112 protein-coding genes and 2 pseudogenes (2 of these 114 cut by a window edge) are annotated in these 111737 nt (G+C 69.5%); 45 read left to right on the plus strand and 69 right to left on the minus strand.

Annotated elements, in window-relative coordinates; genetic code table 11:
* From C8K38_RS16475 to C8K38_RS16490, 4 genes are all read left to right on the plus strand, one after another.
* Positions 1-355: the 3' portion of a DUF1003 domain-containing protein gene (locus C8K38_RS16475; protein ID WP_097212508.1), read on the plus strand. The gene continues 176 nt to the left of window position 1, outside the view; only the last 355 of its 531 coding nucleotides appear in the window; its start codon lies off the left edge, out of view; the stop codon is at positions 353-355.
* Positions 356-441: 86 nt separating this feature from the next.
* Entirely contained in the window at positions 442-1494 is a 1053-nt protein-coding gene (locus tag C8K38_RS16480) for a lytic transglycosylase domain-containing protein (RefSeq protein ID WP_097212509.1), read from the plus strand.
* A 240-nt stretch (positions 1495-1734) separates the two neighbouring features.
* Complete coding sequence (locus C8K38_RS16485) at positions 1735-2574, plus strand: lytic transglycosylase domain-containing protein (RefSeq protein ID WP_097212510.1); 840 nt, start codon at positions 1735-1737, stop codon at positions 2572-2574.
* Positions 2575-2598: 24 nt separating this feature from the next.
* Entirely contained in the window at positions 2599-3735 is a 1137-nt protein-coding gene (locus C8K38_RS16490) for an Mrp/NBP35 family ATP-binding protein (protein WP_097212511.1), read from the plus strand.
* A gap of 9 nt (positions 3736-3744) precedes the next feature.
* On the opposite strand, the gene C8K38_RS16495 is transcribed toward C8K38_RS16490, so the two are convergent.
* The 9 genes from C8K38_RS16495 to C8K38_RS16535 form a co-directional block, all read right to left on the minus strand.
* On the minus strand, positions 3745-4956 hold the full coding sequence (locus C8K38_RS16495; RefSeq protein ID WP_097212618.1) for a vWA domain-containing protein: 1212 nt from the start codon (positions 4954-4956) through the stop codon (positions 3745-3747).
* Positions 4957-4965: 9 nt separating this feature from the next.
* On the minus strand, positions 4966-5619 hold the full coding sequence (locus C8K38_RS16500) for an SRPBCC family protein (protein WP_097212512.1): 654 nt from the start codon (positions 5617-5619) through the stop codon (positions 4966-4968).
* Positions 5620-5632: 13 nt separating this feature from the next.
* Positions 5633-6547, minus strand: coding sequence for an AAA family ATPase (locus C8K38_RS16505; RefSeq protein ID WP_097212513.1), 915 nt, complete (start codon positions 6545-6547; stop codon positions 5633-5635).
* 3 nt (positions 6548-6550) lie between these two features.
* The gene (locus C8K38_RS16510) at positions 6551-7135 is read right to left on the minus strand and encodes a nucleotidyltransferase family protein (protein WP_097212514.1); all 585 of its coding nucleotides are present in this window, start codon (positions 7133-7135) and stop codon (positions 6551-6553) included.
* Positions 7132-8028 (minus strand): XdhC family protein, encoded by an 897-nt coding sequence (locus tag C8K38_RS16515; RefSeq protein WP_097212515.1) that lies wholly within the window; start codon positions 8026-8028, stop codon positions 7132-7134. Before C8K38_RS16515 ends, C8K38_RS16510 begins: the two co-directional genes overlap by 4 nt.
* 51 nt (positions 8029-8079) lie before the next feature.
* A complete protein-coding gene (locus C8K38_RS16520; protein WP_097212516.1) occupies positions 8080-10497 on the minus strand; it encodes an aerobic carbon-monoxide dehydrogenase large subunit in 2418 nt (805 codons plus the stop codon).
* Positions 10494-11060 carry a (2Fe-2S)-binding protein gene (locus C8K38_RS16525; RefSeq protein ID WP_097212517.1) on the minus strand — a complete coding sequence of 189 codons (567 nt, stop codon included), beginning with the start codon at positions 11058-11060 and terminating at the stop codon, positions 10494-10496. Before C8K38_RS16525 ends, C8K38_RS16520 begins: the two co-directional genes overlap by 4 nt.
* A gap of 37 nt (positions 11061-11097) precedes the next feature.
* On the minus strand, positions 11098-11964 hold the full coding sequence (locus tag C8K38_RS16530; RefSeq protein WP_097212619.1) for an FAD binding domain-containing protein: 867 nt from the start codon (positions 11962-11964) through the stop codon (positions 11098-11100).
* Between the two features lie 115 nt (positions 11965-12079).
* Positions 12080-13207 carry an XdhC family protein gene (locus C8K38_RS16535; RefSeq protein ID WP_097212518.1) on the minus strand — a complete coding sequence of 376 codons (1128 nt, stop codon included), beginning with the start codon at positions 13205-13207 and terminating at the stop codon, positions 12080-12082.
* Positions 13208-13330: 123 nt separating this feature from the next.
* On the opposite strand from C8K38_RS16535, the gene C8K38_RS16540 reads away from it, so the two are divergent.
* On the plus strand, positions 13331-14206 hold the full coding sequence (locus C8K38_RS16540; protein WP_143548481.1) for a hypothetical protein: 876 nt from the start codon (positions 13331-13333) through the stop codon (positions 14204-14206).
* On the opposite strand, the gene tatB is transcribed toward C8K38_RS16540, so the two are convergent.
* The 4 genes from tatB to sigE all read right to left on the minus strand — a co-directional run bounded on the left by tatB (position 14203) and on the right by sigE (position 17365).
* A complete protein-coding gene (tatB, locus tag C8K38_RS16545) occupies positions 14203-14613 on the minus strand; it encodes a Sec-independent protein translocase protein TatB (protein ID WP_097212520.1) in 411 nt (136 codons plus the stop codon). The two genes, C8K38_RS16540 and tatB, sit on opposite strands and share 4 nt — an antisense overlap.
* A gap of 85 nt (positions 14614-14698) precedes the next feature.
* Positions 14699-16195 carry a S1C family serine protease gene (locus C8K38_RS16550; RefSeq protein WP_097212521.1) on the minus strand — a complete coding sequence of 499 codons (1497 nt, stop codon included), beginning with the start codon at positions 16193-16195 and terminating at the stop codon, positions 14699-14701.
* Between the two features lie 109 nt (positions 16196-16304).
* A complete protein-coding gene (locus C8K38_RS16555) occupies positions 16305-16709 on the minus strand; it encodes a zf-HC2 domain-containing protein (RefSeq protein WP_108168841.1) in 405 nt (134 codons plus the stop codon).
* 17 nt (positions 16710-16726) lie between these two features.
* A complete protein-coding gene (gene sigE / locus C8K38_RS16560; RefSeq protein WP_245221021.1) occupies positions 16727-17365 on the minus strand; it encodes an RNA polymerase sigma factor SigE in 639 nt (212 codons plus the stop codon).
* A 284-nt stretch (positions 17366-17649) separates the two neighbouring features.
* Here sigE and C8K38_RS16565 point away from each other — a divergent pair, with 284 nt between their 5' ends.
* The 6 genes from C8K38_RS16565 to C8K38_RS16595 all read left to right on the plus strand — a co-directional run bounded on the left by C8K38_RS16565 (position 17650) and on the right by C8K38_RS16595 (position 23265).
* The gene (locus tag C8K38_RS16565) at positions 17650-18285 is read left to right on the plus strand and encodes an O-methyltransferase (RefSeq protein WP_174562886.1); all 636 of its coding nucleotides are present in this window, start codon (positions 17650-17652) and stop codon (positions 18283-18285) included.
* Between the two features lie 94 nt (positions 18286-18379).
* On the plus strand, positions 18380-19084 hold the full coding sequence (locus C8K38_RS16570) for a TetR/AcrR family transcriptional regulator (RefSeq protein ID WP_097212522.1): 705 nt from the start codon (positions 18380-18382) through the stop codon (positions 19082-19084).
* Positions 19081-20001 carry an ABC transporter ATP-binding protein gene (locus C8K38_RS16575; RefSeq protein ID WP_097212523.1) on the plus strand — a complete coding sequence of 307 codons (921 nt, stop codon included), beginning with the start codon at positions 19081-19083 and terminating at the stop codon, positions 19999-20001. The genes C8K38_RS16570 and C8K38_RS16575 overlap by 4 nt, the downstream gene beginning before the upstream one ends.
* Positions 19998-21644 (plus strand): ABC transporter permease, encoded by a 1647-nt coding sequence (locus C8K38_RS16580; RefSeq protein ID WP_097212524.1) that lies wholly within the window; start codon positions 19998-20000, stop codon positions 21642-21644. Before C8K38_RS16575 ends, C8K38_RS16580 begins: the two co-directional genes overlap by 4 nt.
* A gap of 205 nt (positions 21645-21849) precedes the next feature.
* Positions 21850-22128, plus strand: a complete 279-nt coding sequence (locus C8K38_RS27215; protein ID WP_245221623.1) for a WhiB family transcriptional regulator — start codon at positions 21850-21852, stop codon at positions 22126-22128.
* A gap of 147 nt (positions 22129-22275) precedes the next feature.
* Positions 22276-23265 (plus strand): rod shape-determining protein, encoded by a 990-nt coding sequence (locus C8K38_RS16595; protein ID WP_097212621.1) that lies wholly within the window; start codon positions 22276-22278, stop codon positions 23263-23265.
* A gap of 46 nt (positions 23266-23311) precedes the next feature.
* Here the strand turns inward: C8K38_RS16595 and C8K38_RS16600 are convergent, their stop codons facing one another.
* From C8K38_RS16600 to glgC, 3 genes are all read right to left on the minus strand, one after another.
* Positions 23312-26137 (minus strand): FtsW/RodA/SpoVE family cell cycle protein, encoded by a 2826-nt coding sequence (locus C8K38_RS16600; RefSeq protein WP_097212526.1) that lies wholly within the window; start codon positions 26135-26137, stop codon positions 23312-23314.
* Between the two features lie 11 nt (positions 26138-26148).
* On the minus strand, positions 26149-27387 hold the full coding sequence (locus C8K38_RS16605; RefSeq protein ID WP_097212527.1) for a hypothetical protein: 1239 nt from the start codon (positions 27385-27387) through the stop codon (positions 26149-26151).
* A 242-nt stretch (positions 27388-27629) separates the two neighbouring features.
* Complete coding sequence (gene glgC, locus C8K38_RS16610; RefSeq protein ID WP_077042446.1) at positions 27630-28844, minus strand: glucose-1-phosphate adenylyltransferase; 1215 nt, start codon at positions 28842-28844, stop codon at positions 27630-27632.
* A gap of 74 nt (positions 28845-28918) precedes the next feature.
* On the opposite strand from glgC, the gene glgA reads away from it, so the two are divergent.
* The gene (gene glgA, locus C8K38_RS16615; RefSeq protein WP_097212528.1) at positions 28919-30124 is read left to right on the plus strand and encodes a glycogen synthase; all 1206 of its coding nucleotides are present in this window, start codon (positions 28919-28921) and stop codon (positions 30122-30124) included.
* On the opposite strand, the gene C8K38_RS16620 is transcribed toward glgA, so the two are convergent.
* The 8 genes from C8K38_RS16620 to C8K38_RS16655 all read right to left on the minus strand — a co-directional run bounded on the left by C8K38_RS16620 (position 30097) and on the right by C8K38_RS16655 (position 35547).
* Positions 30097-30942, minus strand: a complete 846-nt coding sequence (locus tag C8K38_RS16620; protein ID WP_097212529.1) for a putative RNA methyltransferase — start codon at positions 30940-30942, stop codon at positions 30097-30099. The two genes, glgA and C8K38_RS16620, sit on opposite strands and share 28 nt — an antisense overlap.
* 117 nt (positions 30943-31059) lie before the next feature.
* On the minus strand, positions 31060-31227 hold the full coding sequence (locus tag C8K38_RS16625) for a DUF3117 domain-containing protein (RefSeq protein WP_003931055.1): 168 nt from the start codon (positions 31225-31227) through the stop codon (positions 31060-31062).
* Positions 31228-31389: 162 nt separating this feature from the next.
* On the minus strand, positions 31390-31974 hold the full coding sequence (locus C8K38_RS16630; RefSeq protein ID WP_097212530.1) for a DNA-3-methyladenine glycosylase I: 585 nt from the start codon (positions 31972-31974) through the stop codon (positions 31390-31392).
* The gene (locus tag C8K38_RS16635; RefSeq protein WP_097212531.1) at positions 31971-32282 is read right to left on the minus strand and encodes a DivIVA domain-containing protein; all 312 of its coding nucleotides are present in this window, start codon (positions 32280-32282) and stop codon (positions 31971-31973) included. The genes C8K38_RS16630 and C8K38_RS16635 overlap by 4 nt, the downstream gene beginning before the upstream one ends.
* Before the next feature lie 56 nt (positions 32283-32338).
* Positions 32339-33265 (minus strand): glucosyl-3-phosphoglycerate synthase, encoded by a 927-nt coding sequence (locus C8K38_RS16640; RefSeq protein WP_077042451.1) that lies wholly within the window; start codon positions 33263-33265, stop codon positions 32339-32341.
* Positions 33262-34155 carry a dihydropteroate synthase gene (folP, locus tag C8K38_RS16645; RefSeq protein WP_097212532.1) on the minus strand — a complete coding sequence of 298 codons (894 nt, stop codon included), beginning with the start codon at positions 34153-34155 and terminating at the stop codon, positions 33262-33264. Before folP ends, C8K38_RS16640 begins: the two co-directional genes overlap by 4 nt.
* 22 nt (positions 34156-34177) lie before the next feature.
* Positions 34178-34726 carry a TIGR00730 family Rossman fold protein gene (locus tag C8K38_RS16650; RefSeq protein WP_257017539.1) on the minus strand — a complete coding sequence of 183 codons (549 nt, stop codon included), beginning with the start codon at positions 34724-34726 and terminating at the stop codon, positions 34178-34180.
* Positions 34723-35547: a TIGR00730 family Rossman fold protein gene (locus C8K38_RS16655; protein ID WP_097212534.1), complete on the minus strand. Its 825-nt coding sequence runs from the start codon at positions 35545-35547 to the stop codon at positions 34723-34725. Before C8K38_RS16655 ends, C8K38_RS16650 begins: the two co-directional genes overlap by 4 nt.
* A gap of 173 nt (positions 35548-35720) precedes the next feature.
* Between C8K38_RS16655 and C8K38_RS16660 the strand changes: the two genes are divergently transcribed.
* The 3 genes from C8K38_RS16660 (at position 35721) to C8K38_RS16670 (ending at position 38059) form a co-directional block, all read left to right on the plus strand.
* Positions 35721-36389, plus strand: coding sequence for an MspA family porin (locus C8K38_RS16660; RefSeq protein ID WP_257017540.1), 669 nt, complete (start codon positions 35721-35723; stop codon positions 36387-36389).
* Positions 36390-36400: 11 nt separating this feature from the next.
* Positions 36401-37078 (plus strand): MspA family porin, encoded by a 678-nt coding sequence (locus C8K38_RS16665; protein WP_097212535.1) that lies wholly within the window; start codon positions 36401-36403, stop codon positions 37076-37078.
* A gap of 90 nt (positions 37079-37168) precedes the next feature.
* Complete coding sequence (locus tag C8K38_RS16670) at positions 37169-38059, plus strand: LLM class F420-dependent oxidoreductase (RefSeq protein WP_097212536.1); 891 nt, start codon at positions 37169-37171, stop codon at positions 38057-38059.
* Between the two features lie 4 nt (positions 38060-38063).
* Here C8K38_RS16670 and dapE read toward each other — a convergent pair whose 3' ends face one another.
* Positions 38064-39158, minus strand: coding sequence for a succinyl-diaminopimelate desuccinylase (gene dapE, locus C8K38_RS16675; RefSeq protein ID WP_097212537.1), 1095 nt, complete (start codon positions 39156-39158; stop codon positions 38064-38066).
* A 73-nt stretch (positions 39159-39231) separates the two neighbouring features.
* Positions 39232-40158, minus strand: coding sequence for an SMP-30/gluconolactonase/LRE family protein (locus C8K38_RS16680; protein ID WP_097212538.1), 927 nt, complete (start codon positions 40156-40158; stop codon positions 39232-39234).
* A gap of 103 nt (positions 40159-40261) precedes the next feature.
* Here C8K38_RS16680 and dapD point away from each other — a divergent pair, with 103 nt between their 5' ends.
* Together dapD and C8K38_RS16690 are read left to right on the plus strand one after the other, a co-directional pair.
* Positions 40262-41215, plus strand: coding sequence for a 2,3,4,5-tetrahydropyridine-2,6-dicarboxylate N-succinyltransferase (gene dapD / locus C8K38_RS16685; RefSeq protein ID WP_097212539.1), 954 nt, complete (start codon positions 40262-40264; stop codon positions 41213-41215).
* Positions 41216-41316: 101 nt separating this feature from the next.
* On the plus strand, positions 41317-42621 hold the full coding sequence (locus C8K38_RS16690; protein ID WP_245221630.1) for an amino acid permease: 1305 nt from the start codon (positions 41317-41319) through the stop codon (positions 42619-42621).
* Between the two features lie 32 nt (positions 42622-42653).
* Here C8K38_RS16690 and C8K38_RS16695 read toward each other — a convergent pair whose 3' ends face one another.
* Positions 42654-43412 carry an SDR family NAD(P)-dependent oxidoreductase gene (locus C8K38_RS16695; RefSeq protein ID WP_097212541.1) on the minus strand — a complete coding sequence of 253 codons (759 nt, stop codon included), beginning with the start codon at positions 43410-43412 and terminating at the stop codon, positions 42654-42656.
* Positions 43413-43648: 236 nt separating this feature from the next.
* Here C8K38_RS16695 and C8K38_RS16700 point away from each other — a divergent pair, with 236 nt between their 5' ends.
* Positions 43649-44458, plus strand: coding sequence for an enoyl-CoA hydratase (locus C8K38_RS16700; RefSeq protein WP_097212542.1), 810 nt, complete (start codon positions 43649-43651; stop codon positions 44456-44458).
* A 1-nt stretch (position 44459) separates the two neighbouring features.
* On the opposite strand, the gene C8K38_RS16705 is transcribed toward C8K38_RS16700, so the two are convergent.
* The 3 genes from C8K38_RS16705 to C8K38_RS16715 all read right to left on the minus strand — a co-directional run bounded on the left by C8K38_RS16705 (position 44460) and on the right by C8K38_RS16715 (position 46484).
* Positions 44460-44855: a PPOX class F420-dependent oxidoreductase gene (locus tag C8K38_RS16705; RefSeq protein ID WP_097212543.1), complete on the minus strand. Its 396-nt coding sequence runs from the start codon at positions 44853-44855 to the stop codon at positions 44460-44462.
* A 229-nt stretch (positions 44856-45084) separates the two neighbouring features.
* On the minus strand, positions 45085-45453 hold the full coding sequence (locus C8K38_RS16710; RefSeq protein WP_097212544.1) for a DUF2568 domain-containing protein: 369 nt from the start codon (positions 45451-45453) through the stop codon (positions 45085-45087).
* The gene (locus C8K38_RS16715) at positions 45450-46484 is read right to left on the minus strand and encodes an NADP-dependent oxidoreductase (protein WP_097212545.1); all 1035 of its coding nucleotides are present in this window, start codon (positions 46482-46484) and stop codon (positions 45450-45452) included. The genes C8K38_RS16710 and C8K38_RS16715 overlap by 4 nt, the downstream gene beginning before the upstream one ends.
* Before the next feature lie 98 nt (positions 46485-46582).
* Between C8K38_RS16715 and C8K38_RS16720 the strand changes: the two genes are divergently transcribed.
* Positions 46583-47464 carry a polysaccharide deacetylase family protein gene (locus C8K38_RS16720; RefSeq protein ID WP_097212546.1) on the plus strand — a complete coding sequence of 294 codons (882 nt, stop codon included), beginning with the start codon at positions 46583-46585 and terminating at the stop codon, positions 47462-47464.
* A gap of 11 nt (positions 47465-47475) precedes the next feature.
* On the opposite strand, the gene C8K38_RS16725 is transcribed toward C8K38_RS16720, so the two are convergent.
* A complete protein-coding gene (locus C8K38_RS16725; protein ID WP_097212547.1) occupies positions 47476-48873 on the minus strand; it encodes an acyl-CoA synthetase in 1398 nt (465 codons plus the stop codon).
* A 103-nt stretch (positions 48874-48976) separates the two neighbouring features.
* On the opposite strand from C8K38_RS16725, the gene C8K38_RS16730 reads away from it, so the two are divergent.
* Complete coding sequence (locus tag C8K38_RS16730; protein ID WP_097212548.1) at positions 48977-49483, plus strand: DUF6790 family protein; 507 nt, start codon at positions 48977-48979, stop codon at positions 49481-49483.
* A 24-nt stretch (positions 49484-49507) separates the two neighbouring features.
* Here the strand turns inward: C8K38_RS16730 and C8K38_RS16735 are convergent, their stop codons facing one another.
* From C8K38_RS16735 to C8K38_RS16780, 10 genes are all read right to left on the minus strand, one after another.
* A complete protein-coding gene (locus C8K38_RS16735) occupies positions 49508-49960 on the minus strand; it encodes a hypothetical protein (RefSeq protein WP_097212549.1) in 453 nt (150 codons plus the stop codon).
* A gap of 104 nt (positions 49961-50064) precedes the next feature.
* Positions 50065-50292, minus strand: a complete 228-nt coding sequence (locus C8K38_RS16740) for a hypothetical protein (RefSeq protein WP_097212550.1) — start codon at positions 50290-50292, stop codon at positions 50065-50067.
* On the minus strand, positions 50292-51446 hold the full coding sequence (locus C8K38_RS16745) for a Rieske 2Fe-2S domain-containing protein (RefSeq protein WP_097212551.1): 1155 nt from the start codon (positions 51444-51446) through the stop codon (positions 50292-50294). The genes C8K38_RS16740 and C8K38_RS16745 overlap by 1 nt, the downstream gene beginning before the upstream one ends.
* A gap of 126 nt (positions 51447-51572) precedes the next feature.
* A complete protein-coding gene (locus C8K38_RS16750; RefSeq protein WP_097212552.1) occupies positions 51573-52544 on the minus strand; it encodes a proline dehydrogenase family protein in 972 nt (323 codons plus the stop codon).
* Positions 52545-52546: 2 nt separating this feature from the next.
* Entirely contained in the window at positions 52547-54190 is a 1644-nt protein-coding gene (gene pruA, locus C8K38_RS16755) for an L-glutamate gamma-semialdehyde dehydrogenase (protein ID WP_097212553.1), read from the minus strand.
* A 105-nt stretch (positions 54191-54295) separates the two neighbouring features.
* Entirely contained in the window at positions 54296-55384 is a 1089-nt protein-coding gene (dapC, locus tag C8K38_RS16760) for a succinyldiaminopimelate transaminase (protein ID WP_097212623.1), read from the minus strand.
* 40 nt (positions 55385-55424) lie between these two features.
* On the minus strand, positions 55425-55748 hold the full coding sequence (gene fdxA / locus C8K38_RS16765; protein ID WP_097212554.1) for a ferredoxin: 324 nt from the start codon (positions 55746-55748) through the stop codon (positions 55425-55427).
* Between the two features lie 188 nt (positions 55749-55936).
* Complete coding sequence (locus tag C8K38_RS16770; protein WP_097212555.1) at positions 55937-56749, minus strand: hypothetical protein; 813 nt, start codon at positions 56747-56749, stop codon at positions 55937-55939.
* Positions 56746-59331: a bifunctional FO biosynthesis protein CofGH gene (locus C8K38_RS16775; RefSeq protein ID WP_097212624.1), complete on the minus strand. Its 2586-nt coding sequence runs from the start codon at positions 59329-59331 to the stop codon at positions 56746-56748. The genes C8K38_RS16770 and C8K38_RS16775 overlap by 4 nt, the downstream gene beginning before the upstream one ends.
* A 107-nt stretch (positions 59332-59438) precedes the next feature.
* Positions 59439-59633: a hypothetical protein gene (locus C8K38_RS16780; protein ID WP_097212556.1), complete on the minus strand. Its 195-nt coding sequence runs from the start codon at positions 59631-59633 to the stop codon at positions 59439-59441.
* A gap of 153 nt (positions 59634-59786) precedes the next feature.
* Between C8K38_RS16780 and C8K38_RS16785 the strand changes: the two genes are divergently transcribed.
* The 5 genes from C8K38_RS16785 to C8K38_RS16805 all read left to right on the plus strand — a co-directional run bounded on the left by C8K38_RS16785 (position 59787) and on the right by C8K38_RS16805 (position 66757).
* A complete protein-coding gene (locus tag C8K38_RS16785) occupies positions 59787-60266 on the plus strand; it encodes a PH domain-containing protein (protein WP_097212625.1) in 480 nt (159 codons plus the stop codon).
* 134 nt (positions 60267-60400) lie between these two features.
* On the plus strand, positions 60401-61861 hold the full coding sequence (locus tag C8K38_RS16790; RefSeq protein WP_097212626.1) for a PH domain-containing protein: 1461 nt from the start codon (positions 60401-60403) through the stop codon (positions 61859-61861).
* Between the two features lie 33 nt (positions 61862-61894).
* Entirely contained in the window at positions 61895-64906 is a 3012-nt protein-coding gene (locus C8K38_RS16795) for an alpha-mannosidase (RefSeq protein WP_097212557.1), read from the plus strand.
* Between the two features lie 98 nt (positions 64907-65004).
* A complete protein-coding gene (locus tag C8K38_RS16800) occupies positions 65005-65997 on the plus strand; it encodes a lipase family alpha/beta hydrolase (protein WP_097212558.1) in 993 nt (330 codons plus the stop codon).
* 67 nt (positions 65998-66064) lie between these two features.
* A complete protein-coding gene (locus tag C8K38_RS16805) occupies positions 66065-66757 on the plus strand; it encodes a uracil-DNA glycosylase (RefSeq protein ID WP_097212627.1) in 693 nt (230 codons plus the stop codon).
* 28 nt (positions 66758-66785) lie between these two features.
* On the opposite strand, the gene C8K38_RS16810 is transcribed toward C8K38_RS16805, so the two are convergent.
* The 6 genes from C8K38_RS16810 to typA all read right to left on the minus strand — a co-directional run bounded on the left by C8K38_RS16810 (position 66786) and on the right by typA (position 73668).
* Positions 66786-67205 carry a hypothetical protein gene (locus tag C8K38_RS16810; RefSeq protein ID WP_097212559.1) on the minus strand — a complete coding sequence of 140 codons (420 nt, stop codon included), beginning with the start codon at positions 67203-67205 and terminating at the stop codon, positions 66786-66788.
* A 23-nt stretch (positions 67206-67228) separates the two neighbouring features.
* The gene (locus tag C8K38_RS27220; RefSeq protein WP_179800604.1) at positions 67229-67387 is read right to left on the minus strand and encodes a hypothetical protein; all 159 of its coding nucleotides are present in this window, start codon (positions 67385-67387) and stop codon (positions 67229-67231) included.
* A gap of 108 nt (positions 67388-67495) precedes the next feature.
* A complete protein-coding gene (locus C8K38_RS16815; RefSeq protein ID WP_097212560.1) occupies positions 67496-68872 on the minus strand; it encodes a glutamate decarboxylase in 1377 nt (458 codons plus the stop codon).
* A gap of 147 nt (positions 68873-69019) precedes the next feature.
* Positions 69020-69898: an N-acetyl-1-D-myo-inositol-2-amino-2-deoxy-alpha-D-glucopyranoside deacetylase gene (gene mshB, locus C8K38_RS16820; protein WP_097212561.1), complete on the minus strand. Its 879-nt coding sequence runs from the start codon at positions 69896-69898 to the stop codon at positions 69020-69022.
* Positions 69895-71601 carry an ABC transporter family substrate-binding protein gene (locus C8K38_RS16825; protein ID WP_097212628.1) on the minus strand — a complete coding sequence of 569 codons (1707 nt, stop codon included), beginning with the start codon at positions 71599-71601 and terminating at the stop codon, positions 69895-69897. Before C8K38_RS16825 ends, mshB begins: the two co-directional genes overlap by 4 nt.
* Positions 71602-71760: 159 nt before the next feature.
* Positions 71761-73668 carry a translational GTPase TypA gene (gene typA, locus C8K38_RS16830; RefSeq protein WP_097212562.1) on the minus strand — a complete coding sequence of 636 codons (1908 nt, stop codon included), beginning with the start codon at positions 73666-73668 and terminating at the stop codon, positions 71761-71763.
* A 329-nt stretch (positions 73669-73997) separates the two neighbouring features.
* Here typA and C8K38_RS27225 point away from each other — a divergent pair, with 329 nt between their 5' ends.
* The gene (locus tag C8K38_RS27225) at positions 73998-74174 is read left to right on the plus strand and encodes a hypothetical protein (RefSeq protein WP_097212563.1); all 177 of its coding nucleotides are present in this window, start codon (positions 73998-74000) and stop codon (positions 74172-74174) included.
* Positions 74175-74201: 27 nt separating this feature from the next.
* Here the strand turns inward: C8K38_RS27225 and C8K38_RS16835 are convergent, their stop codons facing one another.
* The gene (locus C8K38_RS16835) at positions 74202-75395 is read right to left on the minus strand and encodes a lipase family protein (protein WP_097212564.1); all 1194 of its coding nucleotides are present in this window, start codon (positions 75393-75395) and stop codon (positions 74202-74204) included.
* Positions 75396-75513: 118 nt separating this feature from the next.
* Positions 75514-75930 carry a (deoxy)nucleoside triphosphate pyrophosphohydrolase gene (locus C8K38_RS16840; protein WP_097212565.1) on the minus strand — a complete coding sequence of 139 codons (417 nt, stop codon included), beginning with the start codon at positions 75928-75930 and terminating at the stop codon, positions 75514-75516.
* A 15-nt stretch (positions 75931-75945) separates the two neighbouring features.
* On the opposite strand from C8K38_RS16840, the gene C8K38_RS16845 reads away from it, so the two are divergent.
* Entirely contained in the window at positions 75946-76236 is a 291-nt protein-coding gene (locus tag C8K38_RS16845) for a 4a-hydroxytetrahydrobiopterin dehydratase (protein ID WP_097212630.1), read from the plus strand.
* Here C8K38_RS16845 and C8K38_RS16850 read toward each other — a convergent pair.
* Positions 76178-77440: a mannosyltransferase gene (locus tag C8K38_RS16850; protein WP_097212629.1), complete on the minus strand. Its 1263-nt coding sequence runs from the start codon at positions 77438-77440 to the stop codon at positions 76178-76180. The genes C8K38_RS16845 and C8K38_RS16850 overlap by 59 nt on opposite strands.
* Positions 77441-77801: 361 nt before the next feature.
* Between C8K38_RS16850 and C8K38_RS16855 the strand changes: the two genes are divergently transcribed.
* The 3 genes from C8K38_RS16855 to C8K38_RS16865 all read left to right on the plus strand — a co-directional run bounded on the left by C8K38_RS16855 (position 77802) and on the right by C8K38_RS16865 (position 79553).
* Positions 77802-78560, plus strand: a complete 759-nt coding sequence (locus C8K38_RS16855; RefSeq protein WP_097212566.1) for an Rv1157c family protein — start codon at positions 77802-77804, stop codon at positions 78558-78560.
* Between the two features lie 81 nt (positions 78561-78641).
* Positions 78642-78977, plus strand: coding sequence for a hypothetical protein (locus C8K38_RS16860; RefSeq protein ID WP_097212567.1), 336 nt, complete (start codon positions 78642-78644; stop codon positions 78975-78977).
* Between the two features lie 48 nt (positions 78978-79025).
* A complete protein-coding gene (locus tag C8K38_RS16865; protein ID WP_097212568.1) occupies positions 79026-79553 on the plus strand; it encodes a nuclear transport factor 2 family protein in 528 nt (175 codons plus the stop codon).
* Between the two features lie 172 nt (positions 79554-79725).
* On the opposite strand, the gene C8K38_RS16870 is transcribed toward C8K38_RS16865, so the two are convergent.
* Positions 79726-80967, minus strand: a complete 1242-nt coding sequence (locus C8K38_RS16870; protein ID WP_097212569.1) for an MFS transporter — start codon at positions 80965-80967, stop codon at positions 79726-79728.
* Between the two features lie 82 nt (positions 80968-81049).
* On the opposite strand from C8K38_RS16870, the gene C8K38_RS16875 reads away from it, so the two are divergent.
* Positions 81050-81535: a hypothetical protein gene (locus C8K38_RS16875; RefSeq protein ID WP_143548482.1), complete on the plus strand. Its 486-nt coding sequence runs from the start codon at positions 81050-81052 to the stop codon at positions 81533-81535.
* A gap of 49 nt (positions 81536-81584) precedes the next feature.
* Here C8K38_RS16875 and C8K38_RS16880 read toward each other — a convergent pair whose 3' ends face one another.
* Positions 81585-82310 (minus strand): DUF1906 domain-containing protein, encoded by a 726-nt coding sequence (locus C8K38_RS16880; protein WP_097212571.1) that lies wholly within the window; start codon positions 82308-82310, stop codon positions 81585-81587.
* Between the two features lie 244 nt (positions 82311-82554).
* Here C8K38_RS16880 and C8K38_RS16885 point away from each other — a divergent pair, with 244 nt between their 5' ends.
* From C8K38_RS16885 to C8K38_RS16895, 3 genes are all read left to right on the plus strand, one after another.
* Positions 82555-82797, plus strand: coding sequence for a maltose regulon activator MalT (locus C8K38_RS16885; protein WP_245221025.1), 243 nt, complete (start codon positions 82555-82557; stop codon positions 82795-82797).
* Positions 82798-82946: 149 nt separating this feature from the next.
* The gene (locus C8K38_RS16890) at positions 82947-83318 is read left to right on the plus strand and encodes a PLD nuclease N-terminal domain-containing protein (RefSeq protein WP_097212572.1); all 372 of its coding nucleotides are present in this window, start codon (positions 82947-82949) and stop codon (positions 83316-83318) included.
* 55 nt (positions 83319-83373) lie between these two features.
* Positions 83374-84510: an NADH:flavin oxidoreductase gene (locus tag C8K38_RS16895; RefSeq protein WP_097212573.1), complete on the plus strand. Its 1137-nt coding sequence runs from the start codon at positions 83374-83376 to the stop codon at positions 84508-84510.
* Between the two features lie 77 nt (positions 84511-84587).
* Here the strand turns inward: C8K38_RS16895 and C8K38_RS16900 are convergent, their stop codons facing one another.
* The 4 genes and pseudogenes from C8K38_RS16900 to C8K38_RS16910 form a co-directional block, all read right to left on the minus strand.
* Positions 84588-85535, minus strand: a complete 948-nt coding sequence (locus tag C8K38_RS16900) for an antibiotic biosynthesis monooxygenase (protein ID WP_097212574.1) — start codon at positions 85533-85535, stop codon at positions 84588-84590.
* Complete coding sequence (locus C8K38_RS27745; RefSeq protein ID WP_306455737.1) at positions 85532-86185, minus strand: CBS domain-containing protein; 654 nt, start codon at positions 86183-86185, stop codon at positions 85532-85534. Before C8K38_RS27745 ends, C8K38_RS16900 begins: the two co-directional genes overlap by 4 nt.
* Before the next feature lie 15 nt (positions 86186-86200).
* Positions 86201-87604: pseudogene (locus tag C8K38_RS16905) on the minus strand (chloride channel protein); the annotation flags it as partial.
* 65 nt (positions 87605-87669) lie between these two features.
* Entirely contained in the window at positions 87670-88386 is a 717-nt protein-coding gene (locus C8K38_RS16910) for a CPBP family intramembrane glutamic endopeptidase (protein ID WP_097212576.1), read from the minus strand.
* A 119-nt stretch (positions 88387-88505) separates the two neighbouring features.
* Between C8K38_RS16910 and C8K38_RS16915 the strand changes: the two genes are divergently transcribed.
* Both C8K38_RS16915 and C8K38_RS16920 read left to right on the plus strand, forming a co-directional pair.
* Positions 88506-90203: a fumarate hydratase gene (locus C8K38_RS16915; RefSeq protein ID WP_097212632.1), complete on the plus strand. Its 1698-nt coding sequence runs from the start codon at positions 88506-88508 to the stop codon at positions 90201-90203.
* A gap of 166 nt (positions 90204-90369) precedes the next feature.
* On the plus strand, positions 90370-90990 hold the full coding sequence (locus tag C8K38_RS16920; RefSeq protein WP_179800605.1) for a hypothetical protein: 621 nt from the start codon (positions 90370-90372) through the stop codon (positions 90988-90990).
* A gap of 16 nt (positions 90991-91006) precedes the next feature.
* Here C8K38_RS16920 and C8K38_RS16925 read toward each other — a convergent pair whose 3' ends face one another.
* The 5 genes from C8K38_RS16925 to C8K38_RS16945 form a co-directional block, all read right to left on the minus strand.
* Positions 91007-92362, minus strand: a complete 1356-nt coding sequence (locus C8K38_RS16925) for an MFS transporter (protein ID WP_097212577.1) — start codon at positions 92360-92362, stop codon at positions 91007-91009.
* 34 nt (positions 92363-92396) lie between these two features.
* Entirely contained in the window at positions 92397-92747 is a 351-nt protein-coding gene (locus C8K38_RS16930; protein WP_097212578.1) for a hypothetical protein, read from the minus strand.
* Between the two features lie 86 nt (positions 92748-92833).
* Positions 92834-94762 (minus strand): molecular chaperone HtpG, encoded by a 1929-nt coding sequence (gene htpG, locus C8K38_RS16935; protein ID WP_097212634.1) that lies wholly within the window; start codon positions 94760-94762, stop codon positions 92834-92836.
* 308 nt (positions 94763-95070) lie between these two features.
* Entirely contained in the window at positions 95071-96471 is a 1401-nt protein-coding gene (locus C8K38_RS16940) for a WS/DGAT domain-containing protein (RefSeq protein ID WP_097212579.1), read from the minus strand.
* A 68-nt stretch (positions 96472-96539) separates the two neighbouring features.
* Entirely contained in the window at positions 96540-97016 is a 477-nt protein-coding gene (locus C8K38_RS16945; RefSeq protein ID WP_097212580.1) for an SRPBCC family protein, read from the minus strand.
* A 166-nt stretch (positions 97017-97182) separates the two neighbouring features.
* Here C8K38_RS16945 and C8K38_RS16950 point away from each other — a divergent pair, with 166 nt between their 5' ends.
* Positions 97183-97557 (plus strand): helix-turn-helix domain-containing protein, encoded by a 375-nt coding sequence (locus C8K38_RS16950; protein ID WP_097212635.1) that lies wholly within the window; start codon positions 97183-97185, stop codon positions 97555-97557.
* 16 nt (positions 97558-97573) lie between these two features.
* On the opposite strand, the gene C8K38_RS16955 is transcribed toward C8K38_RS16950, so the two are convergent.
* From C8K38_RS16955 to C8K38_RS16970, 4 genes are all read right to left on the minus strand, one after another.
* Positions 97574-98170 (minus strand): ATP-dependent Clp protease proteolytic subunit, encoded by a 597-nt coding sequence (locus C8K38_RS16955; RefSeq protein WP_097212581.1) that lies wholly within the window; start codon positions 98168-98170, stop codon positions 97574-97576.
* Between the two features lie 2 nt (positions 98171-98172).
* A complete protein-coding gene (locus C8K38_RS16960; RefSeq protein WP_097212582.1) occupies positions 98173-98775 on the minus strand; it encodes a ClpP family protease in 603 nt (200 codons plus the stop codon).
* A gap of 75 nt (positions 98776-98850) precedes the next feature.
* Positions 98851-99438, minus strand: a complete 588-nt coding sequence (locus tag C8K38_RS16965) for a methyltransferase family protein (RefSeq protein WP_257017543.1) — start codon at positions 99436-99438, stop codon at positions 98851-98853.
* 36 nt (positions 99439-99474) lie between these two features.
* Positions 99475-99687: a DUF4287 domain-containing protein gene (locus tag C8K38_RS16970; RefSeq protein ID WP_097212584.1), complete on the minus strand. Its 213-nt coding sequence runs from the start codon at positions 99685-99687 to the stop codon at positions 99475-99477.
* A 76-nt stretch (positions 99688-99763) separates the two neighbouring features.
* On the opposite strand from C8K38_RS16970, the gene C8K38_RS16975 reads away from it, so the two are divergent.
* Together C8K38_RS16975 and C8K38_RS16980 are read left to right on the plus strand one after the other, a co-directional pair.
* Entirely contained in the window at positions 99764-100090 is a 327-nt protein-coding gene (locus C8K38_RS16975; protein ID WP_097212585.1) for an ArsR/SmtB family transcription factor, read from the plus strand.
* A gap of 2 nt (positions 100091-100092) precedes the next feature.
* Positions 100093-100578 carry an SRPBCC domain-containing protein gene (locus tag C8K38_RS16980; RefSeq protein WP_097212586.1) on the plus strand — a complete coding sequence of 162 codons (486 nt, stop codon included), beginning with the start codon at positions 100093-100095 and terminating at the stop codon, positions 100576-100578.
* Between the two features lie 10 nt (positions 100579-100588).
* Here the strand turns inward: C8K38_RS16980 and C8K38_RS16985 are convergent, their stop codons facing one another.
* Positions 100589-100954 (minus strand): VOC family protein, encoded by a 366-nt coding sequence (locus C8K38_RS16985; RefSeq protein ID WP_097212587.1) that lies wholly within the window; start codon positions 100952-100954, stop codon positions 100589-100591.
* Between the two features lie 93 nt (positions 100955-101047).
* On the opposite strand from C8K38_RS16985, the gene C8K38_RS16990 reads away from it, so the two are divergent.
* Positions 101048-101920, plus strand: coding sequence for a PE-PPE domain-containing protein (locus tag C8K38_RS16990; protein WP_097212588.1), 873 nt, complete (start codon positions 101048-101050; stop codon positions 101918-101920).
* A 25-nt stretch (positions 101921-101945) separates the two neighbouring features.
* Here the strand turns inward: C8K38_RS16990 and C8K38_RS27230 are convergent, their stop codons facing one another.
* Positions 101946-102200 carry a hypothetical protein gene (locus C8K38_RS27230; protein ID WP_179800606.1) on the minus strand — a complete coding sequence of 85 codons (255 nt, stop codon included), beginning with the start codon at positions 102198-102200 and terminating at the stop codon, positions 101946-101948.
* Between the two features lie 177 nt (positions 102201-102377).
* Between C8K38_RS27230 and C8K38_RS16995 the strand changes: the two genes are divergently transcribed.
* On the plus strand, positions 102378-102776 hold the full coding sequence (locus C8K38_RS16995) for a hypothetical protein (RefSeq protein ID WP_179800612.1): 399 nt from the start codon (positions 102378-102380) through the stop codon (positions 102774-102776).
* 130 nt (positions 102777-102906) lie between these two features.
* Positions 102907-103041, plus strand: a complete 135-nt coding sequence (locus C8K38_RS27750; protein ID WP_257017544.1) for a hypothetical protein — start codon at positions 102907-102909, stop codon at positions 103039-103041.
* A 112-nt stretch (positions 103042-103153) separates the two neighbouring features.
* Here C8K38_RS27750 and C8K38_RS17000 read toward each other — a convergent pair whose 3' ends face one another.
* Complete coding sequence (locus tag C8K38_RS17000) at positions 103154-104851, minus strand: alkaline phosphatase D family protein (RefSeq protein WP_097212591.1); 1698 nt, start codon at positions 104849-104851, stop codon at positions 103154-103156.
* A 136-nt stretch (positions 104852-104987) separates the two neighbouring features.
* Here C8K38_RS17000 and C8K38_RS17005 point away from each other — a divergent pair, with 136 nt between their 5' ends.
* Both C8K38_RS17005 and C8K38_RS17010 read left to right on the plus strand, forming a co-directional pair.
* The gene (locus tag C8K38_RS17005) at positions 104988-105788 is read left to right on the plus strand and encodes an IclR family transcriptional regulator (protein ID WP_097212592.1); all 801 of its coding nucleotides are present in this window, start codon (positions 104988-104990) and stop codon (positions 105786-105788) included.
* A gap of 100 nt (positions 105789-105888) precedes the next feature.
* Positions 105889-109230: pseudogene (locus C8K38_RS17010) on the plus strand (NAD-glutamate dehydrogenase); the annotation flags it as partial.
* A gap of 51 nt (positions 109231-109281) precedes the next feature.
* On the opposite strand, the gene hutC reads toward C8K38_RS17010, so the two are convergent.
* Entirely contained in the window at positions 109282-110055 is a 774-nt protein-coding gene (gene hutC, locus C8K38_RS17015) for a histidine utilization repressor (protein WP_097212594.1), read from the minus strand.
* Positions 110056-110230: 175 nt separating this feature from the next.
* On the opposite strand from hutC, the gene hutU reads away from it, so the two are divergent.
* Positions 110231-111737, plus strand: partial view of a urocanate hydratase gene (hutU, locus tag C8K38_RS17020; protein ID WP_097212595.1) — the 5' portion only. The gene runs 164 nt beyond the window's last position; only the first 1507 of its 1671 coding nucleotides appear in the window; its start codon is at positions 110231-110233; its stop codon lies beyond the right edge, outside the window.

Here is a 111737-nt window from a genome sequence, read left to right on the forward strand (position 1 = left end):
GATCGTGGTGATCGTCTGGATCACCCTCAACGTGTTCGCGGTGCGGCTGCAGTGGGATCCGTACCCGTTCATCCTGCTCAACCTGGCGTTCTCCACCCAGGCCGCGTACGCCGCGCCGCTGATCCTGCTGGCGCAGAACCGGCAGGAGAACCGGGACCGCGTCTCGCTCGGGGAGGACCGGGCCAGGGCGGAACAGACCAAGGCCGACACCGAGTTCCTGGCCCGCGAGCTCGCCGCGCTGCGCCTGGCCGTCGGCGAGGTGGCCACAAGGGACTACCTGCGCCGCGAGCTCGAGGAGATCAAGTCCCTGCTGACCCCGCAGGATGAGGAAGAGCCGAGGCCCCCGCGCCGGTAGCACCACCCGAAAGGGCCACCACCTGCGTATCCACTCTGTAATCTGGGTCACATTTCGTGGGTTCGGGCATTGCGAAGGGTGGGCGCATGCGGATCAGGGGTCTCGCGGCCGGGTCGACGGCGACGTTGGTCGCGGTCGGGGCCGCTGCCACAGTCGTGGGCGCCGCGCTCGGCTTCGGACCGTTCGGTACCGCCGCACCCGCCCTGGCCGGGGTCGCGGTCACGACGCAGGACGCCCCCGATCCCGCGGGCACGGTCGGGGTGCTGCCACCCGCGCCCAGGCCGGCCCGCGCACCGCACGCATACACCCCGCCCCCACCGGTCCAGTTCGAGCTGCCGCCCGCGCTGGCGCCCCGCCTGTCGCCGATGCCCGCGGCGATCACGGTGAGCGAACTCGGCATCCCCGAACTGGTGCTCGGCGCGTACCGGATGGCCGAGTCGACGATGGCCACGGAGGCACCGGACTGCGGGGTGACATGGCATCTCCTGGCCGGGATCGGCCGGATCGAGTCCGGGCACGCGGGCGGCGGCCGTACCGACGCGGCGGGCACCACGCTGACCCCGATCCTGGGACCGGTCCTGAACGGGCACCTCGCGGGAAACCAGGTCATCACCGACACCGACGACGGCGCCCTGGACGGCGACAAAAAGCACGATCGCGCGGTCGGGCCCATGCAGTTCATCCCCAGCACCTGGACGCGGTACGCCGCCGACGGGAACGGCGACGGCACCGCCGACCCGAACAACGTCTTCGACGCCTCGCTCGCGGCCGCCCGGTACCTCTGCTCGGGTGGACTGAACCTGCGCGACAGCGCCCAAGAAGTCCGGGCGGTCCTGCGCTACAACAATTCGATGGCCTACGCCGCCAATGTGCTGGCGTGGTCCGCGGCATATGCGGGCGGCGGGACGCCCGCCCCCGGTTCGATCCCGGAGGTCCGGCCGGAGCCGGCCGAGCCGACGTCGGCACCCGAACCGGGACGCGCCGTCGATGCGGCCGCACCCGTCGCGCCCGCCGCACCGGCCCCAGCACCGGCGCCACTGATCCCCGGCCTGCCCGAGCTGCCGTGCCTGATCTTCTGTCCGCCGCCCGGCGGCACTCCCGCCGCGCTGGCGACGCCGCCTCCCCCGCCCGCACCCTGACAGTCCGGACGGAACGCTCGGCATCCCTTCGCCAGGTCTCGAACGGGTTCACTTTTCGGTCTCGACGCGCCCTCGGCGTGACCTAACTGAAACTATCCAATTTTCTTCGCTGACCAGTGATTACCTCCAGAATCCCGTTACGCAGATCACGGTAAAGTAACGGAAGTATCTCGAATTCGGGTAGCCTCGGCTCCGGTCGATAACAAATCAGTGCCCCGACCGGGACGCAGGAGGATCACCGTGGGTCGCCACAGCAAGAAGAACGATTCGAATCTTCGCCGCAACTCCGTCGTGGCACTCGCCGGGTTAGTCCCCGCCGGGCTGGTCGTCGGGACCACGGCAAGTGCCTCCCCCTCGCTCCCGTTCACGGTCGCCGCCGACTCCGCACCGATCGCCGACGTTCCCGCCGCCCCGCAGCCCGAGGCCGAGCCCGCCGCCGTGGCCACGCCCGCCGCCGAGGCCGCCCCGGTCCTCGCGCCCGCCCCCGAGCCCGCACCGGCGCCCGCGCCCGCCCCCCTGCCCGAGGGACCGCTCGGCATCCCCGGCGTCAACTTCGCCGCCTACCAGTCCGCCGAGAAGCTGCTCGCCAAGGACCTGCCCGGCTGTGGCATCAGCTGGATGCAGATCGCGGGCATCGGCATGGTCGAGTCGCACCACGCCAACGGCGGCAAGGCCCACGACAACGGCGACGTGTTCGAGCCGGTCATCGGCCTGCCGCTCAACGGCAGCCTGCCCGGACAGGCCGTCATCATGGACACCGACGGCGGCGCCCTCGACGGCGACACCGTCTACGACCGCGCGGTCGGCCCCACCCAGTTCATCCCCACCACCTGGGCGCAGTTCGGCGCCGACGGCAACGGCGACGGCAAGATCGACCCGCAGAACCTGTTCGACTCCGCCGCCGCGACCGGCAAGTACCTGTGCGACCGCGGGACCAACATGCGCGACATCGGCTCGGCCACCATGGCGATCCACCGCTACAACAACTCGATGGCGTACGTGGCCAACGTGACCGCATGGGCGCTGGCCTACTCGACCGGCATCACCCCCACCGCGGACGCCCTGCCGCGTATCCACTGAGTCCAGGCCACCTAGGATTAGGGCATGCCAGTAGTGACCGAGTCCGACGTTCGTAGCGCGCTGTCCCGGGTGCTCGATCCGGAGATCCGCAAACCCATCACCGAGCTGGGGATGGTCAAGAGCGTCGCGCTGTCCGACGACGCCAGCGTCGACATCGAGATCTACCTGACGACCGCGGGCTGCCCCATGCGGACCGAGATCACCGATCGGGTCACCAAGGCGGTCGCCGATGTGTCCGGCATCGGCGCCATCCGCGTCGAGCTCGACGTGATGAACGACGAGCAGCGCACCGAGCTGCGCAAGTCACTGCGCGGCGACTCGGCCGAGCCGGTCATCCCGTTCGCCCAGCCCGGCTCGCTGACCCGCGTGTATGCCGTGGCATCCGGCAAGGGCGGCGTCGGAAAGTCTTCCGTCACAGTCAATCTCGCGGCCGCCATGGCCGCCCGCGGCCTCTCGGTCGGTGTCCTCGACGCGGACATCTACGGCCACTCGGTCCCCCGGATGCTCGGCACCGACGCCAAGCCGACGCAGGTCGAGCGGATGATCATGCCGCCGCAGGCGCACGACGTGAAGCTCATCTCGATCGCGCAGTTCACCCAGGGCAACACCCCCGTCGTCTGGCGCGGGCCGATGCTGCACCGCGCGCTCCAGCAGTTCCTGGCCGACGTGTTCTGGGGCGACCTGGACGTGCTGCTGCTCGACCTGCCGCCCGGCACCGGTGACGTGGCGATCTCCGTCGCCCAGCTGATCCCCGGCGCGGAGATCCTGGTGGTCACCACCCCGCAGCAGGCCGCGGCCGAGGTGGCCGAGCGGGCGGGCGCGATCGCGCTGCAGACCCGCCAGCGCATCGTCGGCGTCGTGGAGAACATGTCCTGGATGGAGCTGCCGGACGGCACCAGGATGGAGGTGTTCGGCTCCGGGGGCGGTCAGGCCGTGTCCGACCGGCTCACCAAGGCCGTCGGAGCGAAGGTCCCGCTGCTCGGACAGATCCCGCTCGAGCAGGCGGTCCGCGAGGGCGGCGACGAGGGCGTCCCGATCGTGCTCAGCGATCCCGACTCCCCGGCAGGCACCGCGCTGCGGGATATCGCCGAGAAGCTCTCGGTCCGCTCGCGCGGCCTGGCGGGCATGTCGCTCGGCATCGACACCACGCGGCACCTGTAGGTCCGGCGCTCAACGGCCGCGCCACGCGGCGGCACCGATCACCTCGAGCGCCTCACGCACCGAGATCAGGGTGTCGGCGGCCAGCAGCCGGTCGCAGTACGGGAGCGCCGCGGCCATCGCCCCGACCAGCGGCTCGAACCCCGTCGCCCCCGCGCGTGGGTTGAGCCAGATCACGCGGTACGCCCTGCGGTGCAGGCGGGCCATCGCGGCGCCCAGCTGCTGCGGGCTGTCGCTGTCCCAGCCGTCCGAGGCGATGAGCACCACCGCCCCACGCAGCGCGTTGCCGTGGTGCGACGCGAGCAGGTCGCGCACGCTGCCGCCGATGTGGGTGCCGCCGAACCGGTCGACCACCCTGTCGTTGGCGTGCGCGACCGCGGCCTCGGCGGATCGGTGTGCGAGCACGGCGGTCAGCCTGGTCAGCCGCGTCGAGAAGGCGAAGACCTCCGCGTCGCCACGGGTCACGGCGGCACGCATCAGGTGCAGGTAGACGTCGGCATAGGGCTGCATGGACTGGCTCACGTCGCAGAGCATCACCATCCGCCGGGGCCGGATCACCGGCCTGGTGCGCACGATCGTCAGGGTCTCCCAGCCGGTGCGCCGAGACCGGGCGATCGTCTCCCGGAGCGCGATCCGCCTGCCCGCCGGGTGGCGTCGCCTTCGCCTCGTGCGTCGCCTCGGCCAGGCGACCGATGCCTCGTCCAACCAGCTGCGTAGTGCCCGCAACTCGTCCTCCCTGAACTCCCCGAACGGCCGGCCCTCCACCGCCTCCAGGCGGCCAGGCAATCGCAGGGGCAGGCTCGGCCCCTCCTCGCCGCGGTCGCGGGTGACCCGGACCGCCTCCATCGTCGCCCAGGGCAGTCCGACGCCCTGCGATTGCGTCGAGTCGCTCCCCGCGCGCGACACCAGCGCCGCAATGTGGGAATCGGGCAGCGAATGACGCAGCGCGCGGTGTGCATTCGGGTCCATCGCCAACAGCGACGCCCCGAAGACGCCCGTGAAGACCCGGTCGAAGCCGGCGAGATCGGCCTGCCTGCGCACCAGAGTCAGGCGCGCCGCCCAGTACAGGCGGGACATCGACGTCGGCCGCAACGACGACAGCGCCCTGGCGAACTCGGCCGCGGCGCCCTCGGTCACCGGGATCCGCGCTGCCCGCAGGCGCATCGTCAGCGCAATGGAGAAGGCCGCCAGGTCGATCCCCCTTGCCAGTGCCGGTTCGGCCATGACCACGGCTCAATGTCGCCACAGGAATCGAATGGCCAGCCCGACCACGAGACCGGCCAGCAGCGCCGCCGCGAGTGGGAGCAGCCGCTTCGCGAGGGCCGGTCCGGCCAACCCGAGCAGGTCGAGCGGCTCGGGCTCATGGGCCGGTTCCGGCGCCGCGACGAGCGCACCGGGTGCCTCCTCTGCCTGCGCCGCCGTCTCCGGCTCGCTTGCCTGCTCCCCCGCGGCCAGCTTGGCCTCGAGCGAGGCGGCGAACTGGTTCATCATCTTCTCCGACACCTGTGCGATGACGCCGCTGCCGAACTGCGCCAGCTTCCCGACCACCTTCATGTCGGTGTCGACGGTCACCCTCGTCGCGTCGCCCTCCTCGACCAGCCGCGCGGTGATGGTGGCGGAGGCGTTGCCCGCGCCCCGCGAATCCCGGCCGTTGGCCTCGATCACGGCTCGATGCGCCGCTCGGTCGGTTTCCCTGAACGCCGCCCGGCCGGAGAACTCGCTCGTCACGGGGCCGACCTTGACCTTCATCTTGCCCAGGTACGCGTCGCCGTCGCGCCCCGTCAGCTGCGCACCCGGGAGCAGAGGCGCGACCACATCGAGATCGGTCAGGGTGTCCCAGGCCGTCTCGATCGGCGCGTGCACCGTGAACTGATTTTCCAGCTTCATCGCCCTTGACCTCTCATGTGGTGACATCGGGTGCCGCGCACGGCGTGGCCCGATCGCGTTCGTTGTGGTCGAGCAGCGCGACGATCGAGTCCCGGTCGTCCGGGGTCTTGGCGATCGCACCGAGGCTCGTGACCGCCTCGGCGCGGCCGAGTTCGGTCGCGCCCAGTGCCGCGAGCGCCGACACCCAGTCGATCGACTCGGCCAGACCGGGCGGCTTGTCGAGGTCGAGCCCGCGGGCTTCGCCGACGAACTCGGTGACCTGTTTGATCAGCGCTGTGTTCGCCTCCGGTACGGTGCGCCGCAGGATCGCCACCGCGCGTTCGGGTTTCGGATACTCGATCCAGTGGTAGAGGCAGCGCCTGCGGAGCGCGTCGTGCAGATCGCGGCTGCGGTTGGAGGTGAGGACCACCACGGGCGGTCGCTCCGCGGCGAAGGTCCCGAGCTCCGGCACCGTGACGGACGACTCGCCGAGGAACTCGAGCAGCAATGCCTCGAATTCGTCATCGGCACGGTCGATCTCGTCGACCAGGAGCACGGGTGCCCCTGCGCCCCTGTGCCGCACGCACTGCAGAATCGGGCGCGGCAGCAGGAACTCCTCGGTGAACAGATCCGACTCGTCCAGCCGGCCGGCGCGCGACTCGGCCATCCGGATCGCGAGCAGCTGCCGTTGGTAGTTCCAGTCGTACAGGGCCTCACCGGCACCGAGCCCCTCGTAGCACTGGAGCCGGATCAGCGTGGTGTCGAGCGCGGCGGCGAGCGCCTTCGCCGCGGTCGTCTTACCCACTCCCGGCTCGCCTTCGAGCAACAGTGGCCGCCCGAGCGCCAGTGCCAGGTAGATCGCCGACGCCGTGCCCTCGTCCAGCAGGTAGTCCTGCGCGTCGAAGCGCCCGACGACGTCGGCGAGATCGGCGAACCCGGGCCGGCTCATGGCTCACCGAGAATCCTGCGCCTGCAGCGCCAGGTAGTCGTCCCAGGTGTCGACATCGAGCGGGATCTCGGCATCGACCGGCACCTCCAACACCGGGATCCGGCCCGATTCGAGCAGTTTCCACACCCCCTTGTCGCCGTGCAGCCCCCGCAGCTCGGGAAAGATACTGCGACCGAACCAGAGCGGGTGCCCGCGGCCGTCCCGGTATCGGCAGACCGCACTCGCGTCCGACGTCGCGACGTCGAGCAGTGCCGCGACCGTCGCCGACCGGACCCCGGGTTGGTCGCCGAGCATCAGGACGATGCCCCGCGCGTTCGGGTCGACCTCGTCCAGCGCGCGCGAGATCGTCGAGGCGCAGCCGGAACCGAAGTCGGGGTTGTGCACGACCTGTACCCCGGACAGGTCGACGGCGGCCTCCACCTCGGCCGCCGCCCCGCCGAGGGCCACCAGCACCTGGTCGAGGCGGCACTCGCGCGCGACCCGCAGCACCGCCGCCAGTAGCGGGGCGCCCCGGTACTCCAGCAGCTGCTTGGGCCTGCCGAGGCGGGCCGATCCCCCGGCCGCGAGGACGATGCCGGTGACCGTCACGGGGACCGCTCCCGCGCGTACTGGTCGCGGCACCCGGCGCTGCAGAACCAGTAGGTCTGCCCGTCGAGCTCGACCCGCGGGGTGTCCGCGCGGACCGTCACCGTCATGCCACAGTTCGGATCGGTGACCGTGTCCTGCGCCGCGGCGGCGAGTGCGGCGTCCAGAGCCGGGCTTCGGCGGGCCAGCTCGCCGAGCCGAATGCCATGCACGATCTGCGCGAGGATCGACAACGCGATCTCGGCAGGGGTGCGCGCGCCGATGGGCAACCCGGCCGGGGTGTGGATCCTGGCCCGCTCCGCCTCGTCGAGTTCGAGCTGATCCAGCACGCTCGCGCCGCGGATCCTGCTGGCGACCAGCCCGATGTATCCCACGCCGGCGTCGAGCGCGGACCTGATGGACTCCGCCTCGTTCCCCCCGAGTCCGACGATCACCGCCGCCACCGCGTCGCCGGGCCTGCCGCCCTCCTCGACCCGCTCGATCTGGAACCCCAGCATCCGGGCCAGCTCGGCGACCGCGTCCGCGGCGGGGTTGGTGCCCATCAGATACAGCCGCGCGGCGGGCAGTCGCGGCGCGAGGAAGATCTCCAGTGCGCCCCCGGACAGGCACGGGTTGACGACGACCGTCGCCCCCGGCGCCTCCGGGAACTGGGCCTGGCCGTCCGGCAGCACCCGCAGCAGCACGCTCTCCTCGGACTGCAGGGCATCGAGCGCGGCCCTGCGCACCGAACTCTCGGCGCACTGACCGCCGACGAAACCCTCGATGGTGCCGTCCGGCAGCACGATCGCCTCGTCGCCGGTGTGCGCGGAAGTCGGCGGCTCGGCCCGCACCACGGTCGCGTGCACGAACGGTTGCCTGCGGTCGATCAGCTCGGCGATCCGCGCGTTCGTCTCCATGCCCGCACCCTCCTGCGCTGTGCTGGGTCCTGCCCGGTCTCCGGCCGCGGGCTAGATCGGTGGTGCCGCTCTGCCCTGCATCGCCTCCCACACCCGCGAGGGTGTCAGCGGCATGTCGGCGTGCCGGACGCCGAACGGCTTCAGCGCGTCTACCACGGCGTTCACGACGGCGGGCGGCGAACCCACGGTCGCCGACTCGCCGACACCCTTGGCGCCGATCGGATGGTGCGGCGACGGCGTCACCGTGAAACCGGTCTCGAGGTGGGGCACCTCGAGCGCCGTCGGGATCAGGTAGTCCATCAGCGAGCCACCCAGGCAGTTCCCGTCCTCGTCGAACGCCATGATCTCCATCAGCGCCATCCCGATCCCGTCGGTGATGCCGCCGTGCACCTGTCCCTCGATGATCATCGGGTTGATCCGGGTGCCGCAGTCGTCCACCGCGAGGAACCTGCGCACTTTTACCTCGGCGGTGCCGGGATCGATGTCGACGACGCAGAAATACGATCCGTACGGGTAGGTGAGATTCTCGGGGTTGTAACAGATCTGGGCTTCGAGCCCGCCCTCGAGACCCTCCGGCAGGTCGCCGGCACCGTACGACCGCATCGCGATGTCCTGGATCGTCACCGCCGTCGTCGGATCGCCCTTCACGTGGAAGGAACCCTTCTCCCATTCGAGGTCGGCCACGGACACCTCGAGCATGCCCGACGCGATGATCTTCGCCTTGTCCCGCACCTTCCGCGCGACCAGCGCCGCGGCCGCCCCGGACACCGGCGTCGACCGGCTGCCATAGGTGCCGAGGCCGAACGGGGTGTTGTCGGTGTCGCCGTGCACCACGTCGATGTCGTCCGGCGGGATGCCGAGCTCCTCCGCGACGATCTGCGCGAAGGTCGTCTCGTGCCCCTGCCCCTGGCTCTGCACCGACAGCCGAACCACGGCCTTGCCTGTCGGGTGCACGCGGAGTTCGCAACCGTCCGCCATGCCGAGCCCGAGGATGTCCATGTGCTTGCGGGGCCCGGCACCGACCGCCTCCGTGAAGAAGGACATGCCGATGCCCATCAGCTCGCCCCGCTCACGCTTCTCGGCCTGCTCCCGGCGCAGGTCGGCGTAGCCGATCATGTCCATGGCCTTGCGCATGGTCACCTCGTAGTCGCCCGAGTCGTAGACCCAGCCGGTCTTCGAGGTGTAGGGGAACTGGTCCGGCTTGAGCAGGTTCTTCAGCCGCAGCTCGGCGGGATCCATGTCGAGGTCGTACGCGAGGCAATCGACTAGTCGCTCAACGAGATACACCGCCTCGGTGATCCGGAACGAGCAGGCATACGCCACCCCACCCGGAGCCTTGTCGGTGTAGACGGCGGTCATCTTGCAGTAGGCGGCCTCGAGGTCGTAGCTGCCCGTGAACACCCCGAAGAAACCGGCCGGGTACTTCACCGGAGCCGCGGTGCCGTTGAAGGCGCCGTGGTCGGCGAGCACGTTCGTCCGGATCGCGAGGATCTTGCCCTCCCTGGTGGCGGCGATCTCGCCCTGCATGATGTAGTCCCGCGCGAACCCGGTGCTCATCAGGTTCTCGCTGCGGTCCTCCATCCACTTGACCGGCTTCCCGGTCACCAGCGAGGCGACGATGGCGCACACGTATCCGGGGTAGATTGGCACCTTGTTGCCGAACCCACCGCCGATGTCCGGCGAGACGACCCGGATCTTGTGCTCGGGCAGCCCGGCCACCAGTGCATACAGGGTCCGGTGGGCGTGCGGCGCCTGGGAGGTGGACCAGAGCGTCAGTTTGCCGTTGACCGCGTCGAAATCCGCTACGGCGCCACAGGTTTCCATCGGCGCCGGGTGCACGCGGGGGTAGACGATCTCCTGGGTGGTGATCACCTCCGCCCTGGCGAACGCCTCCTCCGTCGCCTTCGGATCGCCCGCCTCCCAGTCGAAGACGTGGTTGTCGGTCTTGCCCTCGAGGTCGGTTCGGATCACCGGGGCGTCGGGCGCGAGCGCCTTGCGGGCGTCGATCACCGGATCGAGGATGTCGTATTCGACGTCGATCAGCTCGAGCGCATCACGCGCCGAGTACCGGTCCTCGGCGATGACGCACGCCACCTCCTGCCCCTGGAAACGCACCTTGTCGGTGGCGAGGACCGCCTGCACGTCGTTGGAGAGGGTCGGCATCCAGGCCAGTCCCTGCTCGGCCAGGTCGGCGCCGGTGATGACCGCCTTCACCTTCGGATGCGCCTGCGCCGCCGTCGTGTCCACGCGCACGATGCGTGCGTGTGCGACGGGCGACCGCAGGATGGCCAGGTGCAGCATGCCGGGAAGCACGATGTCGTCGACATAGTTCCCGCGGCCGCGGATGAAGCGGGGATCCTCCTTGCGGAGCATCCGCCCGTACCCGACCGGCTTCTTGTTGTTGTCGAAGTGTTCGTTGTCCGACTCGTCCGTCACTGGTCCGGTCGGTGGATGGTCGACGGTGGTCATGATGCACCTCCGGCGTGCTCGCTGACGCGCGGCGGTGAGGAGGTCTCGGGCTGCGCCGCGGTGGGACCGGTGCCGCGCTCCGGTTCCGGTTCGCGGGCCGCGCCCTCTTCGTGCGCCGCGGCCCACTGCACGGAACGGACGATCGTGGTGTACCCGGTGCACCGGCAGATCTGTCCGGAGATCGCCTCGCGAATGGCCTGCTCGTCCGGATGCGGGGTGCTGTCGAGCAGGGCCCTTGCGGTCATCATCATGCCGGGGGTGCAGAAGCCGCACTGCAGGCCGTGACATTCCATGAAGCCCTGCTGGACCGGGTCGAGTTCGCCGTCGCGTTCGAGGCCCTCGACGGTGCGCACCTCGTGCCCGGCGGCCATCGCGGCCAGCATCGTGCAGGACTTCACGGGCTCGCCGTCCACCAGCACCACGCAGGTGCCGCAGTTGCTGGTGTCGCAGCCCCAGTGGGTTCCGGTCAGCCGCAGCTGATCTCGCAGGAAGTGCACCAGGAGCATTCGGGGTTCGACGTCCTCCGTGACCTCACTGCCGTTGACGGTCATCGTCACCTGCATGTCTTTCGTCCTTCCCTGGTCCCCCGACCTGTCCTCGCTAGTGGACCCGTCCGGCAGCCGTGCGCAGCGCGCGGCGGGTCAGTTCCTTGGCCAGGTGCCGCTTGTACTCCGCGGTACCCCGCTGGTCGGTGACCGGTTCGCAGTGCCGGGACGCCAGATCGCCTGCATAGAGCGCGACCTCGTCGGTACACGGCTTGCCGATGAGGAACTCGTACACCTCGCCGAATCCGGACGGGTCGGCATTCACCGCGGTGAGACCGATCCTCGCCTCTACGACGACCGGGCCGTCCAGCCACACCGCGGCGCCCGCCGCCGCGATCGCCCAATCCCCTACGCGTCTTTCCACTTTCGCGTAGGCATTCGACCCGTGATCACGGAAGGGGATCCGGATCTCGGTGAGGATCTCGTTGTCCGCCGCGGCGGTCTCGTACGGCCCGAGGTGGAACTCGGACATGGCGATCGAGCGCTCACCGCGCGGCCCCTGCAGTACGCAGGTCGCGTCGAGCACCTCGCACACCGTGCTGAGGTCCTCGGCCGGGTCCGCCTGACAGAGCGATCCGCCGATGGTGCCGCGGTTGCGCACCACCGGGTCGGCGATCACCCGCTCGGCGTCCCGGAAGATCGGCCACAGCGCGGCCAGCTCCGCGGACTCGAGCAGTTCCCGGTGTCGCACCATCGCACCGATCCGCACGCCCGACGGCTCCACCGTGATGTGACCCAGCTCGTCGTGCAGCGGGTTGATGTCGATGAGGTACTCGGGGTTCGCCAGCCGCAGCTTCATCATCGGGAGCAGGCTGTGGCCGCCGGCCACCAGTCGGGCCTCGCTCCCCAGCCGTTCGAGCAGTCCGATCGCGTCGACCACGCTCGTCGCTCGCTCGTATTCAAAGGGTCCAGGGACCTGCATCTGATCCACCTCGCATCGCATGGGGACAAATCCAGACTCGACCGGTCCACCGGGGGTGTCAAGCGCCCCGAGCGATCAGCGCAAACGATCCGCACACGACTCGTGCAGGCACCGGTCAGGAGGTCTCGTCGTGGTGGATCCGGCCCTCGATCGCGGTCAGCCGTTCGCCGCCCCCACCCCAGCGCAGCTCGATGATCTCGGCGGCGATGGACACCGCGGTCTCCTCAGGCGTGCGGGCCCCGATGTCGAGTCCGATCGGGCTCGACAGCCGCGCCAGCTCCGCCTCGCCGAGCCCGGCCTCGCGCAGGCGGTGGAGCCGATCGCGGTGGGTACGCCGCGACCCCATCGCCCCGACATAGGCGACCTCGGGCAGCCGGAGCGCGAGCGCCAGCAGCGGGACGTCGAACTTGGGGTCGTGGGTGAGCACGCAGATCACGGTGCGCCCGTCGATCGCCTCGGCGTCGATCTGCGACTGCAGGTAGCGGTGCGGCCAGTCCACGACCACCTCGTCCGCGGTCGGGAAGCGGGCGTGGGTGGCGAACACCGCCCTGGCGTCGCACACCGTGACGCGATAGCCGAGGAAGGCTCCCTGATGCGCCACCGCCGCGGCGAAGTCGATGGCGCCGAAGACGAGCATGCGTGGACTCGGGGCATGACTCGCGACGAACACGCGCATTCCCTCGCCCCGCCGCTGGCCGTCGGGGCCGTAGGTGAGCACCCCGGTCCGTCCCGCCGCGAGCAGACCTCGGGCGTCATCGCCGATTGCGGCGTCGGCGCGCGCCGAACCGACCGTTCCACCGATCCCGTCCGGCCGCACGATCATCCGGCGACCGACCCACGCGGTCTGTGGGTGGTCGATCACGGTCGCCACGGCCACCGGGCGTTCGTGCTCGATGTCCTCGGCGACCTCGGCGAGCTCGGGGAAGGTGCGGCGGGAGACCGGCTCGACGTAGACGTCGAGAATGCCGCCGCAGGTCAGCCCCACCGCGAAGGCATCATCATCGGTGACGCCATATCGCTCGAGCTCCGGCCTGCCGGACTCGACCACGTCCCGGGCGAGCTCGTAGACGGCGCCCTCCACACAGCCACCCGAGACCGAGCCGGCCACGGTGCCGTCGGGGGCGACCACCATCGCCGCGCCAGGGGGCCTCGGTGCCGACCTGAAGGTCTGCACCACCGTGCCGACACCCGCGGTCCCACCCGCACGCCAGATCGCCATCAGTTCGGTGAGGACATCGCGCATCAGACGTCACCCCCCGCGTGGCACAGCTGGTTGCGGGCGCCCTGGGTGGTTCCCATGGCTGGACGCTACGCCGAATGCGCTCGATAGAGTGTGGCTTCCTGGACGGTGGACGAGGCGGGGGCATTGAGCACACTGGATCCGGCTCGGCGGCGGCACGACGAACTCGAGTCCAGGCGCGGCAGCCCCACCTTCTTACTGTGGCTCTGCTTCCGGTTCGCGGTGTTCGTGGCCTGCGCGGCGCTGCTGGGTTACGGCCTGGCCTGTGTCGCCGACATCTTCCGGCACGCCGTCATCGACACCGCGTTCGCCGACGAGGCCCGGTTCGACGAGGCTCCGACGTGGCTCTGGTGGCCGTTCGGGGCGGCCTTCGGCTACGTCCTGTTCGGTGTCGGGATGTCCGACGACCTCGCGACCTTCCTGGGGCGCCACCGCTGCCCCGGCCTCATGGCCGCGGCCGGCTGGGTGGGAATCACCCTCGGCTTCTCGGTGTCCACCCTGAACTGGTGGCCACCGGCGCAGGTCGGCGCGGCCATCGACCCGGTCACCATGACCGAGACGCCGTGGAGCCCGCTCGCCTGGGTGGGCTACTACACCGAGATCTGGATTCCCCTGCTCCTGCTGGTGACGACCGGAGCGGCGGTGTCGCGGACCGTGTCCGGGTTCCGCAGGCAGAACGTCCAACTCAGGGAGCGTGACCGGCTGTTGGAACGCGGGCTACGGGTGCCGGGCATCGTCGCCGACGTCAACGTGCTCGTCGACAGCCCTCAGGAGGACGGCTCGGTGTCGATCGCGGGTATCGACGCGACGGTGACGTTCACCGACGCCCAGGGCGTCACACGGTGGGTCACGCGAAGGGTTCCGAGCCTGCACCGGGCACCGGACCAGGGCACGACACAGGTCCTGTTCGACCCGGAACGCCCTGGCGACGAGGGCTCGATATTCGTCGCTTTCCACCGGGACCCGGCGACCAGCGACTGGATTCCGTTCGACGGGCCCTAGGTGGCGTCGGCGTCGTACGGGGGACGCTCGCCGGAGGCGAGGGGTGTCGATTCGCGTTGCACCGTAGGGGGCAGGCCGGTGCTGGCGGGCCCGCCGCTGCTCTGCGGCTTCGCGTCGAAGTTCCCGGTCAGGATCGAGTCGTCGCCGTCGAGCAGATGCTTGGTGATCATCGAGCGCGGCGTCATCCCCCGCAGCTGCTGCAGATCGGAGAGCGGCTTGCGCAGGTCCTCGAACTCGGGACCGAGCTCGTCCTTGAGCTGCTGCGTCGCGCCGCCCGCGTAGTCACGGACCTGGCGCAGCGACTTCGTCACCCACGAGACGGCACCGGGCAACCGCTCGGGTCCGAGGATCACGAGCGCCGCGACGAGTAGGACCATGAACTCGCCCCAGCCAATGTTGCCAAACACCGGGTCAGCCTACGTGCCCGCGGCGATCCGCGCCGCTATCGGTGCCGAATTCACATCGCATACCGCTGCCCTCCGAGGGAACCACTCAGTCCGAAGCGGGTGTGACCTGGACTTCGACCGTCCGGCCCGCCCGCACCAGTTGCACCGGGACCGGCTGGCCGACGGCCTGCTGGTGCACCGCGACCACCAGCTCGTCCGCGCTGGTCACGTCGCGGTCACCGACCTTGACGATGACGTCGCCCTCGATGATCCCGGCCTGCTGCGCGGGCCCGCCGTCCTTGACGTTGGCCACCTCGGCGCCACTGGTCTGCTCGTTGGTCACCGACCGCGCGTTCACGCCGATCTCGGGGTGATGCATGGCTCCGGTCCGGATCAGTTCCTGCGCGACCGCGGTGACGTCGTCGACGGGGATGGCGAACCCCAGGCCAACCGATCCCCCGCTCTCGCTTCGGATGGCGGAGTTGATCCCGATCACCCGGCCCTCGCGGTCCACCAACGGTCCACCGGAGTTGCCGGGGTTGATCGCGGCATCGGTCTGGACCGCATCGATGACCGCATCGGTGTCGGTGCCCTCGCCGGACAGCCGGACCGGGCGGTGCAGCGCGCTGACGATCCCGCTGGTGACCGTCTTGCTCAGCCCCAGCGGCGATCCGACCGCCACCACGTCGTCGCCGACCTTCAGGTCCGCGGACCGGCCGAGCTCGGCGACGGTCAGGTTTCCGACATCCACCTTGAGCACCGCGAGGTCGGTCTTCGTGTCGCGACCCACGACGCGCGCTGGCGCCTTGGTGCCGTCCGCGAAGACGACGCGGAGCGTCGCCGCGTCGGGGTTCGTCGCGGCCATCGAGATCACGTGGTTGTTGGTGACGATGTAGCCCTCGCCGTTGATCACGACACCCGAGCCGGTGCCGGACTGCTCACCGAGCGCGACCTGGATGGACACCACCGACGGGAGCACCGCCTCGGCGACCTTCGCGACCTGGCCGAGTTCGGCGTCGTCGCCGCTCGACTGCGTCAGCTCGACCCGCTGGCTGGTCAGTGCGCCGACGTTCTCGGCCGTGACCCGGCCGATGATGCCGCCGACCAGGCCGATCGCCAACGCGACGCCTGCCAGCGCGGCCAGTGCCCGCGGCGCGATGCGCTCGCCGAGCAGGACGTCGCGGATGCCGAGTGCGGGCGCGGGCGGCAGGTCCCCGGCCGCGGGGGCATCGAGGGCGGGCGAACCGAGCCGTGCCGGTGCGTCCGGGTCCCGCCACGGATCGGCAGGCGCCTCGTCCGCCGCCTCCTCGGAGTCGCTCGCGGACGGATCGCGCTGGATCGAATCGGTTTCGCCTGCCGGACGGCCGAAGGCCTCGGCGAGCACCGGGTCGGGACGCCGAACGGCGACCTTCGGATCCGCGGTGCGGTCCGTGCCGGGCGCGAAGGAGGAGTCGACGCCGTCGGGCCGTCCGAAGGCGTCGGCGGCCGCGGGGTCGACGGTGGGACGGTAGAGCGGTCGCGGCGCCAGCCGGGGCGGTGCCGAATCCTGTTCGGCTGCTGCATCCAGCGCGCCTGCGGCCGGGGATGTGGGATCCGAGTTCACGCGGCTGTGTACCCCTCGTTGGCGTCAGTCACGGATCCCAGTATCACCGACGCGGCGCGACCCATCGTCACCGACGCGGTGCGTCGCATCATCACCGACGCGGTGGCGACTAGCGGCGCCTGCGCCACGACGACGCGAACGAGTACGACGTGACCATCGCCGCGAGCACGGCGCCTGCCTTGCCGTCGGCACGCCGGAAGCCGGATCGCTCGGCGAAGCGACGACCGCGGCCCTGTGCTGTTGCGTCGGCGTCCGGGAGCGGGTTGCACATCGGGATCTGGCTCAGAATGCCGAGAAGCGAACTGGGCATGCTGATCTCCGAGGCCTCACGGAGCGCGCCGCGCGCGTGGTGCTGGGCGTCGACCTCGGCAGCGCACTCCGGACACATCGACAGGTGCTGCGCGGCCCGCAGGTAGGCGTTCATCTGCAGCTCGCCGTCGACGTACGCCGCGATCGCCTCACTGGCCAGATGCTCGGTAGAGCTGAAGCGGCGCGGTTTCCGGGCCTGCGTCATCCAACCCTCCTGCACGGTCATGCGAATGTCATCTTCCCTGTCCCCGACACCGCGGTCAGATATTCCTTCAGCGCCTGCCGTCCACGGTGGATTCGGCTGCGTACGGTACCGAGCTTGACTCCCAGTGTGGCACCGATCTCCTCGTATGACAGGCCTTCGACGTCACAGAGCACCACAGCGGCACGGAACTCGGGCGCGAGCGAGTCCAGCGCGGACTGCAACTCCGGATCGAGCCGGGCGTCGTGATAGATCTGCTCGGGGTTCGGACGGTCGGACGGGACCCGCTCGTAGTCCTCGGGCAGCGCCTCCATCTTGATCCGGTTGCGGCGCCGCACCATGTCGAGGAACAGATTCGTGGTGATCCGGTGCAACCACCCCTCGAAGGTGCCCGCCTGGTAGTTCGAGAGCGACCGGAACACCCGGATGAAGGTCTCCTGGGTGAGGTCCTCGGCGTCCTGGGCGTTGCCCGAGAGCCGGTAGGCCAGCCTGTACACCCGGTCGCCGTGCTCACGGACGAGCTCGTCCCATGACGGCATGCTGGTCTGATCGCCGGTGGCGTCAAAGGCGGCGGTGCCGCTCAGATCGGCGGCGTCGGGGCCGCCCGTCGGCACCGACTCGGTGAATTCCGCATCGAAGGCGGGTACGGCGTTGACCATCGAGATTGTGGAAACCTCCTGCTAAGGACAGCTGGTGAGCGAGCACAGGACGATACGAATAAAAGGCACAACCCCCACAATGTCGGGTTTGTTCCCTTCTCGCCGGGTTCGTCCGGTACCCCCTTCCTGGGCGGTCAGCGATCTCGTGTGCCCCTACCTTTTCCGATCCAAATGTGTGAGATGTGTGAGCAACCTGAGGTTCAGCTGAGAATCTGCGGGTCAGCGGCCAAAATCACGTGCGCGCCTCGACTCCACCGCAGCGTGTCGGCTATAACCTCGGATTCGTGCACAACAACGCCGAGCAGCTGCTGGCTCACACCGAGGAATCGGTCCTGGAGGACGCGGTCCTCACGCTCGCACGCGAACGGGCGGAGGATCTCGGCGCGACCCCGGTTCCTCCGTCCGTCGGCGCGCTGTTGAGCCTGTTCACCCAGATGCTCGACGCCAAGACCGTGGTCGAGATCGGGACCGGCGCGGGGGTGAGCGGGTTGTGGTTGCTCGACGGCATGCGTGCCGACGGGGTGCTCACCACCATCGACACCGAACCCGAGCACCAGCGGGCCGCCAAGGACGCGTTCCGGTCCGGCGAGATCGCGCCCGGCCGAACCCGGCTCATCAACGGCTGGGGCCTGGACGTGCTGCCCCGCCTCGCCGACGCCGCCTACGACCTGGTGTTCGTCGACACCTCGCCCGCCGACCACCCGCAGTTCGTCGCCGAGGGGGTTCGACTGCTCCGACCCGGAGGGGTGATCGTGCTGCACAACGCGCTGCTCGGTGGGCGCGTGGCCGACCCGAACCAGCGCGACGCGACCACCCTGGCCGTGCGCGCGGCCGCCAGGGCGATCGCGGAGGACGACCGCCTGACGAAGGTGCTCCTGCCGGTCGGCGACGGGCTGCTCTGCGCGTCGCGTTCGGAGTAGCGCCACCCGCTCGCGCCTGCGTCGGCGAATTTTTACGGCCTCTTGACGGGAGACCTCTTGCCGCACGACTGAACGAGTGTTTAATCTACTAAACATGCGTTCAGCAATGGCCGACTCTTCCACCCCCGACCGGGACATGACCGCCCGTGCACGGATCCGCGACACGGCGATCCGGGTCTTCGGCGAGCAGGGTTTCGTCACCGGGGTCCGCGCCATCGCGACCGCAGCCGGGGTCTCCCCCGGACTGGTGAACCACCATTTCGGCTCCAAGGACGGACTGCGCGCCGAGTGCGACGCGCACGTTCTCGAGATCATCCGGGAGCAGAAGGCTCAGGCCATGTCGACGCCCGGTCCTGCGGGCGCGATCGCGGCGCTGAGCGAACTCGAGCAGTACGCGCCCGTCGTCGCGTACATGGTGCGCAGCTTCCAGGCAGGCGGCCGGCTCGCGGAGTCCCTCTTCGAACACATGGTGGCCGACACCGAGGAGTACCTCGCGATCGGCGTGCGCTCCGGCAAGCTGCGGGCCAGCCGCGACCCGAAGGCGCGGGCGCGGTACCTCACCCTCAACAACGTCGGCGCGCTGCTGCTCTACCTGCAGATACGGGCGGACCGGGAGGGGACGCTCGACTACGCCACGGCCATCCGCGACCTGTCGGACGAGATCACCCTGCCCGCCCTCGAGATGTATGCCGAGGGGATCTTCACCGACTCCTCGCTGCTCGACGCGTTCCTGGCCACCGAGGCCGACGACCCCACCACCCATCCCGACACGGAATCCCCGACCGAGGAGACGCCATGACGACCCCACTGATCGACGTTCGCGACCTGGTCAAGACCTTCGGCCAGATCCGTGCCCTCGATGGCCTCGACCTGCAGGTCGCGCCTGGCGAGGTGCACGGCTTCCTCGGCCCCAACGGCGCGGGCAAATCGACCACCATCCGGGTGCTGCTCGGCAGCCTGCGGGCCACCGCGGGCAGCGCAACGGTTCTTGGCCGCGACCCGTGGCGCGACGCCGTCACCTTGCACCGCGACCTGGCCTACGTACCGGGCGATGTCACCCTGTGGCCGTCGCTGACCGGCGGCGAGACCATCGACATGCTGGCCCGGATGCGCGGCGGCATCGACGAAGCCAGGCGCTCCGAGCTCATCGAGCGCTTCGACCTCGATCCACGCAAGAAGTCGCGCACCTACTCGAAGGGCAACCGGCAGAAGGTGTCCCTGATCTCGGCGTTGTCGTCCAACGCCCGGCTGCTCCTGCTCGACGAGCCGACCTCCGGCCTGGACCCGCTGATGGAACAGGTATTCCGCGAGAGTGTCGCCGAGGCGGCCCGTCGCGGCGTCACCGTGCTGCTGTCCAGCCACATCCTGTCCGAGGTGGAGGCACTGTGCGATCGGGTGACCATCATCCGCGCGGGCAAGACGGTGGAGAGCGGCTCGCTGTCGTCGATGCGACACCTGAGCCGCACCTCGATCAGCGCCGAGCTGACGGGCGACCCGGGCGACCTCAGCCGGCTCGCGGGTGTCGAGGACGTCTCGATCGACGATCACACCCTCCATTGCCAGGTCGACAGCGAGCACCTGGGTGAGCTGATCCGCGTGCTCGGCGATGCCGGGGTGCGCAGCCTGGTCAGCAAGCCGCCGACGCTCGAGGAACTGTTCCTGCGCCACTATCAGGTCGAGGGACCCGAGCACACCGGGGAGAAGGTGTCGGCATGAGCACCGCGACGGTCGCGGGCCCCCGGCATCCGGCCGCGGCGGTCCCGCGCGGGACATCGAATTTCACCGGAACCCTCGGCTTCGTCCGGCTCTTCCTGCGGCGGGACCGGATCGTGCTGCCGCTGTGGGTACTGCTCCTCTCGTTGCCGTTGGCGCCCGTCTACATGGGCAGCATCGAGAGCATCTACCCCACCGAGGCGGACCGTGCGGCCTTCGCGGCCACCATCATGGGAAGCCCGGCGCAACGCGCCATGTACGGCGAGATCTACAACGACAGCCTGGGCGCCGTCGGCATCTGGAAAGCCGGGATGTTCTACACGCTGATCGCGATCGCGGTGATCCTCACCGTCATCCGGCACACCAGGGCGGAGGAGGAGAGCGGTCGGACGGAGCTGCTCGATTCGACCGTCGTCGGCCGGTACTCCGGCCTGACCGCCGCGTTGCTGGTGGCCTTCGGCGCGTCGATCGCGACCGGGCTGATCGGCGCGGTGGGACTTCTCACCACCGACGTGCCACACGCGGGCTCGATCGCGTTCGGGCTCGCGCTGGCGGCGTCGGGGATCGTGTTCACCGCCGTTGCCGCCGTGGCGGCCCAGCTGAGCACCAGCGCCCGCACCGCCCGTGGCATCGCCTTTGCCGTGCTGGGCACCGCCTTCGCGCTCCGTGCCGTCGGCGACGCCGGCCCGTCCGCACTGTCCTGGCTGTCACCGCTGGGCTGGTCGCTGCAGGTGCGCCCGTACGCGGACGACCGCTGGTGGGTGCTCCTGCTGCACCTGACAACGGCGATCGCGCTGACCGCGGCGGCCTATGCACTGCTGCGCAGGCGGGACGTCGGCGCCGGGTTGATCGCCGAGCGTCTGGGCTCGCCCACCGCGACGCGGTCGCTGAGCGGCCCGTTCGGCCTGTCCTGGCGGCTGCAGCGCGGCACGCTGATCGCCTGGACCATCGGGATCAGCCTGTACGCCCTGCTGATCGGCAGCGTCGTACACGGGATCGGCGACGAACTCGGTGGCAGCGACGCGGTCCTGGAGATCATCAGCCGGATCGGCGGAACGCAGGCACTCGAGGACGCGTTCATCACGATCTCGTTCACCATGCTCGCCGTCGGCGCCGCGGCGCTCGCGATCTCCTCGGCGCTGCGACTCCACGGCGAGGAGACCGCGCAGCGCGCCGAGTCCGTGACTTGCGGCGCAGTCGGCCGGACCCGATGGGCCGCAAGCCATATCGTCTTCGCAGTCGCGGGCCCGGCCGTCGCCCTGCTCGCCGCCGGGCTGGTGGCCGGGGTGACCTACGGAATCGCGGCGGGCGATATCGGAGGGAAGCTACCCCGGGTGCTTGCCACCGGGCTCGTGCAGTTGCCCGCGGTCTGGATGCTGGCGGCGATCACGGTGCTGCTCTTCGGACTGGTTCCGCGTTTCACCCCGGTGGTGTGGGGAGTGCTGGTGACTTTCGTCGCCCTCTTCCTGCTCGGCTCCATCTCCGGCGTCCCGCAGTGGGTGCAGGGCCTCCAACCCTTCAGCCACACACCCAAGTTGCCCGGCGCGGAATTCGAGGCCACCCCTCTGGTGTGGCTCCTGGTGATCGATGCGGCGCTGCTCGTCGCCGGCCTGATCGCGTTCCGACGGCGCGACCTCCGGCAGTAGGTTCGCCCGGCTCCCGGCTCCCGGCTCCCGGGGCCCGCCGGAGCCGCACCGTTACCCCGAGATGGACAGTTGACCAACTTCCGGTCAACTGTCCATCGCGCGGGCCGGATCCGGGGCAGCATGAGAGCTCGTGATCTGCTCAGACCGCCCCCGACCGGAGTCGGGGGGCTTCGCCCCCGCCGACTGCGACTACCCACGCCTCGCCCTGCCGCACGCCTGGGTGGAGCGTGCGCTGTGCCGCGCCGAGCACCCCGATCAGATGTTCGTTCGCGGCGCCGCCCAACGCGAGGCGGCCGCCGCGTGCCGCCGGTGCCCCGTCATCGTCCAGTGCGGCGCCGAGGCCCTCGACAACCGCGTGGAGTTCGGTGTCTGGGGCGGGATGACCGAGCGTCAGCGCCGGGCACTGCTCAAGCGCCACCCGAACGTCGAGTCCTGGGCCGAGTTGATGAGGTCCACCGAGCCGGTGCGCGCGACCGCCGGCTAGATCCGGGTGGCCCTCGCCGACGGCGACGACGCCACCGGGATGGACCAGTTTCGCGAGATCTTCGACGAGTCAGCGCGATATCGACCGAACGTCGGGGCCGCTGCGTACGATCAAATCATCTCGCTGGAACACCTCTCGGAGGCCGACGTGAGCGGACTTGGTATCGATCTCGGAACCACCAACACTGTCGTCGGCACCCCCGAAGACGGCATCGTCCTGAACGAGCCATCGTTCATGCTGGTTCGAGAAAAGGAACCGCACCACGCTCTCTCGATCGGCATCGACGCGCGGGACCTGGTCGGCCGCAATCCAGTGGGGGTCACGCCCGTTCGTCCGATGCGCGATGGGGTGATCGTCGACCTCGAGTCGGCCAGGGCATTCGTCACGGCCGTCATCAAGCGCGCGGCCCCGATTAGGCACTACGGTCTGCGGCCGAAGGGCGTCTTCGCTGTTCCTGCTGGCGCCACCTCGCTCGAGCGTCGGGCACTGCTCGAGGTCGGGCACGAGGCCGGTCTGCGCAAGGTCGGGCTTATCCCGGAACCGGTCGCGGGGGCACTCGGCTGCGGGATCAACCCGCTCGAACCCCGCGCCCACCTCGTCGTCGACATCGGCGGCGGCACTTCGGAAGTCACCGCATTCTGTTTCGGTGGCATGCTCTCGCATCGCAGTTGCCGACTCGCGGGGGATGAACTGACCAACGCACTGTCTCACTACCTGCGGACCGAGCACAACATCATCGTCGGCGAGCTCACCGCCGAGCGGGTGAAGGTCGGTGCGCCCGAGACTGCCGAGGGGCAGTCGCTCGTCGTCGAGGGCCGCGACGCCGTGACCGGCCGGGCACGTCTGGTCACACTCGAGACCGAGGAGATCGTGGATGCGCTGCGCCCGACCGCAATTGGGATCGTGCAGACACTGGCCGAGTGCCTGGAGGACATTCCCGCGCAGGCGATCGGTGACGTGATGTCGGAGGGACTCCTGGTGCTCGGCGGTGGGTCGCTTCTGCGCGGCCTGTCGCAGCTGCTCGAAGAGTCCTTCGGGCTCCCGGTGAAGACGGCCGAGCGCCCGCTGACCTGCGTCGCCGAAGGTGCAACTGCTTGTCTCGACCACCCCGAAGTCGTTGCCGCCTACAGCGACTGATCCGCCCTGATCCGCTCGGCGGCGATAGCCTCGTGCGGGCACGGGATCAGCGGTTCGGCACCGCCCGGGGTTGCGCGAGGTAACGCTCGAGGAGTTTCTTTGCGACGGGCCCGGATGTCGCCGATCCGAAACCACCGCCACGGACCAGCACCGAGACCACGATCTCGGGAGCGTCGAAGGGCACCACCGCGGAGAACCAAGCATTGAGGCCCTTCCCTGGCGCCGACGGATCCTCCGCCGTTCCGGTCTTGGCGCCCGCCGCGACCGGCAAGGTGGCCAGCTGCCCGGCGGTACCGGCTGCGGCAGATGCCCGCATCCCCGCTCGCACGGGGCCGAGTTGGTCCGCGAAGGACAGTCGACGGGGCTCCGCGGTGGGAATGGGCAAGGCGTCCGGCCCGTACGCCGCGGCGAGCTGCGGTGTCACCGTCGAGCCCGTGGCGATGCCCGACGTCCAGCGCGCCAACTGCACCGGAGTCGCGCTTACGGTGCCCTGACCGATACCCATCAGCAGGGTCGACCCCGGATACCAGGTTCCCCCGATGCTGGCGACGTTCTCCGGTGTGCCAAGGAAACCCGCGGACTCGCCCGGCAGGTCGATCCCCGATTCCTCACCCACCCCGAGCTCCGTAGCGGTCGCCGCGATTCGCTCGGGGCCGAGGAGCTCGGCGAGCTGGTAGAAGTAGACGTTATCCGACCACTGGATCGCCCCGATCAAACTGTTCGGTCCCATCGGCTGCCAGTTCGCGAATGTGTGCCCTCCATAGGTGTATGACGCACCGCCTGCGAGTACGGCGTCCGGCGACAGCACGTTGTACTTCGCATTCGCCGCCGCGACGACGATCTTGAAGGTCGAGCCCGGCGGGGCCGCGGACTGGGCGGCGTGGTTGAGCATCCGTCCCGGCCCGGGCCCCTCGGTTTGTGCCGCCAGCGCGACCGTGTCGACCGGAGGGCCGTAGAGGTTGTTGTCGAATCCGGGCACGCTGGCCAGCGTCAACACCGCCCCGGTGCGGGCGTCCATCACGATCGCCGCGCCCATGTCGCCCCCGCTGGTGCGCACCGCGTCGGTCAGCGCGTCGGTCGCGAGCCGCTGCAGCCCCATGTCGAGGTGCAACCGCAGGTCGTGTCCTCGCACCGGGTCCACCCGCTCGCCGGTGGCCACCAGACGCCCAGAGGGAGCGACGTACATGCACTGCCTGCCGTCGGTGCCGCGGAGCAGCGCGTCGTACCGCTTTTCGAGTCCCGCTTTGCCGACCCGTGATCCGAGGGCAAGTTGTGGCCAGCGTTCCATGTCCTGCGGGTCCGCGAGCCCGACGTGCCCGAGGATGGATGCCAGCGATGCTCCGTCCGTGTAGTGCCTGCGCCCGGTCGGGTACACGAGCACCCACGGGATCTGGGCGTCCACGATTCGCCGAGCCTGCTCGGGCGTCACCCGTCCAAGAACGACCTCCAACTCGTCGCCGCCGCTCTCCAGGGTCGCCGCCAGCTGTTCCGGCGCGACGCCGAGCAGCGCGGCCAGTTCGGCGCGCACGGGCCCGTCGTCGCGATCGAACATTCGGGCAACCACCGCAACGGCGTATTCGGGGACGTTGTACGCGAGCGGCTCGCCGTTGCGGTCGAGGATGTGACCCCGCTCGGCGGGTAGGCGGATGCAACGCTCCATCTGCCGGTCGCTCATCGCGCGAAACTCCACACCCCGGCCGCTCTGCAGCTGCCACGCGAACACCGACAGCACGAGGAGCATCGCCGTGACGGTGACGGCGCCTGCCGACACTCCTCGGGGTAGGCGGCGCCGTCTGGACTCGGTGGCCCACAGGGGACGCGTGACGCCGTCGCGGCGGATCGCGAGCACCAGCCCGATCGCAACGAATCCGAGGATTGCGGCCGTGCCCCCGTAGCTGAACAGCGGGATCGGCATGCCGGTGTGTGGCAGAAGCGACAGGCTCTGAGCGATCGAGACCACGGCCTGCACTCCGAACAGCCCACCGATCCCGGCTGCGACGAGGGCAGCTTCCCGGGTCCGCGCCGTTCGGGCGGCCAGCGCGGCTCGCCACACGATGACCATCGTGGCGATCACGACTGCCAGACCGGCGAACAGACCCCATCCGTACACGAGGCTCGCGAAGGCGAGGTCGTGCGCCGATTCGGGAAGGTACTCGGCCCTCAGGTCGTAGAACGGTTCACGCCCCAGACCGAACCAGCCGCCGCTGCCGATCGCGATGTCCGCCTGCAACGCAGCCCAACCCGACCCCTGCGGGTCGGCGTTGCTCGAGAGGAACACGTGAATGCGCTCGAGCTGGTAGGGCCGGAGAAACAGCACGGCAAGGGGCAACGAAGCGATCCCGAGCGCGAACAGCGGGAGCAGTGGCAGCAGCGGCACCCTGGCCAGGATCAGCATGAGTATCACGGTCGAGGCGAGCACCACGGCGGTCGACAGGTCGGGCTGCAGCGCGACCAGGCCGATCGGCACACTCGAGATCAACAGGGTCGCTGCGAACCGGCCGAGGGTGTACCCACCCGCCAAGATCGCCGCGGGGACAAGTACCAGTGCCAACTTGGCGAGCTCGGAGGGTTGAACGGTGAACAGGCCGAAGTTCAGCCAGCGCTGGGCACCCTTGGTCGCGACCCCGATGAGTGGCACCGCCGCGAGCAGGACAACCGAGGCGGCGAACAACGTCCAGCCGAATCGTCGGAGGTTGCTGGGCCGCAGGCGCGAGATCGCGTACATCGCACCGAGGCCGACGGCGGCGAAGAGTGCGTGGCGCACCGCGTCCGTCGACTTCCCTGTCGAGATCAGGTTGAGCAGGCCGAGAACGACGAGGGTGATCGCCGCCCCGACGAGCCAGGGATCGGATTCTCGCTGGTGCGCCTGCATGCGACCACGCCTCAGCAGGTTGCGTTCTCGGCGGGCACGAATGCCGGCTCCGACGCGGCTGCCGCCGGGGCGCTGGTCAGCCCGGCGACGGCGAGCGCGGGGGCGTGCGGCAGGACGACGCTGGCGATGCCGTACACCTGCTGCCCACCCGGCGGCACGGGCATCGTGACGTCATTGCCCGGATGGACGGCTCCGGAGCATCGGTCGTACACGCTCACGTGCCAGGTCACCGCTCCGACGTTCGCCGCGGGATCGACGTGGACGTCGACCCGCATGGTGCACGGTTGTCCCGTCGAGCATTCGCCGTTGGCGAAGGTGGCGGTGACCCGGGTGATCGGCCCCGCGCTGCCAGGAAGACCGGTACGAACCGGACCCGCCTCGGCGGTTCCTTGCGCGGTCGGCGAGGTCTCCTGGTCGGCTTCGGGCGCGGGTGGCGGCGGCGAGACCGGACTGATGTGATTCTGCTCCGACGGATTCACCGGATGGAGAACGGTATCCCAGCCCCGGCGCAGCTCCGACCACGCACCGGGCGCTACCCACACTGCCCCGACGAGCAACAGGATCGTCATCAGGACGAGCACACCCCGGCGACGCGACAGCCGTCTCCGTCGCCGATGCCACGGATTCCCGATGGGTGGATACCAGCCCTTCGGGGCGAGCGACGATCCGACCGCCGGGGCCGGCAGGCTCTGCGAGTTCGCGCGGTCCGTGACCACCCGATCGTCCGAGAGCGTCCGTCCCCTTGTCGCCGAGACGAGCTCCGCGAGCTGACACCGCGTCCTTCCCACCGTGGAGGGGTCGAGCGACGGTGCGACCGCGCCGCGAACCCCGCGGGCCAGGTCGGCCAGATCTGTTGTTCGGTCGATAGATTCGTCCAGCCGGTCGGCGAGCGCGCGATCACGACAGTTCGTCGCGATGCTTCGAAGCAGACTCGCCACCGCATCCTGCACGTCGTGCCAGGACGCCGCACTCCCGGTGCGATCGATCGCGAGCTGTCCCCGGTCGGATACCGTCACCGCCTGGTCGCGGAGGATCGGGTAGCCGTCCCGGCTCCGCACCAGCTCGAGCTGTTCGATCACATCGGTGACGAGCAGCGCGGCCTGCGCAGGTTTCAACGTCGCAATCGCGAGCAGCCCGCGGAGAACGATGCGACCGCCGCCTGCCTCGATGTCGATTCGCTGCACCGGCTCGAGGCGGGGTTGCGCCGGCTCGCTTCTGCTCACGGAGAGCCCCAGCACTGCTTCGCTCATCGCGCGTCCCGAAACTCTGGGCCCCCGCGCGCGTGTACGACTGACCGGTACGGGTGGCCGGCGGATCTTGGGTTAGGGCGTACTCGCTGTCGAAATCTATTCTGTCTCTGAGCATTCCATTAGACCAGGCAGACGGGGTTCATGGATTGCGGACGAAGATCTCGTTACTCACCCGAGACGCCGCGGCGAACCGGCGCATCGAACCGTTACCCGACCGGGACGACGCGATTGGGAGAGATGCCCTAGATCCAGACGCCCTTGCCGATCGCGACGACACCACCGGGGCTGATCGCGAACCGCTGCCGGTCGCGCTCGAGGTCGACGCCGATGATCTCGCCCTCGCCGACCACCACGTTCTTGTCCAGGATCGCGTGCCGCACCACCGCGCCCTTGCCGACGCGCACGCCCGGCATCAACACGCTGCCCTCGACGGTGGCGCCGTCGTCGACCATCACGTTGGAGCTGAGCACGGAGTTGCGCACGGTCGCGGCGGACAGGATGCAGCCGGCGCCCACCACCGATTCCTGGGCGAGCCCACCCTGCACGAACTTGGCGGGCGCCAGGTTCTCCGCCGCGCCGCGGATCGGCCAGCGCCGGTTGTAGAGGTTGAACACCGGGTGCACGGACACCAGGTCCATGTGTGCCTCGTAGAACGCGTCGAGGGTGCCGACGTCCCGCCAGTACCCCCGGTCCCGGTCGGTGGCGCCGGGCACCACGTTGTCCTTGAAGTCGTAGACATTGGCCATCCCCGCGGCGACCAGCGCCGGGATGATGTCGCCGCCCATGTCGTGGTCGGAGTCCGAGTTCTCCGAGTCGGCGCGGATGGCGTCCACCAGCACCTTCGTGGTGAACACGTAGTTGCCCATCGACGCGAACGTCGCGTTCGGGTCGTCCGGGGTGCCGGGCGGATGCGCCGGCTTCTCCAGGAACTGGGTGATCCGGCCCGACTCGTCGCTGTCGATGCAGCCGAACGCGAACGCCTCGCTGCGCGGCACCCGGATCCCGGCCACGGTGACCCCCGCGCCCGAGTCGATGTGGTGCTGGACCATCTGCTCGGGATCCATCCGGTACACATGGTCGGCGCCGAACACCACGATGTACTCGGGGTCCTCGTCGTAGACCAGGTTGAGCGACTGGAAGATCGCGTCCGCGCTGCCGGTGTACCAGCGCGGGCCGAGCCGCTGCTGTGCCGGGACAGGGGTGATGTACTCCCCCGCAAAACCCGACAGCCGCCACGTCTGCGAGATGTGGCGGTCGAGGGAATGCGACTTGTACTGGGTCAGCACACAGATCCGGAGATAGCCGGCGTTGACCAGGTTGCTGAGTACGAAGTCGATCAGGCGGTAGGCCCCGCCGAACGGCACCGCCGGCTTGGCCCGGTCAGCGGTCAAGGGGTACAGACGTTTCCCTTCGCCTCCGGCGAGCACGATTCCGAGCACATGCGGCTGGCTCCTCACCCTGTCAACCTATCGGCCGCGCCTGACCCCCGCCAGCGGTAGCCCCAAGTCGGCTCGGCGGCTACGTTTATCGCGTGCGGGTTGCGATGATGACCAGGGAGTACCCCCCGGAGATCTACGGTGGCGCGGGGGTCCACGTCACCGAGCTCGTGGCCCAGCTCACGCGACTCTGCGATGTCGAGGTGCACTGCATGGGCGAGCCCCGCGAGGGCGCCATCGTGCACCGGCCCGATCCCGCTCTGGCCGGCTCCAATCCCGCGCTGACCATGCTGTCGGCGCAGCTGCGGATGGCGCAGGCGGCGGGCGCGGCCGACGTGGTGCACTCACACACCTGGTACACCGGCCTGGCGGGTCACCTCGCAGGCGAGCTCTACGGGGTGCCGCACATCATGACCGCGCACTCGCTCGAGCCCCGGCGCCCGTGGAAGGCCGAGCAGCTCGGCGGCGGCTACCGCATCTCCTCCTGGTCCGAACGCAACGCGGTCGAGTACGCCGACGCCATCATCGCTGTCAGCGCCGGCATGCGCCTCGACCTGCTCGACGCCTATCCCTTCGTCAATCCGGATCGAGTGCACGTGGTGCGCAACGGGATTGACACCGATGTCTGGTACCCGGACTTCGGCGGCGAACGCCCGACCTCGGTCCTGCGCAATCTGGGCGTCGACCCGGACGCTCCCATCGCGGCGTTCGTCGGCCGGATCACCCGGCAGAAGGGGGTCGGCCACCTGATCGCGGCGGCCCACGACTTCGACCCGGACGTGCAGCTGGTGCTGTGCGCCGGCGCGCCCGACACCGCGGAGATCGCCGAGGAGACCGAGCGGGCGGTCGCGAAGCTGTCCGAGGCACGGCGCAACGTGTTCTGGGTCAGGGAGATGTTGCCCACCGCGCAGGTCCGGGAGATCCTGTCCGCGGCAACGGTGTTCGTGTGCCCCTCGGTGTACGAGCCGCTCGGCATCGTGAACCTGGAGGCGATGGCCACCGAGACCGCGGTGGTGGCCTCGGACGTCGGCGGCATTCCCGAGGTGGTCGAGGACGGCGTGACCGGGACGCTGGTGCACTACAACTCCTACGAGCCGGAGGCGTTCGAGCATGCGCTGGCCACGGCGGTCAACACCGTCGCCTCCGACCGCGACCGCGCGGCCGCGATGGGCCGGGCGGGCCGGGCACGGGCGATTGCCGAGTTCTCCTGGGAGGAGATCGCCAAGCAGACCCTCGCGGTCTACCAGGCCGCGAGCGAGGGCTACACCGGGCGTCAGCCCGCCGCAGGGACCGGGCGGTAGCTACTGATCGTGACAGAGGCCGTCACCGTCGAGGTCTCGGGCAGCCGGGCGATACGCTGCGCTCGCGCCTCGTCGCCGAGGTGACGCGCCGACGGGCCCATCGCGATCAGGCTGTCGACATCGGTGCGCGAGAGTGTCATCGGGTACTCGACGGCGACCCGGTCGGCCCGCTCGAAGTACCCGGACATGCTGGCGCCGAGGCGCACCGTCTTGTTCTCGTCCACCCGAACCAGGCCGAGCAGGTCCACGAGTTCACGCAGGTGCCGATCCGTCGGGGTCAGCATGATCAGCGTTCCGTCCGGCCGCAGCACCCGGCGCAATTCCGCGGCGTTGCGCGGGGCGAAGATCGACAGCACATGGCTGAGGGCGTGCGCGCGGACCGGCAGCTGGGTCCAGATGTCGGCGACCACCGAGCCCGCCCGGGGATGGCTGCGGGCGAGCCATCGCGCGGCGGCCTTGGAGACGTCGACACCGATACCCCGCGCGGCGGGCAGCGCGTCGAGGACGGCGGCGAGGTAATGCCCGGTGCCCGCGCCGACCTCGAGCACCGCCGGGTCCACCGGGACAGCGGTGGCGCACGCGCGCGCCACCGCGTCCATCAGCGGGTCGAAATGGTGGCTGTCGAGGAATCGAGCACGGGCCGCGATCATCTCGGCGCTGTCGCCGGTGAACTTCGCGGCCCCGGACAGCAGGCTGACGTAGCCCTGCCTGGCGATGTCGAAGCTGTGTCCCTGTTCGCACAGCAGGGTGCGGTCGGCGACGTCCAGTCCGCCGCCGCAGTGTGGGCAGGCGAGCAGCCCGACGACCTCGGCCAGCATCGGTCCGCCTCTCTGTCGATTGCACCGCAAAGACCCCGCGAGCCGAGGTGGCAAGCGGGGCCGTATGCCTGAAGGTTCGCGTCCGGCAACGTGCGCCGCACCGAACCTTGCGAGGAGTTAGCTGGTGACGCCCTTCAGCTCGTCTCCGAGCGCGGCGGCTTCTTCCGGGGTCAGCTCGACGACGAGCCGACCTCCACCCTCGAGCGGAACCCGCATGACGATTCCTCGCCCTTCCTTGGTGGCTTCGAGGGGACCGTCACCGGTCCGGGGCTTCATGGCCGCCATTACCTGCTCCCTCCAGATCTGCGCTGACAAGCTCTGCGCCTAGGCTTACCGTCGGTACCCCGACAGCTGTTGTCGGGGATCACATGTGCCATTCTTCCCTATTGCAAGGAATGCCGGGAACCTGAGTCTCGTTTCCGATCGAATGCGGACCGGAAACCGGGCTCAGCGGCTCACCCCGACCCAGCAATCGAGCAGGTGATCGTCGACCATCCCGGTCGCCTGCATCAGGGCATATGCCGTGGTGGGGCCCACAAACTTGAACCCCCGACGCTTGAGTTCCTTGGCCATGGCCGTCGATTCCGCGGTCACCGCGGGCACCTCGTCGACGGTCCGTAACCGGCTCGGGCGTGGCTCGGGTGCGAACGACCAGAGCAACGAGTCGAGATCGGTGTCCGGCATCTCGAGCACGGCCCCCGCGTTCGCGACGCAGGCCTCGATCTTCGCCCGATTGCGGACGATCCCAGGATCGCCGAGCAGCCGCTCGACGTCGTCGGCTCCGAACGCGGCCACCGCCTCGACGTCGAACCCCGCGAACGCGGAGCGGAAGGCCTCCCGCTTGCGGAGCACGGTGATCCAGGACAGCCCCGACTGGAAGGCCTCCAGGCACAACCGCTCGAAGAGCTCGTCTCGACCTCTCAGGGGCACGCCCCATTCCTCGTCGTGGTAGTCGCGGTAGATCCGCGATCCCGACCCGTCGACCGCCCACGGGCACCGGGTCCGGCCGTCGTAGGACGCGTCCTCGCTCATGGCTTCTCCGGCCCGGGAACCGGCGCCTCGCGCAGGCTCGCCAATTCGCCCCGCAGCGAATCGATCTCGCGACCCAGCCGATCCAGTGCCCAATCCACCTCGGCGGCCTTGTATCCGCGCACGGTCTGCTGGAACCGCAGCGCGCGGACGTCGGCCCCGGTGACGTCCTCGGCCGGGAGCATGGTGGCGGTGGTCCCCGGCGGCAGCGGGGCCATCTCCTCACCGCGCCCGAACACCGCGGAGGCGGCCAGGAACAACAGCCCACCGACCAGCGCCATGATCAGCAGATAGAGCAGCACCGTGAACATGATCCGATCCTGTCACGGCGGTCCGACATGCGCCGCAACCCGGTGACCCGCCTGCCTTATGGCCTGAGCGTGTTCATCGGCGGCCGGTCCGCCAGCGACACCTCGGTGGTCACCGGCACGAACGAGTCACCCTCGGCCAGGAACTGCGTCAGCCCCGCTCCGGAATCCTCGATGCCGCACCGGCGGAGCATGGTGCCGATGATCTGCCTGCTCATCACGCCGAGCTCGACCAGCGGCCGGTTGCGGTGCTTGCGCACCCCCAGGTTCACCTGGCCGATGGCGCTGAGCCCGAGCCGGTCGTAGGTGTCGAGCAGCAGCCCGATCTCCACCCCGTACCCGGGCGCGAACGGGACCGCGGACAACAGCTCCCTCGTCCCCGCGTACTCACCGCCGAGGGGTTGCAGCACCGAGGTCAGCTCGGGCCGCATCGCCGCCAGCAGCGGTCGCGCGACCAACTCGGTGACCCTGCCGCCGCCGTTCGCATCCTCGGTCCCGCTGACCCGCAGCGGCCGCCGGTAGTACCCCTTCACGAGGTGGATGCCGTCGACCGTCAGCAGCGGGCCGAGCAACTTCGGCACGAACTCCGGGTCGGGGTTGATCAGATCGGAATCGACGAAGGCGATCAGGTCGCCCGTACTCGCCGCGATCGAGCGCCAGAGCACCTCGCCCTTGCCGGGGACCGGCGCGAGGCCGGGCACCGCCTGCTCGCGACTGACCACGGTGGCCCCCGCGGCGGCGGCCCGTTCCGCGGTCTCGTCGGTCGACCCGGAGTCGAGCACGATCAGCTCGTCCACCAGGCTGCCGAGCAGCGGATGGATGGTGTCCACCACCGCGGAGACCGTCTTCTCCTCGTTCAGTGCGGGCAGCACGACGGACACCGTCCGGCCTGCCTTCGCCGCGATCAGGTCGGCGATGCTCCACGCCGGATGGTCCCAGCTGTTCGCCTCCGACCAGACACGCTCACCGCTCGTGCTCGTCCTCATGCCAGCCCCCTGACCGTGCGGGCCGGCGCCCTGGTGCCGATGATCGCGGCGACCATGTCGACCACTCGTCTGGTGGATGCGACCTCGTGGACCCTGAAGACTCGGGCACCTTCTGCGGCTGCCAATGCTGTCGCTGCCAACGTACCCTCCAACCGCTCGGCGAGTTCTACACCTAGAGTCTCCCCGATAAAATCCTTGTTGCTCAGTGCCATCAGGACAGGCCACCCGGTGTTTACAAGAACGTCCACGCGCCGCAACAACTCGAGCCCGTGGAAGGTGTTTTTGCCGAAATCGTGGGTCGGATCGATGAGGATCCCGTCGGCTGGAACGCCGAGATCGCGCGCCCGCTGCGCAGCCGTCACCACCTCGTCGACCACATCCGCGACCACGTCCGTGTAGCGGACCCGGTGCGGCCGGGTCCGGGGCACGGCGCCGCCGGTGTGCGAGCAGACGTATCCGGCGCCCAGTTCGGCCGCGACCTCCACCAGCGTCGGATCGGCACCGGACCAGGTGTCGTTGATCAGGTCGGCGCCCGCACCACAGGCCAGCCGGGCGACGGGGCCGCGCCAGGTGTCCACGGAGATCAGCAGGTCCGGGTACCGGCCGCGGATCGCCTCCACGAACGGCACCACCCGGCGGATCTCCTCGGCGGTGTCCACCTCGTCTCCCGGGCCCGCCTTGACGCCGCCGATGTCGACCAGGTCCGCACCCTCGTCGACCGCCCGGTGGACGGCCGCCATGGCCGCCTCATCGGTGAAGGTGGCGCCCTTGTCGTAGAACGAATCCGGGGTGCGGTTGACGATCGCCATCACCAGGGCCCGATCGGTCGCCACCGGCTTGCCGCACAGGGTCGGCGAGGCCGCGACGTGGGGTTCGGTCATGGGCTTCATAGTGACATGCAGGCACCGACGATCACGGGGTGGTGCAGGCGTCGAGCGCCTCGCCGACCCCGGACGTCACCAGCAGCCCGTCGAGGGCCCGCTGCTGCACGAAGCCGCCGTCACGCAGTCCGTCCAGCCAGCTCAGGAGCCCCGAGTAGTGGCCGACCGGGTCGAGCAGGACCACCGGCTTGGCATGCATGCCCAGGTAGCCCGCAGTCCAGGTCTCGAAGAGCTCCTCGAGCGTGCCGATCCCACCGGGCAGGGTGATGAAGGCGTCGGCCCGGTCCTCCATGATCTGCTTCCGCTGACGCATCGTGTCGGTGACGATCAGTTCGTCGGCATCGGTATCGGCGACCTCCCTGTGCACCAACGCCTTCGGGATGACGCCGATGGTCCAGCCGCCGGCCTCGCGGGTGGCCCTTGCCACCGCGCCCATCATCGAGACGTTGCCGCCGCCCGAGACCAACCGCAGCCCCCGCCGGCCGATCTCGGTGCCCAGTTCCGCCGCGAGCGCAAGGTACGAATCGTCGACCGGCCCGGAGGCGCAGTACACACAGATGGTGCGGATCGGGAAGATCACCACTCCTCCTCGGTTCCCATCAGCTCGGCGGCGTCGACGCCGTGCTGCGACTCGACGACGATGCGCACGGCCTCCTCGACGCTGTCGGTCACGTGCAGCAGTTCGACGTCGCTCTCGGAGATCTTGCCGCTCTCCACCAGCGTCGTCTTGATCCACTCGAGCAGGCCGGACCAGTACTGGGTGCCGAACAGCACGATGGGGAACCGGGTGACCTTGCGGGTCTGCACAAGGGTCAGCGCCTCGAACAGTTCGTCGAGGGTGCCGAAGCCGCCCGGCAGACAGATGAAGGCCTGCGAGTACTTGACGAACATGGTCTTGCGGGCGAAGAAGTAGCGGAAGTTGATGCCGAGGTCGACCCACTCGTTGAGGCCCTGCTCGAACGGCAGCTCGATGCCGAGACCGATCGAGTAACCGCCCGACTCGCTGGCACCACGGTTCGCGGCCTCCATCACGCCGGGGCCGCCCCCGGTGATAACCGCGTACCCGGCCTCGGCCAGTGCGGCACCGAGGTCACGGCCCGCGGTGTACTCGGGGTGATCGGACCCGGTTCGCGCGGAGCCGAAGACCGTCACCGCGCGCGGCACCTCCGCGAGCGCTCCGAAGCCCTCGACGAACTCGCTCTGGATCCGCAGCACCCGCCACGGATCGGTGTGCACCCAGTCGGTCGGCCCACGCTGGTCGAGCAGCCTCGAATCGGTGGTTGTCGTCTCCACCTTGCGATCGCGGCGGAGCAGGATCGGTCCGCGGTGCTTGACCGAGGCACTGCCCCGCTTCGAGGTGTTCTGCTTCGCGGCCCGGCCGGGCGTCTTGTCGGGTGCCATGCGAGCAAGGCTATCCCGACGCGGGTGACCCATTTCACTGGGTAAACGCCACAGCAAGCGATTGCAAAGTAGTTTAGCCTTCGCTAACTTCTTGTTCGCGGTGGCAACGATATGTCCCCGCCCGCCTCGGTCACCCGAGTTGCCCGGTCGAGATTCCTTGTGAGGGGATTGCTTTGAGCGTGAAGAACATGTCCGTGGTGCGCGGCGCCCGCATGGCGGGCGCAACCGCGGTCGCCGCGGTCGCGATCGGCCTGATGTCGACCGGTGCGGCGCATGCCGACACGTTTGTGCCGCTGCCGGACGGGCAGAAGGCCGGGCCGGGAGCTGTCGTCTCCCGCACCGGCGAGAGCGCCCTGATCTCGCCGTCGCTGGCCGCCAACGGTGCCGGCCGCACCGCGTGGGTCTCGGGCACGGTCACCGCCGATGTCACCGGCATCACCAAGGAAACAGAGGCCGGCCCCTCGAACGGTGCGACCAACGACAAGGGCACCAACAACTCGTCCACGCACGGGGTCTCGCGGATCAGCACGGGCTACATCGTGGGCTGCCAGGTCGACATCACCGGCCTCGGTGGGTCCATCGGCGCCTCGATGGACCTCACGGGCCCGTCAGTCTCGGGGTCGTTGACCGTCCCGGTCTCGGCCGGCCAGGTCAAGTTCGTCGGCGTCTCCGGCAAGGACATCAAGAAGAACGGCAAGTACTCCGTCCAGTACCAGGACACCCAGCTCGAGATCCAGAACTGCGGCGGCTTCGCCCAGGCCCGCTCCTACACCGTGGTCGAGATCGTCGGCGGCAACTACTCCAAGACCACCCTGTACGGCCAGCCCTTCAGCATCGGATGACAAGGGAAATCATGAACTCCAGCAACACCGGCCTGCGTCACGGGCTGCAGATCTCCGCTGTCGGCGCGGCCACGGCCGTCGCGGTCGGCTTCCTGTCGGCGGGTGCGGCCAATGCCGAAACCTTCGTCCCCTTGCCGGACGGCAGCATCACCGAGATCCTCGCCGACGGCACGGTCGTCACGATCACCCGTACCGGCGAAAGCGCCAACATCTCGCCGTCGATGGGCGCGACCCCGCTGCACCGCAATGTATGGGTGTCCGGCCGGATCGGCGCCGAGGTCACCGGGCCGAATGCCAAGGGCGGCAGCATCACCGCGGGCTACGTGGTGGCCTGCCAGCTGACACTCGGCGGCAAGGGCGGCGCCGACGCCGGGATGTCCTCGGGTTGGGAGGGTGAGAGCGCCAAGCAGACCGCCAAGACCGCGGGCACCGTCAGCATCGGCCCCGGCCAGGCCAAGAACGTCAAACTGCTCGACCTCGAGAAGGCCGACGGCTTCGGCGGCGAGATGCACAGCGGTGCCAACAGCTTCAAGGGCAAGAGCGGCAGCGTCACCTACGCCGACTCCACCATCGGCGTCGAGGGCTGCGCCGGCTACGCGCAGGCCCGGTCCTACGCCACCGTCTCGGTGAGCACCGACAACATCACCAGCAGCACCACGCTGTGGGGACAGCCGTTCAGCATCGGCTAGTCACCGCGGCCGGCCTCACCCGTCGACCGCCTGGGTGAGGCCGGCTGCGTTCCACCGGCGGCGCCGGTTCGCGTGTGCCACGATTGACCGATGCGTCTGGGGCTCCACGCGCTGGGAATCGGCACCGGCGCTCGCCGCGAGGTGATCGACGCCGTCGCGGTCGCCGCCGACGACTCCGGCTTCGCGACGCTCTTGGCGGGCGAACATGTCGTGATGGTGGACCGTCCGACCTCCCGCTACCCCTACGCCGACGACGGCAGGATCGCCGTGCCCGCCGTCGCGGACTGGCTCGACCCGATGATCGGGCTCAGCTTCGCCGCCGCGGCGACGCGCAGGATCCACATCGCGACGGGCATACTCCTTCTCCCCGAACACAACCCCGTGCTGTTGGCCAAGCAGGCGGCGACACTGGACCTGATGAGCGCTGGCCGGTTGACGCTCGGCGTCGGCATCGGCTGGTCCGAGGAGGAATTCGCCGCGCTCGGCGTTCCCTTCGCTCGGCGTGGCCCGCGCGCCGCCGAGTACGTCGCGGCCATGCGGACGCTCTGGCGGGACGACGTCGCCTCCTTCGATGGCGAGTTCGTCAGCTTCGACGCCGTTCGGGTCAATCCCAGACCGGTTCGCGACCGTCGCATCCCCATCGTCGTCGGCGGCAACAGCGACCCGGCGCTGCGACGGGCCGCGACCTGGGGCGACGGGTGGTACGGATTCAATCTCTCCGGCGTGGAGCAGGTCGCGGAACGGATCGACACCCTCCGCGGACTGTGCCGCGCGGTCGGGCGCGACCCCGGCGAGTTGCGGATGGCCGTGGCGCTGCGCGACGTCGATCCCGGCGACGTCCCCGCGCTCGCCGGGGCGGGCGTCGATGAACTGGTGCTCGTCGAGGCTCCGCCGGACGACCCCCGCGCGGCGGCCGACTGGGTTCGGTCGCTCGCCGACCGCTGGCTGCCTGCGATCGACGGGACGGACGCATCCGCGTGAGACGTCAGGTGCTGAGGTAGCCGCGCAGCACCCGGGTGACCTCGGTGATCTGCGAGGTCGGGACGTGCTCGTCCCGCTTGTGCGCGAGGTTCGGGTCGCCGGGGCCGTAGTTGACGGCCGGGATGCCGAGCGCCGAGAACCGGGCGACATCGGTCCAGCCGTACTTCGCGCGGAACTGTCCGCCCGCCGCTCCGATCAGCGCGGCGGCGGCCGGGGCACCCAGACCGGGAAGCGCCCCCGCCGAACTGTCCGTCACCTCGAAGCCGAGGCCGAGTCCGTCCACCACCTCCCTGACGTGCTCGATCGCCTGGTCCACGCTGCGGTCGGGTGCGAACCGGAAGTTCACGTCCACCTCGGCGGCGTCGGGCACCACGTTCCCGGCCACTCCCCCGGCGATGCGCACCGCGGACAGACCCTCGCGGTAGACACAGCCGTCGATGTCCACCGAGCGCGCCTGGTAGTCGGCGAGCCTGGCCAGCAGCGGCCCGAACTTGTGGATCGCGTTGTCCCCCAGCCAGGATCGCGCCGAGTGCGCACGGGTGCCGGAGGTCGTCAGCCGCACCCGCAGGGTGCCCTGGCAGCCGGCCTCGATGAACCCGCCCGACGGTTCGCCGAGCACCGCGACGTCGGCCTGCAGCCATTGCGGCAGCTCGCGCTCGATGCGGCCGAGGCCGTTGTGCACGGCCGCGATCTCCTCGCAGTCGTAGAACACCAGCGTCAGATCGTGCGCGAGTTCCTCGATCGTCGCGGCCAGGTGCAGGAACACCGCGTCACCGGACTTCATGTCGACGGTGCCGCAGCCGTGCAGCAGCTCCCCCTGCACGGGGTCGAAGGTGCGAGTGCTCGGCACGTTGTCGGCGATCGGCACCGTGTCGAGGTGGCCGGCCAGCATCACCCGGCTCGGCAGTCCCAGGTCGGTGCGGGCGAGCACCGCGTTGCCGTTGCGGATCACCTCGAAGCCGATGGTCTGCTCCCGCAGCGCCGCCTCCACCGCATCCGCGATCAGTGCCTCGTCATGGGAGACGCTCGGGATGTCGACCAGCGCGGCGGTGAGCTCGATCGGGTCGGCGTGCAGGTCAAGGCGCGGCGTCGGGGTCACCCGATCAGACTAGGCGGCTCCGCCGCCCGTGCGCGGTAAGCGAGTCCAGGGACTCGTCAACCGCGCACGGGCGCTACGCGCCTATCTCGTAGATGTCGCCGTCGAAACCGGCGCGGAACAGCCGGCCTTCGGAGAACCCGGAGCCGCCGCTGCCGAAGGTCAGCACGCTGGAACCCGGCAGGCCGCCGGCGAGGGCGCAGTACCGGTTCGGCCCGTCCACCCGCAGGATCTCGCCGCTGATGTCGGTGGGCACGATCGGACGGCCCGCCGCGTCCAGCACCAGCCCGTCGGGCGCGACGAAGGCGTCGCCGCTGCCGAAGTCCACCAGCGACTCGGGTGCGGCCGGGTTCGCCAGCGGGATCCGGCTCACGCCCGGATTCACGAAGGTCCGCGACACGTAGAGATAGCGGTCGTCGGCGCTGAGCGCGGCGCCGTTGGCGCTGGGCAGCACTGCCCAGTCGGGCTGCACGACACCGTTCGGCAGCACCCGCCCGACCAGCGATGCGAGGTCGTTGGTGGCGTACACGGTGCCGTCGCGGGTCACGGCCAGGCCGTTCGCCGCGGAGAGTCCCGACGCGAACGGGTGCACCGCGCCGGTCCCGACGTCGATCCTGACGATCCCCGCCGGCCGCGCGATGTCGCCGACGAACACGCGGGCATCGCCGTAGCCGACCAGCAGGGCGCCGTCCGGCGCGAAGACCAGGCCGCCGCCGATCGGGCCGGGCAGGGTCGCGAACGGCACGGCCGGAGCGCCTGGCCGGTCGATCCGGAGCACCCGGTTGCTGCGCAGGTCCGTGAGGTAGAGCCGGCCCGCGCCGTCGACGGCAGCTCCCTCGATTGCCGCGCCCGGCACCCGGCCGACCAACGCGGGCGCCTGCCTCGCGCCGGGGCAGAGCGGCGCGGCGCCCGCCTGCGGCGTCGACAGCAACGAGAGGGCCGCGGCCACCGCTGCGCCGGCCGCGGCGATCCTGACCGAACGGGCGAATCCGATTCCACGCATGCGTCCCCACATCCATTCGGCCGGTACGACGGTCTGCGCTCAGCCTTGCACGGGATGCGCGCGGGTGACGGTTCAATTGCTCCAGCCGGTACCCTGACTGCCCGTGAGCACTCAGGGAGCAACGGCAGTCGGTATCGCAAACGTGACCACGGGCGGGGTCGTCCTCGACACCTGGTACCCGGAGCCCACGCTGGGCGATGTGGCCGAGACGGGCACCGTCGTGCTCGAGGGCGCCGACATCCCGGCCGAGCTGGCCGCGCTGGTCGGCGACGACGAGGCCCGCGGCGTCAAGCAGGTCGCGGTGCGCACCTCGATCGCCGATCTGGCCGCCGCGCCGGTCGACGCGCACGACGCCTACCTGCGCCTGCACCTGATCTCGCACCGTCTCGTCCAGCCGCACGGCGCCAACCTCGACGGCGTCTTCGGCCTGCTCGCCAACGTGGTGTGGACCAACTTCGGCCCCTGCGCGGTCGACGGCTTCGAGCTGGTACGCGCCAAGCTGCGCGCCCGCGGCCAGGTCACCGTCTACGGCATCGACAAGTTCCCGCGCCTCGTCGACTACGTGGTCCCCTCCGGCGTCCGGATCGCCGACGCAGACCGGGTCCGCCTCGGCGCGCACCTGGCCAGCGGCACCACGGTCATGCACGAGGGCTTCGTGAACTTCAACGCAGGCACCCTCGGCAACTCGATGGTCGAGGGCCGCATCTCCGCGGGCGTCGTCGTCGACGACGGTTCCGATGTCGGTGGCGGCGCGTCGATCATGGGCACCCTCTCCGGCGGCGGCAAGGAGGTCATCTCGGTGGGCAAGCGCTGCCTGCTGGGCGCGAACTCCGGCCTCGGCATCTCCCTCGGCGACGACTGCGTGGTCGAGGCGGGTCTGTACATCACCTCCGGCACCAAGGTCTCCGGCCCGGACGGCACGGTGATCAAGGCCAAGGAGCTCAACGGCCAGTCCAACATCTTGTTCCGCCGTAACTCGGTGTCCGGCGCCGTCGAGGTGGTGCCGTGGAAGGGCACCGGCGTCGAGCTCAACGCCGCGTTGCACAAGAACGACTGACGATGACGACGAGCGACCCAGCACAGGACACCGCTACAGCCCTCGCCGAGGAGGGCGACACCTCGCACCTCGGGCACGGGCTCAAGGTCCGCCATCTGACGATGATGGGCCTCGGTTCCGCGATCGGCGCCGGGTTGTTCCTCGGCACCGGTGTCGGGATCGCGAAGGCCGGCCCGGCCGTGCTGATCTCGTACATCATCGCCGGCATCATCGTGGTCTTCGTGATGCGGATGCTCGGCGAGATGGGCGCCGCGATCCCGGCCAGCGGCTCGTTCAGCCACTACGCGCGCATCGGCATCGGCGAGTGGGCCGGCTTCACGATGGGCTGGCTGTACTGGTTCATGCTGATCATGGTGCTCGGCGCCGAGATCACCGGGGCCTCGGCGATCGTGCACGGATGGCTGCCCGGGGTGCCGCAGTGGGTGGTCGCGCTGGTCTTCGTCACCTTCTTCGCGGTGGTGAACCTGGCCAAGGTGAGCAACTTCGGTGAGTTCGAGTTCTGGTTCGCCGCCATCAAGGTCGCGGTCATCATCGCCTTCCTGGTGATCGGCGTGCTGCTGGTCTTCGGGCTGCTGCCGGACACCGACCCGGTCGGGTTCACGAACCTGTTCGGCCAGGGCGGCTTCATGCCGAACGGCTTCGCGGGCATCGCCGCGGGCCTGCTCGTGGTCGCGTTCGCATTCGGCGGCATCGAGATCGTGACGATCGCCGCGGCCGAGTCGAAGGACCCCGAGCACTCGATCGCCACGGCCGTGCGCAGCGTGGTGTGGCGCATCAGCGTGTTCTACATCGGCTCGATCGCGATCATGGTGCTGGTGCTGCCCTGGAACTCGCCGCAGCTGCAGAGCGGTCCCTTCGTGGCCGTCCTGAACCAGGCACACATCTCCTACGTGGCCGGTTTCATGGAACTGGTGGTCGTGGTTGCGCTGCTGTCGGCCTTCAACGCCAACGTCTACGGCACCTCCCGGATGGCCTATTCGCTCGCCCGTCGCGGCGACGGCCCGGCGCTGCTGGGCGGCCTGTCCAAGACGGGGGTGCCCACCAACGCGGTGCTGCTCTCGGTGTTCTTCGGCTTCGTCAGCGTGCTTTTGAACTGGCTGCTGCCGGACTCGCTGCTGTCGATCCTGCTCAACGCCGTCGGCGCCGCGCTGCTGGTGATCTGGATCTTCATCGTGGTCTCACAGCTGCGGCTGCGACCGCGGCTGGAGGCCGAGGGCAAGCTCAGCCTCCGGATGTGGGGCTTCCCCTACCTGAGCTGGTTCACCCTGGCCGCGCTCGGCGGCCTGATCCTGCTGATGCTGACCGACGCCGACGCCCGCAAGCAGCTGATCTCCACGGCCGTGCTGTTCGCCGTGATCGCCGGCCTTTCGGTGCTCAATGCGCGCAGGCGGCGTGCGGACGCCTAGGCCAAGGCGTCCGCACGCGCGTCCGGTTCCGCTCAGCGCGCCGTGAAGCCCCCGTCGATCGCGAGCGCGGCGCCGGTCACGAACGACGCCTCCTCGCTCAACAGGAACGCGACGAACGGCGCGATCTCCTCCGGCTGGGCGACGCGGTTCACCGGGTGCATGGCCGCGATCTGAGCCATCGCCTCGTCGGTGGGGGCCATCGATCCGCGGGAGAGCGGGGTGTCGACCCCACCGGTGGTGATGGCGTTGACCCGCACTCCGCGCTCGGCGACCTCCAGCGCGACGGCCCGGGTCAGTCCGACGACGGCGTGCTTGGCCGCGACATAGGGCGCGACCTCGGGCAGCCCGACGGCACCCAGGTTGGACGCGTTGTTGACGATGGCCCCGCGGGTCTCGAGGAGCGCGGGAATCTGGTGCTTGAGGCAGTGGAAGACGCTGGTGGCGTTCTGCGCGAGCTCCGCGTCCCAGTCCGCCCCGTCGATCCCGGACACCGGGCCGGACGCGTTGACGCCGCCCGCGTTGTTGAAGGCCCCGTCCAGCCGCCCGAACTCGGCGACCGCGGCGTCGACCAGTGCCGCGGCGTCCGCCTCCACCGACACGTCCGCGGGCACGAAGATCGCGGTGCCGCCCGCGGCGCGGATGCCCGCGGCGGCGTCCGCACCGACATCCCGGCGGCGAGCGCCGAGCACGACCGCGGCGCCCTCCGCCGTGAGCCGACGGGCGACCGCGAGGCCGATGCCGGAGGTACCGCCGGTGACGATGAAGACCTTGGAGTCCAGGCTCGAAGACATGATGAGTCCTTTCGGGAGATCTGCTGAAAGTGGTGCGGTGAGCACCTGATTCAGACTGCTGAATCCCGGGACTCGGTGCTGGCGGGAATCGGACGACGCGTTTCCGGAGGAGTCGGGCCGGGGTGGACACCTCCACGGGGCACATCCTGCACCTGGTGCCAGAAACCGCTCCGCGGCGGCCAGGCAGGACGTAGTGTCGGCGCGACCTACGTCCGTCGTCGAGCAGGAGAACGGCCATGAGTTTTGTCCTCGTCGAGCGGCCCCGCGAGAACGTGGCCCTGGTGACCCTCAACCGCCCCGAGCGGATGAACGCCATGGCGTTCGACGTGATGGTTCCGCTGAAGGAATCGCTCGAGGCGATCAGCAACGACAACTCGGTGCGCGCGGTCGTCCTCACCGGCGCGGGCCACGGCTTCTGCTCGGGCGCCGACCAGGCCTCCGCGGGCAGTCCCCCGCACATCGACGGCCTGACCCGTCCGTCGATCGCGTTGCGCGCCATGGAGATCCTCGACGACGTGGTGCTGGCGATCCGCCGGATGCATCAGCCGGTGATCGCCGCGGTCAACGGCGCCGCGATCGGCGGCGGCTTCTGCCTGTCGCTGGCCGCAGACATCCGGATGGCCGCCCCGGAGGCGTACTTCCGGGCGGCGGGCATCAACAACGGACTGACCGCCAGCGAGCTCGGGCTGAGCTACCTGCTGCCGCGCGCGATCGGCTCGTCCCGCGCGTTCGAGATCATGCTGTCCGGTCGGGACATCGATGCCGCGGAGGCGGAGCGGATCGGGCTCGTCTCCCGCGTCGTCGACGGCAAGGACCTGCTCGAGGAGTGCTTCGACCTGGCGACGCGGATCGCGGCCTTCTCCCGGCCCGGCGTCGAGCTCACCAAGCGCACCCTCTGGTCGAGCCTGGACGCCTCCTCGATGGCGCAACACATGAACCAGGAAGGCCTGGGTCAGTTGATGATCCGGCTGATGACCGACAACTTCGAAGAGGCCACCCTGGCCCGGCGCGAGAAGCGGGATCCGGTGTTCCGCGACAGCAAATAGTTCAGGCGCCCGCGCCGGAGTCAAGCCCGAATGCGATCACCCGGTCGGGGTGGATGCGGATCAGCTCCGGCGACATCCCCCTCCCCCACGGCTCCACGTCCGTCAATGCCTCCGCCCTGCCGCGGATCTCGATGCACCGCACCACCCACGGCTGGATCGACGCGAGGTCGTCGACGACGAAGGCCACCCGGTCGTTGCCCGCGAGGTTGCGGAACTTCCTGCTCGCGCCGAGGTTGTGGCCGCCGATGTCGATGGTGCCGAGCTCGGCGTTGTACCGATATCCCACCGGGTTGTTCTGCGGGGCGCCCCGACGATCGACCGTCGCGAGACGGCCGAGCCGCTGGCTGCCGAGGTACTCGATCTGAGCGGGTGTGAGGGCGGACGCTGTCGCGGTCATGGGGGCTCCCGTCGTCGGTGCGATGCACCCGCGACGCTATGACCTCAACCGCGGTTCAGGTCAAGAACTGCGGTCACGCGACCTTGATGATCAGCGTGCCGAAGTGTTGATGATCCGGCTGATGACCGACAACTTCGAGGAGGCCACCCTGGCCCGGCGAGAACCGGGAGCCGGTTTTCCGCGACAGCAAGTAGAGGCCCTGCCGAGAACAACCGGTTCGACGGTGGTCCTATGCGGTGCGCCGCTCCCGCCTGCACAATTCTGCGAACACGACCGCGGACACCACGAAGAAGGCCGCGCCGACCAGCCAGCCGAGGAACAACCCGACAGTTGTCCCGACCACCGCGAACAACGTGACCTGCGCGTAGAGCCGGGACGGATTGGCAAGCCTGCGGCGGGACGTCGGTGCCATCCAGACAGACCAGATCCCCGCCGCCGCGGCCGGCAACGCGACCGCCGCGAGCACCCGACCGAGCAGTGAATCCGTCGCGGCGACCCCGGTCATGGCAAGGAGAACGAGCATCGCCAGCTCACACAGGAACGCGATCAGATCGAGCGGCCCGACCTGCGCCTGCGGCCGCTCACCCAGCTCCGTCACGAGCCGGCCTCGGCCACCTTGATGATCAGCTTGCCGAAGTTACGCCCGGCCAGCATCCCGTTGAAGGCGGCGGGCGCATTCTCCAGCCCCTCGACGATGTCCTCGCGGTACGCGATGCGGCCGTTGTGCATCCAGCCGGACATGTCGGCGACGAACGCCTTGAAATCGCTCTTGACGAACTCGCTCTGGATGAAGCCTCGGATCGTCAGGCTCTTCTTCAGCACGTCGTTCATGAAGCCAGGCAGCCGGTCCGGACCCGCGGGTGTCTCGGTCTCGTTGTAGTGCGACACCAGCCCGCACACCGGAACCCGGGCGAAGTCGTTCAGCAGCGGGCACACCGCGGCCCACACCGCACCGCCGACATTCTCGAAGTACACGTCGATGCCATCGGGGCAGGCCGCCGTGAGCTGCTCGGCGAAATCCGGTGCGCGGTGGTCGATCGCGGCGTCGAAGCCGATCTCGCGCAGGTACGCGACCTTCTCGGGCCCGCCCGCGATGCCGACCGCCCTGGCGCCCTTGATCTTCGCGATCTGCCCGACGGCCGATCCGACCGGCCCCGTCGCGGCGGCGACGACCACCGTCTCCCCCGGCTTGGGGTCGCCGATGCGCAGCAACCCGGCGTAGCCGGTGAAGCCGGGCATCCCCAGCACGCCCAACCAGCTCTGCACCGGCGCGGCCTGCGGGTCGAGCTTGCGCACGTGATGCGCGTCGATCACCGAGTGCGTCTGCCAGCCCGAGAAGGACAGCACCACATCGCCCGCGTGGAAGGCGGGGTCCTTCGATTCGACCACCTCGCACACGGTGCCGCCGACCATCACGTCGCCGAGCTCGACCGGATCGGCGTACGACTTCGCCGCGCTCATCCGGCCCCGCATGTACGGATCGAGGGAGAGGTAGAGGGTCTTGAGCAGCAGCTGCCCGTCGCCGGGAACCGGGACCGGGACGGTCTCGATCCGGAAATCGGACGGATGGGGTTCGCCGACGGGGCGTGACGCGAGCACGATACGGGTGTTCTCGGCTGGCTTGGTCATGGTTATCGAGGTTAGTCGCGTCGGGCCCAAAAGGAGCCGTCTCCGCCAACGGTTCGCCTCGGCGCGCGAGATCGCCTCAGCTGTCATAGCGTGTCGCCGTGCGCTCGCCCCTCACCCGCCGGTCCCTGCTACTCGGCCTCGCCGGTGGCGTCGCGGTCGCTGGGCACCGATTCGCCGTGGTCGGCGGGCCCACCGTCGCCAGTTCCGAGCCGCTCCCGGTCGGGCCTGCCGAGAGCCTCACCGATTACCCGTTGTTGCGTCCGGTCCGGCCCGCCGTGGCGACGGTGCAGGCCAGGTACGCGGGCGCGGTCCCGCGGGAATGGGGCGTCGCCGTCAGCGGGACCAGGACCCGGCTCGCGCCGCCCGACCGCAGGCTCGCCCTCACCTTCGACGCCTGCGGCGGCCCGGGCGGTACCGCGGTGGACGCCGATCTGCTGGTCCTGCTGGAGCGGGAAAGGCTGCCGGCCACGCTGTTCCTCAACGGTCGCTGGATCGACGCCAATCCGGCGCTGACGGTGCGCCTCGCGGACAACCCGTTGATCGAACTCGGCAACCACGGGACACAGCACCTGCCGCTGTCGGTGACCGGACGATCGGCGTACGGGATCGCCGGGACCCGTTCCGTGGCGGAGGTCATCGACGAGGTGCTGGTCAATCACCGACGGCTGCAGGAGATCACCGGCGTCGCGCCGCGCTGGTTCCGGCCGGGCACCGCACACTGCGATGAGGTCGCGGCCGCCATCGTCCGGGATCTCGGCGAGGAGGTCGTCGGTTTCACGATGAACGGCGACTCGGGCGCGACCATGCCCACCTCGAAGGTCCAGGGCGCGCTGACCTCCGCTGCGCCCGGGTCGGTCGTGATCGCGCACATGAACCGCCCCGCGGGTGACACCGCGGAGGGACTGGCCGCGGCCCTGCCCGCGCTGCGGGCGCAGGGCCGCGAGTTCGTCACGCTCGGTGGTGCGGGCGCGTTGGCCTAGGGCCAGCCGGTTCAGCCGAGCTGGTTCTTCTGTACCTTGCCGAGTGCGTTGCGCGGCAACGAGTCCACCACCCGGATCTCGCGGGGCCGCTTGTGCGCGGACAGCTCCGCGACCACGTGCTCGATCAGGTCCTCGGGCGAGGGCACCTCGCCGACCACGTAGGCGACCAGCCGCTGACCGAGGTCGGCGTCCGGCACCCCGACCACCGCGACCTCGCGGACCGCCGGGTGCCCCAACAGCGAGGCCTCCACCTCCCCCGCCCCGATCCGGTACCCACCGGACTTGATCAGGTCGGTCGATTCGCGGCCGACGATGCGATGGAATCCGTGCTCGTCGATCACCGCGACATCCCCGGTCTTGAACCAGCCGTCCTCGGTCCACGACGCCGCGGTCGCGTCCGGGCGGTTCAGATACCCGTCGAACAGCATCGGCCCCCGCACCTGCAGTCCGCCGATGCTCTCGCCGTCGTGCGGGACCGGGGTCCCGTCCTCGTCGATCAGCCGGGTCTCGGCGCCCGCCACCGGCAGCCCCACCCAACCGGGGCGGTGCTCGCCGCCGACGCGGGTGCTGACCGTGATCATGGTCTCGCTCATGCCATATCGCTCGATCGGCACCAGCCCGGTCAGGTCCGCGAGCCGCTCGAACACCGGCACCGGGAGCGGGGCGCTGCCGGAGACCAGCAGCCGGGCGCCGCTCAGCGACTTGGCCGACACCTCGTCCTCGACGATCCGCGACCACACCGTCGGCACGCCGAAGTAGAGCGATCCGTGGGCCTGCGCATACGCCTCGGGCGTGGGCCGCACGGTGTGGACCAGCCTGCTGCCGACCCGCAGCGGGCCGAGCAGCCCCAGGATCAGTCCGTGCACGTGGAACAGCGGAAGTCCGTGCACCAGTGTGTCGTTCGCGGTCCATTTCCAGGCATCCGCGAGCGCGTCGAGGCCGGCGGCGATGGCTCCCCTGCTCAGCAGCACGCCCTTCGGCGGACCCGTGGTGCCGGAGGTGTACAGCACGAAGGCGATCGAGGACGGGGGCGGTTCTGGGTGAGAGTGCCAGTCACGGGTGTGCAACCGTACCGGCACGACCGGCAACCCGCTACCGTCAGGAGCGTTCCCGAGCCAGGCCTGGGCCCCCGAATCGGACAGAATGTGGCTCAACTCGGTCTGACCGGAGTCCGGCGGCACCGGCACGACCGTGACGCCAGCGAGCAGGCAACCGACCACCGCGATCACCGTCGACGCGGTCGGCGTGGCGAGGACGGCGACCCGCTCGGCGCCGCCGATGCGCTTGGCGAGCGCTCCGGCAGCGCCGAGGAGGTCGCTGCGCGAGAGCGTGGTGTCGCCGATCCGGACGGCGTCGGCGACATCGTCGCCTCGGGCGACGGCGAGGGCGTCTAGCGATCGAAGCAGCACCAGCCCAGCGTCTCACACGGAGCGTTCACCAAAAGGGCAACACGACGACGCCCGAGCCGCAACCATGGAATCGACGCCTGTGACGGTCAACCCGAGGAGTCCCGTGACCACTGTGATCGCCGTTGCGCTGGCGTTGATCGTCGCCGCGATACAGGTCCGCAGGCATCGGACGGACACCAGGCCCGCGGCGGTGATCGACACCTACCTCGTGTGGTGGCTGGTGCTGGCGATCGGGCTGAGCTCGGTGGTCGGCGCCGCCTTCCACGTGTTCGACGGACCTGCCATCGCCGAGATGATCGGATACACCAGGGGCGACGGCGGATTCCAGTTCGAGAACGCGATGGGTGACCTCGCGATCGGCGTCACCGGCGTCCTGTGCTTCTGGTTCCGCGGTTACTTCTGGCTGGCGCTGCTGACAGTCACCACGATCCAGTACTTCGGCGACGCGGCGGGCCACGTGTACTTCTGGATCGCCGAGGACAACACCAAGTCGGGCAACATCGGTGCAATGCTGTGGTTCGACATCATCCTGCCCGTCGTCGGGTTCACGCTCTACGCGCTGTCCTACCGGCGCGGCGGCGACGCGCGGCCGGTCGGCGCTCGAACCTGATCGCTACGCCGTGGGGCTACCAGCTCACTGCTCGGACAGCTCGGTCACCGTCACGGAGAACTGCCCGGCGCCGACCGGGAACACGGTGCATTCGAAGGTGCTGCGGACACTCGCCCCGGACCCGTCTTGCGAATCGACCACGCCACGGACCTCGTGGCCGAGCCCCGCGAGACTCGTCTCGTGCGCCTCCGGGAATCCCGGGGTCACAGGCGAATTCAGTCGCTCCGCAACTGCTTTCTCACAGTGCGTTTCCGCATCGAGGGCGGCCTGCGCCGCGGAGGCGCGATCGCCTGCGTCCGCCGCCCGCGGGGCGGCCGACTCCCCGACGGTCGGCTGCGGTGTGTCCTCGCCGCGGATGACTGGAGTGATGACCACATAGCCGACGACGGCGCCGACGACGACGCCGAGGACACTCAGGACTCGGCTCTTCCGTTTCCGGGGTGCCGCGACGTCTTGGACTTGCTTGGGTGCACTCATCCCCAAGGGATATCAGACAAACCCGGCAATCCAGGAATCCGATGCAGGCCTGCGAGACTCGCCGGGCGCGGCGTGCTCACGCCGCGCCCGGCGAGGGCGGTAGCTCATTCCGGAACGGGGATGCGTCCGTCCAGGACGGCCTTGCGGATCGATTCGCGCAACGCCGAACAGCGCCCGATACGCGCACCGCGCTGGGTGAGCGAAGGGTCCTGCTGGTACTCCTCGCAGATTACCTCGGGGTGGTCGGTGCTCCACTGGACAGTGGTGTGCTCCCAGCTGTTCTTCTCGACGAGCACCCGGTTGCCGCAGCGTTCGCAATCGACCGGCTCCATCAGGCCGAGGCCTCCGCGTCGGCCTTGCGGGCGATGTTGTCGGCCACTTCCTGCTTCCACGCCTCGACCGGCCTTGTGGTGTCGAGCTCGAACTCGAAGCGGTCAACCATCTCCGGCTTGACGTCGGCGACGTCGACGTAGAACTGCTCGTACCAGCGGCGCAGCTGGTAGACGGGGCCGTCCTCGTTGGTGAGCAGCGGGTTGTCGATCCGGGTCTTGTTCTTCCAGATCTCGATGTCCTGCTCGAAGCCGATGCCGATGTAGCCGATCATCGCCTGGACCATCTGGTCGGCGATCTCCGCCGGGACCTCCGGCGTCTTCTTGACCTTGATGCCGTACATCAGCACGAACTGGTCCGGGCCGACCGGGTAGTGGCAGTTGATGAGGATCGACTCGGCCTTGAAGTGCTCGTAGTGGTAGGTCAGGTCGTCGATCATGAACGACGGGCCGTGGTACGCCGCCGTCGAGGTGGTCGAGACCAGCTGCGGGACGTCCGGGTCGTCCCACTCGGTGATGTCCTCACGGCCGACGCCCTCGTACTCCTGGATCGCGACATGTCCCTCGAAGATGTTCTTGAAGTACGTCGGGAACGAGTAGTGCACGTAGAAGAAGTGCGCCATGTCGACGACGTTGTCGATGATCTCGCGGCAGTTGGTGTCGATGACGATCGACTTCCACACCCAGTCGGTCCACTCCGTGCCCTCGGGGCACATCTGCGGGATCGTCACGTCCGCGGGCGGCGGGTTGCCCTCCGGGTCGTTCCAGACGAACAGCAGCTCGTCCTGCTCCATGATCTTCCAGGCGCGGGTGCGGGCCAGCGGCGGGACGCGGCGGGCGTAGGGGATGGCGGTGCACTTGCCGTTGCCGCCCCAGCGCCAGTCGTGGAACGGGCAGGCGATGGAGTCGCCCTTGACGGTGCCCTGGCTCAGGTCGCCGCCCATGTGCCTGCAGTAGGCGTCGAGGATCTTGATCTCGCCGTTGCTGTCGGCGAACACGACGAGCTTGGTCCCGAAGGCCTCGATGGAGTGCGGCTTCCCGTCGCGGAACTCCTCCGCCAGCCCCAGGCAGTGCCAGCCACGTGCGAAGCGAGCGGGCGGGGTGCCCTGGTCGATGACGCGGACCTCATCGGTTATCTCGGTTTCCACGTTGGTCATGAAGCGTCCTCTCGTTCAGCGGCCCCCGGGGTGACCGCAGTGATACCGGTCACAGCTCCCTTCAATCTCCTTGGCCGAGAACCCGTTCTCCATAGCCGTTCCCACCCACCGGGCGGTTATCCCTCCTCAGTCCCTCGTGAAGACCGAACGGACGAAGAAGCCCAGGTTGGCGGGCCGCTCCGCGAGCCTGCGCATGAAGTAGCCGTACCATTGGCCGCCGTACGGCAGGTAGACCCGCATCTGGGCGCCGAGCCCGGCAAGGCGGAGCTGTTCGCCGTCCCTGATCCCGTAGAGCATCTGGTGTTCGAAGTCCGCCGAGTCCCGCCCCGACCCCGACGCCATCGAGTCGGCCTCCGCGATGATGACCGGGTCGTGGGAGGCCACCATCGGGTAGCCGCCGCCCTCCATCAGCACCCGCAGGCAGCGCAGGTAGGAGGCGTCCACGTCCGCCTTGGCCTGGAAGGCGACCGATTCCGGCTCCCGGTAGGCGCCCTTGCACAGCCGGATCCGCGATTCCGGGCCCGCCAGGTCGCGGCAGTCCGTTTCGGCGCGGCGCAGGTACGACTGCAGCACCGCGCCCAGCCACGGATGGTCAGCGCGCAGTTCGCGGACGATGGACAGGGTGGAGTCGGTGGTGGTGTGGTCCTCGGCGTCGACGGTGATCCAGACCCCGGCCCGCTCCGCGGCGGCGCACAGCGTCCTCGCGTTCGCCAACGCGATCTCGCGGCCGTCGACCGGCAGCGCCTGCCCCAGCGCGGACAGCTTCACCGACACCTCGAGTGGGCGCACCCCGCCGGGCTCCCTCGCCTCCGGCAGCTCCGCCAGGTCGGAGAGCAGGGCCAGGTACTCGGCGACGGCGGCCCCCGCCTTGGCCTCGTCGGTGGTGTCCTCGCCGAGGTGGTCGATGCTGATCAGCCTGCCGGTGTCGAGGATCGCGCGCGCGGCCGTCAGCGCCTCCGCCCTGGTCTCCCCCGCGATGAACCGTTTGACGATGGATCGGGTGACGGGCGCCCTGGTGATCGCGGCCTTGAGCGTCGTCGATCGCGCAGCCGCCAGGATCGCGGGCCGCAGCGGGTTCTCGAACACCTGCGCCACCACGGCTATTCTTCCGGCTCCATGTGCGGATAGCGGTGGTCCGTCGGTGGGACGAAGGTCTCCTTGATGGTCCGGGCGGATGTCCAGCGGAGCAGGTTGATCGGCGAGCCGGCCTTGTCGTTGGTGCCGGACGCGCGGGCCCCACCGAAGGGTTGCTGTCCGACCACGGCACCGGTCGGTTTGTCGTTGACGTAGAAGTTGCCCGCCGCGAATCGCAGTGCCGTGGACGCCTTGTCGACCGCGACCCGGTCGTCCGCGATGATCGATCCGGTGAGCGCGTAGGGAGCACTCGAGTCCACCACCGCGAGCAGGTCCTCGAACGCGCCGGGCTTGTCGTCGTCGTAGACGTGCACCGACAGGATCGGCCCGAAGTACTCGGTGGCGAAGGCCTCGTCGCGCGGATCCCCGGCGAGCAGCACCGTCGGCCGGACGAAGTATCCCTCGCTGTCGTCGTACTTTCCACCGACCGCGACCTGCACCCCGGCGGCGTCCCGCGCCCGCTCGATCGCGGCGACGTTCTTGTCGTAGGCCGCGCGGTCGATGAGTGCCCCTCCGAAGTTCGACAGGTCCGTCACGTCGCCGTAGCTGAGCTGATCGACCTCGGCCAGGAAGGACTCTCCCATCCTGTGCCACACCGACTTCGGGACGTAGGCGCGGGACGCCGCGGAGCACTTCTGGCCCTGGTACTCGAAGGCGCCGCGCACCAGTGCGGTGCTCAGCACCTCGGGATTCGCCGAGGAATGCGCGACCACGAAATCCTTGCCGCCGGTCTCGCCGACCAACCGCGGATAGCCGCGGTACGAGCCGATATTGGCCCCCACCTCCCGCCAGAGATGCTGGAAGGTCCTGGTCGAGCCGGTGAAGTGGATGCCGGCCAGGCGCGGATCGCTCAGCGCCACATCGGAAACCGCGGCGCCCGAGCCGGTGACCAGGTTGATCACGCCCGGCGGCAACCCCGCCTCCTCCAGCAGCCTCATCGTCCAGTAGGCGGCGACGGTCTGCGTGGTCGACGGTTTCCAGACGACGGTGTTGCCCATCAGCGCGGGTGCGGTCGGTAGATTGCCCGCGATGGCGGAGAAATTGAACGGCGTGATCGCGTAGACGAATCCCTCGAGCGGCCGGTACTCGAGCCGGTTCCACACCCCAGGACCGGAGACCGGCTGATCCGCCAGGATCTGCCGGGCGAAGTGCACGTTGAACCGCCAGAAGTCGATCAGCTCGCACGGCGCGTCGATCTCGGCCTGCTGGACCGACTTGGACTGCCCGAGCATGGTCGCGGCGGCCAGCGTCTCCCGCCAGGGACCGGAGAGCAGGTCCGCGGCCCGCAGCAGCACGGCGGCCCGGTCGTCGAAGGACAGGGCCCGCCAGCCGGGCGCGGCGGCGACCGCGGCCTCGATCGCCTCGTCCGCGTCCTCGTGGGTGGCGTTGGTGAGCGTCCCGAGCACGGCCGAATGCCGATGTGGTTGAACGACGTCCACCCGCTCACCGGCGCCCTGCCGGTGTACGCCACCGATCACGTGCGGCAACTCGAGCGGATCCGAGGCCAGCACGGTGAGCTTGGCGGTGAGCAACAGCCGCTCGCGGCTACCCGGTGCGTACGAGTACACCGGTTCGTTGCTGGGCGAAGGAACCCGAGTGACGGCGTCCATGCTGCCTCCTGCCCGCGAGGGGACGCTGCAGGGGCGGTACCCCGGCAACGAGGAACTCCGCCCCCAGGCTAGCGCCGTGGCGGGTCCGCGGCCAGGTAACGAGGGTCAGGCAGTGAGTCGCGTCGCGGCGGCGGCGATCCGCTCGTCGGTCGCGGTGAGCGCGATCCGCACGTGCCGCCTGCTGCCGGGGCCGTAGAAGTCACCGGGCGCGACCAGGATGCCGCGGTCCGCGAACCAGTCCACGGTGTCCCGGCAGGCCTCCTCGCGGGTGGCCCACAGGTACAGGCCGGCCTCCGAGCTGTCGACCGTGAACCCGGCGGCGCGCACGGCGGGCAGCAGCACCTCGCGGCGCGCGCGGTACCGCTCGCGCTGCGCGTTCTCGTGCGCGTCGTCGTTCAGCGCCGCGGTCATCGCGGCCTGCACGGGGAACGGCATGATCATCCCGGCGTGCTTGCGCACCTCGAGCAGTTCCGCGACCAGGGCGGCGTCGCCGGTGATGAAGCCGGCCCGGTAGCTGGCCAGGTTCGAGGTCTTCGACAGCGAGTGCACCGCAAGCAGGCCGGTGTGGTCGCCGTCGCAGACGCGGGGGTCGAGGATCGAGTACGCCTCGGCCTCCCAGGTCAGGCCCAGGTAGCACTCGTCGGAGACGACGATCGCGCCGCGCTGCCGGGCGAAGTCGACGACCTTGCGCAGGTGGTCGATGCCGAGCACCTTGCCGGTCGGGTTCGACGGCGAGTTGATGAAGATCAGCGCCGGGCTCTCGGGGCCGAGCCGCATGGTGCCGTCGGCGCGCAGCACCCTGGCGCCGGCGAGCAGCGCGCCCACCTCGTAGGTGGGGTAGGCGACCTCGGGGATCACGACCAGGTCATCGGCGCCCAACCCCAGCAGACGCGGCAGCCAGGCGATCGCTTCCTTGGTGCCGATCGCGGGCAGCACGGCCGCCGGATCGAGCCCGGTGACCCCGTACCGCCGGGTCAGCGCACCGACCGCGGCCGCGCGCAACTCGGGGGTGCCGTGCGTGGTCGGGTATCCCGGCACCTCCGACACGGAGGCGAGCGCCTCGCGGATCAGCGGGTCCACCGGATCGACAGGCGTGCCGACGGAGAGGTTGACGATCCCGTCGGGGTGGGACTCGGCCTTGGCCTTGGCCTCTGCCAACGAGTCCCAGGGGAAGTCGGGCAGCCCCGCGGACACGGGAACCCGGGTGCGACCGGTCACGGTGGTACCGAGCAACTCAGTGCTCGCCCATCGGCGGCAGCGCCTTGATGAACGGCGGGTCGTAATCGACCTTGCCGAGCTTGGCGGCGCCACCGGGAGATCCGAGCTCGACGAAGAAGTCGACGTTCGCGCTCACGTAGGCGTTCCACTGATCCGGGACGTCGTCTTCGTAGAAGATCGCCTCGACGGGGCAGACGGGCTCGCAGGCGCCGCAGTCCACGCACTCATCGGGGTGGATGTAGAGCATGCGGCCACCCTCGTAGATACAGTCGACAGGGCATTCCTCGATGCACGCCTTGTCGAGAACATCCACGCACGGTTCAGCAATCGTGTAGGGCACTGCTGCTCTCCCTGCCTTTCGTCAAAAACCATCACGCCGGGCGAACCCCCATGTCCGCCCACGAGTTACCAGTATCTCCTCCCCGAGCCGGGCACACCCGCTTAGGGTGCCCTGACCGCCGGATTCGACGCGAAACCGGGGAACACCCACAGACTACTGCGGAGCGGCCCGCGGCACCGGGTCGAAAGTCAGACGCTCGACAGGCCCTGCAAGCCCGATCTGCCCGCCGCCGTCCGCACCGTGTGGCCGTCGATCCAGCGCTGCCCCTGCGCGGCCGCCCGGGCGAGGGCGCCCCGCTCACCGAGGTAGTCCGCCACCGCGCCGACCAGGGGCAGCTTCCCGAGGGTCCGATAGGGCTGGCCCGGCCTCGGCCGCTTCCCGAGCTCGTCGGGGATCGCCCGGAGCATCCGGGAGGTGGTCCACATCGCGCCGAGCAGGGCGAACGGCCGCCAGGACGAACCGGCCTCGGGGGGCGTCGCATCCGGGTGCGCGAGCAGCGTCCTGGCGTCGGTCTGCCTGCGGCAGAGCACCGAGGCGAGCAGATCCACCTGGGCGCTGCGATCGGTGACGCCGAGCTCCCTGGCCACCGCGACCAGCACCAGCGTCTGATTCGCGAACGCCAGCAGGTCCTGGATCGGCAGCCGCCGGACGAGCGGGCCGAACACGCCGGGAAACGCCACCGCGATGGTGTTCAGCGCGCCTAGCCGGGTCACCCACCATCGGGCGCGACGCTCGTCGCTCGCCCGCTCCCACGCCGCGGTGCCGGGCACCTCGGCGACATCGAGCAGCCAGGCCGCCGCGTCGAGCACCTTCTCGAGAACGCCCCCCGTCGCTTCGCTCGTCCCGACGATCGTGCGCTGCTCGGCGGTAGGCGTGAACGTCCTCGCCTTGATCCGCAGCGGATCGGTGCTCATCAGGTCGAGCACCGGGTTGATCCCCCAGGCCGCGCGGTCGAGCACCGCGACGACCCTGCCGTCGCCGATCCGATCCTTCTCGCTCATGCCACTCCCACCCTCTCGGCATAACCTGTCGTGCGCTGCCGGGCCGGGCGTCCGATCCCCTCGGCGATCGCCCGCAGCTCCGCCACCGTCATCTCCGATCCGTGCTGCGAACCGGCCATCCGCGAGATGGTCTCCTCCATCAAGGTGCCGCCCAGGTCGTTGGCGCCACCCTGGAGCATCGCCTGCGTGCCCGCGACCCCGAGCTTGACCCAGCTGGTCTGGATGTTGTGGATCCGCCCGTGCAGCATGATCCGGGCCAGCGCGTGCGCGGCCCGGTTGTCTCGCTGCGTCGGCCCCGGCCTCGACGCCCCGGCCAGGTACAGCGGGGAGCTCTGGTGCACGAACGGCAGCAGGACGAACTCGGTGAATCCGCCCGTGCGGTCCTGGATTCCGCGGAGCACGTTGAGGTGCCCCACCCAGTGGTGCGGCTGATCGACGTGTCCGTACATCATCGTCGAGCTGGATCGCAGACCCACCTCGTGCGCGGTGGTGACCACGTCGATCCAGGTGCTCGTCGGCAGCTTGCCCTTGGTGAGCACCCAGCGCACCTCGTCGTCGAGGATCTCCGCCGCGGTGCCGGGGATCGAGTCCAGGCCCGCCGCGCGCAGGTCGGTCAGCCAGTCCCGCACGCTCTGCCCGCCGCGGGAGGCGCCGTTGACGATCTCCATCGGGCTGAAGGCGTGCACGTGCATCGACGGCACCCGCGCCTTGACGGCGCGGACCAGGTCCGCGTAGCCGGTGACGGGCAACTCGGGGTCGATACCGCCCTGCATGCACACCTCGGTGGCCCCGGCGACGTGAGCCTCCCACGCCCGGTCGGCCACCTCGGCGGTGGACAGGGTGAACGCGTCGGCGTCGCCCTTGCGCTGCGCGAAGGCGCAGAACCGGCAGCCGGTGTAGCAGATGTTGGTGAAGTTGATGTTCCTGTTCACCACGTACGTGACGTCGTCGCCCACGGCGTCACGGCGCAGGGCGTCGGCCAGCGCGACCATCGCCTCGAGGCCCTCGCCGTCTGCGGTCGCCAGGGCCCGGTACTCGTCGTCGGTGCAGGCGCCGGGGTCGCGCTCGGCGCTGCGCAGCGCCGCCAGCACCTCGGAGTCGAGCCGCACCGGCGCGCCCTGGTTGGACAGCTCGAGGACCTGTTCGCGGACCGAGTCCCAGTCACCGAACGCGCTGCCGAGGTCGCTGCGGGTCTCGGTGTTGCGGCCCTCGGTGTCGATCGCGGTGTTCAGGTCGATGCGCCCGGCCGACACCCACGCCTCGTCCGGCTCCTGCCAGGGCAGGCCGGTCGGTCGGGTGTCCGGCCTGGCCAGCCCGGTCACCGGGTCGGCGAGGGCCTGGACGTGCGCGGAGATGCGGGGGTCGATCCACGGCGAGCCGGCGAGCACGTACGGCGGCTGCGCGGCCGTCCGCTCGGTGAGGGTGTAGCCCGCCTCGGCGGTGATCGCGGCCAGCGTGTCGAGGTTCGGCCACGGCCGCTCGGGGTTGACGTGGTCCGGGGTGAGCGGCGAGACGCCGCCCCAGTCGTCGACGCCCGCGGCGATCAGGGCGAGGCACTCGTCGGCGGACACCAGGTTCGGCGGCGACTGGATCCGCATGCCGGGCCCGAGCAACAGCCGGGCGACGGCGATGGCGGCCCGGAACTCCTCGATTCCCGCGTCCGGCGCGTCGCGCATCGCGGTGTCGTCCTTGGCCAGGAAGTTCTGGATGATGACTTCCTGGATGTGACCGAACGCCTTGTGCGACTTGCGGATCGCGAGAATGGACTCGGCACGTTCGGTCATCGTCTCGCCGATGCCGACCAGGATGCCGGTGGTGAACGGGACCGAGAGCCTGCCCGCGTCGGTGAGCGTGCGCAACCGCACGGCCGGATCCTTGTCGGGGCTGCCGTAGTGGCATTCGCCCTTCTCGGTGAAGAGCCGGGTGGACGTGGTCTCGAGCATCATGCCCATCGACGGCGCGACCGGCTTGAGCCGTGAGATCTCCTCCCAGCTCATCACGCCCGGGTTCAGGTGCGGCAGCAGTCCGGTCTCCTCGAGCACCCGGATCGACATCGCGCGCACGTAATCCAGGGTGGAGTCGTAGCCCCGGGACTCGAGCCACTCCTGCGCCTCCGGCCACCGCTCCTCGGGCCGGTCACCGAGGGTGAACAGCGCCTCCTTGCAGCCGAGTTCGGCGCCGCGGCGGGCAATGTCGAGCACCTCGTCCGGGTCCAGGTACATCCCCCGGCCCTCGGCCCGCAGCTTGCCGGGGACGGTGACGAACGTGCAGTAATGGCACTTGTCGCGGCACAGCCGGGTCAGCGGGATGAACACCTTGCGCGAGTAGCTGACCGTCTTCGGCCGCCCCGCCGCCTCGAGGCCCGCGTCGCGGACCCGTGCCGCCGAGGTGCACAGATCCTCGAGGTCGGCACCGCGGGCGTGCAGCAGCACCGTCGCCTCGTCGACGTTGAGGGTGGCGCCGTCGCGAGCGCGGCGCAGCGCCCTGCGCATCGCGGACGCCGAAGGGGCCGCCAGACCTGCGGGCGGAGCCGGTGCACCCACCTGCGCGGATCCCGACGGCATCGCGGGATCGGGCAGCATCGCGGGCGTGGTCGAGGGGGCGTCGTCAGTGCTCACGCGTTCGATCATGCGCCATCACCCGTTGGACCTGCCAGGGGGAGGCCTCCCACCGCAGCAAACGCGCCCCGTCACCCGTGCGGATACTCGTCGTCGTCCGGCACGACACGCGCCTGTTCGGCCGCGTCGGCGTCGTTGACCTCGAGCGAGCCGGGCGCCACTTCCGCCGTGGTGTCCGCGTCGTCCTGCTCGACGACAGGTGTCTCCTGCTCGGCGTGGTCGGCCTCGGGGACCTCGGGTCCGGAGGCGGGATCGAATCGGTCCATGGTCGTTCCTTCCCTCGCCTCTCCCAGGCTAACCCTCCCGAGGACCCGTGGGCGTGGGGCGACATCGGCCGAAACCGACGGATGATCGCACTGCGACGGCACCAGATCGGGCAGGCTGGAGAGGTGAGCACTCCCCCGCCCCCCGTCGTCACCATGGCCGACCCCCAGTGGCGACCCAGCACCCGCGCCCCGCAGTTGTGGGCGATCAACGCCGCGCTGATGTGGATCCCGGTCTTCATCGCCCAGATCGTCTGGGGATTCGTCGACGGGCGCTGGACCACGTGGCCGCACGTCGCGGTGTTCGTCGTCAGCCTCGCGGTGGCGGCGACGCACGTCCTTGTCGTCCCGCAGTGGCGGTACCGCGTGCACCGCTGGGAGATCAGCGCCGACGCGGTGTACACGAAGACCGGATGGTTCACCCAGGAGCGCCGCATCGCCCCGATCTCCCGGGTGCAGACGGTCGACACCGAGCGTGGACCGCTCGACCGGATGCTCGGCCTCGCCACGGTCACCGTCACCACCGCCTCGTCCGCGGGTGCGGTCACCATCACCGCGCTCGACCGCGAGGTCGCGGACCGGACCGTCGCGCAGCTCACCGAGATCGCGGGCCGCAACGTCGGGGACGCGACGTGACCGCACCAGGGCATCCTGCCCCTCCGCACTACGCGACACCGCACCCCGCGCCCGGTACCGCCCCACCGGAGGCCTCGGGCGCAGCCGCGTTGGCGGCCGAGCAGGAACAGCCGTGGCTGCGGCTCGACAAGCGGATGTTGCTCGTCCATCCGGTCGACGAGGTCGTCAAACTGCTACCGGTGCTGCTGATCTCACTGGTCGTCGGCACCCAGAGCGGCAACCACACGTTCGGTCTGATCGTCGTCGCCGTCCTGGTGGCGTACGCGCTGCTGCGCTGGTTCACCACCGGTTACCGGATCGGCCCGGTCCACGTGCAGCTGCGCACCGGGGTGTTCCAGAAGAACCTGCTCTCGGTTCCGCGCAACAGGATCCGCTCGGTCGACGTGGAATCCGGTGTACTGCACAGGGTTCTGGGCCTGTCCGTCGTCCGGATCGGCACCGGCCAGCAGTCCGGACACGGCGACTCCAAGAGGTTCGAACTCAACGCGCTCGATTCCGCCCTTGTCCCCGCCCTGCGCGCGGCCCTGCTGGCCGGGCACCGGGAACCGGCGGCGCCCGTCGATGCCGAGGCGGCGCAGCTGGGAGCGGACGCGGGTACCCCGCGCCGAGAAACGGAGATCGCGCACTGGACACCCGCCTGGGTCCGCTACGCACCGTTCTCCGTCACCGGGGTGCTGACGGTGGCCGCCGCGATCGGCCTCGCCTTCCAATACGGGCTCGGCAAGCGGATCGCCGATTCCTCGGCGGTGAGTCGAGGAGTCGACTCCATGCAGCACCTCGGCATCGCCGCCGCCGTCGCGCTCGGGCTGGTCGCGCTCATCGTCGTGGCGAGCGGGCTCTCCTGCGTGCGCTACCTCATCGCGTTCGGCAACCTCCGGGTCACCGACAACGGCAAGGTGCTGCACGTCAGCCACGGCCTGCTCAAGATCAGGCAGACCACCCTGGACAGGGCCCGGCTGCGCGGGACCTCGCTGCGCGAGCCGCTGCTGCTGCGGGCCGCGGGCGGCGCCCACCTCGACGCGATCATGACCGGGATCAGCTCCGGCAAGGGACAGTCCACCCTGCTGATGCCGCAGGCGCCGCGGGCCGAGGCCGAGCGGGTGGCGGCCGTCGTCCTTGGTGGCGACCACTCCCCCGTGGAACTCGCCCCACACGGCCCGGCCGCCAGACGCCGCCGGTACACCCGGGCACTGCTCCCGGTGGCAGCGCTGGCCGTTGCGACCGCGGTCGCGACGGCGCTGGGGGTGCCGCTGGGGTGGCAGGCGTGGGCCGGCCTCGCGGCCCTGGCCGCGGCCGCCACCGCGCTGGCCTGGGACCGCTATCGGGGCCTCGGTCACGCCACGCCGCCCGGATGGCTCATCACCCGCAGCGGCTCGCTGGACCGCAGTCGGGCCAGCCTCGAGGCCGACGGCATCATCGGATGGACCGTGCGGCAGAGCTGGTTCCAGCGGCGCGCCGGCGTCGCCACCGTGGTGGCGGCCACCCCGGCCGGGGCAGGCCACTACGAGGTCCTCGATCTGCCCGCCGACCGCGCCTGGGCCCTGATCGAGACGGTGACCCCTGGCGCGGGGGACATCTGGACCCGCGACATCTGAGCCGATCCCCTCATCGACGCACGGAGGACACCGATGCACGACGATCGCGAAATCGTGGAGGAGCGGCTGCGGCGGTTCGTCGATCAGCGGCTCGGCGGGGCGCTCTACCGGGACACCGTCCCGGCCGAGCTCACGGCGTGGCAGGTGCCGGGCGAGCCGGTGCCTGTCACGGAGGCACTGAGGCAGGAGTTCGCGCCCATCGCGATCGGGACCCGCTGGGGCAGGCCGTGGGGGACGATGTGGCTCCACGTGACCGGGCGCGTGCCGGATCGCTGGCGGGGCCTGGGCGACGACGTCGAGGTGGAGCTGGTGGTCGACCCCGGCTTCACTGGCGGCCCCGGCTTCAACGCCGAGGCGCTCGCCTACCGCCCCGACGGCACCGTCATCAAGGCGATCTCCCCGTTCAACACCCATCTTCCGGTTGATCCGCACCGGCCGGTCGACCTCTACCTCGAGCTGGCCGCGAATCCCGATGTGGCACGGAGTTTCGGCTTCCAGCCCACCACCCTCGGCGACCTGGACACCGCGGGCGAGGAACCGATCTACCAGCTCCGCCAGGTCGACTTCGCGCTTCGCGACCGCACGGTGTGGGAGCTGACCCAGGACATCGCGGCGCTCAGCGGCCTGATGCATGCGCTGCCGTTCGACCTGCCACGCAGGCACGAGATCCTGCGCGCCCTCGAGCGGATGCTCGACACCGTCGACCCGGACGACATCGCGGGCACCGCCGCCGCCGGCCGCGAGCAACTGCGCGAGGTGCTGGCGCGACCGGCCTACGCCAGCGCGCACAACCTGATCGCCGTCGGGCACGCGCACATCGACTCGGCCTGGCTGTGGCCGGTGCGCGAGACCATCCGAAAGTGCGCCCGCACCTTCTCCAATGTCGTTGCGCTGATGGACGATCACCCGGACTTCCGGTTCGCCTGCTCGTCCGCGCAGCAGCTCGCCTGGGTCAGGGACGGCTATCCGGAGCTGTTCGAACGGATCCGAGACAAGGTCGCGGCCGGCCAGTTCGTCCCGGTCGGCGGCATGTGGGTGGAGGCCGACACCAACATGCCCGGCGGCGAGGCCATGGCGCGGCAGTTCGTGGCGGGCAAGCGGTTCTTCCTCGACGAGTTCGGCGTCGACACCCGAGAGGTCTGGCTGCCCGATTCGTTCGGCTATTCGGCCGCGCTGCCCCAGTTGGTCCGCCTGTCGGGGTCGCAGTACTTCCTCACCCAGAAGATCTCCTGGAACAAGACGAACCGGATGCCGCACCATACCTTTCGATGGGAGGGCATCGACGGCACCCAGGTCTTCACCCACTTCCCCCCGGTGGACAAGTACAACTCGGACCTGTCCGGACACGACCTCGGTCACGCCCAGCGCAACTACCGGGAGCAGGGCGCGGGGACGGTGTCCCTTGTCCCGTTCGGGTGGGGCGACGGCGGCGGCGGGCCGACCCGCGAGATGCTGGCCGCGGCCGAACGGACCCGTTCGCTCGAGGGCTCACCCACCGTCACGCTGGACTCGCCCGCGAACTTCTTCCGCCGGGCGGAGGCCGAGTACCCCACCCCGCCCGTGTGGTCCGGCGAGCTGTATCTGGAGCTGCACCGCGGGACCTACACCTCGCAGGCCAGGACCAAGCAGGGCAACCGGCGCAGCGAGCACCTCCTGCGCGAGGCGGAACTGTGGGCGACCACGGCCGCCGTGCGGGCCGGCGCGCACTATCCGTACGACGAGCTCGAGCGGCTCTGGCATCTGGTGCTGCTGCAGCAGTTCCACGACATCCTGCCGGGCAGCTCCATCGCGTGGGTGCACCGCGACGCCGAACGCAACTACGCCGCCGTCGCGGCCGGTCTGGAGGAGATCATCGCCGACGCGGCGGGAGCACTGACCGGAGCGGGCTCGGCGACCCTCACCCTCAACGCGAGCCCCCAGGCGCGCGACGGTGTGCCCGCGCTCGGCATCGCGACCGCCGTCCCCGAGGCCGCCCCCACCCGGATCACCGGGCGCGGCAAGGGTTTTGTCCTCGACAACGGCCTCGTCCGGGTCACGATCGACCGCGACGGCCTGATCACCTCGCTGACCGATGCCGACACCGGACGCGACGCCATCGCGCCCGGCGCGGTCGGCAACCTGCTCCAGCTGCACCGGGACGTGCCGAACCAGTGGGACGCCTGGGACATCGACGAGTTCTATCGCCACACGGTGACCGACCTGCGGGATCCCGACTCCGTCGATCGTGACGGCGACTCCGTTGTGGTGCGCAGGTCGTTCGGGGACTCGACAATCGTGCAGCGGCTCGAGCTCGCCGCAGGCGCCCGCGCGCTGGAGATCAGCAACGAGATCGACTGGCACGAACGGCAGAAGCTGCTCAAGCTGGCCTTCCCGTTCGACGTGCACGCCGACCGCAGCGCCGCGGAGACACAGTTCGGCCACGTCTTCCGGCCGACGCACTCCAACACGTCCTGGGACTTCGCGAAGTTCGAGATCTGCGCGCACCGCTGGGTGCACGTCGGTGAGCCCGGGTACGGCGTCGCGGTGGCCAACGACGCCACCTACGGCCACGACATCGGACGCTCCGCCCGGCAGGACGGCGGCAGCACCACCACGGTGCGTCTGTCGCTAGTGCGCGCGCCGCTGTACCCCGACCCGACCTCCGATCAGGGCGCACACACGTTGCGGGTCTCCGTCCGGCCGGGTGCCACGATCGGCGACGCCGTCGCCGAGGGCTATCGGATCAACCTGCCGACGCGCACGATCACGGGTGGCGCGCCGGTCGAACCGCTCCTGCGGGTGTCGAATCCCGCGGTGGTGGTGGAGGCCGTCAAGCTCGCCGAGGACCGCGGCGGCGACGTCGTGGTCCGGCTGTACGAATCCACCGGCGCCAGATCGACCGCGCTGATCGACGTGGACTTCCCGCACGCGGGCGTCGAGACGGTCGACCTGCTCGAACGGCCGGTGGCCGCCCCCACCGGCGCGACGGTCGACGGCGACGCGATCACGGTGACGCTGAGGCCGTTCCAGGTGCTGACGCTCAGAGTGCGAGCGGCGGCAGACTGACCGAACGGGGCATTCTCCTGCGCCGACCCCGTCGGGGGTGTTACAGATGACGGCTGCACTGTCTCGCATTTCCCGCACCCAGCCCCAGGAGTACTCACGTGAACGACCGGCTCCGCGCGGTCGCGACCAGCCTCGCAGTCGTTGCCATGTTCGCCCTCGGCACCGCGATCACGCCCTCGGCGACCGCCGCCGCCCAGTCCTCGGCACCTGGATCTGCCGGTGGGCAGGAGCCCGAACAGGGGCAACTCCTCGGTGCGAACGACTGGAACTGCACGTCGCAGCGGCATCCCAGACCGGTCGTGCTCGTGCACGGTACCGGGCGAGGCATGCAGGCGAGCTGGGGCGATCAGTCCGAGCCGCAACAAGCCCCGGGACCGCTGGTCGCGGCCCTCAAGAACGACGGCTACTGCGTCTTCGCACTGAACTACGGCTTCGGCCCACAGAACTTCCTGGGTCCCACCGGCATCCCCAGCGGCCGTACCGGGTGGGGCTACACCGCGCTCGAGGCCGCGGCACTCGAGCTGGGCGGGTTCATCGAGAAGGTTCGCGAGGCCACCGGCGCCACGCAGGTCGACGTCGTGGGGCACTCACAGGGCGGCACCCTGCCGCGCCAGTATCTTCGGTTCGAGGGCGGCGCGAGCCCGTCGGCGAACAAGGTTCACACGCTGGTCATGCTAGGGCCGTCGACCCACGGGACGGATTACGGCGGCCTGTATCCCTCCGAGAACGCGGCCTGGTTCGCGGGCGAATCGAAGGCCGGCCAGCAGCAGATTTCGGGATCGGCATTCCTGGCCACTCTCAATGCCGATCAGGAGACCTTCCCGGGGATCGACTACACCGTCATCGCGACGACGACGGACCGGACCATCACCCCGCACACCAACTCGGCCCTGAACGCCGCCCCCGGAACGTCGGTCCGCAACATGTACGTACAGGATGGCTGCCCTGGACTCCTGATCGGGCACGGCAGGAAATCGTTCGATCCATCACCGGAGTCCAACCCGGGACTGCTCGAGCACCCGGCCCCGATCTTCCTCGTCCGCCAAGCCCTCGATCCGACGCTCCAGGGCACAATCCCCTGCTCCGGGTAGTTCCGAACTCCTGGCACCATCCGCGGGTACCGTCGGATCTGTGGAAGCCCATGCCACCCTCGCCGAGATGGACCGCGAGCTCGTCAACTGCAGACGCTGCCCGCGGCTCGTCGAGTGGCGCGAGCGCGTGGCCGTCGAGAAGCGGGCCGCGTTCCGCGACGAGACCTACTGGGGCAGGCCCGTTCCCGGGTTCGGGCCGGCCGATGCCGCGCTGTTGATCGTCGGGCTCGCCCCCGCCGCGCACGGCGGGAACCGGACCGGCCGGATGTTCACCGGTGACCGCAGTGGCGACGTGCTGTACGCGGCGCTGCACGCGGTCGGGCTGGCGAACCAACCGACCGCGGTCAGCCGCGACGACGGCCTGCGGCTGCGTGGGGTCAGGGTCACCGCACCCGTGCACTGCGCTCCCCCGGACAACAAGCCGACGCCCACCGAGCGGGACACCTGCCGCCGCTGGATCGACGAGGAACTGCGGCTGCTCTCGCCGACCCTGCGGTCGGTGGTCGTGCTCGGCGGATTCGGTTGGCAGGCACTGTTTCCCGCACTGACCGACGCCGGCTGGGCGGTACCGCGGCCGCGGCCGAAGTTCGGCCACGGCGCCCACATTGTCCTGCCCCCGACCGGTGACGGCAGCGCGCTGGAGGTGTTCGGATGCTTCCACGTCAGCCAGCAGAACACCTTCACCGGCAGGCTCACGCAGGCGATGGTCGAGGCGATGTTGTCCGACGCCGGTCGGGCTGCGGGGTTGCTGCCCCCGTAGCCGACACCCTCCTATTCGCCCGCCGCTCCTAGGCCCGGCGGGCGGAGTTGCCGCGCGCGACGGCGTCCTCGGAGGCGAACCTCAGCAGGAGCAGCCCGGCGGGCACCACCGCGAGTCCGAGCAGCACCAGGGTCAGCGGGCTCGCGAGCAACAGGGCGTCCCCACCCGGACCGCCGAACATGCACAGCACGAAGCCGAGGAACCAGCCGACCAGCGGCAGCGCCGCCATCGATGCCCGGTCGGTGACGGTGCGGGCCCCGAGCACCAGCAACACGTTGACGACACCCGCGGCGAGCGCGCTGATCGGAAACGCCACCGAACCCAGGTAGGTGGGCAGGAAGAGCACGGCCAGCACGGCCGTGAGCGCGCCGTCGAACATCAGCAGGCCGAGAATCGCCGAGTCGAGGATGCGGCGCCCGGTCGGTGCGGGGCTGGTGCCGGATGTCATGGCACCAATCGTAGGCGGGGGCTTCAGCCCACCGGCGGGTAGCCGAGGAGCGTGAGCAGGTGACTCTGCATGTCGACGAAGTTGTACAGCGCGTTCATGTACATCTCGTGATGCTGTTCCGAGTAGGGGCGCAGCGAATCCACGAATGCCACGATCGCGTTCTGAACACTCCAGTTGTACATCGACATCCTTCCGTCAGCCCGACCCGGCTATGACCCACATCACAGTCTAATCGGATTGGGGTCGGCCGTCACAGCCGACCCCATGCCTCGGGAGGAACCCGAACCCCGTCAGTGATGGAACCCTTCCCGCGCCTCGTCGGACGGCGTGCCCCCTGCCAGCCGCGCCAGCGATCGACGGATGTCCTCGGCCAGCAGGGAGATCACATCGCGGGAGATCCCGTGCCGAACCAGGACCCGCTGGATGACTGTCTCCTGCCGGTTCGCGGGCAACGGGTACGAGGGCACCTGCCAGCCGCGCCTCCGCAGCTCATCGCTGAGGTCGTACAGCGAGAAGCCCGCCGTCGCCGGGTCGGTCAGGGTGTAGGACACCGCGGGCAGCCCGCCGGTCCCGTCGTAGAGCAGGGTGAACGGCCCCATCGTCTTGATCTCCTCGGCGAGGGCCTGGGCGGTTTCGGCACACGTCTGCTGGATCATGCGATAGCCCTCGCGGCCGAGGCGCAGCAACAGGTAGTACTGGGCGACGATCTCGCCGCCCGGCCGGGAGAAGTTGAGCGCGAAGGTCGGCATGTCGCCGCCGAGATAACTCACCCGGAACACCAGGTCCTCGGGCAGCAGGTCCGCCGACCGCCACACCACCCAGCCGACCCCGAGCGGGGCCAGTCCGTACTTGTGACCGGAGGTGTTGATGGAGGCCACTCGCGGGATACGGAAGTCCCACAACAACTCCGGCTGCACGAACGGGGCGATGAATCCCCCGCTGGCCGCGTCGACGTGAACGGGCACGTCCAGCCCGGTGTCCGCCATGATCGCGTCCAGCTCCGCCGCGATCTCCTCGACGGGCTCGTAGTCGCAGGTGTAGGTCACGCCGAGGATCGCGACGACACCGATGGTGTTCTCGTCGACGTACTCCCGCAATTGGTGCGGACGTATCCCCGTCGCGCCGGGCTCGAGCGGGATCTGGCGCAGTTCCACGTCGAAGTACCGGGCGAACTTGTCCCAGCAGATCTGCACCGGCCCGCACACCAGGTTCGGGCGGTCGGTGGGCTTGCCCTCCGCCTGCCGCCGCTCGCGCCAGCGCCATTTGAGGGCCAGCCCACCGAGCATGGCGGCCTCGCTCGATCCGGTCGTGGAGCAGCCCATGGTGTCGCGTCCGGAGGGTGAGTTCCAGAGGTCCGCCAGCATGTGCACACACCGGGACTCGATCTCCGCGGTCTGCGGGTACTCGTCCTTGTCGATCATGTTCTTGTCGAGGCAGTCGTTCATCAGCCGGTGGACCTCGTCCTCCGACCAGGTCGAGCAGAACGTCGCGAGGTTCTGCGAGGAGTTGCCGTCCAGCTGGAGTTCGCTGTGGATCAGTGCGTAGGCGATCCGCGGGTCCGACGCTTCTTTCGGCATCTGGTACTTCGGCAACACTTCTCGGCTGAGCGGCGTCGAGTAGATGTCTTGGGCGTCCCCGCCCCTGTCGGTGACCCTGTGCAACGCCATCGGGCTGATCCCTTCGTGATCCGGAAATCGACAATCGATCTGGATACAACGTGCGAGAAACTCAGGTACGACTGATGAAGCACACCGAGGGTAACCCGGATCGGGTCACCCCGTGGGGCGACTGGAAGCCTTCGGGGCGGCCGCGTGCTAGAAAGCGATGCCGGAGAACAGGTCCCGCTCGCGCCCGTCGGCGTCGACCGCACCGCGGGCGCCGCGCACCAGAACGTAGTGTTCCTCGGCCAGGATCGGCTGCGCCACGTTGTTCGACAGCGCGTACTCCGAGCCGGTCTCCGACACCGTCACCTGCGTCGCGTGCGCGGTCAGCGCCGACCGCTTGGCCTCGAGCACAGCCCGCACGTCCACCGCGGCGGTCACCGTCTCGTCGAGCACACAGGGCAACTCCCCCGGCTCCGGAATCCGCCACGACGACGGGATCTCGGTGATGCACTCGATCCCCTGTGCCAACGAGTTCGCCTCGGTGACAGTCCAATACACCTTCGTCGGCTCCCAGGGCCGACCCGCGGCCGGATACATATCGGTGCCCGCGGCCAACGCCGCTGCCATCGTGAAGCGGTGCGCCTGGATGTGATCGGGGTGGCCGTAGCCGCCGTCCGGGTCGTAGCAGACCACCACGTGCGGACGGACCTCCCGGATCACCGCGACCAGAGCCTCGACCGCCTCCTCGGGGTCCGCGTTCACGAACGCGCGCGGGTTGGCGGCTGACGGGGTGCCGATCATGCCGGAATCCCGCCAGCGACCCGCCCCGCCCAGGAACCTGGGGCCGTCGACGCCCAGCGCCGCGAGCGCCTCGGTCAACTCGAGGATGCGGTAGCCGCCGAGCTGATCGGCCCGGTCCGCGACGAGGCCCGCCCACCGCTCACCGATCACCTCGCCCTCCTCGCCGAGCGTGCAGGTCAGCACGGTCACCCGCGCGCCCTCGGCGGCGTACCGCGCGATGGTGCCCCCGGTGGTGAGGGTCTCGTCGTCGGGATGGGCGTGCACCAGCAGCAGTCGACGTTCGCTCACTGCGGGCTCCTTGACCAGCCGGCGGCATCGGCGAAGATGCCGACCTGGATCGCGCCGGTCAGCGAAACACCCTGGACGCCCGGCCCGGCCGCGACCACGGTCGTGTCCTGCAGGACGGGCAGCACGGCGGCGAGATCCCACAGCTTCGGCTCGGCCTGAGCGATCACGTGTCCGACGTCCGCGGTTCCGCGGAGCGCCTCGTCGATGCCCGCCTGCAGGGCCGCGTCACAGAGTCCCGACAGATTGCTCGGGGCAAGCGGATCGGGCACGACGTCGGGCTCGGCGTCCGTCGACTCGCCTGCGCCGGACGGTGCCGGGGCCGCAGGCGGGGGGCAGGCGAACCGGGAGGCCATCGAGGTCGCCGGGTCGGAGCCCGCGCGCGCCCAGCCGACCACGGCGTCGACCTCGCCCTCGACGAGCGACTTGCCGTACAGCTCGTCCGGCCTCATCGTCGTCACCGAGGCATCGACCCCGGCGCCGCGGAGCTGGTCGGCCGCCGTGTTCGCGACCGCGATGGCGGAGTCGTCGCCCTCCGGCGCACCGATCACCAGGGCCAGCTGATCGCCGTCCTTCGCGGTCCTGGCCGTCGCCGTCTCACCGGGGCCGTCGACGAGGGTGTGAACCCAGCCCGCCTCGGCGAGCAACCCGAGCGCCTGCTCGCGGCTCGGCGCGGGCGGCGCGGTCGGGACGTAGCCCGGATCGGACGGCGCCAGCACCTGGGCTCGGGCCGGCGTCGCGTTCGCGCCGGTCGGGGTGCCTACGGAGGCCAGCAGGTCGGGGCTGAGCAGCCCCATCAGACCGCGACGCAGCCGCTGGTCGGCGAGCGCGGGGACCCTGCCGTTCAAGGTCAGCTCCAGTACCCGGGGCGCGGGGGTGACGGCGGCGCGCACCGAGGGGATCGCGGCCAACTGAGCCTGCAGCGGGCCGCTGCCCCGCACCTGCGCGACCTGGGCGTCACCGGAACGGATCGAGTCCGCCAACTGCGCGGACGAACCACCGCGACGCATGAGGATCTGGTCGGGGGTCGCGGGCTTGCCCCAGAACCGGTCGTTGCGTTCGAGCAGGATCTCGTCGCGGCCGCGGTCGATGGACTTGATGTGGAAGTCGGCGCCGGACACCGGGATGTTCTCCGCCAGTCCGCGGGTGAACCCGCCCGGCGAGTCCTTCACCAGGTGCGAGGGCAGCAGGTCCGTGAACAACTCCCGCCACGCCGGATACGGCGAGCTCATCGTGACGGTGACGGTCTTGCCGCCGCCCGAGGAGCCGATGTCGGTGATGAGGCCGTAGCCGGCCGGGTCGACGACGCCGGGCTGGCTGATCATCTGCCGCCACAGGTAGCGGAAGTCCTCGGCGGCGATCGGCGCGCTGTCGGACCACTGCGCCTCGTTGCGGAGCTGGTACGTGACCGTGAAGGGATTCTGGGAGGTGACGTCCGCGGAGATCAGCAGGGACTCGTCGGGGAGCCAGTCCGTGCCGCCGGGCCGGGTCGGGCTGGGGACCGGACGGAAGGCGCTCGGCAACACCATCGAGCTGACCGCCGACGTGACCGGCGACTGGTCGGAGAGCAGGTGCGGATTGAAGCCGAGGCCCACGTCGTCGATCGCGACAACGACGGTGTTCTTGGTGGGCACCGCCGTCGTCGGCTTGGGACTGTCGGTGCTCTCCACCGGCGGCGGCGGGTTCGCGGTGCAGCCCGCCAGCATCAGGCCGGCGACAAGGGCTGTCGCGATCGGCAGGATCTGTCGGGTTCGTCGTCCCGCTCGATGCACTCGCACGTCCCTTTCGATCTACGGCTGTAAACGCCTGTGCGCGGCTGACGGGTCCGCAGACTCGTCAACCGCGCACAGGCGCGAAGCGCAACTCTACAGCGCGGCCTTGTCGCGGGACTTGCTGCGCGAGCGCTCGCGGGCGCGGTCGGTCTGCGACAGGTGCACCTTGCGGACGCGGACCACCTCGGGGGTGACCTCGACGCACTCGTCGCCTGCACAGAACTCCATGGCGCCCTCGAGCTCGAGCTTGATCGGCTTGGCCAGGGTCTCCATCACGTCGGCGGAGGACTGACGCATATTGGTCAGCTTCTTCTCGCGGGTGACGTTGATGTCGAGGTCTTCCTGACGCGGGTTGATGCCCACGACCATGCCCTCGTAGGTGTCCGCGCCGGGCTCGACGAAGAAGGTGCCGCGGTCGGCGAGCTGGATCATCGCGAACGGGGTCACCGAGCCGGTGCGGTCGGAGACGAGCGAACCGGTGTGGCGCGCGCGGATCTCTCCCGCCCACGGCGCGTAGCCGTGGAAGACGGCGTTGGCGATGCCGGTGCCGCGGGTCTCGGTGAGGAAGTCGGTGCGGAAACCGATCAGGCCACGCGAGGGGACGATGAACTCCATGCGGACCCAGCCGGCACCGTGGTTGGCCATCTGGACCATCTTGCCCTTGCGGTTCGCCAGGAGCTGGGTGATGGCGCCGAGGTACTCCTCGGGGCTGTCGATGGTGAGCTCCTCGAAGGGCTCGTGCACCTTGCCGTCGACCTGGCGGGTGACCACCTGCGGCTTGCCGACGGTCATCTCGAAGCCCTCGCGGCGCATCTGCTCGACCAGGATGGCCAGCGCGAGCTCACCACGACCCTGCACCTCCCATGCGTCCGGGCGACCGATGTCGAGGACCTTGAGCGAGACGTTGCCGACGAGCTCCTGATCGAGACGCGACTTGATCATGCGGGCGGTCAGCTTGTGGCCGCTGACCCGGCCGACGAGCGGCGAGGTGTTGGTGCCGATGGTGACCGAGATGGCGGGCTGGTCGACGGTGATCCGCGGCAGCGCGACCGGGTTCTCCAGGTCGGCGAGGGTGTCGCCGATCATGATGTCGGGGAAGCCGGCGACCGCGACGATGTCACCGGCGACGGCGACCTCTCCGGGCTGACGCTCGACGCCGACGGTCTGCAGCAGCTCGGTGATCTTGGTCTTGGTGACGACGGGCTCGCCGTCGACCTCGCGCATCCAGGAGACGGTCTGGCCCTTGCGGAGCTCGCCGTTGTGGATGCGGACCAGGGCCAGGCGGCCGAGGAAGGCGGAGGCGTCGAGGTTGGTGACGTGCGCCTGCAGCGGCGCGTCGACGGTGCCCTTGGGTGCCGGGACGTTCTCCATCAGGACCTCGAACAGCGCGTCGAGGTTCTCGGCGTCGGGGGCCTGGCCGTTCTCGGGCTGGACCTTGCTGGCCTTGCCCTCACGGCCGGAGGCGTAGAGCACCGGCAGGTCGAGGGCGAGCTCGGCTGCCTCGGCGGCCTCGTCGTCCAGATCGGACGCCAGGTCGAGGAGCAGGTCGTGGCTCTCGGAGACGACCTCCTCGATGCGGGCGTCGGGACGGTCGGTCTTGTTGACGACGAGGATGACGGGCAGCGAGGCGGCGAGCGCCTTGCGGAGCACGAAACGGGTCTGCGGCAGCGGGCCCTCGGAGGCGTCGACGAGCAGCACAACGCCGTCCACCATGGACAGGCCGCGCTCCACCTCGCCACCGAAGTCGGCGTGGCCGGGGGTGTCGATCACGTTGATGACCGTGATCGAACCGTCCTCGTTGTGCTTATGCACGGCGGTGTTCTTCGCGAGGATGGTGATGCCCTTTTCGCGCTCCAGGTCACCGGAGTCCATCACGCGGTCGACCAGTTCGGCACGCTCGGCGAAGGCGCCGGACTGCCGGAGCATGGCGTCGACGAGGGTGGTCTTGCCATGGTCGACGTGTGCGACGATGGCAACATTGCGGAAGGTGGTGCTGGGCACGCTGCGGTCTCCTGGCTGGCTTGATTCAGCCACGCGAAACCTAGGCTCGCACGGCTCGGGCGGCCGCGTCGCGAATGCGAATCCATCAGCACAGGACGACCTGTGCAGGCATTGCGGCCAGCTAGATACTACCCGCCCGCGGCAATTCCGCCGAAAACGAGTTGTGAATCACCCTGGATCTGCTACTCGGTCAACCACAAGGACCGAGCGAGCGGGCCGCCGAGCCCGACCGCGGCACGCGCCTGCGCCGGGCCGATTCGTGAGGGCAAGCTAACCTCGGGTAGGCCGGGACGATCCGGTATCCGACCGGGCAGGAGGGCCGAGCCGACATGGGCAAGGTCAAGGCGAAGAAGGTCTCGAGCCTCAAGCCGAAGAAGAAGTGCTGCCGCAGCAAGACGCGGTGCCTCAAGTGTCCCGTCGTCATCATGCGGATGAAGAAACTCGAGAACGAGGGCGTCACGGGCAAGGACCTGAAGAAGGGGCTCAAGAAGGCACGCGCCTCCTGAGCCCCTCCCCGTCGCGCGTCGCCCGGATCAGCAGTTCGGCGTTGTCGGACGGCCGACGACGCGGTCGTCGAGCCACTTGTAGGCGGGCGGCATCCCGACAAAGGCCCCACCGACATGATCGACGCCAAGTCCGGGGGCGTACTGGACGTCGACCCCGCGGTTGCAGTACTCACGGACCACTCCGGTCATCCCCCGGTCCGGGATCAGCACGTCCTTGGTGTCATGGAAGACGAACAGCGGCATGTCCGGCGTGGCGGCGGTGCGTGCCAGCGAGTTCTCCTCGATGGCGGCCTCGACGCTCGGGATGGTGAGGATGTCGCCCACCTTCGAGCACTGGGCGAGGCTGATGCCCTTGGTCTTGCCGAGCAGGTCCGTCAGGCACCCGTCGGTGAGCGTATTGGCGAACTCGATCCCCTCTGGGGTGAGGTATTCCTGCGGCCTGACCTTGTCCGGGAACTCCCTCGACAACCCGAGCAGGGTGCCCCAGGCGGTGAAACCGACGGCCGGCTGCTTCTCGCTCAGCCCGGCCAGGTCGCCGGGGACCCCGCCCTCGGCGACACCGATGACATTGAGTTCCGGCGCGTAGGTGGACTTCTGTTCGGCCGCCCATGCGGTCGCGTGCCCGCCGCCCGAGTAGCCGTACATGACGACCGGTGACTGCGAGAGCCCAAGCGGCTCAAAGCGTTGCGCGGCACGAATGCCGTCGAGCACGCCGTGTGCGGTCTGTCGTCCGGCGATCCAGGCCATCTCGGGGCCCTGGTAGTCGGAGGCGACGACCGCATAGCCGAGCGCGAGCATCGGCGAGATGAGGGCCAGGTCCTGGGACTTTCCCGCGGGCAGGGTCACCGAGGGGTTGCACGCCAGACCGAGGGCGTCCATCGCCTGCTGCTGGGAGAGCAGCGGGCGGGCCCCCGGTCCGGTCCACGGGCGATCGGGGACCATCACCGTCGCCGTCGTGGTCACCGGCACCCCGAACGAATCGGTGGTGCGGTAGAGCAGCTGGGTGGTCTTGACCACCGGCCACGGAGTGTTCGCCGGGAAGCGGACCTCCACCGGACGGCTGCGGATCACGTCCCCTTTCGCGTACCCCGACAGATCGGCCGGCCCCTGGAACCAATTGTCCGCCAACGGCGTCGGACCGGGCAGCGGTTCGGCGGCCGCCGCGGGGGGCACCCCCAGTGTCAGCGCGGCGGCACAGGCCGCCACCAAGCCGAGGATCACCCCATGGCTGACGCCTCCCCCTCGATACGCCGATGATCAGTACCAGCGTGGCACGGAAACGGCTGGGGACAACGGGTTTCCGGGCGCGACACGCGATGGAGGCGGCCTGCCGCCACAACTATTCCGCGTGCAGCACCGCCATCAACTCCGCCAGCCACGCCCTGTCGTTCGGCACCAGATCGGCGGCGGCGAGCTCCGGCCCGGTCACCCAGCGCACCGCGGAATGTTCCAACGCGGTCGGGGTCCCGTCACACAGCGACACCAGGTAGGCGCGCAGGACCATGCCCTTCGGCAGCGGCACGTCCACCCCGATCCGGTCGCCGACCACGGTGTCGACACCCAGTTCCTCGCGGAGCTCGCGGCGCAGGCCCTGCGCCGGGGTCTCCCCCGGCTCGATCTTTCCGCCGGGCAGCTCCCACATGCCTGCCAGTTCCGGCGGCGCGACCCGCTGCGCGAGCAACAGCCGACCGCCGGCGATGATCGCCGCCGCCGCGACCTCTCGCACCGCATTCGTTTCCGCCCGGGCTTCATGCATGGCACCATCATTGTCATGGCCGAGTTGCTGTCGGACGCCGAGGTCGAAGCCGCGCTGGGATCGCTCCCCGATTGGCAGCGGGCGGGCGCCTCGATCACCCGAACACTGAAGTGCCCGACCTTTCCAGCCGCCATCGCGCTGGTCGATCGGGTCGCGGCGGCCGCCGAGAGCCGCGATCACCACCCGGACATCGACATCCGCTGGCGCACGCTCACCTTCACCTGCGCCACCCACTCCATGGGCGGGATCACCGATCTGGACGTGGGCCTTGCGCGGGAGATCGATCGTCTGGCTGCCGAGGGCTGAGCCGTCCGGCGTAGATCACCCAGGCGTAGAACGCGACGGCGCCCACGACGTTCACGGCGCCCAGCCAGGCCAGCACGGCTGGCCTCGAGATCAGCCAGATCGAGTCCTGGAAGAAGGACAGCACCCACGGCACCCCGATGATGGTCGACGCCAGCCAGCAGCCGGCCAGGATCTTCGACCCCAGCCGCTCCGCCAGCGGTCCGTGTACGAGCCAGATCAGCATCGGGATCAGCCACACCCAGTGGTGCGACCACGAGATCGGCGAGATCAACAGCCCGAAGAGCTGCACCACGACGAGGGTGCCGAGCCTGTCGTCGGCCCCGAGCGCCCGCCAGGCGAAGAAGGCGAGCAGCGCCGCCACCGCCACCGCCACCAGCCACGGCCAGCCGCTCTCGACGTCATGGCCGAGTACTCGGCTCAACGCACCGCGCGCCGACTGGTTCCACACCGACCCGACCGGGCCGATGCGGGATGCATCGCCGAGCAGGTGTTCGAAGTACTCGCGCGCCGACGGGCCGATCGTGAGGTAGCTGACCGCCACCGTCAGCCCGAACGCCACCGCGGAGAAGACGGCGGCCTTCCATCGCCTTCGCGCCACGAAATACAGGCCGGTGATCGCGGGCGTGAGCTTGATGCCCGCGATGAAGCCGACCAGCCCGCCCGCGATCCACCACCGGGTGCTGCGGACGGCGACCATGGCGCCGAGCACCAGGAACACGTTGACCTGCCCGTAGTCGAGCGTGGTACGAACCGGCTCGGTCCAGATTCCGACGGCGGTCCAGGTCAGCGCGACCGCGGTCCAGCGGGGTTCCCTCGCCGCCGCGCCGTAGATCAGTTCCAGGCTGATCCGGATCACGAGGAACAGCGCCGCGATGGTGAGCAGCGTCCAGCACACCCCCACCACCGGGAAGGGCAGATAGTGCAGTGGGAAGAACACCAGCGCCGCGAACGGCGGGTATGTGAACGGGAGCGGAAAGTCCGGGGTCAGCTCGGCGTAGGTGAAGTCGTAGAGGTTGTCGCTGAGCAGCGCGGCCGAGCCGTCCACATATACGTGCAGATCGACCAGGTTCATGCCGTTCGGGCTCAGGAACACCCATGCCATCCGCACCGCGACGGAGACCGCCAGCAGCAGCGGGGCGAAGCGAAGGATCGACGCCGACCGGCTATCGGTGCGAGCATCCCGAGTCTGGGGTGCGGGTGGCATCTCGGACACGTCTCGCGTTCTCCCGTGTGGTGTGGGCCGACGGGTGGAACCCGAAGCGTTCGACAGCGAGCCTAACGGCAGCCGCGGCGGCCGCTGAACCTCCCCGAAAATTGTGGATAACAGTTGCATCAACAATCTCAATTTTCACTCTAGTCACACGATATGGTCACCGGGCAAGCATCATCCGGCCAGCATTGCCATAGACTCCCGACCCAGAGTCACTCTCGGGTGACAAAGAAATAACAGGGTTGTCTCGGCAAGCGCTGTACAACCGCCTGATGGCCTGCATAGAGTGGCCCCTCGTTACCGCTGGGGGCCTGCAGGCCAACCGACGCTTGAAGAAAATAAGGATGGGACGACTGTGCTTCGTACGCGAGGACCGCGCAGAACGATCACCGCGCTAGCGATAGCCGCGGCCGCTGCCTTGGCTGCTCCGACCAACGCTGTGGCGCAGCCCGCGCCCGTGCTCCCCGAGGGCCTCAACATCGAGGCTCTGGCCTCGCTGGCACCGGCCATCATCGGTGCCGCGGCAGGCCCGTCCGACATCGCAGGCGGACCGCAGGCAGACCTGCTCGCCCAGGCGCGCACGCTGCTCGAGTCCTCCAACCTGCCCGAGTCGACGAAGGCGACCCTCTCCAAGGTCATCACCTTCCTCGACGGCAGTGGCGGCGGCGGACCGGAGCTCCCGCCGGAGAGCGGCCCCGTGATCGCCCAGTTCCTCTACCCGACCCTCGGCAAGGGCTGCATCTCGGCCACCGCCGACTCGGTGGGTACCGCGCTGGCCGTCCCCGGCCCCGCGCACCTGCCCCCTCCGGGACCGAAGGCCGGCCAGGCCGGGTTCGTCTTCACCGCGCTGGGCACCAAGAAGCCCGCCGACGTGCAGCCGGTCCCGCTCACCGTCAGCTGGGTCAACATCGACAACCAGAAGTCGGCGACTCAGAACCTGACGTCCGAGTCGAAGATCAACCCGGACGGACCGGCCACCCTGTCCGCCATCGCCGACACCGGTCGCGGCCGCGTTCTCGCGGTGATCTCCGGCTCCCTCACCACCCAGGCCGAGGGCGCCGCACCGATCACCTGCAGCTTCCTGCCGACCGTCGGAATGGTTGTCGTTCCGTAAGTCACCAGCCATCCCAGAAGGGCCCTTTCGCATCGCGAAGGGGCCCTTCTGCTTTGTCCGGCCCTGTGGTAAACCTCAGCGATGGCCTCCGTACCGCACTCGGTGAAGTCCGTGCACTCGCGACGCTCGATCCTGTCCATCCGATCCGAGGGCTCCATCCTCTCGATCGGCTCGGCCTACTCGATTCTCTCGATCGGCAGCGTCGGCTCGATCCTCTCGATAGGCTCCATCGGCTCGGCCGGTTCCGCCCTGTCCACCGGCTCGTTCGGCAGCCTGGGTTCGGCGCTGTCCGGACTGTCGAAGTGGTCGGTGCTGTCCTGGCGTGCCGACGCCACGAGCCCGAGCGACCGCCCGCTGCACGTGCTGGCGGAAGAGCCCGGACTCGCGGTGTCGCCGATGTCGCACACCCAGACCTGAGCTGCATCAACCAGAAACAGACAGCCGCACAACACGATTCGACGGAGGATGCACGTGACCGAGGCGGACAAGACCGACAACCGGACGTGGACGAGGGCTGAACTGGAGTCGGCCTTCGAGGGCTACCAGCGCACGGTTGAGAAGGCCACCGCGACGGGCGACTGGAACCTCTTCGCCGACATGTTCACCGAGGACGCCACCTACATCGAGCACGCCTACGGGAACTTCATTGGCCGGGAACAGATCCGGGAGTGGGTGGTGCGGACGATGACGAGCTTCCCCGGCAGCCACATGACGGAGTTCCCCGCGGCCTGGCACACGATCGACGAGGAGCGCGGCTGGGTGATCTGCGAGATCCGCAATCCGATGCGTGATCCCGGCGACGGCACGCTCCACGAGGCCTCGAACCTGACGATCCTGCACTACGCGGGCGACGGGCTGTGGTCCTGCGAGGAAGACGTCTACAACCCGATGAAGTTCCTGAAGATGGCCAAGAAATGGTGCCGCGCCGCGGAGTCGTCCGGAGGACTTCCGGACGAGGCCCGCCAGTGGCTCTCCGCGGTGGGCGGCGCCTAGGGCGCGTCGCGCACTAGGGGTTCTGCGGTTCCTGAGGGGCCACGGATCCGCTCGACACGCGGTCGTAGATGTTCGCCGCGAGGGCGTACACGATGTTGATGAGTTGTTCCACGTCTGTCCTCTCTCGAATGGTTCCGCTGACGCTACCGGCAGCGGGCCCGACCTACGATGCTCACACGTGGTCGTGTCGGCCGGCCCGCGCGGCCGCGACCCATAGCTTGGCCACGTACCCCGCCAATCCGATCGCCATGCCCACCACCGCGACGGCGGTGAACCCGGCCGCCGGTCCGGCACGGTCGACCATCGCACCGGCAAGGGGCGAACCGACCGCGCCGCCGAGAGTGAACGAGGTCCCCTGCCAACCCATAGCCTCGCCCCTCCGGTCCTCCGGAACCAGGTCCGCGATCGCCTCGCCCGTCGCCGCCATCACCGGCGCGCAGAACAGCCCGGCCGGGATGGCGAGGGCCGCCAGTGTGAAGGTCGAGGTGGCGAAGGCCATCGGGAGCGTGAACAGGCCGAGTAGGAACAGCAGCAGCGCCGGGCTCACGGGGCGATGCATCGCGCCATAGATCAGCCCGCCCACGATCGACGACACGCACCAGAAGAAGAACACGACACCGAGGGACTGCACCTCCCCGCTCGCCCGCAGCGCGGCCAGGATGCCGACGTCCGTGCCCGCCAGGATCAAGGTGGCTCCCGCCGAGGCGGCGAACACGCCGACGGCGGCGGCGGTGAGCCAGCCGGGGCGCGTCGCGGCGCTGAGAGTGGCGGCCGTCGCGTCGTCAACCGCGGGTGCGACCGCCGCCTCGGCTCCTGCCGCGACGGCGGGGGTCTCACTGCGGGTCGGCGGGTTGAACCACATCAGGAACAGACCGGCAACCACGACGGACACGCCTATCGCGATGAGGGTGTACCGGGTGCTGAAGTGAGTGCCGAGGAATACCCCTGTCGCCGGGCCGACGATGAACACCAGCTCGGTGCCGATCGAGTCGAGGGCGTACGCGGTCCGCCGATCCGCCTCGCCGACCAGCACGCTGATGCTCTGGCGGACCACCGTGAAGATCGGCAGTGCGAAGGCCCCGCAGACGAAGGCGACCGGGATCAGTGCCTGGTAGGGCACGAAGGCGACGATCGGCCACAGCACGCCCTCGGCGATCACGGAGGGCAGCAGGGTTCTTCGCAGCCCGATCCGGTCGATCAGCCTGCCGCGCCAGGGCGAGCCGACCGCGATGCCGATGGTCAGCGCCGCCGCCGCGAGTCCCGCGGCCGCGTATCCCCTGCCGAGGGTCTGCACGACGTGCAGGGTGAGGATCAGCCCGGCCGCGGAGTGCGGCAGCCGCGCGATCATCCCGACTAGGATCAGCCTGCGCACCGGCCTGCGTGCCAGCAGTGCGGCGTAGCGACCGATACCCATGCGAGAAGTCTGTCATCGAGTCGTGATCGGACTGCGCTCGTCTTGCGCCGAATCCCCCGCCGTCGCGGCTAGGCTCGACCGCATGAGAAAAGCAGCTGCAGTGCTCGCCGCCTCCACCGCCGCCCTCGCGCTCGCCCTCACCGGCTGTAGTTCCGACGAAGCCACCGACAACACCCAGACCGCCAAGGACAAGGCATCGGCCGCGATGTCGTCCGCCGCAGGCGCCGCGGGAAGCGCCATGACCTCCGCCGCCAACGCCGCTGAGGGCGCCATGTCCTCGGCGAACGCCGCGGCCAGCACCGCCGTCTCGAAGGCCAAGGGCGCCCTCGACAGCGCGAAGGTCGCGACCTTCACCGCCGCGTTCAAGGTCGCCAATCCCGATCTAGCAGCGGGCCGCGACGACGACGCCATCGAAGACATCCTGGCGCAAACCTGCGCCGACATCGACGCAGGCCAGTCCGAGCAGGAGATCGTCGCCGGCCTCGAGACCAGGGCCGAGAACAACGGCGTCAAGGCCACCCCGGACCAGGCACAGCAGATCTACAACATCGCCAAGCCGGCCTGCTGACCGCCCCAGCACTCCGCCGCGCCCCGCATCGCAGGGGCGCGGCGTTCGGTCAGGCCAGCGACCACTGGCCGTAGTCGGCCTTGAGGATCGCGTTGAGGTCGATGCCGACACCGTCGACGGCTCGCTTGTCGATCTCGTACTGGTGCAGATGCGCCTCGGGATGCACGAAACCCGACGGCGTGCCCCAGTTGTGCTGCCAGTAGAACGCGCCCAGGCCCTCGGCCACCAGCAGGTCGAGGGTCGGGGAGTTCGCGTAGACGCCCGTGTTCTCGTGCCCGACAACCGATTCCCAACCCTGGATGTACGGGGCGATCAGCTCGGTGAAGTCGTCCTCGCTCGGGTTGTCGTCGATGGACGCGTAGATCGGCCGGTTCTCCGGACCGCCCGCGGCCAGGTGCAGCTCGAGACCGCGCTCGGCATGCTCCACGCCCGCATCGAACCCGCCGCGCCAGTCCGCGGTGTCCGCCTTGCCGAACTGGTAGCAGGAGACGACCTCCAGCCCGGACTCGGCGAGTGCTGTCGCCTCCGCCTCCAGCATCGGCTTGCCCTCCATCCACTCCGCCCCTGGCCGACGGTCCGAGACGTAACGGATGGCCCCGACGTGTCCGGCGGCGAGGATGGCCTCCGCGGACGGAACCCCGCCCGCGTAGTCGATCAGGGTGCCGAGGTTCGGAGAGGCCTGCGCGAGCAGGGAATTGGATCCGAGCGCCGTGACGCCAAGAGCGGCGGATCCGGCGGCCACGTACTTGAAGAGTTCTCGACGGGAAACCTGCACGACGCCCTCACATCACTGATTGCTGTCGTCACCGGCACGCCCCGACTGCCGACGAGGGGCCACGGTGACCTGGGTGGTTCGGCCATTCCATCACAATCACTCTGGTGTCGCCAGTCACATTAGTATCTCTAGCAACACCTGTTGCGGCGTCGCCGCAGCGTATCGGCCCTTCGACGCCGAATCGGGACGCCCGCCCGGTGTCGATCGGCGGTAACGTCTGACCTGTCCGCACAACTTCTCCCGGATGGGACTCGAGGTCATGGGCAATCAGACGTGGTGGGTCATCGCGCCCGAGAGTGGATTCGCGTTCGAGCAGCGCGCCAACGGCGACATGGTGGTGGTCGACGAATCCGCGGCCGAGGAACACGTCCTGCACGGCTATGAGTGGATGCACGTCAAACACCCCGATGCCACCGAGCAGCGAATCAAGGTCCACGGTGAGGGCCCGCCGCCCTTCGGTGAGTGGATCGTCCTCGACGAGGGATGACCGGGATCACAATCTGAGCAAAGCTCACGAATCGGCGCCCTCAACACATATTCTCCCCGCGGGGGTCATCCCGGCACCGCAGCCATGCGCGCGCGGCCGGGTGACGCGGCGCAACAGGGCGCCGTACTGGACTGGGGAGGACATTTTTCATGCCGTACGCGGCTTTCGGACTCGTGATGATGGCGCTGTGGGTCTTCTGCATCGTCGACGTGCTCACCTGCGAGGACCACGAGGTACGCCACCTCCCCCGGATCGGCTGGATCCTGATCGTGCTGTTGATCCCTACGGTCGGCTCCCTGCTGTGGCTGATCCTCGGCCGCCCACAGGGCGCGCGACCGCAGCGCGGGCGACCGCACCCCTCCGCCTACAGCGAGTACGACCGACCCGGCAGGCAGCTCCCGCAGAATCCCGACGACGACGAGGCCTTCCTGCGGCAGTGCCGAGAGCGGGCCGAGGAACAGCGCCGGATCGGCAAGCAGCAGCGGATCGAACGCGAGAGCCGCGAGCGCGACCTCGACTAGCCGGGTGTCGAGCACCCTCGGAATAAGTTGCGCCTGCACGTAGTTACCCAGGGTCATGACCGAATCACACGTCCCCCTGCCCGTCGACGGACTCTTCGAACCGTTCGCGGTCAAGTCCCTGAACGTGAAGAACCGTTTCGCGATGGCTCCGATGACCCGGGGCTTCTCGCCGGACGGGATCCCGGGCGCGGACGTGGCGGAGTACTACCGTCGCCGCGCAGCGGGTGGGGTCGGCCTCATCATCACCGAGGGGACCTACATCCCTGACCCGGCCGCGGGCCCGCACACCCGGGTACCCCACCTCTACGGCACCGAGAGCCTGGCCGGCTGGCGCGGCGTCGTCGACGCCGTGCACGCGGAGGGAGGCGCGATCATCCCGCAGCTCTGGCATCTCGGGGTCGAGCGCGGGGAGGCCCCCCGCCTCAACCCGGAGGCGACCACCGTCAGCCCGTCCGGCCTCGCGCTCGACGGCTCCCCGAGCGGTCGGGCGCTGACGACCGGCGACCTCGACGAACTGCGCGAGGCCTGGGTCGCGGCCGCGGTCAACGCGAAGGACGTCGGATTCGACGGCATCGAGCTGCACGGTGCGCACGGCTACCTGCTCGACGAGTTCCTCTGGGCGGGCACCAACCGGCGCTCGGACGGTTACGGGGGCTCGCTGCAGTCGCGGACCCGGTTCCCCTCCGAGGTGGTGGCGGCCATCCGCGCGGCGGTCGGCGAGGACTTCGCGATCGTCTACCGCTTCTCCCAGTGGAAGTCGAACCACTACGACGCGCGGATCGCGCAGTCGCCCGCGGAGCTCGAGCAGGTTCTCGACCCGCTGGTCGCCGCCGGTGTCGACGTGCTGCACGCGTCCACCCGCAGGCACTGGGAACCCGCGTTCGCCGAACTCGAAGGCTCGGACGGGAAGCTCGGCCTGGCCGGGTGGACGAAGAAGCTGTCCGGGCTGCCGACGATCACGGTCGGCTCGGTCGGACTCGACAAGGTGTTCACCACGGCGTTCTCCCCCGACGGCGCCTCGAACACCGTCGGCATCGACCGCGTGCTCCAGCAGTACGAGAATCAGGAGTTCGACCTCGTCGCCGTCGGACGGGCGCTGCTCGCCGACCCGGAGTGGGTCAACAAGCTGCAGGAAGGACGCATCGACGAGCACGTGCCGTACGCCAACGAGCACCGCGAGGTGCTGCGCTGAGCTAGGAAGCCACGAACGGGCGGTTTCCCGCTCCGTCACTCGACGGAAGTCCGGGAAACCGCCCGTTCGTCGGACGCTCAGTCCATGTAGTCCCAGAACTGCAGCCAGTGCACCGTTGCGAACGTGGTCAGCGTCGCCGTGTAGACCACCGCGACCGCGACCGCGCCGATCAGCCCCACGCGCGGCCCCGCGCCGTCCACGGGATCGAGCCAGCGCCGGAACCACCGAGTGACCGCGGGCATCAGCAGCCAGGTCATCAACCCGACGCTGACGATCTGGCTGAGCCACATCGACAGCCAGGGCGGCAGGCCCCACTCGTTCAGCACCGGCCCAAGGAATCGCGAGAGCGTCATCACGGTCGGGTACAGCACGAGCAGGATCAGCATCGCCGTGCGCCACTGCGGCGTGATCCGCGTCGTGCCGTCCTGCACCCGCAGGATCGACCCGAACGGCGTGCTCCGCGCGACCACCGAGAAGTCCTCCGACAACTGCGATCGGAGCTCCGGGAGCGCCTCCGTGCGCTCCTTCGAGCGCATCCAGGCCGCCAGCTGGCGGTCGGTGCGGAACCGGAGCACCGACATCCAGGTGCCCGCACCCACCGGCCGCAGCACCGTGGTGCCCTCGAACCCCGAGAAGGTGGCGATCAACGCGGACAGTCGCACCTGCGTCGCCTCGAAGGCCCCTTCGCGCCCCGGCGACACCGGGTGTTCGAACACCGCGGTTCCTGGCGGCAGACAACCCTCGAGCAGGATCAGATCCGAGCTCGCGCGCCGGAATCCCAAGCTCTCCCCCGCCGCGATCAGCCCCGCCCGGCCGGCCGAGTCCAGCCAGCGGTGCAGGTGCTCCTCGGAATCGAATGTCACCGACACCGCCCAGTCCAGTTCGGGCGCCTCGTACGCGGCCACCCTGGCATCGACGAAGCCGTCCGCGTCCCGCGCGGCGACGCCCATGCCGTCGGCCCACCCGGCGAAACCGCCGGCGTCGGGCGTCCGGTGGAACACCGTGACGGCGGTCGCGGCGCTCATCGGTCGCCTCCCGCGGAGTCGCCCTCGACCAGTCGGCGGACCGACGCGCTCTGTTCGGGCGGAACCAGGACGGTGACGAGATCGCCTGCGCGCAGTCGGGTCGCGGCGGTGCCGGGGACCACCGCGTCGCCGCGCCGCACCGAGACCACCAGCGACCCCGCGGGAAGGGCCCTGTCCGCCAGCCGTTTTCCCAGGACGGGCGAGTCTTCGGCCGCGCGCACGTCCAGCACCTCGACATGCGTCCCGACCCGCTCCACCCGCCGCTGCTCGGCCAGGACCTCCATCCGATAGCCGTGGACGACGTCCGGCACCCCGACGATGCCGCACACCCGCCTCTGCCCGTCGAGCACGGTCAGCCACCGGGCCTCGTCCGGCATCGCCTCCAGCGCCTCGTCGAGGTTCGCGGTGACGTCGACCGTCGGCGCCCCCGCATCGGCGCGCCGCGCGAGGATCGCATCCGGCGCCGCGGCCGCGAGTCCCGACGGCGAGACCGCGCCGATGAAACGCCCCTCGCCGTCGACGACGGGCGCCCCCGGCACTCCCGCCTCCCTCAATCGCGCCAGCGCGTCGGCGACGTCGGTGCCGCCGTCGAGGACCAGCCGCGGGGGCGACATCGCCTCACCGACGCCGACCCGGCCCAGCAGCGGCATCCCCGCCGTCAACCGCGCCGCGCGGGCGTCCTCGCGGGTGCCCAGCTGGGCCCGGTAGATCGTCTCACCGGAGTGACGCACGATGAGGTAGGCCAGCCCGACCGCGACCATCGCGGGCGTGAGAATGGTGAGGCTGCCGGTCATCTCGGCGACCATCAGCATCACCGCGATCGGCGCGCGGGCGATGCTGCCGAAGCAGGCCATCATCCCGACGATGACGAACGGCGCGGGCGAATCCGGGACCGCGGGCGCGATCGGTTCGAGGAGCCGCCACACCGCCGCGCCGATGAAGGCGCCGATCACCATGCCGGGCCCGAAGATGCCCCCCGATCCTCCGGTGCCGATCGAGAGCGAGGTGGCCAGGATCTTCGCGAACGGCAGCACCAGCACCACCCATAGCGGGATCGCCAGCAGACCCGTCCGGTCCAGCGACTGCTGCACCCAGCCGTATCCGCTGCCGAGCACCTCGGGCAACGCAAGGGCCGTCAGGCCGACCAGGAGTCCGCCGATCGCCGGCTTGAGGATCCGGCTGCAGCGCACCCGGTCCGATATCGCGACGGTGCCGTAGAACGTCCTGCTGTAGAGCAGGCCGACGAGCCCCCCGAGCACGCCGATGGCCGCGAACCACACCAGCTGCAGGGGATCGTCGAACCGGTAGTCGGACGCCGCGTAGCCGAACAGCGGCGCGAAGCCCAGCAGGGACCCGTAGACGGTGTAGCCGACGATCGAGGTGACCAGCCCCGGGATCACCGCGTCGAACTCGAAGTCGTCCCGGTAGGCGATCGACCCGGCGAGCAGGGCGCCGCCGAGCGGGGCCCCGAAGATCGCGCCGATGCCGGATCCGATGCCGACCGCGACCGCGACCCGGCCGTCCTTCGGCGACAGGTCGAGGGTGCGCGCGAGCAGGGAGCCGAACCCGGCGGAGATCTGGGCGGTCGGGCCCTCGCGGCCACCGGACCCGCCCGAGCCGATCATGATCGCCGAGGCGACGAGCTTCACCAGCACCGCTCTCATGCGGATCATCCGCGGGTTCCGGTGGATCGCCTCGATGGCCGCGTCGGTCCCGTGTCCCTGCGCCTCGGGGGCGAAGGTGAACACGATGACCCCGGAGGCCAGCCCACCCAGGCAGACGACGATCGGGATGGCCCACGGGCGGGGCGAGTCGCCGCTGCCCGTGCCGCCGCCGTCCCCCGCGGCCTCCGGCGGCGTGTAGCCGCCGAGCATTCCGAGCAGCAGGTGGGTGGCCTCGGAGAGCACGAGAGAAAAGACCACGGCACCGAGCCCCGCGATGATGCCGATGGCGGTGCCGAGCACCAGCCATTTCTTCAGGTAACTCGCGTGCTTCACCCAGCGACCCGCGGTGGTCCCGGCCGAGCGCAGCCCTGTCGCCGCGAGAAGCCGGCGATCGCCGGCCGTCATACTCGGCAAGCGTAGTCAGCGTCGACGCGCGCCGACGGCTGTTTGACCTGGGTGTCGGCCCGAGGTCAGGCCACGGACATCTGCCACACCACGGCGGCGGCGAGCGCGCCTGCCCCGTTCAACGACCAGTGCAGCGCGATCGGTGCGATGAGGCTGCCGCTGCGGCTGCGCAGCCAGGTGAAGACGAATCCCGCCGCGGCGGTGGCGAGCACCGCGCCCGCGATCCCGAGCACCTGCCCCCACACCCCACCGCCGAGGATCCCGGTGAGCCCACGGTTCCCGCTCGTCAGCCCGAGCGAGGACGCGATGTGCCACAGGCCGAACAGCAGCGACCCCGCGGCGAACACCCCGCGCGCACCCCAGGCGCGATCCAGGGTGCCGTGCAGCACCCCCCGGAACGCCAGTTCCTCCGGGATCACGGTCTGCAACGGGATGACGATCATCGACGCGATCAGGGCGCCCGAGATGGTGGCGTAGCGATCGGCTATGAAGAACGGCCGGGTGATCGGGAGCAGTGCCCCGATCGCGACGACCGCGACGACCACCCCGACCGCGGCGAGCGCGTAGAGCGACCCCGTGCGCCAGTGCCGCCGCGACAGTCCCAGCTCAGACCAGCCCAGACCCCGGCGGCGAGTCATGGCGACCAGCACGATCGCGGCGATCGGCACGGTGGCGATGCTCGCCCAGGCGTTGGTGAAGTGCGCGATCAGATTGGTTCCCACCAGGACCAGCACCACGACGGCGACGTCGAGGTAAGCGTGGAGCCTGGGGTGGGTGTGCATCTCGTCAAGTGTACGGACCGCCCGCGCGGGCGACGGGCTCGTTCCCGCCCCCGGATCGGGGCGCGGGAGCAGCGCCGCTAGCCTGAACGTGCTTCCACGCCCCGTGTACAGGAGAGATGATGGCCGACTTCCTCTATGAGGACCTGCTGCCGATCGGTGACGACAACACCGAGTACCGGCTGCTGACCACCGAGGGGGTGTCCACCGCCCTGGGACCGGACGGGCGCACCTTCCTGAACGTCGAGCCCGAGGCGCTGCGGCTGCTCACCGAGACCGCATTGCACGACATCTCGCACTACCTGCGCACCGATCACCTGACGCAGCTCGCGAGCATCCTCGACGACCCGGAGGCCTCGAACAACGACAAGTTCGTTGCGCTCGACCTGCTCAAGAACGCGAACATCGCCGCGGCGGGCGTGCTGCCGATGTGCCAGGACACCGGCACCGCCATCGTCATGGGCAAGCGCGGCCAGCAGGTCCTCACGCCCGGGGACGACGAGCAGGCCATCTCGCGGGGCGTGTACGACGCCTTCACCAAGCTGAACCTGCGGTACTCGCAGATGGCCCCGGTGACCATGTGGGACGAGAAGAACACCGGCAGCAACCTGCCCGCGCAGGTCGAGCTGTACGCGGACACGGCCAAGGGGCACGAGAACTCGTACAAGTTCCTGTTCATGGCCAAGGGCGGCGGCAGCGCCAACAAGTCCTACCTGTTCCAGGAGACGAAGGCGATCCTGAACCCGGACTCGATGATGCAGTTCCTCGAGGCCAAGATCCGCTCGATCGGTACCGCGGCCTGCCCGCCGTACCACCTCGCGATCGTCGTCGGCGGCACGTCCGCCGAGTTCGCCCTCAAGACGGCCAAGTACGCGTCCGCGCACTACCTCGACGAGCTGCCCTCCGAGGGCGCGATCACCGGCCGCGGTTTCCGTGACCACGAGCTCGAGAAGAAGGTCTTCGAGCTCACCCAGAAGATCGGCATCGGCGCGCAGTTCGGCGGCAAGTACTTCTGCCACGACGTCCGCGTCGTCCGGCTCCCCCGCCACGGTGCGTCGCTGCCCGTCGCGATCGCCGTCTCCTGCTCGGCGGACCGCCAGGCGAAGGCGAAGATCACCCCCGAGGGCATCTTCCTCGAGCAGCTCGAGTTCAACCCGGGCCGGTTCCTGCCCGAGGTCACCGACACCCAGCTCGACGCCGAGACCGACGGCATCTCGGGCACCGGCAAGGGCGCCGCGGTCAAGATCGACCTCACCAAGCCGATGCCCGAGATCCTCGCGGAGCTGTCCAAGCACCCGGTCAAGACCCGGCTGTCGCTGACCGGTCCACTGGTCGTCGCGCGCGACATCGCGCACGCGAAGATCAAGGAACGTCTCGACGCGGGCGAGGAGATGCCGCAGTACCTCAAGGACCACCCTGTGTACTACGCCGGTCCGGCCAAGACCCCCGAGGGTCTCGCGTCCGGCTCGTTCGGCCCCACCACGGCCGGCCGGATGGACTCGTACGTCGAGCAGTTCCAGGCGGCGGGCGGCTCGATGGTGATGCTGGCCAAGGGCAACCGGTCCAAGCAGGTCACCGACGCCTGCGACGCGCACGGCGGCTTCTACCTCGGTTCCATCGGCGGCCCCGCGGCGCGGCTGGCGCTCGACTGCATCAAGAAGGTCGAGGTCATCGAGTACGAGGAGCTCGGCATGGAGGCGGTCTGGAAGATCGACGTCGAGGACTTCCCTGCCTTCATCGTGGTCGACGACAAGGGCAACGACTTCTTCGCACACACCGGTGAGGTCACCCTGACGGTGGGCAAGCGTCCCGGCCTGTGAGCTGAGACGACACGACCCGAGGCCCGGCGGAGCACACGCTCCCCCGGGCCTTTGTCGTTGCGATCCCCCATTGCCATGCGCACCCGGTGGGAGGAGGGTGAGGCATGGAGGGGGGGTTGACCGGTGGCGCCCGCCGGGTGCTGCCTCGAGAACAAGGAGGTGGATCGTGTTTGCACGCTCAACCACTATCCAGGCCCACCCGTCGTTCATCGACGCGGGAATCAAACATATTCGCGACACGGTGATGCCTGCACTCGCCGAACTCGAGGGCTGCGCGGGACTGTCCCTGCTGGTCGACCACGACAGCGGACGCTGCATCGCCACCAGCTCCTGGATGGACGAGGAGTCGCTGCGCAGGAGCGAGGGGCCCGTCCTGCAGCTTCGCGACGAGGCCGCAAAGGCCTTCAACGGCACCACCACGGTCGAACGCTGGGACATCGCGATCCTGCACCGCGACCACCATTCGAGCCACGGCGCGTGTGTGCGGGCGGTGTGGCTCAAGCTCGAGCCGGGCCGGATGGACCACGCCATCGACGTCTACAAGATGGTGTCCATGCCAGCGATGGAGGACCTCGAGGGGTTCTGCAGCGCCAGCCTGCTCGTCGACCACGCGGCGGGACGTGCGGTGTCTTCGGTGACCTTCGACAGCCACGAGGCCATGGACAACAATCGCGAGCTGGCCCAGGAGATCCGAGCAGCAGCGGTCCGCGAGATGGGCGGCGAGATCCTCGAGGTGTGCGAATTCGAACTGGCGATCGCCCACCTGCACGTGCCGGAGATGGCCTGAGAGGAGGCCGGGTTCGTCAGCGCTCGGCCAGCGCCTGACCCTTGAGTTCGGGCAGCGCGAGGGTCGCGGCCGCGGCGAACCCGAAGGACACCGCGAACACCCCGAACACCAGTCCGTTGCCGCCGCCGGTCAGCAGCCACGGCACGATCAGCGGCGCGATGATGGACGCGATCCGTCCGAACGCAGCCGCCGCGCCGGTGCCGGCTCCGCGCACCGTCGTGGGGTAGAGCTCCGGACCGATCGCGTACAGCGCGCCCCACGCGCCGAGATTGAAGAACGACAACGCCATACCCGCCGCGACGATCTGCGTCGGTGAGTCCGCCAACCCGAACAAGCCCGCCGCGATCGCGGATCCGAGGAGGAAGGTCGCCAGGGTCCCGCGGCGACCCCACGCCTCGATCAGCCAGGCCGCCATCGCATACCCGGGCAGCTGGGCGAGCGTGATGACCAGCGTGTACTGAAAGGACTTCACCAGGTCGAAGCCCTGCGCGAGCAGCAGGCTCGGCAGCCAGATGAAGGCGCCGTAGTAGGACAGGTTGATGCAGAACCAGATCGCCCACAGTGCGCCCGTCCGCCTGCGCAGCCGCGGCGACCAGATCGACTCGACGACGGTGTCGTCGGCGGGCGGATCCGGTCGCCCCGGCCGGGGCTCGGTCGCGGTGTCGGGCGCGGTCCCCTGCGCCCGGCGGATCGGCGGCGACTCTTCGAAGGACCGCACGGCCGCCTCGGCCTCGGCATACCTGCCGCGGCCCTCGAGGAAGCGCACCGATTCGGGCAGGCCCAACCGAACCACCACCGCGTAGGCGGTCGGCACGATGCCGACCGCAAGCGCCCAGCGCCAGCCGTCGTCGGAGAGCGGGATCAGGAAGTAGCCGATCAGGGCGGCCAGGATCCAGCCCACCGCCCAGAACGCCTCGAGCGCAACCACCATGCGGCCCCGCTGCTTTCGCGGCGCGTACTCGCTGACCAGGGTCGACGCGACCGGCAGCTCGGCGCCCAGCCCGAGCCCGACCACGAAGCGGAGCGCGATGAGCACCGCCAGCGAGCCCGCGAGCGCGGTGGCACCGGTGGCGAGCCCGTAGACGAGCAGGGTCGCCGCGAAGACCTGCCTGCGGCCGATCCGGTCCGCGAGCAGCCCACCGACGCTGGCCCCGATGGCCATCCCGACGAAGCCGATCGAACCGACCCAGGACAGCTGTGTCTTGCTCAGGTCCCAATGCACGGCCAACGCGGCCATCACAAACGAGATGAGGCCGACGTCCATCGCGTCGAGCGCCCAGCCGACACCGGAACCGACCAGCAACCTGCCGTGCCGACGGGTGAACGGGAGCTCGTCGAGTCGCTCTGTGCGGGTTCTGGTTTCGGGTCTCACCGAGATGGCCTACCTGGGGCCGCGCTTGCCCCGGCTACGTCCAGAGCGCGGCGATCAGAGCGGTGATGATCGCGAGCACCCCGGCCGCGTGCGCCAGGTTCGGGTTCGCCTCGCCCCGCTTCTGCTTGGCGCGACCGATCTCGGCGAGCGCGACGATCACGAGCGAGAGCACCAGCTTGGTCGCGATCTTGGCGGTGATGTACTCCTTGTCCAGCGCACCCTCGCCGATCCCGACGATGATCAGTCCGGTCAGGAACTGGACCCGGGCGCCCCACACCATGACCTCGGATACCCGCGGCTCCGCCAGCACGGCGAAGTAGCCACCGACGATGGCGGCCATACCGAGCAGGTGGATGGCGACGAAGACGTTGTATACGACAGACATACCCGCACTGTATCCGCAGGAACGCAGGAGCGCCGCGCCGATTCGCTATCCCACGAGATCGGCGCGGCGCGTCGGCGCCCGCGGGTCTAGACCGTTCGGGCCAGTCGGTCGGCGAGCATGCCGGTGAACCGCGCGGGGTCGTCGAGCTCGCCGCCCTCGGCTAGCAGCGCCATCCCGTAGAGCAATTCGGCGGTCTCCGCCAGCGCCGGATCGTCGGCGCGGTCGGCCTGGGCCGTCCGCAGCGCCGCCACGAGCGGATGCTCCGGGTTGAGCTCGAGGATCCGCTTGGTGGGCGGGAGCACCTGCCCCGAGGCGCGGTACATCTTCTCCAGGGTCGGCGACATGCTGAACGCGTCACCGACGATGCAGGCCGGGGAGGTGGTCAACCGGGTGGACAGCCGCACCTGCTTGACCTGCTCGTTGAGTGCCTCTGCCATCCAGGTGAGCAGGCCCTCGAAGTCCTTCTCCTTTTCCTCGCGCTCGGACTCGTTGGCCTTCTTGTCTTCCTCGGTGTCGAGGTCGACCTCGCCCTTGGCGATGGACTGGAAGACCTTGCCCTCGTATTCGGGCACAGCGCCGACCCACATCTCGTCCACGGGATCGGTCAGCAACAGCACCTCGAGGCCGCGGGCGCGGAACGCCTCCATGTGCGGCGAGCTCTCGAGCAGCTGCCGCGTCTCGCCCGTCGCGTAGTAGATCTGCTCCTGCCCGTCCTTCATGCGCGCCAGGTAGTCGTCCAGGGTGGTCGGCTCGTCCTCGCTGTGGGTGGACGCGAACGACGAGATGCCCAGCAGCGCATCACGATTGTCCGTGTCGGACAGCAGGCCCTCCTTGAGCACGCGACCGAACTGGGTCCACAGGGTGCGGTAGTCCTCGGGCCGTTCGGTCTGGATGTCCTTGATGGTGGACAGCACCTTCTTGGTGAGCCTGCGCCGGATGGCCCGGATCTGGCGGTCCTGCTGCAAGATCTCGCGTGAGACGTTGAGCGAGAGGTCCTGTGCGTCCACCACGCCCTTGACGAAGCGCAGGTACTCGGGGATCAGCTGGTCGCAGTCGTCCATGATGAACACGCGCTTGACGTAGAGCTGCACACCGGTCTTGGCGTCGCGCTGGAAGAGGTCGAACGGCGCGTGGGTGGGGATGAACAGCAGCGCCTGGTACTCGAAGGTGCCCTCCGCCTTCATCGCGATGGTCTCGAGCGGCTCGTCCCATGCGTGCGCGATGTGCCGGTAGAACTCCTGGTACTCCTCGTCGGAGACCTCGTCCTTCGAACGCGCCCACAGCGCCTTCATCGAGTTGATCGTCTCGGACTCGACGGTCACCGTCGCCTCCGCGCCGTCCTCGCCGGGCACGCTGCGCGCGACATCCATCCGGATCGGCCACGCGATGAAGTCGGAGTAGCGCTTGACCAGTTCCTTGATCTTGTACTCGGACGTGTAGTCGTGCAGGTGATCCTCGGCGTCCTCGGGCTTGAGGTGCAGGGTCACGGAGCTGCCCTGCGGCGCGTCGTCGACCGTCTCGATCGTGTACGTGCCCTCGCCGCTCGACTCCCAGCGAGTCGCCTGGCTCTCGCCCGCGCGGCGGGTCAGCAAGGTGACCTTGTCGGCCACCATGAAGGTCGAGTAGAAGCCGATGCCGAACTGCCCGATCAGCTCCTCACTCGCCGCCGCGTCTTTGGCCTCACGCAGCTTGCGACGCAGATCCGCGGTGCCGGAGCGGGCCAGCGTGCCGATCAGGTCCACGACCTCCTCGCGGGACATGCCGATGCCGTTGTCGCGGACGGTCAGCGTGCGCGCCTGCTTGTCCACCTCTATCTCGATGTGCAGATCCGAGGTGTCCACGTCGAGGTCCTTGTCGCGGAACGCCTCGAGGCGAAGCTTGTCCAGCGCATCCGAGGCGTTGGAGACCAGCTCGCGGAGGAAGGAGTCCTTGTTCGAGTAGACCGAGTGGACCATCAGATCCAGCAGCTGACGGGTTTCCGCCTGGAACTCGAGCTGCTCGATGTGCGCGTTCAATCCGATTCCCTTCGACAGCCGAGGCCTCGACATCGGGGCCTCAGACACCAGATTCGTCGTCGGAATATTACGCCGACACCGAGGCGGCCCGTCCGGGCCTCGGGATAAGTCCGGACTGTCCCGGACATGCGTGAGGCCCGGTGGAGCGCACGCTCCACCGGGCCTCACGAGAGGTTGGGTGTGGCCCTTACGGTCCGACGGCCAGCAGGGTGGCCAGGTTCGCGGCCTCGGCCGGTCCGACGTAGGGAACCAGCGCATCATAAATGTAGGTCGACATCTGGGTACTCCTTCGATGACTCGTCGAGTCGTCACTGCTCTGCCGGAGCTTCCGACACCGAATGCAGGGTATCCGGGGACGGCGCGGCTCGCCACCCGATTGGCCCGAATGCGGCGCTGACCTCGTCTATCGCCTCGTGCAGCATGGTCTCGTAGGCGTCGAGGTCGGCCAGTACGGACGGACTGGTGCTGACGCCGATCGTGACGGTCTCACCGATGCCGTGTACTCCATGTGTCAGGCCCATGAACTGGGACAACGCCGGGAAGCCGGCAGTGAAACGCACCGGTCCGCCGCCGAGGGACAGATCGGCCGGACCCCGGTCGACGCTGGAGACCACGGTGTTGCCGGTGACGGTGTCGGGGATCGCGCCGAAATCGAACTGCTCGACGCCCCACCGCACCAGCGGCCCAGGAACCGAGCGCAGCGCGCGGTCCGCGGCCGCCGCGGCCGGGTGCTCGCCGCGGGTCCGGCGGGTTGCCAGCGACGCGGCGATCGCCGCGGCACGGTCCCGCAGATCGGCGACGCCGGGATGCAGATCGACCGCGACGTTGCGGAAGTGGTTTCGCGACCGCGCCTGCCCGGGTTTGGCGACCGTCACCTCCGCGGCGAGGTCTGCAGGCACCGCGCTCCCCTGCGCCCGCAGGTACCGGGTCAGCGCCAGCGAGATCGCGGTCATCGCCCCGACCGTGACGGTGACGCCGGGCCCGCGCAGGTCCGCGGCGTCGCGAACCACCATCCGCACCGACCGGCGCTCGTCCGGCCGGGCGTTGGTCGGACCCTTGGGGAGGCTCGGCGGCTGCGGCGGCAACACCCCCGTGGCGGTGTCGCGCTCGAGGTCGCGATGGGTCCGGTGGGCGGGCACCGCGGCGGCCAGGAGGGCGGCCAGCTGCGCCGGGAGTCGGGCGGCGGCCAGCGTGAGCGCCAAGGCCGGTCGCCACGGCGCGGGGCTCGGCGCCCGCCGCACCGCAGCGTCCTGCCCACCGAACAGGGCTCGGGCCAGCGTCGAGGCGCCTCGCCCGTCGGCCAGGGCGTGCGCGACCTGCAGCACCGCAACCACCGCGGGTGCGTCGCCGCACCGCGGCGCCCCGTGCGCGACCGCGAAAAGGTGCAGCCGCCATGGCGATTCGCGCGAGTCCAGGCGTTCGGTCAGCAGCCCCCCCACGGCCAGCAGGCAGTCCGGCCAGCTCTCGAGCGGCTCATGGGCCACCACGTGGTCGGGTCCGACGTCCATCGGGACCCAGTGCGGGTAGTCGGCGTGGAACGGGACCTCGCGAACCTTGAGCCGCAGGTCCGGGACGAGCGCGGCGCGCGCGAGGAGCGAGCCGCGCATCGCGGCCGTCGAGTCGGCCGGGTCCTCGAAGCAGTAGAGCAGGAACTGGTCGCTGTGGATCTTGGTAGAGATCCAGTACGTCTGCGCATCAGGGGGACTCATCCGCGGCACCGACGGAAGGTATCACCGACCGACCGCCGCCGATGCGCCCGCCGTGGCCGGCCCGGGAGCTATCCGGCCTCGGCGAGGGCCTTCAGCTTGGCCAGGCCCTTCTCGAAGTCCTTGCCCACCATCTTGTCCATGCTGAAGATGAACCCGAAGACCTTGAAGAACCAGGTCTTCTTGCCGGTCATCCGCCAGCGGACCGTTGTGCCGTCACCGCTGGGCTCCAGCAGGAAGGTGGTGACGTTCTCGGCCTTGAACGGCTTGAGGAACGTCAGGTCCAGCACCACCTTCTGCCCGGGGACCGACTCGGTGATGACCATCGACCCCGAACCGGCCTTGCGGTTGCCCGACCAGGTGTAGGTGGCGCCGACCCCGCGGTCGGCGCCGCCGTAGGTGCGGGTCATGGTGGGGTCGAGCACCTCCCAGGGCGACCACTCGGGCCAGCGGCGGAAGTCCTCGATCAGGCCGTGCAGGGTGGCCGGGCTCGCGGCGACGTCGATGGAGCGTTCCACGAGGAAGCTGTCCGTACTCTCGGGCGCCATTGCGGTCTCCGTTTCCGTTGCGCCCGACGGCCGGGCTCCCACCGAATTGTCCATCCAGGAACGGACGGTCGCCACCGACACCATGCGCAGCGCCGAACGCGTCGCCGGGTCAGCCCTCAGCGAACAACCGCGCCTTTCGCCGCGGCCCGGTGGCAGGCTTGCGGTCATGACAGCTGCGGACCGGCCGGTCGTCGTCGACATCGCCACCAGGCGACGCGAGGGCCGACGCCCGGACCGCGCCGACCGACCCGCTCCCCTGCTGCGCAAGGTCTACGGCGAGATCCTGCGGGACGAGCGCCGCGACCAGGACCGCACCCTCGACGACGTCGCGCGCACGGTGGGCATGTCCAAGCAGTACCTCTCCGAGATGGAGCGCGGACGCAAGGAGCCGTCGTCGGAGATGCTGCGCTCGGTGTGCGACGCGCTCGGCATGCCGCTGGAGAACCTGCTGGCCAGGGGTGTGCGGCGACTGTCGGCCCCGCGACGCACCGGTCAGCACACGGTGACCGGTCCGCCGCGGGTGGAGCTGATGGCCGCCTGATCTGCAACGCCGTCCGCTACGCCGCGTCCCTGGAGACGATGATCTGGTCCGCGAGGCCGTAGTCGAGTGCCTCCTGGGCGGTGAAGATCCGGTCCCGGTCGGTGTCCCTGCGCAGTCGTGCCACGTCCTGACCGGTGTGCGCGCTGAGGATCTCCTCGGTCTGCGACCGGACCCGCAGCACCTCCGCGGCCTGCAGGGCGAGATCGGAGATGGTGCCCTGGCCCTGCGCGGACGGTTGATGCAGCAACACCCGTGAATGCGCGAGCACATGCCTGCGCCCCGGCGCGCCCGCGGCGAGCAGCACCGCCGAGGCGGACGCGGCCTGGCCCATGCAATAGGTGGCCACCGTGGGGCGCAGGAACTGCATGGTGTCGTAGATGGCGAGCATCGCGGTGGTCGACCCGCCCGGCGAGTTTATGTACAGGCCGATCTCCCGATCCGGCGCATCGGCCTCGAGGTGCAGCAGCTGCGCCATCACCACATTCGCCACACCGTCATCGATCTCGGTACCCAGGAAGATGATCCGTTCGTTGAGCAGTCGGCTGAACACGTCGAAGGATCGTTCGCCCGCCGGGGTCCGCTCGATGACGCTGGGAATCGCGTACTGCGCCATGACTACAGCCCCATCCGTCCTGCGGTCGCGAACGGCGCGATCTGCGCGAACGATCCGACCACGTGATCGACCATCCCGTACTCGCGGGCCTGCTCGGGGGTGAACCAGCGGTCCCGGTCGCTGTCGGCGGCGATCTCCTCGACCGTGCGGCCGGTCTCGGCCGCGAGGATCTCCTCCGACTGCCGCTTCATGTACTCCCAGTTGTCGGCCTGGATGGCGATGTCCATCGCCGTGCCGCCGATGCCTGCAGACGGCTGGTGCATCATGATCCGGCTGTGCGCCAGGCTTATCCGTTTCCCGTGGGTGCCGGAGGCGAGCAACACCTGGCCCATGCTCGCAGCGAACCCCAGCGCGACGGTCACCACGTCGTTGGGGATGAGCTTCATGGTGTCGTAGATGGCGAGCCCGGCCAGCACGGAGCCGCCGGGTGAGTTGATGTAGACGACGACGTCACGCTCGGCGTCGGCCGTGGCGAGCAGCACCATCTCGGCGCAGGCCCGCTCGGCCATCTCGTCGTTCACCTCACCGGTCAGCATCACGGTGCGCTGCCGGAACAGTCGATCGGTGAGTTGGTCTCGGTAGGTCAGGGCTGGTGTCGTGGTCATGTATTCCGTTGTATCCGCTTAGCGCGGTGGCGAATCGATTTGTCTGCCGAGGGCAGACGGATCCGGTGGGGGCGCCTAGAACACGAACGGGATCAGCCTCTTGGTCCGGCGCATGTACTGCCGGTACGGGTCGCCGAGCCCCTCGGCCAGCGTCCGCTCCTCGTGCGGGATCCGCACCACGTAGCCGAGCACGAGCCCCAGCACCGCGAGGGGTGCGAGCCAGTTGGTGTACGCGATGGTGAACCCAAGGGCGCAGATCAGCGCGCCGGTGTACGAGGGGTGCCGGATCCACCGGTACAGGCCGGTGTCCACCACCGTCTGACCGGGCGCGACCTGGACCCTGAACGTGAAGGCGGCTCCGAGTTCGTACACCGCACGCAGGCGCATGCCCTGACCCGCGGCCGCGATCGCCAGGCCCGCAACGAAATACCAGGCCGCGCCGGTGGTGATCACCGTCGACGTGACGAGCAGGCTGATCACCAGCCCACCGGCGTAGGCGGACAGCAGCCCCAGCCCGACCGCGAGCCCGCTGCGCGCGTCCTGGTCCCGCTCGGCGCTACCGGGCCGGGTACGCCCGATCCAGAACTCCGAGAACACAAATGCCGTGAACGCCGCCGCGAGGATCGCTCCTGCGGCGGGGTCGGACGCGAACAGCGGGAGCACGGCGCCGCCTCCTCGTCCTTCGCGTCCGCGGCCGATCTAGCCGGCCGCGTCCTCGTCGAGGGTGTACTTGACCAGGGCGTTGGCGTGCCCGTGGCCCATCTCGTGCTCGGCCTTGAGCCAGTCGACGAGCTCCTTGTGCTTGGTCAGATCCGAGGACCGGATCATGGTCTGCCACTCCGCGATCGGCCGGCCGTACTTCTTCTCGATCGACGGAAAGTAGGACGCCGGACCCTTCACTGCCTCAGTCATGAATGGGACGCTACCGCCAAGGGTCTCGCCATTCCCACCATTGACACCGCCAGACCTGCGGGCAATACTGAACTAGATGGTTCAGTATTCACGGCTCGACGCCTCGTTCGCGGCGCTCTCGGATCCCACCCGACGCGGGATCCTCGAACACCTCGGCCGGACGGACGCCACGGTCAGCGAGCTCGCGGAGCGCTTCGAGATGACCCTCACCGGCATCACGAAGCACCTGCGCCTCCTCGAGGAAGCCGGCATGGTCGTGACCGAGAAGCGCGGCCGCGTGCGCCACTGCCGACTCGGCACGAACCCGTTCGACCGCGAGCTCGCCTGGATCCGGGGTCACCAACTCGAGATCGAGGGCCGCCTGGACCGTCTCGGACAGTTCCTCAACCGCATGGAGGAGTAACGATGACCACGCAACACACCCCCGCCGCCGCGACCGTGTCCACCCCCGGCGACCGCGACATCCATGTCGAACGCGTCTTCAACGCCACCCGCGACCGGGTCTGGGCCGCGTACACCGAACCCGAGCAACTCGCCCAGTGGTGGGGCCGCGGGAACCCGCTCGACGTCGAGCGCTGGGACTTCGAGCGCGGCGGCCACTGGCGGTTGGTCGAGCACCACGAGGGCGGAACCGACGGCTTCGAGGGACGCTTCCGGGAGATCACCCCGAAGGAGCGGTTGGTCTACTCCTTCGAGTGGGACGGCATGCCCGCGCACCCGTGCATCGATTCCGTCGAGTTCGTCGACCTGGGCGACGGCCGCACCAAGGTCGTCATCGACAGCCAGTTCTTCACCGCCGCCGAGCGCGACGGCATGCTGCAGTCCGGCATGGAGGGCGGCATGAACGACAGCTACGCGGCGCTCGATGCGCTGCTCGCGAAGGCCGGCTGAACGCCCCCGCTCAGTCGTTCAGGCACAGGCAGAAGTAGTGCCCGGCCGGATCCCGGAACACCGCGAAGTCCGGGTGGTCCGCCGGTCCCTCGACGAGCTCCGCGCCGAGGCCGAGCACCCACCTCGTGGACGCATCCATGTCGTCGATCCGCAGGTCGAGGTGCACCCGCACTCCCTCCGCCGGCCAGTCGGCCGGGACGAAGTCGGGCGCGAGCTGGAACGCCAGCCGGAGCGCGCCCGGACCCTGCAGGACCACCCAGTGGTCGTCCGACCGCGTGCCCCCCCATCCGAGCACCGCGCCGTAGAAGGCGGCCAACGCGCCCGGATCGGGACAGTCCAGGACGGTGTACTCCATACCGATGGCAGGACGGGTCATGACCTCGACCCTAAGCCGCGCCGGACCCCGATTGCCAGGATCTTCTCAGGCGCCCATGAATGGATCCTTACCCGGAGCGGGCATCGTGGACTCATGTCGCAGATAACCGTGCTCGCCGTCGGTGGCACCGGGGAGTCGCACCCCGACGACCGCCGCACAGAGGTGTCCGGGCTGCTGCGCGAGGTCACCGACACGCTCGACGGCCGCTTCGTCGCACGCTGGGTCGGCTACCCCGCCTCGTACGGCCCCGTCGCCGTCGGCGGGCTCAGCTACCGGCAGAGCACCGCCGTCGGCGTGCGCAGGGTGATCGAGGCGGTTGCGGAGACCGACGGCCCGGTGATGCTGATCGGCTACTCGCAGGGCTGCACGGTGATCCGCGAGGTGCTGGGGCACATCGCCGCCGGAGACCTGACCGCGGGCGGTATCGCCGCGGTCGGGCTGATCTCCGACCCCGAGCAGCCGGACGGCGCTGTGCCGGGCTGCCGCGGGCACGGCGTCGCCGGGCCGGGGCCCGCGACACCGGACTCGATCCCCGTCCTCTGGGTCGGACACCCCGAAGACATGATCTGCAATGCCAGCGACGACAGCTTCGTTCGCGACATCGCGGACCTCACGCGCTGGATGTCGCTCCGGGAACCCAGCACGTGGCTGGGCAAGCTATGGGAGTTGCTCCGGAACAACAGCTTCCAGAACGCGACCAAGACCCGCCTGAGCGTCAGGCAGTGGCGCACGGACCTGCGGCGCCTGCGCACCGCCGCACTCGAGGTGCTCGGCTACCTGCCCGCACGCATGACCTGGGGCCGCGTGCGAATGAGCAATCCGCGGGGCGGTCGGCACGTCGCCTATGCCACCGAACCGCTCGACGCGGGCGGGCTCACCGGGTGCCAGGTGCTTGCGCAGTGGATCCAGGTGCAGGCGACGTTCGGGGCTCGGTACACGCGTCGCGCGCCGACCCGTGTCGCGTGAGCACTCATCTCGCTGTGGATCTGGGTCAGGCGGGCTCGGGCGCGAGGTCGTCGACGTCGGGGAACCGCTTCAGCAGCCTGGCGATCATGCGGTGCATCTCGTACATGCGCCGATCCAGCGCCCCTGCTCTGACGAGCAGTTCGGCCTGACGGTCGAGGTTGCCGGAGCGCCGGGCGAGGACCGCGTCGGCCTCGGCGGTTTCGATACCTGCCGCAAGGTCTTCGACCTCCCGACGGAGCATGACCAGGAACATCCGAGCCTGCGCTTGTTGCATCGGCATCGATCGGGACCTCCCTCGTGCTGGCGGCCCACTCCGGCCTTACGGCAGTGTCTCCGGACACTCCGGCCCCGTCAACATGCGGACCGTCCAGTACGCGCGCGATACGGTGGGTCGTGTCAGGGTCGGGCCCTCTAGCGTTGCAGGAGATCTGTTGTGAAGCTCGCTCGCAAGCTCGGTATGTGTGCCATCTCTGTCGCCGCGTTGGGGTTGTCGACCGCGGGGGTTGCGGCGGCGGCTCCGGTGACCGTTCCGTTTCAGGTGAATCCGTCCCCATACGGGAATCCGAACGGGAGCTTCGACGCTCCCGCGGCTCGATGCGCGGCGGTGGTCGGCGCCCAGCCCGGATCCGTGGTGATCACCGGCGGGAATCCGGGAGGCTGGGGCTGCCCGCTCTCCTCGCAGGTGCAGTGGATGAACCTGTCGTCCGGCGCGACCGGCACCACCCAGTTGTCGGACGGTCTGAACGGGATCCCGGCCGCGGCGACGGTGAACACCGGGATCGGTCAGGTCGTCGTCGTCGTCAACCCGGTGGCCGGGATCGTCACTCCCGGTTTCGCCACGTTCCACGTGCCGTGACGTCGGGACTCTTGGGAGAGGCTGCCTGACACCGGAATTCGGCCTCACCACGGGGCCGCTACCGGTAAGGTCGGCCCGCGGCGACACCGTCGCCGGACATTGTCAGCGTTATACGAGGAGCGTGGGGGACATGGGTTCAATCGAAATCATGAATTGGCTTCAGGCGGGTGCGAATGCAGGCGATCCGATCAGGGGACCGCTCTACGTCGCTGCGTTCGTGATCGGCGGGCTGTACAGCGTGCTCTTCGAAGGCGCCATCATCTGACGGACGTGAGAGGAAGCGGGTCGGGCCGTCTGCGCTGACAACCCGCCTCCAAATGCGCAATGGCCCCGCCTCACGGCGGGGCCTTTGCGCATTTGTCACCTGTCGAGGCGGGTCACAGGGTCTCGATCACCGACTGCCCGGCCGGGGTGCGCAGCGCTTTCGTCGTCTCCACTCCCGAGTTCGGGTTCAGCTTGTCCACCGTCCGGAACTGGAAGCGCGCCTCGCTCGCGTCGACCTCGAGGACGCCGTACCCGTGGCTGACCATGTCGGCGTGCTTGACGTGCGGGTTCTTGTCCCGCCGGTTGACCTCCTCGGCGCGCGCCCCGCCGGTGTTGTCACTGCTGCTGGTGTAGCCGCCGTCCGCGGTGTTGGCGGAGGTGACGGACGGGACGACGAATTCGACACCCGCGCGCCGGGTCCCGGGCGCGTTGGCCTGGGCGCCGCTCGGCGTGCCCGGCGCGAACCCGGTGTCCCAGAGCTCGCCCGCCCAGCCGTCGTGGTCGTCGCCGGTGACCAGGACCAGGTTGTCCACCGACTGGGCCGCGGTGGACAGGATCTCCGCTCGCTCGGCGCCGTAGCCGTCCCAGGTGTCCATGTAGGCCCGGGTGCCGTTGTCCGCCACCACCATGCCCATCATCATGTTCGCGTTCGCCACCACCTTCCAGCGGGCGTCCGACCTGGTCATGCCGTCGAGCAGCCATTGTTTCTGCGTCGAGCCCAGCATGGTCCGGCCCGCCGCGTCGGCCTCGGCGCACACGATGTGGTCCAGGGAGTCGCCGCAGGCCTGCCGGTCCCGGTACTGCCGGGTGTCGGGCGCGAACAGCTCCACCGTCTTGCCCACCCGCAGCGAGCGGTACGTGCGCGTCGGGTCGTTGGCGAAACGGGGAACCGGCATGTGCTCGAACCACGACTGCCACGCCCACTGCTTCTTCTGCTGGAACCCGACCGCGCCCTCGATGGGCGAGATCACCGGGAACGTCCAGCCGTCCTTGCTGTAGTTGTTGCGGAACTCGTGGTCGTCCCAGATCGGGATGAACGCGTGCTGACTGTGCATCTGCCGCAGGTTCGCGTCGGTGCGGTACTGGCGGTACTTGTCCCGCATGGCGTCGATGGTCTGCGGGAACGGGTTGGTCGTGACGCCCCGGACGCCCGGCTTGGTGAACTCGTACACGTAGTCGCCGAGGCACACGACGAAGTCGAGGTCCTCCTCGGCGAGATGCCGGTGCGCCGCGTAGTAGCCCTCCTCGAAGCCCTGGCAGGTGAACCAGCCGATGCGGACCGGCTCGTTGGAATCGGCCGGCCGCAGCGTCCGGAACCGACCGACGGGCGACTCGCCTCCGTTACCCCGGAACTGGTAGTAGTAGGTCTCCCCCGGAGCCAGTCCGTTCACATCGAAATGCACTGTGCCGTCGGCGTCTTCACGTACCTGAACCCGTTCGGCGAGCACCGGGCTCGACAGGTCCTCCCGCCTCGAGACGACCAACGCCAATTCACCGCCCGCGCCGCTACTACCGGCACTTCCGCCGGCACTGCCACCGACACTGCCGCCGCCGAGGCTGCCGGTCTCGAGGCTGCCGGTACCCCCCGCCGCGCCGACGCGCGTCCACAACGTCGCGCCGTCGGTGCGCGGCACCCCGGCCATGACTCCGTTGCCGAACTCGGGGTTGCGTATCAGCCCGGCCCCGGCATCGGGGGCCTGGCGGAGGACGGGGGTGGCGTTCGCCGCGGCGGGCAGCAGGGTCGCGCCGCCGAGCACGGACAGGCCGGCCAGGAAGGCGCGGCGGGAAACGTTGGTGGGCGGAAAAGACACAAGCCACCTCAGGTGCGGTAGGGACAAATTCCAGATGACCCTAGACGTACACGAACCGTTCCGCTGTCGTTTCCCCGCCGTTCATCGGCCCGCGTCGCGGTGACGTTCCGACGACGCCGCTGGCAGAATCGGCTGGGTGGTCAAGCCAGCGGGTTCCAGCGCATCGCCTGCGGTCGGACGTGCCCTCGACATCCTGGTACGACTCGCGGAGCGCCCGGGTCCGGTGCAAGCGGCCGCCCTCGCCCGCGACCTGGATCTACCCCGTTCGTCCGTCTACCACATCCTGTCGGTGCTGGTAGAGCGCGGATTCGTGGTGTACGTGCCCGGCGAGCAGGCGTACGGGCTCGGGGTGACGTCATTCGAGATCGGCTCGGCGTACCTGCGCCACGAACCACTCGAGCGGCTCGCGCAGCCGATCCTGCACCGGCTGGCCATGCAGCTCGGACAGGCCGTGCACCTGGGGATCCTGCACGGCAACGAGACGGTCTATCTCCTCAAGGAACGCCCCACGTCCGGACCCGCGGCCGAGGTCTCACTGATCACCGACATCGGGGTGCGGCTCCCCGCGCACCTGACCGCCAATGGGCGCGCCATCCTCGCGGCCCTGCCCGACGCCCAGGTCAAGGCGCTGTACTCCCGGCGCGGGGACTTCATCACACGGACCGGACTCGGCCCGCGGACGCTGACCGAACTGCGACGCACCCTCACCGATGCACGCTCGCGCGGGTGGGCAGAGGAGGTGGACCTGGTGACGACGGGCCTGCGGTCGGTGGGCACCGCCGTCTTCGATCACAACGGCCGTGCCGTCGCGGCCCTGAGCACCACCTGGCGCAAGCAGTTGGCCTATCCCGAACCGGATGCCGTTGGCCAGACCCTGATGACCGGCGCTGAGCGTCTGACCTCGCACATCTCGGGCCACGTCCCCTCCCCACGCTGAGCTGGCGGTAGCCACGATTCGACCCTTGTGAGGCAGCTCACAGAGTTGTATAGTCCTGTATATACAACTGCTGCCGCATGAGGAGAAGCCGACGATGACGCAGGCCTGGGACGACGACTTCCGCGACCGGATGGCGGATCCGGTATTGGCGAAGTCCTACATCGAATCCCTGCCGGAGGCCTACAAGCACGACTTCGACCCCGCGCGCGCCGCCGCGGACGTCACCCGGATCGAGGCGCTGCGGACCGATTCGTTCGAGGTTGCCCTTCACCCGCCGACGGGCGCGGCCAGGGGACAACTGCGCCTCACGCTCTACATCGACGGAGAGGCCGTCTCGCTCAGCCGCATCCTCCCCGTGATCCAGTCCCTCGGTGTCGAGGTGCTCGACGAGCGGCCCTACCCGATGAGCGACTCGGCCGGCAGTCCGTGCTGGATCTACGACTTCGGCCTCACCCTCGACGTCGATCCCGCTCCGGCCGACACCGGCATGGCTGCCCGTTCCACCGAGGCCTTCGCCGCCGCATGGCGTGGTGACGCCGAGGTCGACACGTTCAATCACCTGGTACTGCGCGCGGGGCTGACCTGGCGACAGGCGTCGATGCTGCGGGCGTACGCAAAGTACCTGCGGCAGGCCGGTTTCCCGTACAGCCAGGTGCGGATCGCGGAGGTCCTCACCGCACACCCCGAGTCCGCACGCTTGCTGGTCGAGCTGTTCGAGGCCCGCTTCGACCCGGCGACGAACGACGAGGGCAGCCAGCAGGCGTTGACCTGCCGTCTCGACGATGCGCTCGGCAGTGTGGTCAGCCTCGACGAGGACCGCATCCTGCGGGCCTTCACCACCCTCATCCGAAACACCCTGCGCACCAACTATTTCGCCCACGGCGGCACCTCGCCGTTGCTCTCGTTCAAGTTCGATCCGCAACGGATCGACGAGCTCCCCCACCCCCGACCACGATTCGAGATCTACGTCTGCTCACCACGAGTAGAAGGCGTGCATCTGCGGTTCGGCGCCGTTGCCCGCGGCGGCCTCCGATGGTCGGACCGCAAGGAGGACTTCCGCACCGAGGTGCTCGGACTGGTCAAGGCGCAGGCGGTGAAGAACGCGGTCATCGTGCCGGTCGGCGCCAAGGGCGGCTTCGTCGTGAAACAGCCGCCCGCACCGACGGGCATCGACGCGACCGATCGCGACGCGAACCTGGCCGAGGGCATCGCGTGCTACCGGCAGTTCATCGCCGGCCTGCTCGACGTCACCGACAACATCGACCCGGCCACCGGCTCGGTCGTTCCCGCCCGCGACGCAGTCCGCCACGACGCGGACGACACCTATCTCGTCGTCGCCGCGGACAAGGGCACCGCCACCTTCTCCGATATCGCCAACGAGGTCGCCGCCGAGTACGGATTCTGGCTCGGCGACGCGTTCGCCTCCGGCGGATCGGTCGGCTACGACCACAAGGCGATGGGCATCACCGCACGCGGCGCCTGGGAAAGCGTGCAGCGTCACTTCCGCGAGATGGGCCGCAACACCCAGAGTGAAGACTTCACGGTCGTCGGCATCGGTGACATGAGCGGCGACGTGTTCGGCAACGGCATGCTGCTCAGCGAGCACATCAGACTGGTCGCCGCCTTCGACCACCGTCACATATTTCTCGACCCCGCGCCGGACGCGGCGACGTCGTTTGCGGAACGCAGTCGACTGTTCGGCCTGCCCCGCTCCTCCTGGGCGGACTACGACCCCGGGCTGATCAGCCCCGGCGGCGGGGTGTGGGCGCGCTCGGTGAAGTCGGTCCCGGTCAGCCCCGAGGTGCGGGGCGCTCTCGGTCTCTCCGACGGCGTCACCGCGCTCGCTCCCGCCGAACTGATCGACGCGATCCTGCGCGCCCCGGTGGACCTGATGTGGAACGGCGGCGTCGGCACCTACGTCAAGGCCTCCACCGAATCCCACGCCGAGGTGGGAGACAAGGCCAACGACGGGGTCCGCATCGACGGGCGCGACCTACGCGCCCGCGTCGTCGCGGAGGGTGGGAATCTGGGGCTGACCCCGCTCGGTCGCATCGAGTTCGCCCGCGCCGGAGGCCGCATCAACACAGACGCGTTGGACAACTCGGCAGGCGTCGACTGCTCCGACCGCGAGGTCAACATCAAGATCCTGCTCGCAGGCATGGTCGCGTCCGGCCACCTCGCTGCCGGTGAACGGGACGCGCTGATGCGGTCGATGACCGATGAGGTGAGCCGACTCGTACTGGCAGACAACCGCTCCCAGAATCGGATCCTCGGTGTGAGCCGATCCACTGCCGCCTCCGCGCTCGGCGTCCACGCCCGGATGATCGCAAGGCTGGAGAACGAACGCGGACTCGTCCGCGCGCTCGAGGCGCTACCGGACAAGCGCGAGCTGTCTCGGCGCGCACAGGACGGCCAGGGGCTGACCTCTCCGGAACTGGCCACCCTCATGGCGCACGTCAAGCTCGCCGTCAAGGACGAACTGCTGGCCGGTGACCTGCCGGACGATCCTGCGCTGCGCGACCGGCTGCGTGCGTACTTCCCGGACGCCGTGCGGAACCGATTCGGCGACCACCTGGACTCACACCGGCTACGCCGCGAGATTGTCGCGACGATGTTGACGAACGACGTGATCGACCACGGCGGAATCACTTTCGCGTTCCGCCTCGCGGAGGACTCGGCGGCGATCGGATCCGACGCCGTGCGCGCCCATGTCGCGTCGGCCCGGATCTTCGACCTGAACCGATTGTGGGCGGACATCGCGGAGAGCGGGCTGCCGACGGACGTCACCGATGCCCTGGTGGTCGACACCCAGCGGGTGCTGGACCGGGCCTCGCGCTGGCTGCTGGCCAACCGGCCGCAGCCCCTCGACATCGGCGCCGAGGTCGAACGATTCGCGCCCCGACTCGTCCGGCACGCGCACCTGGTCCCGGACTGGCTTCGCGGACAAGAGCTTGCCGACCTGCACGCGCGGGTCGCCGCGTCGGTCGACGCCGGTGTCCCGCACGATCTGGCGGCCCGCGTTCACCTGCTGCTCGATCAGTTCGGCCTGCTCGACATCATCGAGGTGGCCGACGTCAGCGGCCGGGACGTGCCGGACGTCGCAGAGCTGTACTACGCACTGAGCCAACATCTCGGCGCCGTGCATCTGTTGCAGTCGGTGTCGAGACTGTCGTACGACAACCGATGGAACTCCCTTGCCCGCCTTGCGATGCGGGACGAGCTCTACGGCTCCCTGCGGGCGCTGTGCCTGGACCTACTCGGGAACCCGGCGAGCGCAGGAGAATCCACGGCGGAGATGATCGGACGCTGGGAGGTGCGGAACTCCACCCGCATCCTGCGGGCACGATCGACCCTCGACGCGATCTTCGAGAACTCGTCCGTCGATGTCGCGGCCATGTCCGTTGCGGTGCGCCAGATCCGGAGCCTGGTCGGTAGCGTCTGAGCCGATCGCCGCCGGTGCGAGCGGCCGCGGCTCACCGCGGCCGCTCCGGGTTCACTGCGTCTCGAAGGTGCCCTCGAGCCGGTAGCGGGAGCCGGGGTGCACGAGTCGCGCGGTACTCACCAACCGCCCCTCGGACCAGGTGCGCCGGTGAATGAGCAGGCACGGCTCGGCCTCGTCGATCCCCAGGAGCCGGCACTCCTCCGCGGTCGCGAGCACCGACTCGACCACGTGCTCACCACGGCCGAGCGGCGCGACCGACATCAGGTAGTTGTTGGGTGTCTGAGCGGTGAAGTCCTGATCGAGATACTCGGGTGCGATCTCCGGGCTGACGTGGCGGTCCTCGACCTGGATTGCCAGGTCGTCCTCGAAATGCACCAACCGCGAATGGAACACCGGGCTCCCGTCCGGCACCCCCAACTGGTGCGCGACGATCGCTTCGGCAGGCTCGGCGCGGAGCAGGTCCACCTCGCTGCGATGCCGGTGTCCCCTGTGCGTCACCTCGTCGGCGATGTTGCGCACCTCGAAAAGCGCTGAGCTGACCTTTCTTTCGGCGACGAAGGTGCCGACGCCCATGAGTCGCACGACAAGCCCGTCGGCGCTCAGTTCGCGCAACGCCCGGTTGACGGTCATTCGAGACAACCCGAGCGAGTTGACGAGTTGATTCTCCGACGGCAGCTGGTCTCCCTCAGGCCAACGGCCCGACACGATCTGCTCCGCGATGAGATTCTTGACCCGTTGATATGCGGGCGCGGATTCGTGCCCGCGGGCCCTGTAGAGCGACGCCACGTCCGACTCGTCGATCGCCACCCTCGCCACCGTCCACATCCCGCCCGTTCGAGGGCATCTCGTTTCCGCCCAGTCTATCGGCCCGCTGCTCGCCGCCGGATCGGACTCGCCAACGGCAACGTGTCTCGTATCCGAGAATCATCGAAGGAGGCACTGTTCCGCGTAGCGCCGAGGATGTGTCATGGGGTCACACAACATCGTCAGGAGACCCAGGATGACCAATCACTCCCCCACCGGACCCCGGCCGGTCCGGGCACCGCGCGGCACCGAGCTGACCTGCCTCGGCTGGCAGCAGGAGGGCGCCCTGCGCATGCTCATGAACAACCTCGACCCGGAGGTCGCGGAGCGTCCCGACGACCTGGTCGTCTACGGCGGCACCGGCAAGGCCGCGCGCAACTGGGAGGCCTATGACGCCCTCGTCCGCACGCTGCAGACACTGAAGTCCGACGAGACGATGCTCGTGCAGTCCGGCAAGCCCGTCGGGGTCTTCCGCACCAACGAGTGGGCTCCGCGAGTCCTGCTCGCCAACTCCAACCTGGTCGGCGACTGGGCGAACTGGGAGCAGTTCCGCAAGCTCGAGGCCGAGGGCCTGATGATGTACGGCCAGATGACGGCCGGCTCCTGGATCTACATCGGCAGCCAGGGCATCCTGCAGGGCACCTACGAGACCTTCGGCGCGGTGGCGCGCAAGAGGTTCGGGGGGACCCTCGCCGGGACCATCACCCTGACCGCAGGTGTGGGCGGCATGGGCGGAGCGCAGCCGCTCGCGGTCACCATGAACGACGGCGTCGCCATCTGCGTCGACGTCGACCCGACCCGCATCGACCGCCGGATCGCGCACGGCTACCTCGACACCAAGGCCGAGAGCATCGACGCCGCCCTCGCGCTGGCCGTCGAGATGCGCGATGCCCGCAAGCCGCTGTCCATCGGCTTGGTCGGCAACGCCGCCGAGGTCTTCCCGGCCCTGCTCGCGATGGGCGCCCCGATCGACATCGTCACCGACCAGACTTCCGCCCACGATCCGTTGTCCTACCTGCCGGTCGGAATCGCGCTCGAGGACTGGCAGAAGATGGCCGAGAAGGACGCCGAACACTTCACCGCCGAGGCCCAGAAGTCGATGGCCGCACATGTCGAGGCGATGGTCGGATTCATGGACGCGGGCGCCGAGGTCTTCGACTACGGCAACTCGATCCGCGACGAGGCCCGAAAGGGCGGCTACGACCGGGCATTCGAGTTCCCCGGGTTCGTTCCCGCCTACATCCGTCCGCTCTTCGAGGAGGGCCTCGGCCCGTTCCGGTGGGCGGCCCTCTCCGGCGACCCCAAGGACATCGAGGCCACCGACCGCGCGATTCTCGAGCTCTTCCCCGAGAACGAGCACCTCAAGCGCTGGATCACCATGGCGGGCGAGAAGGTTCATTTCGAGGGCCTGCCCGCCCGCATCTGCTGGCTCGGGTACGGCGACCGCCACAAGGCCGGTGTGAAGTTCAACGAGATGGTGGCCTCCGGGGAACTCTCCGCGCCGCTCGCCATCGGCCGCGACCATCTCGACTCCGGATCGGTCGCCTCGCCGTACCGGGAGACCGAGGCCATGGCCGACGGTTCCGACGCCGTTGCCGACTGGCCGCTGCTGAATGCCCTCGTCAACACCGCTTCCGGCGCGTCCTGGGTGTCCATCCACCACGGCGGCGGCGTCGGGATGGGCCGGTCCATCCACGCCGGTC

It is taken from the genome of Rhodococcus sp. OK611 (assembly GCF_003050885.1).
GTDB classification, from domain to species: domain Bacteria; phylum Actinomycetota; class Actinomycetes; order Mycobacteriales; family Mycobacteriaceae; genus Rhodococcus_G; species Rhodococcus_G oryzae.

What these genes read in the sequence shown, in the direction of transcription:
- C8K38_RS16480 (WP_097212509.1), top strand. Translation starts at nt 442, where the DNA reads ATGCGGATCAGGGGTCTCGCGGCCGGGTCGACGGCGACGTTGGTCGCG.
- C8K38_RS16740 (WP_097212550.1), bottom strand. Translation starts at nt 50,292, where the DNA reads ATGGAGCCGGTCGATTGCGAACGCTGCGGCAACCGGGTGCTCGTCGAG.
- C8K38_RS16850 (WP_097212629.1), bottom strand. Translation starts at nt 77,440, where the DNA reads ATGCCACCCGCACCCCAGACTCGGGATGCTCGCACCGATAGCCGGTCG.
- C8K38_RS16860 (WP_097212567.1), top strand. Translation starts at nt 78,642, where the DNA reads ATGGCCTCCGTACCGCACTCGGTGAAGTCCGTGCACTCGCGACGCTCG.
- C8K38_RS16575 (WP_097212523.1), top strand. Translation starts at nt 19,081, where the DNA reads ATGACGACCCCACTGATCGACGTTCGCGACCTGGTCAAGACCTTCGGC.
- C8K38_RS16825 (WP_097212628.1), bottom strand. Translation starts at nt 71,601, where the DNA reads ATGCTGGCGGGCTGCACCGCGAACCCGCCGCCGCCGGTGGAGAGCACC.
- C8K38_RS16620 (WP_097212529.1), bottom strand. Translation starts at nt 30,942, where the DNA reads ATGCTGGCCGAGGTCGTCGGGCTGCTCGCCTGCCCACACTGCGGCGGC.
- C8K38_RS16530 (WP_097212619.1), bottom strand. Translation starts at nt 11,964, where the DNA reads ATGCAGGTCCCTGGACCCTTTGAATACGAGCGAGCGACGAGCGTGGTC.
- C8K38_RS16555 (WP_108168841.1), bottom strand. Translation starts at nt 16,709, where the DNA reads ATGACGCAGGCCCGGAAACCGCGCCGCTTCAGCTCTACCGAGCATCTG.
- C8K38_RS16630 (WP_097212530.1), bottom strand. Translation starts at nt 31,974, where the DNA reads ATGAGCGAGGACGCGTCCTACGACGGCCGGACCCGGTGCCCGTGGGCG.
- C8K38_RS16570 (WP_097212522.1), top strand. Translation starts at nt 18,380, where the DNA reads ATGCGTTCAGCAATGGCCGACTCTTCCACCCCCGACCGGGACATGACC.
- C8K38_RS16810 (WP_097212559.1), bottom strand. Translation starts at nt 67,205, where the DNA reads ATGACATCCGGCACCAGCCCCGCACCGACCGGGCGCCGCATCCTCGAC.
- C8K38_RS16655 (WP_097212534.1), bottom strand. Translation starts at nt 35,547, where the DNA reads ATGGCACCCGACAAGACGCCCGGCCGGGCCGCGAAGCAGAACACCTCG.
- C8K38_RS16600 (WP_097212526.1), bottom strand. Translation starts at nt 26,137, where the DNA reads ATGCAGGCGCACCAGCGAGAATCCGATCCCTGGCTCGTCGGGGCGGCG.
- C8K38_RS16495 (WP_097212618.1), bottom strand. Translation starts at nt 4,956, where the DNA reads ATGGCCGAACCGGCACTGGCAAGGGGGATCGACCTGGCGGCCTTCTCC.
- C8K38_RS16490 (WP_097212511.1), top strand. Translation starts at nt 2,599, where the DNA reads ATGCCAGTAGTGACCGAGTCCGACGTTCGTAGCGCGCTGTCCCGGGTG.
- folP (WP_097212532.1), bottom strand. Translation starts at nt 34,155, where the DNA reads ATGAAGCCCATGACCGAACCCCACGTCGCGGCCTCGCCGACCCTGTGC.
- C8K38_RS16605 (WP_097212527.1), bottom strand. Translation starts at nt 27,387, where the DNA reads ATGAGCGAAGCAGTGCTGGGGCTCTCCGTGAGCAGAAGCGAGCCGGCG.
- C8K38_RS16580 (WP_097212524.1), top strand. Translation starts at nt 19,998, where the DNA reads ATGAGCACCGCGACGGTCGCGGGCCCCCGGCATCCGGCCGCGGCGGTC.
- C8K38_RS16785 (WP_097212625.1), top strand. Translation starts at nt 59,787, where the DNA reads ATGGCCGACCCCCAGTGGCGACCCAGCACCCGCGCCCCGCAGTTGTGG.
- C8K38_RS16885 (WP_245221025.1), top strand. Translation starts at nt 82,555, where the DNA reads ATGGGACTCGAGGTCATGGGCAATCAGACGTGGTGGGTCATCGCGCCC.
- C8K38_RS16980 (WP_097212586.1), top strand. Translation starts at nt 100,093, where the DNA reads ATGACCACGCAACACACCCCCGCCGCCGCGACCGTGTCCACCCCCGGC.
- C8K38_RS16845 (WP_097212630.1), top strand. Translation starts at nt 75,946, where the DNA reads ATGGCCGAGTTGCTGTCGGACGCCGAGGTCGAAGCCGCGCTGGGATCG.
- C8K38_RS27220 (WP_179800604.1), bottom strand. Translation starts at nt 67,387, where the DNA reads ATGTACAACTGGAGTGTTCAGAACGCGATCGTGGCATTCGTGGATTCG.
- C8K38_RS16690 (WP_245221630.1), top strand. Translation starts at nt 41,317, where the DNA reads ATGATGGGCCTCGGTTCCGCGATCGGCGCCGGGTTGTTCCTCGGCACC.
- C8K38_RS16775 (WP_097212624.1), bottom strand. Translation starts at nt 59,331, where the DNA reads ATGCTGCCCGATCCCGCGATGCCGTCGGGATCCGCGCAGGTGGGTGCA.
- C8K38_RS16960 (WP_097212582.1), bottom strand. Translation starts at nt 98,775, where the DNA reads ATGACCACGACACCAGCCCTGACCTACCGAGACCAACTCACCGATCGA.
- C8K38_RS16900 (WP_097212574.1), bottom strand. Translation starts at nt 85,535, where the DNA reads ATGAGCGCCGCGACCGCCGTCACGGTGTTCCACCGGACGCCCGACGCC.
- C8K38_RS16840 (WP_097212565.1), bottom strand. Translation starts at nt 75,930, where the DNA reads ATGCATGAAGCCCGGGCGGAAACGAATGCGGTGCGAGAGGTCGCGGCG.
- C8K38_RS16985 (WP_097212587.1), bottom strand. Translation starts at nt 100,954, where the DNA reads ATGACCCGTCCTGCCATCGGTATGGAGTACACCGTCCTGGACTGTCCC.
- C8K38_RS16640 (WP_077042451.1), bottom strand. Translation starts at nt 33,265, where the DNA reads ATGAGGACGAGCACGAGCGGTGAGCGTGTCTGGTCGGAGGCGAACAGC.
- C8K38_RS16520 (WP_097212516.1), bottom strand. Translation starts at nt 10,497, where the DNA reads ATGACCACCGTCGACCATCCACCGACCGGACCAGTGACGGACGAGTCG.
- C8K38_RS16950 (WP_097212635.1), top strand. Translation starts at nt 97,183, where the DNA reads ATGACAGCTGCGGACCGGCCGGTCGTCGTCGACATCGCCACCAGGCGA.
- C8K38_RS16890 (WP_097212572.1), top strand. Translation starts at nt 82,947, where the DNA reads ATGCCGTACGCGGCTTTCGGACTCGTGATGATGGCGCTGTGGGTCTTC.
- C8K38_RS16535 (WP_097212518.1), bottom strand. Translation starts at nt 13,207, where the DNA reads ATGCGCGATGTCCTCACCGAACTGATGGCGATCTGGCGTGCGGGTGGG.
- C8K38_RS16975 (WP_097212585.1), top strand. Translation starts at nt 99,764, where the DNA reads ATGGTTCAGTATTCACGGCTCGACGCCTCGTTCGCGGCGCTCTCGGAT.
- pruA (WP_097212553.1), bottom strand. Translation starts at nt 54,190, where the DNA reads ATGGACGCCGTCACTCGGGTTCCTTCGCCCAGCAACGAACCGGTGTAC.
- C8K38_RS16735 (WP_097212549.1), bottom strand. Translation starts at nt 49,960, where the DNA reads ATGAGTGCACCCAAGCAAGTCCAAGACGTCGCGGCACCCCGGAAACGG.
- C8K38_RS27745 (WP_306455737.1), bottom strand. Translation starts at nt 86,185, where the DNA reads ATGCCGCTGCTGGGCCGGGTCGGCGTCGGTGAGGCGATGTCGCCCCCG.
- C8K38_RS16805 (WP_097212627.1), top strand. Translation starts at nt 66,065, where the DNA reads ATGGACCGCGAGCTCGTCAACTGCAGACGCTGCCCGCGGCTCGTCGAG.
- C8K38_RS16795 (WP_097212557.1), top strand. Translation starts at nt 61,895, where the DNA reads ATGCACGACGATCGCGAAATCGTGGAGGAGCGGCTGCGGCGGTTCGTC.
- C8K38_RS16500 (WP_097212512.1), bottom strand. Translation starts at nt 5,619, where the DNA reads ATGAAGCTGGAAAATCAGTTCACGGTGCACGCGCCGATCGAGACGGCC.
- sigE (WP_245221021.1), bottom strand. Translation starts at nt 17,365, where the DNA reads ATGGTCAACGCCGTACCCGCCTTCGATGCGGAATTCACCGAGTCGGTG.
- hutC (WP_097212594.1), bottom strand. Translation starts at nt 110,055, where the DNA reads ATGTGGACGGTGGCGAGGGTGGCGATCGACGAGTCGGACGTGGCGTCG.
- C8K38_RS16745 (WP_097212551.1), bottom strand. Translation starts at nt 51,446, where the DNA reads ATGACCAACGTGGAAACCGAGATAACCGATGAGGTCCGCGTCATCGAC.
- C8K38_RS16770 (WP_097212555.1), bottom strand. Translation starts at nt 56,749, where the DNA reads ATGAGCGAGAAGGATCGGATCGGCGACGGCAGGGTCGTCGCGGTGCTC.
- C8K38_RS16895 (WP_097212573.1), top strand. Translation starts at nt 83,374, where the DNA reads ATGACCGAATCACACGTCCCCCTGCCCGTCGACGGACTCTTCGAACCG.
- C8K38_RS16635 (WP_097212531.1), bottom strand. Translation starts at nt 32,282, where the DNA reads ATGTTCACGGTGCTGCTCTATCTGCTGATCATGGCGCTGGTCGGTGGG.
- C8K38_RS16955 (WP_097212581.1), bottom strand. Translation starts at nt 98,170, where the DNA reads ATGGCGCAGTACGCGATTCCCAGCGTCATCGAGCGGACCCCGGCGGGC.
- C8K38_RS16995 (WP_179800612.1), top strand. Translation starts at nt 102,378, where the DNA reads ATGTGTGCCATCTCTGTCGCCGCGTTGGGGTTGTCGACCGCGGGGGTT.
- C8K38_RS16990 (WP_097212588.1), top strand. Translation starts at nt 101,048, where the DNA reads ATGTCGCAGATAACCGTGCTCGCCGTCGGTGGCACCGGGGAGTCGCAC.
- C8K38_RS16705 (WP_097212543.1), bottom strand. Translation starts at nt 44,855, where the DNA reads ATGACCGCGACAGCGTCCGCCCTCACACCCGCTCAGATCGAGTACCTC.
- C8K38_RS16945 (WP_097212580.1), bottom strand. Translation starts at nt 97,016, where the DNA reads ATGGCGCCCGAGAGTACGGACAGCTTCCTCGTGGAACGCTCCATCGAC.
- C8K38_RS16970 (WP_097212584.1), bottom strand. Translation starts at nt 99,687, where the DNA reads ATGACTGAGGCAGTGAAGGGTCCGGCGTCCTACTTTCCGTCGATCGAG.
- C8K38_RS16515 (WP_097212515.1), bottom strand. Translation starts at nt 8,028, where the DNA reads ATGGAGACGAACGCGCGGATCGCCGAGCTGATCGACCGCAGGCAACCG.
- C8K38_RS16715 (WP_097212545.1), bottom strand. Translation starts at nt 46,484, where the DNA reads ATGACCAAGCCAGCCGAGAACACCCGTATCGTGCTCGCGTCACGCCCC.
- C8K38_RS16665 (WP_097212535.1), top strand. Translation starts at nt 36,401, where the DNA reads ATGAACTCCAGCAACACCGGCCTGCGTCACGGGCTGCAGATCTCCGCT.
- C8K38_RS16700 (WP_097212542.1), top strand. Translation starts at nt 43,649, where the DNA reads ATGAGTTTTGTCCTCGTCGAGCGGCCCCGCGAGAACGTGGCCCTGGTG.
- C8K38_RS16695 (WP_097212541.1), bottom strand. Translation starts at nt 43,412, where the DNA reads ATGTCTTCGAGCCTGGACTCCAAGGTCTTCATCGTCACCGGCGGTACC.
- C8K38_RS16680 (WP_097212538.1), bottom strand. Translation starts at nt 40,158, where the DNA reads ATGCGTGGAATCGGATTCGCCCGTTCGGTCAGGATCGCCGCGGCCGGC.
- C8K38_RS16870 (WP_097212569.1), bottom strand. Translation starts at nt 80,967, where the DNA reads ATGGGTATCGGTCGCTACGCCGCACTGCTGGCACGCAGGCCGGTGCGC.
- C8K38_RS27225 (WP_097212563.1), top strand. Translation starts at nt 73,998, where the DNA reads ATGGGCAAGGTCAAGGCGAAGAAGGTCTCGAGCCTCAAGCCGAAGAAG.
- C8K38_RS16815 (WP_097212560.1), bottom strand. Translation starts at nt 68,872, where the DNA reads ATGGCGTTGCACAGGGTCACCGACAGGGGCGGGGACGCCCAAGACATC.
- C8K38_RS16505 (WP_097212513.1), bottom strand. Translation starts at nt 6,547, where the DNA reads ATGAGCCGGCCCGGGTTCGCCGATCTCGCCGACGTCGTCGGGCGCTTC.
- C8K38_RS16625 (WP_003931055.1), bottom strand. Translation starts at nt 31,227, where the DNA reads ATGGCGGCCATGAAGCCCCGGACCGGTGACGGTCCCCTCGAAGCCACC.
- C8K38_RS16790 (WP_097212626.1), top strand. Translation starts at nt 60,401, where the DNA reads ATGTTGCTCGTCCATCCGGTCGACGAGGTCGTCAAACTGCTACCGGTG.
- C8K38_RS16910 (WP_097212576.1), bottom strand. Translation starts at nt 88,386, where the DNA reads ATGCACACCCACCCCAGGCTCCACGCTTACCTCGACGTCGCCGTCGTG.
- C8K38_RS27750 (WP_257017544.1), top strand. Translation starts at nt 102,907, where the DNA reads ATGGGTTCAATCGAAATCATGAATTGGCTTCAGGCGGGTGCGAATGCA.
- C8K38_RS16875 (WP_143548482.1), top strand. Translation starts at nt 81,050, where the DNA reads ATGAGAAAAGCAGCTGCAGTGCTCGCCGCCTCCACCGCCGCCCTCGCG.
- C8K38_RS16915 (WP_097212632.1), top strand. Translation starts at nt 88,506, where the DNA reads ATGGCCGACTTCCTCTATGAGGACCTGCTGCCGATCGGTGACGACAAC.
- C8K38_RS16930 (WP_097212578.1), bottom strand. Translation starts at nt 92,747, where the DNA reads ATGTCTGTCGTATACAACGTCTTCGTCGCCATCCACCTGCTCGGTATG.
- C8K38_RS16525 (WP_097212517.1), bottom strand. Translation starts at nt 11,060, where the DNA reads ATGCAGGTGACGATGACCGTCAACGGCAGTGAGGTCACGGAGGACGTC.
- C8K38_RS27230 (WP_179800606.1), bottom strand. Translation starts at nt 102,200, where the DNA reads ATGCCGATGCAACAAGCGCAGGCTCGGATGTTCCTGGTCATGCTCCGT.
- C8K38_RS16780 (WP_097212556.1), bottom strand. Translation starts at nt 59,633, where the DNA reads ATGGACCGATTCGATCCCGCCTCCGGACCCGAGGTCCCCGAGGCCGAC.
- C8K38_RS16670 (WP_097212536.1), top strand. Translation starts at nt 37,169, where the DNA reads ATGCGTCTGGGGCTCCACGCGCTGGGAATCGGCACCGGCGCTCGCCGC.
- C8K38_RS16865 (WP_097212568.1), top strand. Translation starts at nt 79,026, where the DNA reads ATGCACGTGACCGAGGCGGACAAGACCGACAACCGGACGTGGACGAGG.
- C8K38_RS16940 (WP_097212579.1), bottom strand. Translation starts at nt 96,471, where the DNA reads ATGAGTCCCCCTGATGCGCAGACGTACTGGATCTCTACCAAGATCCAC.